Below are 114,344 nucleotides of genomic sequence, written 5' to 3'. Positions count from 1 at the left end.
GTCCTCGCCGGTCTGCTTCCAGGAACGGTACGTCGTGATGATCGGGGTCAGCTCGGAGTAGCGCTTGTTGAGCCGCATGGCCTCGCGCTGGTCGGCGTGGACCGCGGGGTCGGCCAGCCGCTGCTCAAGACCGGCGTGCTCGCCGATCAGTTCCTCGACCGCCTCGAACATCGTGGGGTTCCTTCTGACTGGTGGTTCCGGGGGCCGGTCACCTGGTGCGGCGGTGCCGCGGCGTTCGCGGACCCCCGGCCGGGTCCGTGGCCTGGACGACAAAGCGCCGGTCCGGTCACCCCTGCGAGGGGGCGACCGGAAACCGGCGCCTTGCGGGTCGCTACTTCTTGGCCGAACCGGCGGCCTTGCCGAAGCGGGCCTCGAAGCGGGCCACACGGCCACCGGTGTCCATGATCTTCTGCTTGCCCGTGTAGAACGGGTGGCACTCGGAGCAGACGTCGGCGCGGATGGCGCCGCCGTCGACGGTGCTACGGGTGGTGAACGACGCGCCACAGGTGCAGCTGACCTGGGTCTCGACGTATTCCGGGTGGATGTCGCGCTTCAAGGGGTTCTCCTAGGTTCGGGAGTGCTCCGGGTCGTGGTGCGGGTTGCGTCACGTGAACCGGGGCCGACGGTCCAGTCTGCCAGGACTTGCCGTATCTCCCAAAACCGGGGTAGGGCGTCCGGTATTCCCCCGATGCCGGTCCTGCGGCACAGGGTGGGCGGCCCGCTACAGCCGGTAGGCGCCCGCTATTTCACGTACGAGCTGGTGCCGCCCTTGTCCCCGGCCGAGTCCTTGATCGCGGACTTCGGGATGGGCCGGTCCCGGTGCAGCGCGTCCCAGACCTGCTGGGTCTGCCGGGGCAGCGGGAGCACCCGCGCGGGGTCGAGCTTGTCGTACGTCACGGGCAGCGTCACCATGTCGATGTGCTCCGAGCCGATGCCGCCCAAGCTCTTGGCCAGGCCGGTGAGTTCGCCGACCGAGTTGAGGTCGGTGTCGGTGGTGACGGCCTTGGTCGCGGTGTCCGCGATGTCGTAGAGCTTGCTCGGGTTGGTGAGCACACCGACGTGCTCGACCTGCTCCATCAGGGCCTTGATGAAGGTCTGCTGGAGCTGGATGCGGCCCAGGTCGCTGCCGTCGCCGCCGGGCACGCCGTGCCGGGTGCGGACGAGGCCGAGCGACTGCTCGCCGCTGAGGGTGTGCTTGCCGGCCGGCAGATGCAGGTGGCTGCTGTCGTCGTCGATCGGCTTGCTGGTGGTGATGTCCACCCCGCCGAGCGCGTCGATGAGCTTCTTGAAGCCGGTGAAGTCCACCTCGACGAAGTGGTCCATCCGGATGCCGCTGAGCGATTCGACGGTCTTGACGGCGCAGGCGGGGCCGCCGACCTCGTACGCGGTATTGAACATCACCCGCTGCGCGCCGGGGACGTCCTTGCCGTCCTTGGTGCAGTCGGGGCGCTTGATGAGGGTGTCGCGCGGGATGCTGACGACGCTGGCCTTCTTGTGGCCCTTGTAGACGTGCAGGACCATCGCGGTGTCGGAGCGGGCGCCGCCCTCGTCGGTGCCGTATTCGCTGTTCTTCCCGGCCCGCGAGTCCGAGCCCAGGACCAGGATGTCCATCGAGCCGTTGTCGACGTTCTGCGGCCGGTCCTTGCCGAGGGCGGCGTTGATGTCGACGCCCTTCAGGTTGCCGTTGAGCTTGAAGTAGACGAAGCCGAGGCCGGCGCCGCCGAGCAGGGCGCAGCTGACCAGGGCGGACAGGGTGAAGGTCAGCGCGCGGCGGCGCCGGGTCGGGGCCTTGCGCCGGCGGCCCGTGGCGCGTATCCGGCGGGCGCGGCTTTCGGCCGTCTTCACGGTCCCCTTGCTGTCCGCCATCTGCTCCTCAGTCCTCGTTCGCTCGGCAAACCCCTCGTCATCACCGCGCAGGCACGCTGCGTTGCGCCCTGTGAGACGGGGGGACGACCGGAAGGGTTGCACAGCAATGTATGAGCCCTTTCTTAGAAAACGCTGCGCGGATGTCCCGGGTGTGCCTGCGAGCCGACGTCTCTCACCTGGGGTTTCGGGCCGCTGTCGCGCCACGCGGCCCGCGGCGCGGACGGCCGGTTCCTGTGCGGAAGGTCTCAGCCCCGCGCCCGCCGGGACAGCACGAAGCCCTCCTCACCCGGAGGGGTGAGAAGGGCTTCGGTGCCGGCGCTGCGGCCAGGGGCGTCAGTCGTTGCCGTTGCCGCCCATGCCCGGCGTCGTCTTCTGGATCTGGAGCAGGAACTCCGCGTTGGACTTCGTCTGCTTCATCTTGTCCAGCAGCAGCTCGATGGCCTGCTGCTGGTCCAGCGCGTGCAGCACCCGACGCAGCTTCCAGACGACGGACAGCTCCTCGCTGCCCATCAGGATCTCTTCCTTACGGGTGCTGGACGCGTCGACGTCCACCGCCGGGAAGATGCGCTTGTCGGAGAGCTTGCGGTCGAGCTTCAGCTCAAGGTTGCCGGTGCCCTTGAACTCCTCGAAGATCACCTCGTCCATCCGCGAGCCGGTCTCGACCAGCGCGGTGGCCAGGATGGTCAGCGAACCGCCGTCCTCGATGTTGCGCGCGGCACCGAAGAAGCGCTTCGGCGGGTACAGCGCGGTCGAGTCGACACCACCGGACAGGATGCGTCCGGAGGCGGGCGCCGCGAGGTTGTACGCACGGCCCAGGCGGGTGATGGAGTCCAGCAGGACGACCACGTCGTGACCCAGCTCGACGAGACGCTTGGCGCGCTCGATGGCCAGCTCGGCGACGGTGGTGTGGTCCTCGGCCGGGCGGTCGAAGGTCGAGGAGATGACCTCGCCCTTGACCGACCGCTGCATGTCGGTGACCTCTTCGGGCCGCTCGTCGACGAGGACGACCATCAGGTGGCACTCGGGGTTGTTGCGGGTGATCGAGTTGGCGATCGCCTGCATGATCATGGTCTTGCCGGTCTTCGGCGGGGCCACGATCAGACCACGCTGGCCCTTGCCGATCGGCGTCACCAGGTCGATGATCCGGGTCGTCAGGCCGCCCGACTCACCTTCCAGGCGCAGCCGCTCCTGCGGGTAAAGGGGCGTCAGCTTCCCGAACTCGGCGCGCTGGCGGCCCTGTTCGGGCGCCACGCTGTTGACGGTGTCGAGGCGGACCAGCGCGTTGAACTTCTCGCGCCGCTCGCCGTCGCGCGGCTGGCGGACCGCGCCGGTGACGTGGTCACCCTTGCGCAGACCGTTCTTGCGGACCTGGGCCAGCGAGACGTACACGTCGTTCGGGCCCGGCAGGTAGCCGGAGGTCCGGATGAACGCGTAGTTGTCGAGGATGTCGAGGATGCCCGCGACGGGGATCAGGACGTCGTCGTCGGAGACCTGCGGCTCGTTGCCGAAGTCCTCGCGGCCACCGCGGCGGCCCCGGCGGTCGCGGTAGCGGCCCCGGCGACCGCGACGGCCGCCCTCGAAGTCGTCACCGTCGTCGTCGGGCCTGCGGTTGTCGCGCTGCTGGCGGCGCTCGCCCTGCTGGCCGCCGCCGTCGCCGCCGCCGTCGTTCTTGTTGCGGCGGTCGCGCTGGCCGCGCTCGCGGCGGTCGCCGCCCTTCTGGCCGCGGTCCTGACGGTCCCCGCGGTCCTGGCGGTCGCCGCCCTTGTTCGTCCGGCCCTCGCCGTCCTGCTGGGTGGCCGTCGACTCGCCCTTGGCGGGCTGCGTCTCGGTCTTCGCCTCGGCCTTGACCTTGGTCTCGGTCTTGACGTCGCCGGAGGCCGCGTCGGGGCTGCCCGCAGCGGCGGTGGCGCGGCGCCGACGGCGCTCGCCGGCCGGCTGCTCGTCGCTGACCGGCTGGCCGGGGATGTCGATCTGCTGCTGGGCAGCCTTGCTGTCGGCGGCCTTCTCGGCCTTGCCCGCCTTGTCGGCGGCCTTCTCGGCGCCGTCCTCACCGGTACGGGCCTTGGAGGTCGTACGGCGCTTGGGCTTGGTCTCGGTCTCGGCGGGCGCGTCGGCCTTGGCCGCGGAGCCGCCGGCCTGCTTCTCCTTGATGACCTCGATCAGCTGGCTCTTGCGCATCCGCGCGGTGCCCTTGATGCCGAGGCCGGAGGCGACCTGCTGCAGCTCTGCCAGGACCATGCCGTCGAGGCCGGTACCGGAACGGCGACGCCGCGAGGTACCGGCAGCACCGGTGGCAGGCGCGGCGGGAGCGTCCGTGGCGGGCGCGGTGGCACTGCCATCGGTGCGCACGCCCATCAGATCGGTGGTGTCGCTCACGAAGGGTCCTTCCCTGGAGCGGGCGTCGGCCTGTCTGGCTCGGCGACCGGTTGTGCTGTCCGGCTGTGGTCCTGTGCTGCGTGGACCGGGCCGGGGCGGTGGTCCCGCCGGATACGGCGGAAAGATCAGTTCATTGGTTCCGGCGCGAAGGATGCTGTGTGACGCAATTCCGCCACGCCGATTCCGGAGCGTGCTCACTTCTGCTCAGGCCATTGCTCCAAGCAGTTTGGGAGGCTCCCGGAAGAAAGTGGTCCCGATGGGGGACACGAAGCACCGCGCCACTCAGGCGTCGAGTACTGACTTGAGGTTAACACTACCGGATCCAACAAACATTCCCCCTTCCCAAGACCGGTAATCGTCGATCACCCGCGTCGATCACCCGGCGAGCGGCAGGACACTCGCGCCCGCCGCATCGAGGGCCAGCCGGTTGGCCGCCCACCCCTCACCCGCCAGCGCCGCGACCTTGTCGGCCGCCGCGTCCTCGACCAGCGCGAGCACCGTCGGGCCCGCGCCGGAGATGACTGCGGGGACGCCGTCCGCACGCAGTCGGTTCACCAGTGCCACGCTCTCCGGCATCGCGGGGGCGCGGTATTCCTGGTGAAGTCGGTCCTCGGTCGCCGCGAGCAGCAGCTCCGGGCGCCTGGTCAGCGCCTCGACGAGCAGTGCGGCGCGACCGGCGTTGGCCGCGGCGTCCACGTGCGGGACGGTGCGCGGCAGCAGTCCGCGTGCGGTTTCGGTGAGCACCGGTTTCCCGGGCACGAAGACCACCGGAACGATGGACGCGGCGGGATCCATCCGGATCGCCCGTGCGGCACCGGTGTCCGTCCAGGCGAGGGTGAACCCGCCGAGCAGGCAGGCGGCGACGTTGTCGGGGTGGCCCTCGATCTCGGTGGCCAGCTCCAGCAGCGCGTCGTCGTCGAGCTTCTGCTCGCCGCCTATGGTCACGGCGCGGGCGGCGACGATGCCTGCGCAGATGGCGGCGGACGATGAGCCCAGGCCACGGCCGTGCGGAATGCGGTTGGCGCAGACGATTTCGAGACCGCGCGGCTGTCCGCCGAGCAGGTCGAAGGCGGTGCGCAGGGAGCGCACAAGCAGATGACTCTCGTCGCGCGGGAGGGTGTCGGCGCCCTCACCTGCGATGTCGACGTGCAGACCGGAATCGGCCACCCGCACCACGACATCGTCGTAGAGCCCCAGGGACAGACCTAGTGCGTCGAAGCCAGGACCGAGATTGGCGCTGGTAGCGGGGGTGCGCACCCGGACGGCGGCGGCACGGAACGCGGGACCGGCCATCGCTCGATGACTCTCCTTGATTGATGCTGCGGTACTGCCCCACGGCACCGCGGCACCGGAGTGCCCGGTCGGCTCGTGGGGTCTGTTCTGACCTGCCCTGAACACCACTGCGTTATGCCGTGGGGAGGGGAGTTGGCTGCCAGCCTATCGAAGGAAGGTTCTGTGGCGACATAGGGCGCACAGGAGGCGCACGATGCGTGTCGCACGCCTTTCTGTGCCCCGAGGCGTCTTTGCAGCCTTTGCGCAATTTGCTGTACGGCGGGTTCTCCGGCACGGACGGCCGGATGCCCCGCCGCACAGCGGGACGTACGGGGCCTGAGCCCCGGAACTACGCGAGACCGAGGCGCTCGGCCGCGGCGTCCGCGTCGATCGGGATCGTGACCGGCTGCGGCGCTCCGGCCACCGCCCAGTCCGGGTCCTTGAGGCCGTTGCCGGTCACCGTGCAGACGATGCGCTGGCCCGGGTCGACCTTGCCCTCCTCGGCCGCCTTGAGCAGCCCGGCGACCGAAGCGGCCGACGCGGGCTCCACGAAGACGCCCTCCTGGGAGGCCAACAGGCGGTAGGCCGCCAGGATTTGACGGTCGGTCACCTCGTCGATGAAGCCGCCGGACTCGTCCCGCGCCTGCTCGGCGAAGGCCCACGAAGCGGGGTTGCCGATGCGGATCGCGGTGGCGATGGTGTGCGGGTCCTTGACGACCTCGCCGCGCACGATCGGTGCGCTGCCGGACGCCTGGAAGCCCCACATCCGCGGCCTGCGCGAGGAGATGCCGTCCGCCGCGTACTCCTGGTAGCCCTTCCAGTACGCGGTGATGTTGCCGGCGTTGCCGACGGGCAGCACGTGGATGTCGGGCGCGTCGTCGAGCATGTCGACGATTTCGAAGGCCGCGGTCTTCTGGCCCTCGATGCGCACCGGGTTGACGGAGTTCACAAGTGCGACCGGGTAGTTGTCCGAAAGTCGCCGTGCGAGAGTCAGGCAGTCGTCGAAATTTCCGTCGATCTGGAGGATCTTGGCGCCGTGGACCAGCGCCTGCCCCATCTTGCCGAGGGCGATCTTGCCCTGCGGGACGAGCACGGCGCAGACCATGCCGGCCCGCACCGCGTACGCGGCGGCCGACGCGGAGGTGTTGCCAGTGGACGCGCAGATGACGGCCTTGGCGCCCTCCTCCTTCGCCCGGGTGATCGCCATCGTCATGCCGCGGTCCTTGAAGGACCCGGTGGGGTTGGCACCCTCGACCTTGAGGTGCACCTCGCAGCCGGTGCGCTCGGACAGCACCTGGGCCGGTACGAGGGGTGTGCCGCCCTCCCGGAGGGTGACCACCTCGGTCGTGTCGCTGACCGGCAGCCGGTCACGGTATTCCTCGATGATTCCGCGCCACTGGCGGCTGGCCGTGGACACAGTGGAATTGGCAGACATGGGTTCCTTTACTCCCCTTCGACCCGCATGATGCTGGCGACACCGCGGACGGTGTCCAGCTCGCGCAGTGCCCCGACGGTCGACGACAGGGCAGCGTCGGCCGCTCGGTGGGTGACGACGACGAGGGATGCCTCGCCGTCCTTGCCCTGCTGACGGACCGTATCGATCGATACGCCGTGCTCGGCGAAGACCGTGGCGACCTGCGCGAGGACGCCGGACTTGTCGGCAACGTCGAGACTGATGTGGTACCGCGTGACGACGTCGCCCATGGGGCTGACCGGCAGCCGCGTGTACGCCGACTCCCCGGGCCCGGTGGCGCCGGCGAGCTTGTTGCGGCAGACCGCGACGAGGTCGCCGAGCACCGCGGACGCGGTCGGCGAGCCGCCGGCACCAGGACCGTAGAACATCAGCTGGCCGGCCGCTTCGGACTCCACGAACACCGCGTTGTACGCCTCGCGGACGGAGGCCAGCGGGTGGCTGAGCGGGATCATCGCGGGGTGCACGCGCGCGGTGACGGACGCGCCGTCCGCGGCCCGCTCGCAGATCGCGAGCAGCTTGACCGTGCAGCCCATCCGCTTCGCGGAGGCGATGTCGGCTGCGGTGACCTCGGTGAGGCCCTCGCGGTGCACATCGTCGATGGTCACGCGGGTGTGGAAGGCGATGCCCGCCAGGATCGCGGCCTTGGCCGCGGCGTCGAAGCCCTCGACGTCGGCGGTCGGGTCGGCCTCCGCGTAGCCGAGCGCGGTGGCCTCGTCCAGCGCCTCGCTGTACCCGGCGCCGCTGGAGTCCATCTTGTCGAGGATGAAGTTCGTGGTGCCGTTGACGATGCCGAGGACGCGGTTGACCTTGTCACCGGCCAGCGACTCGCGCAGCGGACGCACCAGCGGGATCGCGCCGGCCACCGCGGCTTCGTAGTACAGGTCGGCGCCGTGCCGCTGCGCTGCGGCGTGCAGCGCGGCGCCGTCCGCGGCGACCAGCGCCTTGTTCGCGGAGACGACGCTCGCGCCGTGCTCGAACGCGGTGGTGATGAGCGTGCGGGCCGGCTCGATGCCGCCGATCACCTCGATCACCACGTCGATGTCGCCGCGTTTGACCAGCGCCGTCGCGTCGGTGGTGACCAGCTCGGCCGGGATGCCGTCGCGCACCCTGTCGGGGCGGCGGACGGCGATCCCGGCGAGCTCCACGGGTGCACCGATGCGGGCCGTGAGGTCGTCGGCGTGCGTCGTCATGATGCGCGCCACCTCTGAGCCGACAACACCACAGCCCAGGAGCGCCACCTTCAGCGGACGCGTACGCATCATTCGACCTCTGCTTTTCATCGATTCAGCCGTTTTCCTGCTTGTTGATCCACCAGTCTCACGCACCGGACGGCACTTTCCGTGCCTCGTCCGGATGCCGAGACATTTACGTCATCCGCGCCGGACGCGCGAACGAGCTTCCCTATCCGACATCCAACCGCAGGAGATCCTCTTCCGTCTCCCGGCGGACGATGACCCGCCCCTCACCATTCTTGACGGCCACCACCGGTGGGCGCAGCGCATGGTTGTAATTGCTGGCCATCGAGCGGCAGTACGCACCGGTCGCCGGCACCGCGAGCAGGTCACCGGGCGCCACGTCGGCCGGCAGAAACGCGTCCCGCACCACGATGTCCCCGCTCTCGCAGTGCTTGCCGACCACCCGCGACAGCATCGGCGCGGCATCCGACGTCCGCGACACCAGCGCCACGGTGTACTCCGCGTCGTAGAGGGCGGTGCGGATGTTGTCCGACATCCCGCCGTCCACGGACACGTACGTCCGCAGCCCTTCCAGCTCCTTGACCGTGCCCACCTCGTACAGCGTGAAGGCAGTGGGCCCGACGATCGCGCGCCCCGGTTCCACCGAGAGCCGCGGCACGCTCAGCCCGGCCGCCGCGCACTCCTTGGTGACGATCTCGCCCAGCGCCTTGGCGATCTCGTGCGGCTCGCGCGGGTCGTCGTCCGAGGTGTACGCGATGCCGAGGCCGCCGCCGAGGTCGATCTCCGGCAGCTCCACGCCGTGCTCGTCGCGCACCTGGGTCAGCAGCTGCACGACCCGGCGGGCCGACACCTCGAAGCCCGCCATGTCGAAGATCTGCGACCCGATGTGGCTGTGGATCCCGATGAGTTCGAGACCGTCCAGCTTCAGCGCCCGCCGCACGGCCTCCGCGGCCTGCCCGTCGGCGAGCGCGATGCCGAACTTCTGGTCCTCGTGCGCGGTGGCGATGAACTCGTGCGTGTGCGCCTCGACACCGACGGTGACCCGGATCTGCACCCGCTGCCGCTTGCCCAGCCGCTCGGCGATGTGCGCGACCCGCACGATCTCCTGGAACGAGTCGAGCACGATCCGTCCCACACCGGCTTCGACGGCGCGAGTGATCTCCCGCGTGCTCTTGTTGTTGCCGTGCAGCGCGATCCGCTCGGCGGGCATCCCGGCGGCCAGCGCGGTCGCCAGCTCACCCTCCGAACACACGTCGAGGTGCAGCCCCTCTTCGTTCAGCCACCGCACCACGGCGCGCGACAGGAACGCCTTGCCCGCGTAGAACACGTCGGCGCCCGCCCCGAACGCGTCCTTCCAGGCCCGGCAGCGCGCCCGGAAGTCGTCCTCGTCCAGGAAGAAGGCGGGCGTCCCGAACTCCTCGGCGAGCGCGTTGACGTCGATCCCGCCGACGGTCAGCACGCCGTCGGCGTTGCGCCGGACGGTACGGGACCAGACGCGCGGGTCAAGGGTGTTGAGGTCGGCGGGCGGCCCTGCGTAGTGGCCCTCGGGCAGCACATCGGCATGGCGGGGCCCGGCGGGGTGGGCGGAACGGCTCATAACGGTGAAGATCCCCTCAAGTTCGTTCAGAGGTGTTCGGGCGCGGAGATGCCGAGCAGGCGCAGGCCGTTGGCGAGCACCGTTCCCGTGGCTTCGGCGACGGCCACCCGGGCGCGGTGAACGGCCGAGGGTTTCTCCTCGCCGACCGGCAACGGCTGACACCCGTCGTGCCACCGGAAGAACGCGTCGGCCACCGCCTCCAGATGCCGTACCAGCCGGTCCGGCGCCCGGTGCCGCGCGGCGGCTTCCACCACGTCGGGAAAACCGGCGAGCAACACGCTCAGCGCGGGGCGCGCGGGCCGGGGACCGTGGGCGGGCGGCGCGCTCGCGACGGCGGCATCGCCCTCCGCCCCTTCCCGCGCACCCGGCTCGTCCCCGGGCTCGCCCGCGAATCCCAGCTCCCGTGCGTTGCGCACCACCGCGAGGGCCCTCGCGTGCGCGTACTGCACACGGAACCGGGGATTGCTCTCCCGCTGCTCGGGCCGCGCGGGCAACCGCACCGGATCGTGCGCCGCGGGACGCAGCAGCGCCCACCGCGCCTCGTCGGCACCGAGCCGCGCCACCAGCCGTACGAGTGCGGCCCGCGCGGGACCGGAGGCCGGTGCGCCGCCCCCGGGAGACGGGACGCGGAGCCCACCGGCCGCCGCGTCGATCCGCTCCAGTGCCTCGCCCACGACCACGCCCCGGGCGCCGTCCGGCAGCCGCACCGGGCCGCCGGCGGTCCGCACCGGGCCGTCGGAGCCCGTGCCGTACCGTGCGCCCTGCGCCAGAATGCCGCGCACCAGCGCCGTCTGCGCGCCCTCACCCAACGTGAAATTCAAGAACCCGGGCCCGGCGATCTCCACCCGGGCGATCCCGTCACACCCGGCCAGCCGCTTCCGCAGCACCTCGGCCACCTCACGGGCGGGCCGCCCCGCGGCCTGGGCGAGCTGGAGCGCCACATTGGACGCGTAGTCCCCACAGCCGGGCCGCGGCGGTCGCCGCACCACGACCCGCGCCGGCACCGGCACGGAAAGCTCCTGCTCATCCACGGCACCACGCACGGAGCGCAGGACGGTACGGGAGAGCTCAGCAGGGGTCACAGGACAAGCGTATGGGAGGAGTGGGGCAGTCACGCGACCAGGTTTCGCCCACTGGACACTTCAGCCCCGCAGCTCACCCCGGGCCAACAGCCGCACACCGGCCCCTGGACCTTCCGCTACGCCCCCGAGCCGCCGCCGTCCGGCCCGATCAGGTCATTCCGCGTGATCGTGACAACCGGCCTGACCGTGCTGCCCCCGACGACCGTGCCGATCCTGGCGATCACGATGTTCCTGCTGGTCACGGGGGTCACCACGGTCCGCATGACCGTCGCGCTCGGCCATCCCCTGCTGCCGCCGCACCAGCTCGGCCCGCTCTGCCGCGACCCGCCCCTGGACACCGCCGCCGGGCTCCGCCCGCCGCCCCTCCTGGACCAGCCGGCCCACCGTCCGCACCAGCTCCGTCGGCTCGAACGGCTTCGTCAGGAAGGCGTCCACCCCCATCGACTCACCGCTGTCCACCTCGCCCTGGGTGCAGGCACTGACTATCGCGATGGGAATGTCCCACGTCCGCGGATCGGACCGGAGCCGGGCCGCGGTGTGCAGACCGTTGAGCCGCGGCATCACGACGTCAAGGGTCACGACATCAGGTCTCACGTGGTGCACGACATCCAAACACTCGGCACCATCAGCCGCGGTCACGACCTCGAAGCCCTCCAGCTCGAGATTGACCCTGATCAACTGCCGGATCACCTTGCTGTCGTCCACAACAAGGATCCGACCGGACAAGCCAGGCACACCATGAGACTAGGTGCCCACCTGCGACTGCGTCCCGGTTTTCCCCACTTCCGCCCCCGTGCGGGGGACCTTTCCCCGACCACCGCCGCCACTTCCCCGACATGCGCTAAGGACCGCCGCCCCGCCTCCCCCGCCCCCGCGAAACCCCGTTCATGAACACCCCATCAGAGCTGGTAGTGTTCTACCCGTCGCCGAGAAACACGGCGAAACGCCCCCGTAGCTCAGGGGATAGAGCAACGGCCTCCGGAGCCGTGTGCGCAGGTTCGAATCCTGCCGGGGGCACCTTGTATGAGGTGCCAAAGGACCCCGCCATCAGCCTGGTTGCTGAGTGCGGGGTCTTTGCGTTGGACGGCGAGGATGCGTCTCCCTCGGGGCTGCCCGGTCCGGACGCGTCCGGTCGCCGCTGCTTCTGGATGGCGCCTTGGAGGCCCTCGCTCAGCGTCTACGCAGCGGTGGAGCTGCCTGCGGGTCGGCCGGTCGCCCAGAAATGGGCAATGGGAATTGATGCCGCTTTCGAATGCCGTGCCTTCTGTGCACCTTTTCTGTATACATTTTCCGTATGCCTTTTCCGTAGCGGTGTCGCTCGACCTGGCTTTTTGTGCGTGCCGCAGTGAATGGTTCCCCTGCCGGAAAGGGCCGCTTCGGATGCGTCGTCGACGCATCCGCTCGGAGGGACGAGGTTTCCGTGTGTCCGTCGTGCTGCGTAGGGTGCGTCTACGTCGGTGGGTGGATCAAGGGGACGGCATGGGGTGCGGAATGGCGCGAAGGTGTGCATGCGGCGTCCGGCAGGTACGCGGGTCCGTGGCCTGGCCTCGACCTGTGGGGCGCGCGTGATACCCGGCCGCATTCACCCTGCCGCCCCTCGGATGCCGGACCGGTGGCGGACCGTTGCGCCTCGCCGTACCGTGCTGGGCGTCATCCACAATGCCACTTCGGCGACCCGGCTTCTGGATCTTCTGAGTGTTTTCGAAGGTGATTCGCGGATACAGGTGCTGTTCACCTGCACCGGGTCTTCCGCGTTCGAGCCTGGAATACAGGAATTCATCTCCACTCATGAATTGCCGTACATTCCGTGGAGTGAGGTCGAAGAAAGCGAGTTCAGCCTTGCGGTGACCACAAGCCGGGGTGGCGATCTCCAGAATATCGCCGCTCCGATCATTGGTTCTCCCCACGGTGCGGGATACAATAAAACGCTCAGCCGGGAGCCGGGAGCCGGGAGCCGGGAGCCGGGAGCCGGGAGCCGGGAGCCGGGAGCCGGGAGCCTTCGGCCTGACGGCTGAATGGCTGGCGCACAGAGGGGAGTTGATCCCCTCGGCCATCGTGTTGTCCCACCGGGAGCAGCGGGAGCGTTTGCGGCGCGGGTTTCCTGAGGCGGTTCCCTTCGCGCATGTCGTGGGCGATCCGTGCATGGATCAGATCCGGTCGTCCTTGCCGTTCCGGGAGGCGTATCGGGAAGCTTTCGGCGTGCGTCCGGGGCAGAAAATGCTGCTGCTGACGTCGACGTGGGGGCAGGGTTCCCTTCTCGGGCGTGGGACCGATGCCATCCGCCGCGCGCTGGCGGAGCTGCCGCGCGACGCGTACCGGGTGGTGGCCGCCATCCACCCCAACGCCTGGCACGGGCACGGTGGTTGGCAGATCCGCTCGTGGCTGGAACCGTTCCGGCGGTCGGGTCTGGTGCTGCCCGTTCCGACGACCGACACCTGGAAGGCCGCGGTGTGCGCGGCCGACGCGTTCATCGGCGACCACGGCTCGCTGACCCTGTACGCGGCCGGACGTGGCCTGCCCGGGTTGCTCGCCTCCTTCGACGACAGCAGCGTCGCCCCCGGTTCGCCGATGGCACGGCTCGGCGAGCTGCTGCCGCGCATCGCGCCCGCCGAGCCGCTGACCGCTCAGCTCGACCGCGCCCGACGCGCGCAGCAGGGAGATCTGCGTCTCGCCGAGGTCGGGCAGCTGATCACCTCGTGCCCCGGGGAGGCCCTGCCGCGCTTCCGCAGGCTCTGCTACCGGATGCTCGCCCTGGACGAGCCGGCAGGCACCATTGCCGCGCGGCCCGTCGACATTCCGCTGGATCTTCCGGTGTCCCGCCGGGCGCCGCTGGAGCAGCCGCTGTTCGTCGATGCGCGGGTGGTGGAGCGGGGGCCGGGGCCGGTGGACGCGCAGGATGCGGCGGACGGGGCTGGCGGGCCGGGCGCGCAGGAGGTGCCGGCTCCCGGCCGGGCGGCCGGCGTCGTGCTCCGCCGCTACCCCGCCGGGCCTCAGCACGGCAGCGTCAGGGGGCACCTCCAGGACCCGCATGTCGTCGCCGAGGAAGGCGAACCGGACCCGCGCTGGGCGAATGTGGCGGACGTCGTCGTGTCCCACGGGTCGGGGCCCGACGCACTGTTCGCCCGTCACCCGGGCTGCTGGCTGATCGTCACGGCGGCGTCATCGGCGGGTGAGAGCTGCCGGCTGCGGCTGCGGGGCGGCGGTGGGTACGCGGCTTGCTGGAAGGTCCAGCCGTGGTGGGCCTCGCCGTCCCTCGCCGCGTCGGCGCTGCACGCCTGCTTGGCGCGGTACGGCGACGGGTGGGAGGGAGTGGTCGAGGTCCGTGCGGGAGAGGGGCTACCGCCCGCGCTACTCTCCCTGCGCAAGCTCGCCGAGCCGGCTGCGGGCGACGCCGGACCAGAGGCTGCCGAGCGCGTCGTAGGCGTCGAGCGCTGACTGCCAGTCGGCGCGCGCCCGTTCACTCTCGCCCTTGGCCCGGTATGCGTCTCCGCGCACGAGGCGGGCATCGGCTTCTTCCTTCGGGGCGGTGCGTCCCGCGAAGAGTGGCAGGGCCTCGTCCAGCCGTCGCACCGCTTCGTCGGGGTCACCGGCCGCCAGGCGTGCCTGTGCGTACCTGGTCAGGGCGCGGGCTTCGTTGTAGCGGTCGGGCAGGGCGGCGAACCGGCGGCGGGCGTCCAGCAGTTGCTCGGCCGCCTCGTCGTGGCGGTGGGCGGCGGATGCCGCGCGTCCCAGGTGGTAGTGCAGCAGCGCCCGGCCCCTGGGGTGGTCGATGTCGCCCAGGGCTTGGAGCGCCTGGAGGAACAACTCGCGGGCTTCCAGGGGGCGTTCGTGCTGCAGGGCGACCATTCCCAGCCCTTCCAGGGCGGAGGACTGCGTCCGCGCGTGGCCCGCTTGCTTCGCGGCGTCCAGCGCGTCCGTGTAGTGACGGTGCGCCGCCGCCAGGCCGGATTCCCCGCCACGGTCGTAGTGGGCGAAGGCCAGCTCGAAGCGCATACGGGCCAGCAGCAGCCAGGCGCTCTGCCGGGCGGCCCGGTCCGTGGCCTCGTCCAGCAGCCGCTCGGCCGCCTCGGCACCCAGCCGCGCCGACTCGATCCACCGGGTGGGGTGCTTGCGACGGAAGAAGGTGTCCCGCAGGGCTTCGGTCAGTTCGCAGACCTCGCCGTAGCGCTGTGCCTCGTGCAGGATCCGGGCCACGGCGACGGCGTTCTCCAGATCCGCCTCCATCGCGTCGAGCGCCTGCTCTTCGGAGGTGAAGACCCCGTTCAAGAGGGCGGGATGCGCGAAGAGGCTCCCGATGCGCCAGCGCTTCGACACCAGATGGGCGGCGGCTGCGGCGCGGTGGAGGTACCAGCTCGCCTGCGTGGCAAGCAGTTCGGATTCCTCGGCGGGGTTCTCCGGTGCCAGGGTGCCGGCCCAGTCGTGGACGGCGCCGCCCATGCGGACCCGGCCGGGCGCCGGGCGCTCCAGGAGCTGGGCGGCCAGCAGTGCGCTTCTGACGGACGCGCCGGGCGCCGCTCCGCCGGCCAGGGCGTCGATCAGCTCGTCGGCGCATTCCCGTGCGGGGTGCCTGCCGAGGGCGCGTACGACGCGTTGTGCGGGAGCGTCCAGCGCCGCGTACGACGCCGCGAAGTGCGGGTTCATGGCGGGTTCCTCCGGTGCGGAGTACGGCTGCGGGCCGGGCGGCGGCTCGGTGGGGGCGGGGAACAGTGTGCCGAGGTGGCCGCCTGCTGACAGGTCGGCCGCCCGTGCTCCGGCGACGCGTGCCGCGGCCGGCCGGCCGCGGAAGGTGGCGACCACCTCGCTCAGCCGGTCCGCGTCCTGGGGTGACAGGGCGCCGCTGTCCGACTCGGCGTAGTACAGGAAGACCTGTGTGCACGAGGCGTCGTCCAGTGCCCCGACCCGCATGGACACGGGCCTTTCGACGGTGTGGCGCAGCCCGCCGAGTTCGCTGCGGCTGGTGATCAGGACCAGGCTCGCCGGATGTCCCGGCAGCAGTTCCTTGACGGGGCCCGGGGTGACCAGGCCGTCGAGAAACACCAGGCAGGGCTCGGCGGAGGTGCGTGCGCGGTAGTACGCGCTCAGGGCTGAGACGTCGCTCGGCAGCTCGTCCGGCCGGGTGTCGAGCTGTTGGTGGAGGGTTTCCAGTGCCCCGGCCGTGTCGCGCGGCTCGAACGCACCGGACGGGCTCATGTCGACGTAGAGCACCCCGCCGGGGAATCCCTGGAGATGTCCCTTGGCCCAATGGAGGGCCAGGTCGGTCTTGCCGATTCCCGGCGGGCCGGTGAGGGCCACGACGAGCGGGGATGAACGGCTGCCGAGGCCGGCGACTGCTTCGTCCAGACGGGCGCGGATGAGGTCTCGGTCGGCGAGGAAGCCCGGCGGCGCGGGGGCCGCGTTCGGTGTGTGGCGCGGCCGTGTGTCCACCTGTTGGTACTGGTTGATGCTCACGTACTGGGCCTGGATGGTGTCCCCGATGAACTTCCCGCCCGTGATCAAGTTGCTGACCGGCGCCCCGCCGTCGGCCGAATCCATGCGACCGCCCCCGTCCGCTTCCGTTCCTCATGTCCGCGCGTCCGCCCGCAGTCTTGCAGGTCCGCACGGGGACGCAGGTACGGATTCGGCCATCGGGCAAGGGAAGGCCGTGCTGCACCGGGTGGGTCAGGGCCTGGCCCACCCGGTGCGGCCACGTGCGGTCGGGTTACCCCCTCCCCACCCGCTCCAGCTCGATGTCATGCCGCATCTCTCCCGGTCCCGGTCGTACCGAGAGGAATTCGGCGCGGGGTGGGTGGGTCGAGCCGGAGGCGATGAGGGTGTAGCTGCCGGGGGGCAGGGCGGTGAGGCGGTAGCGGCCGTTGGTGGCGCGGCTGGCGGCGCGGCGCTTGCCGCGGGCGTTGACGAGGGTGATCCAGGCGTCGCAGCCGCCGGGGTGGTCGGGGCAGCGGAGGGAGCCGGTGACGGTGACCGTGCCGGGGGTGGTGGGCTCGGCAGGAGTGGCCGCCTCGGCCGCCTTGGTGGGGGGCGTGGCCTCGGTGGGGGCGGCGACTGCCTCGGTGCGGGCCGGGGTGGGTGTGGGGGACGCCTGGTGCTGGGTGGGAGTGGGGGTGGTTCGGGGGTGTTGGTTGCGGGCTGCCCAGGCGGCGAGGGCGGCCTGGGTGCGGCGGTCGGCCGGGGTGGTGGGAGTGGTGGGGAGTGTGGGGGCAGTGGGGTGGTGGGGGGTGTTCGGGGTGGGGGTGGCGGTGGTGAGGGTGAGGCCGCGTTGTTCGGCGTAGCCGGCCAACGCCTCGTCCAGGGCGGCCAGTTCGCGCAGTGCGGTGTGCAGGCGGTGGGCGCGGGGGCCCGGCGGGGGCTGGAGGACGGTTTCGAGTTCGCGGATGAGGGGGCTGACGCGGGTCCAAGTGCCGGCCTGGTCGCCGCCCGCGGCGTGCCGGTCGAGGGCGTGCAGGGACTCCACGAAGGTGGTGGTGATGCGGCCGACGCGTTCGCCGAGGTGCGGGGCGAGGTCGATGTCGATGTCGGCCGCGGCGGCGAGGGCGCGGGCGTGGCCGGTGGCGTTGGCGAGCAGCGCGAGGCGGTTCTCGGCGCCTCGGCCGCGGATGCCCAGCGGCATCCGGACCAGCGGGCGGAGCACGCCGCGTACCTGGAAGAGGGCCGCATCGACACCGCGGGCCGCGCCGCGCAGCCGTACCGGCGCCTCCGGGTTCTCCCAGCGCAGCACGATCTGGGAGACCAGGTGTTCCAGGGCCGAGACGTAGCCGCGTTCCGCCTCCTGGGCGATCTTCCGGCTGGAGACGGGGAAGATCAGCGCGGCGCAGGCGGTGGCGATGAGGATGCCGAGTGCGTTGTCCAGCAGGCGTTCGGCGAGCAGGTGGTCCATGCCGCTGTACGGGGTGGTCATGCCGTAGAGCTGGGTGAGGGCGGTGACCAGGCCGACGACCCAGTAGGCGTACTGGCGTTGCATGCCCCAGGCGCCGATGGCCAGTCCGGCGACGATGACCGCCAGTGTCCAGTAGATGTGGCCGTGGCCGATGACGTGCAGCAGGACGATGCCGATCACGGCGCCTGCGATGGTGCCTGCCATGCGGTGGGCGAGTTTGCGCAGCCGTTCGTGGGTGGTGTTGGTGCCGAACAGGGTGATCATGACGCCGACCAGGCCCCAGTAGAAGCGCTGCGGGTCGATGGCGTCGGAGATCGGGCAGACGAGGGCGGCGGCGACCCCGGCGTGCAGCGGGACGCGCAGGTAGGGGATGGCGCGTCGCCAGCCCTGGACGCTCTGGGCGGCGGCGACGCGCCGGGCGACGGCTCCGGTGCCGGCCGGGCGGTTCTGTTCCAGGGCGACGGTGGGCTGGAACGGCACCTTGGCGCGTGCGGTGGGCGCGTTCCAGCCGAGGTCGAGCCAGTGGGCGAGGGAGTCGGCGAGGGAGTCCAGGAGGTGGCCGACGCGGCGGGCGAGGGCGGCGGCCTCCGCTTCGGCCGGTCCCGCGTGCGTGTCCTGGAGGACGAATCCGGCCTGCTGCTGGATGAGTTGGGCGGCGGGGCGCAGCGCGTCGGCCCGGCCGAGCGGGGTGTCGCGGGCGATGACGAGGCCGACGACCATGGCCTCCCGCAGGTGTGCGGGCACCTGGAGGCGGGTGAGTTGCTGGACGGCCTGGCCGATGCCGCGGAGGGCGAGTTCGGCGTCGAAGAGGTGCTGGTGGAGCAGTTCGGCGGTGTCGGGGTCGGCGGCGACCTCGGGCTGGGCGAGCCGGCCGTCGATGGTGACGGTGGTGACGTTGAGCCGTCGCAGGCTGCGGCGCATGCGGGAGATGGCGATCTGGTGGTCGGCGTCCGGGTCCAGGGCCGCGGTGGCGGCGTCGGCGACCCGGCGTGCCTCGACGACGAAGGCCCGCTGGGTGCGCAGCAGGTCCTCGCGGGGCATCGGGTAGCAGAAGACCAGGCGGGCGGCGAGGACCGCGGCTGCGGACACCAGGGCGACGACGAAGAGTTCGCCGCAGAGGTTCAGCGGGATGTTCGCCATCATGCCGACCATGAAGGCGTTGAAGATCATCATGCCGGTCAGCAGGGCGAGGGCCCCGAAGCGCGCGAGGAAGAACGCGACCGCCAACGCGACCACCATGAGGCCGAGTTCGAGTACCCGGTCGTGGTGCAGCCAGGCGGAGAGCGGCAGTACGGCGGAGTACGGGACCGGCATCCACAGGAGGGCGCGGGCCAGCCGGAACGGGGTGTTCTCGGCGACCATGAAGGCGCTCATCATGCCCATCATGCCGCCGACCATCATGCCGAGCATGGCGGGCAGGCCGAGCGCGACGGACATCCCGTAGCCGACCGCGAGCGCGGTGATCATCGAGACCAACGAGCGCCATCCGGCCTGGAGTTGGCCGAGTCCGGGGTCGGCGGCGAGTACCCAGTCCCACCAGCGTCTCGGCCCGCCGACGCGGTGCGGGGCGACGGCGCCCGTGCGGGTCCGCTCGCCCGGTGCGGCGTGGGCGGTGGTGTCCTGGGCCTCGGTACTGGCTGGGGTGGTCAACTGACCTCCGGTTCGATGGCGTGCAGCAGGAGCGATACGGCGTCGCGGGCCTCGCCCGCGGCGCGTCGGGGATCGTCGACGTTCGCGCGGAGCCCTTCGAGGAGGGCCGCGGCCATCCGCTGCCTGGCCTGCTCCAGCAGGTCACGGCCGTCGGGGGTGAGCGAGGTTTCGATGGCGCGCCGGTCGTGGGAGCAGCGGGTCCGCTCGACGAGGCCGCGCTCCTGGAGTTCCTGGAGCACGACGGTGACCCGGGGCTGGGTGAGGCCGGTGTACGCGGCGAGTTCGGTGACCCGGTGCGGGCCGGTGCCCAGTGCGTCCAGTACGGAGACGTGTCCGCGGGGCAGTCCGAACTCACCGGTCCGGAAGAGCACTTGGGAGAGCCTGCCGATGCCCCGGAGGAGTCCCCGGGCGACGTGTTCGATGCGCTGCTCGTCGGACGTCGACGATAGATGCATATCGCAATTATATATGAGGCGGGGCCGGCGACGGGGGCCGGGGCACCGGGCGGGCGCGGGACGGGCGGGCGCCTGGTGCGGGCGCCCGCCCGGTGGTCCGTGGGGTGCGGCCGTCTCAGCCGGTGAGGTGCCAGGTCAACGAGGTGGACAGCCGCTTCCGCAGCGAGGGGTCGCGGACCGCGGCCGTCGGGTCGGTGGCCCTGGCCGTGACGGTGTGGGTGCGGCCGTCGGCGGGGACGCCGAGCGTGTGCGGGCCGACGGTCGTCCTGCCGCGGGCGAGTGCCGCCTCGTGGCCGTCGACGTACCAGGTCAGCTTCGTGTGCGCGGCGGGTGTGACGTGCAGGGCCGTCCCGCGGGCCAGGGTGCGGCCGGTGGGGTCCTGGCTGGTCAGGGCGCTCGCGTGACGGTAGAAGCCGGCGATCATGGCCTCCCGTCCGGGGAGGTTGAACTCGCGGCCGAGCGTGCGCATGATCGAGTTCTCGGTGGGGCGGTTCAGGCCGAACTGGTAGTAGCCGCCGCCCTCGTACGCGCCGACCGTGCCGCCGTCGGGCGACTCCTGGCCGATCCAGCGGTACCACTTCTGCTGCCGGGCGGTCATGTCGTCGGCGGTCAGGGTGGTGAGGTTGGCGTCGGCCGGCTCGGGCCCGGTGTACGTCCCCGGCTGTCCGTAGTCGTACTCGTCGGCGAGCTTGCCGAGCGAGTGGCCGGTCTCGTGGACCGCGATCTGGTCGGACTGGTCGTTGTCGGCGGACGCGGTGGCGATGCCGTCGTAACCGACCTGCGAGGAGACGTTGTTGTAGCCGGCGCCGCCGTATTTGGCGGAGTGGGACAGCACGACGACGAGGTCGGCGGCCGGGGCCTTGGCGGCGTACGACTCGACCGTGTTGGTGTCGACGCAGAGCAGCCGCTCGGTGCCGTCGCAGAAGAAGGCGGAGCCCAGGGCGGTGTCGCGGACCACGTCCTGGGTCGGGTCGCCGGAGACGCCGGAGTCGCGGGAGACGGCGTCGACGGCCCAGACGTTGAACAGGCCGGTGTACGAGGCGTACGGCTCGACCGCGGTCATTTTGGCCCACTTGGCGCGGACGGCGGCGTGGAAGTCCTCCTGCTGCGCCGCGGTGTAGCCGTCGCCGACGAAGACCACGTCGAGCTTGGTGCCGACGTCGCCGTTCTGCACGATCGGCGTGACGTCGCCGTCGGCGGCGATGGCGGCCCGGTCGGCTCCGGACAGCGGCGGCGGGGCGGGGACGGTGGTGTGCCGGGGGTGGCCGTCAGGTCCCGTGAAGTACTCGACGGGCTGCACGGACGGGCCGGACGGGGCGGGGGCGCCCTGTGCGGTGCCCGCGGCCGTCATGGCCAGGGCGGCGGCGAGTGCCGCGGCGGCGGTCGCGGCCCGCAGGGGTATGGAGGTACGGACGGGGTTGCGTCTGCGCATGTGGGGGTCCTCCCGAGGCCCGCCGCGACGGCGGCGGGTTGAGCGGTGCTCAGGGCCTGTGTCTCAGCCGGGATCGGCGCGGCTCAATGTAAGGGCTCGGGGGGCGCCGGGCAACGGTGTCGCCGCCCAAGTGGCGGGCGGTAAAGGCGACTTCGCGGCAGATGCGCGGCGCGTCCGGCATGCGAAGACCGGGCACGCGGCGGTCGGCCGGGTGCCCGGTCAGGGGTGCGGCGGGGGCGGAGCGGCGCGGCGGGAGGCGCTGCCGCCGGTCTCCGTCAGCCGTCGAGGTGGACCGGCAGGGAGTCGATGCCGTAAACGATGGACAGCTTGCGGAATGTCAGCTCCTCGGGTCCGGCGGCGAGCCGCATGGTGGGGAACCTGCGGACGAGCGCGGGGTAGGCCGCGCGCAACTCCATGCGGGCCAGCTCCGCGCCGACGCAGCGGTGGATTCCGTAGCCGAAGGCGAGGTGGGAGGGGACGTTGCGGGTGGGGTCGAACCGCTCCATCTCCGGGCCGAGCCCGCCGTCCCGGTCCGCGCCGCTCAGCGAGCACAGCACCACGTCGCCGGAGGCGATCTGCACGCCGCCGATCTCCAGGTCCTCGCGGGCGAAGCGGGGGAAGGCGACCTGCACCACGGTGAGGTAGCGCAGCAGTTCCTCCACATAGCGGTCGACGGATTCGTCGCCGTCCTTGAGAGCCGCGAAATGCTCCGGGTCCTGGAGAAGGACCAGCGCGCCGAGCGCGAGCATGCTCGCGGTGGTTTCGAAGCCGCCGGTCAGCACGCCGTCGGCGAGCCCCGCCAGTTCTTCGTCGCTGACCGAGTCGCCGTGTTCCTTGACGATCATGCCGAGCAGTCCGTCACCGGGATCCTGACGCTGCTTCTTGACGACCTCCCGGAAATAGGAAAGCGATTCCGATATGGCGCCGAAGGAGGCATTCGCCCCGCTGAAAAGATCGAACCGGGCAGCACTGAGCCGCTCGAAATCCGCGCGGTCCTCATAAGGCACGCCGAGCAGTTCACAAATAACCAGGGACGGAATGGGCAGCGCGAAGTGGTGAACGATATCCACCGGTTCGCCGTTCTTGCCCGCCCGCTCCATGGCGTCCAGCCGCTCCTCCACGATCTCGTGGATACGCGGGGTCAGCCGGCCGAGGCGGCGCATGGTGAATTCCGGGGTGAGCAGCCGCCGGAGACGGGTGTGCACGGGCGGATCGGCGAATCCGAGACCGCCGGGATTCTGCTCGGCGCCCGCGCCGGCCTTGCCGACGAGGTTGGTGAAGTCCGAGCTGAAGGCGTTGGCCTTGCCGAGCACCGCCTTGACCTCGTCATAGCCGGTGACCAGCCAGACGTTCGCGGCTATCGGCACCGGGAGCTTCGTGACGGGCTCCTTCTCCCTGACGGCGGCCAGATCGTCCACGGGATCGAGCCCCTCACGCCGCAAGGGCATCAGGACAGACTCGGGCAAGAAAGACATTCGAGACAGGTCGAAGCCCTTCTTTCGCGTTCTCGCCAGATACAGGCGGCCGGCCCAGGCGATGATCCGGGAACGGAGAGTCGTCATGGCGCTAATACTGCCTTTCGTCGAGGGGGACGGTCATCCGCACTCGGCGGCCCGAAGGGGCCGAGGAAGCACGGGGCGTCCGCTCGGCGTGCACGGATGTGTTGTACGCCATAGCCCCTCGCTTGCGGTGGTCACGGGCCGGTCCGCGACCTCAACCGGTGTGCCCGGTCGCCCGCATCCAGCGTGACGAGCTCGGCCCCTGTCCTTTCCGACGAGTTTACAAACTGCCCTTGCCGACGCCGAGTGAACAACCCCGGAGAACGTCAGGGAAGTCCCTGGGATTTCCCTTACACGCCACGGCACACACCCGAACTCCGGCCCCACCGGCGGTAATCGCCCACCGCGCCGCCCACGCGCACACTTCCGTCACCACGGCATTTCCGTCCGGCGCCACGGACACCACAGAGCCAGCGCTTCCGACATAACACGCATAAGCCTCGACGCTTGCTACGTTGCGGAGCATGACGGCTACGGCACCGACTCCGGCCTCGGCACCCGCCGCCGGCACCCCGGCGGCTCCGGACACGCCCCCGCCCCTCCCGCTGCTCCCCCGCCGCCGCGGAACCGAACTGGTCCTCCTGCTGGCCGCCGTCGGCATCAGCGTCTGCGGCTACGCCGTCGTCGGACTCGCCACCCGGCACGCCGTCCCCGCGGGCGCCGCACGCTACGGCGCCGGGCTCGGCGGCCTCGCCCTCCTGGCCCACCTGGCCGTCCGCCGCCGCGCCCCGCACGCCGACCCGCTGCTGCTGCCCATCGCCGTCCTGCTCAACGGGCTCGGCCTGGTCCTCATCTTCCGGCTCGACCTGGACACCCCGCACGACCGGGCGGCGCCCGCCCAACTGGTCTGGTCGACCGTCGGCGTCGCCCTCTTCACCCTCACCGTCCTGCTGCTGCCCGACCACCGCGCGCTCCGGCGCCACGCCCGCGCGTGCGCGGCGCTCGCCCTGCTGCTGATGATCGCGCCGATCCTGTTCCCCGCCGTCAACGGCGCCAGGATCTGGATCAGGGCCGCCGGGCTCTCGATCCAGCCGGGCGAGTTCGCCAAGGTGCTGATCACCGTGTTCTTCGCCGCCTATCTGGCCGCCAACCGCGGCGCGCTGGCCCGCGCCGCCCGCCCGGCGGGCACCCTGCGCCTCCCCGCGGGCCGGGCGCTCGGGCCGATCGCGGCGATCTGGCTGGTCAGCGTCCTGGTGCTGATCCTGGAACGCGACCTGGGCACCTCGCTGCTCTTCTTCGGCGTCTTCATCGTGCTGCTGTACGTGGCCACCGGGCGGACCGGCTGGATCGCGATCGGCCTGCTGCTGGCCGGTGCCGGGGCCGCCGCGGTGGGCGCCCTGGAACCGCATGTGCACGGCCGGGTCGAGGACTGGCTGCACCCGTTCGCCGGCATCGCCGCGGGCGAGGGCCCCGGGCAGCTCGCGCAGTCGCTCTTCGCATTCGGCAACGGCGGTCTGCTCGGCACCGGCCTGGGCCGCGGCCACTCGTCCCTGATCGGCTTCGCCATGAAGTCCGACTTCATCCTGGCCACGTTCGGGGAGGAGTTGGGTCTCGCCGGACTGACCGCCCTGTTCCTGCTCTACGCGCTGTTCATCGCCCGCGGCTTCCGCGCCGGGATCGGCCTGCGCGACCCCTTCGGCGGGCTGCTGGCCGTCGGGCTCGCCGCGCTGCCCGCCCTCCAGGTCTTCATCATCACCGGCGGCGTGATGGGCCTGATCCCGCTCACCGGGATGGCCATGCCTTTCCTCGCGCAGGGCGGCTCGTCGGTCGTCACCAACTGGCTGATCGTCGCACTGTTGATCCGGCTCAGCGACCGCGCCCGCACCCCGCGGCCCGACCCGGCCGGCCCCGCCGACGCAGCCGACCCGGCCGGCGCGGCAGCGGAGGCCCGCCGGTGATCCGCTGCACCCGGCACGCCGCCGCGTTCTGCCTCCTGCTGCTCGTCGCCCTGCTGGCCAACGCCACCCGGGTGCAGGTCTTCACGGCCGGCCACTACGCCGCGAATCCGGCCAACCGCCGCGCGGAGATCGACCGTTACGAGAAGCCGCGGGGCGCCGTCCTGGTCGCCGGCCGGCCCGTCACCGGCTCCCGGGACAGCGGCGGCCGGCTGCGCTACGAGCGCACCTACACCGAAGGCCCGCTGTACGCGCCGGTCACCGGCTACTCCTCGCAGACCTACGGCACCTCGCTCATCGAGCGCGCCGCGGACGGCGTCCTGTCCGGGGCCGACGAGCGGCTCGCCGCGTTCCCCTGGTGGGACGGCCTCAACCGCACCCGCAGGCGGGGCGGCGACGTCGTGACCACCATCGAACCCGCCATGCAGCGCGCCGCGTTCAGGGGGCTCGGCCGCAAGAAGGGCGCGGTGGCCGCCGTCGAACCGCGCACCGGACGGATCCTCGCGCTGGCCAGCTCCCCCTCGTACGACCCGGCCCTGCTGTCGGGCAACGGCCGTGCCGTGGAGGCGGCGTGGCGGCGGCTGAACCGGGCACCGGACCGGCCGATGCTCAACCGCGCGATCCGCGAGACCTACCCGCCCGGCTCGGTCTTCAAGGTCGTCACCGCGGCGGCGGCGCTGGACAGCGGTCTCGTCACCGACATCGAGGCGCCCACGGACTCCCCCGACCCCTACCCGCTGCCCGGTACGGCCACGCTGCTCGGCAACGAGTCCGACGACTGCGAGGACGCCACCCTCACGGACGCCTTCCGGGTCTCCTGCAACACGGTCTTCGCGCGGCTCGGCGTCACCGTCGGGCAGCGCACGATGGCCGCCACGGCACGCGGGTTCGGCTTCAACGAGCGGGGGCTGCACATCCCTTCGTCCGTGGCCGTGAGCACCTTCGACACCCGGATGGACACCGCGCAGCTCGCGCTCTCCGCCATCGGCCAGTACGACACCACGGCCACCCCGCTCCAGATGGCGACGGTCGCCGCGGCCGTCGCCAACGACGGCGAGCGGATGCCGCCGCACCTCGTCGACAAGGTGACCGACGCGGCGGGTCACACCCTCGCCACCCGGCTGCGCGCCGCCCCGCGCCGCGCGATGAGCCCGGCCGCCGCGCAGCAGGTGCAGCAGATGATGGTGGACGTGGTCGAGCACGGCAGCGGCCGGAACGCCGCCATCGAGGGCGCCACGGTCGGCGGGAAGACCGGCACCGCGCAGCACGGAAGGCACAACGAAGGCGTCCCGTACGCCTGGTTCATCTCCTGGGCGAAGACCGACGAGACCGGCGAGCCCGAGGTGGCGGTCGCCGTGGTCGTCGAGGACGCGGCTGCCGACCGTACGGAGATCAGCGGCGGCGGCAGCGCGGCGCCCATCGCCCGCGCGGTGATGCGCGCCGCGCTGCGCTGAGGGCCCGTCCCGTCCGCGACAATGGCCGCATGGTCGACTCCCGTACGGCACCAGGTACCGCGCCCCTGCTCTCCGTCGCCGAGGTCGAGGCGCTGGCCAGGCGCGCGCACGCCGGGCAGCAGGACAAGGCAGGCGCGCCGTACGCCGGGCATCTGGCCGCGGTGGCGGATGGCGTGCGGCGGCGCGGCGGCAGCCCGGAGCAGATCGCCGCGGCCTGGCTGCACGACGCCGTCGAGGACGGGGCGCTGTCCCGCTCGTGGCTGGCCGGTGCGGCGCTGTCCCCGGCGACCAAGGACATGATCCTCGCCGTCACCAAGCGCCCCGGCGAGCCGGTGGAGGCGTACACCGCGCGGATCCTGGCGACACCGGGCGCGCTGCTGGTCAAGGAGTCCGACCTCGCGCACAACGCCGACCCGGCGCGGCTCGCGGTACTCGACGCGGCGACCCGTGAGCGGCTGACCGCCAAGTACGCGCGGGTGCGGGAGCTGTTGGGCCTGGCCTGAGCCGTCGTCCGGGGTCCACACCCCGGACACCCGCACCGAAACGTGCGGTCTACAGCTAGCCTGCGCCGCATGACCCTTTCGCAGCCTTCGGATCCGGGAGAAGCCCGCGTCATCGCCGCACTGGACGGCGTCGGCGTCCGCCGCTACACCACCGGACAGGTCATCCTCGACGCCATCGACTGGACCGTACGCGCCGGGGAGCACTGGGCCCTGCTCGGGGCGAACGGCGCGGGCAAGACCACCATCCTGCGTCTGGTCGGCGCGCTGATGTTCCCCACCGTCGGCACGGTCGACGTGCTCGGCCACCGGCTCGGCGCGGTGGACGTCCGCGAGCTGCGCGCCGTGATCGGCCTGGTCTCCAGCGCCCAGAAGGTCCCGCAGGACGCCACCGGGCACACGGTGGTGCTGACCGGCGCGACCGGCACCGTGCAGCCGCTGTGGCGCCAGTACGACGACGCCACCCGCGAGCGGGCCCACGAACTGCTCGCCGAGCTGGACTGCAAGGAGCTGGCGGACCGGCCGTACGGGGTGTGCTCGGGCGGGCAGCGGGCCCGGATCCTGATCGCCCGCGCGCTGATGGCCGATCCGTCGCTGCTGCTGCTCGACGAGCCGTTCAACGCGCTCGACCTGCCGTCCCGCGAGGACCTGATCGACGCCGTGCACCGACTCGCCCTGGGGCGGCCGGAGTTGGCGACCGTCACCGTCACCCACCACCTGGAGGAGCTGTCCCCCGCGATCGGGCACGCGCTGCTGCTGCGCGACGGCCGGGTGCAGGCGCGCGGGCCGGTCGACGAGGTGCTGACCGACGACCGGATGACGGCCTGCTTCGGCCGCCCGATCGAGGTGTCACGGCACGCGGGGCGCTGGATGGCGCGGTCGGGCCGCCGCTGACCCCCGGCGGCACGGTGGCGGGCCGCCACCGTGCCACGGTCGCCGGGATGGCGCACACCCACGACCGGCGCACCGTCGTTACCAGGGGGAGGTGCCGCCGCCCGTTGCCCCAGGAGAGCGCCATGCCGAAGATCGTCCCGAATCTCTGGTTCGACACCCGGGCCGAAGAGGCCGCCGAGTTCTACACCTCGGTCTTCCCGAACTCCTCGATCACCCATGTCTCCCACTTCGGCGAGGCGGGCCCGCGCCCGGCCGGCATGGTGCTGACCGTCGACTTCCTCCTCGACGGCCAGGCGTTCACCGCGATCAACGGCGGCCCCGAATTCACTTTCAGCGAGGCGGTCTCGCTGCTGATCAGCTGTGCCGACCAGGACGAGGTCGACCACTACTGGACCCGGCTGACGGACGGCGGCGAAGAGGTGCAGTGCGGCTGGCTGCGGGACCGCTACGGGCTGAGCTGGCAGGTCGTCCCCCAGGAGCTGTACACACTCCTTGACGACCCGGACCCGCAGCGCGCCGACCGCGCCATGCGGGCGATGCTCGGCATGAAGAAGCTGGACGTCGCCGCGCTGCGCGCCGCCGCCGACGGGGCCTGACCCGACCCGAACGACAGGCGCTACTCCCCGTCCCGCTCGCCCTCGGCGATGGCGTCGGCGACCTCGGCGGTGCGGGCCGCTTCCTCGGCGGCGAAACGCTCCGCGTCCAACTGCTCGGCCAGCTCCTCGTCCTGGGCCATCAGGAGGTCCAGGTTGGAGTCGCCCATCTCGAAGACCCCCATGTCGACGTAGGCGCGCTGCAACCGTTCTCCCCACAGGCCGATGTCCTTGACGCACGGCACGATGCGGCTGAAGAGCAACTTCCGGAACAGGTGCAGGAATTCGGAGTTCTCGGTGATCTCGGCCGCCTCGTCGTGCGGGATGCCGAAGTTCTCCAGCACCTCCAGACCGCGCAGCCGGTCGCGCATCAGGTAGCAGCCCTCGATGACGAAGTCCTCGCGCTCGCGCCGTTCGGCGTCGGTGAGCTGCCGGTAGTAGTCGCGCAGCGCCATCCGTCCGAAGGCGACGTGGCGGGCCTCGTCCTGCATGACGTAGGTGAGGATCTGCTTCGGCAGGGGCTTGGTGGTGGTGTCGCGGATCAGGCCGAAGGCGGCCAGCGCCAGGCCCTCGATGAGCACCTGCATGCCCAGGTAGGGCATGTCCCAGCGGGGGTCCTTGAGGGTGTCGCCGAGCAGCGCCTGGAGGTTGTCGTTGACCGGGTAGAGCATCCCGATCTTGTCCTGGAGGAAGCGGCTGTAGATCTCGGCGTGCCGGGCCTCGTCCATGGTCTGGGTGGCGGAGTAGAACTTCGCGTCGAGGTCGGGGACGGACTCGACGATCCGGGCGGCGCACACCATCGCGCCCTGCTCACCGTGCAGGAACTGGCTGAACTGCCAGGAGGTGTAGTGCTGTCGCAGCTCGCCGCGGTCCCTCTCGGTCATCTTGTCCCAGTACTTCGTGCCGTACAGGGCCATCGACTCGTCAGGGGTGCCGAGCGGGTTCTTCGGGTCCACCTCCAGGTCCCAGTCGATGCGCGAGGCGGCGTCCCACTGCTTGTCCTTGCCCTTCTGGTAGAGGGCGAGCAGCCGCTCGCGCCCGTCGCCGTACTCCCAGCTGAAGCGGGCCGCACCGGTGGCCGGCACCTTCCAGAGAGGGTCACCGGGGTCCTGTACGTACAGCTCTCGGGTCGACACGGGCGCCTCCTCGGATGACCGAACCCCCCGACGTACGGGGATCGTTGGCAGGCTCACACGCTCCTTACCGACGGGTCAATAACCCACGCGCAAGGGATTGACGAGCTTGCTGACAGGCAGTCTCATAAGACGTGACCGCTGGTAACCCATGAGCGAGGACGCCACAGCCATGACGAGCGCGACGACCCCAATGACCATGCCGGACACCGAAGTCCTGCGGGACGCCCTCGGGCTGCTCAAGGACCGTGAACAGGTGGCCGAGCGCCTGCTCGACTCCTCCGCCAAGCACTCCTTCGACCCCGACACCGAACTCGACTGGGACGCACCGCTCGAAGACGGCAAGTGGTACTGGCCGCCGGAGCTGGTCTCGCTCTACGACACCCCGCTGTGGCACAAGATGTCGGTCGAGCAGCAGCAGGACCTCTCCCGGCACGAAGCCGCCTCGCTCGCCTCCCTGGGCATCTGGTTCGAGATCATCCTGATGCAGCTGCTGGTGCGGCACATCTACGACAAGTCGGTGACCAGCGCACACGTCCGCTACGCGCTCACCGAGATCGCGGACGAGTGCCGGCACTCCAAGATGTTCGCCCGCCTGATCCAGAAGTCCGACGCTCCCGCGTACCCGGTCTCCCGGCTCAACCACAACCTCGCCCGCATCCTCAAGACGGTCTCCACCACGCCGGGTTCGTTCGCCTGCACCCTGCTCGGCGAGGAGATCCTGGACTGGATGCAGCGGCTGACCTTCCCCGACGAGCGGGTGCAGACCCTCGTGCGCGGCGTGACCCGCATCCACGTCGTCGAGGAGGCGCGCCATGTCCGGTACGCACGCGAGGAGTTGCGCCGCCAGATGGTGACGGCACCGCGCTGGGAACAGGAGTTGACCCGGATCAGCTCGGGCGAGGCGGCGCGGGTCTTCTCCATCGCGTTCGTCAATCCGGAGGTTTACACCCGCGTCGGCCTGAACAGGCGTGAGGCGCTCGCCCAGGTGAAGGCGAGCGGCCACCGCCGCGAGGTGATGCAGTCCGGTGCCCAGCGGCTGACGGACTTCCTCGACGAAATCGGCGTACTCCGGGGCGCGGGACGGAAGTTGTGGAAGAGCTCCGGGCTGCTGGCCTGACCGCCGGGGCGCGACGGCCGGTTCAGGACACCGTCGGCCGAGCGCCTGTACGACCGCAAAGGCGGGGCGGTTACGCTGCTCTCCATGAACGGCAGCGGCACCGCCCCAGCAGTACCCCGGCCCGCCTACCGCAGGCTGAGCGTCGAGCAACGCCGCAGCCAGCTGCTCGCCGCCGCGCTCGGCCTCTTCGCCCAACGCGCCCCCGAGGACGTCTCGCTGGACGATGTGGCGAACGCGGCCCAGGTCTCCAGGCCGCTGGTCTACCGCTACTTCCCGGGCGGCAAACAGCAGTTGTACGAGTCCGCGCTGCGCAGCGCGGCCGACGTGCTCGAAGGGTGCTTCGACGAACCGCCCACCGGCCCCCTCACCCGGCGCCTGGCCCGCGCCCTCGACCGCTACCTGGCGTTCGTCGACGAGCACGACGCGGGTTTCAGCGCCCTGCTCCAGGGCGGCAGCGTGGTGGAGACGACCCGCACCACCGCGATAGTCGACGAGGTGCGGCGCACCGCGGCGGAGCAGATTCTGCGCCATCTCGGCGAGCCGGAGCCCGGCCTGCGGCTGCGGATGACCGTCCGGATCTGGATCACCGCGGTCGAGGCCGCCTCGCTGATCTGGCTGGACGAGGACAAACAGCCCGCCCTTGACGAGCTGCGCGACTGGCTGGTCGACCACTTCATCGCCCTGCTGACCTCGACCGCGGCACGCGACCCGCAGTCCGCACGGGTGATCAGGACGGCCCTGGCCCTGGAGACGCCGGACGGGCAGGTCGGCGACCTGGCCCGGCGGATCCTGCCGGTGACCGCCGACGCCGGCCATCTGCTCTGAGCCCGCCCGCCGCGACGCCACGGAGGTCCGTCAGGAGCGCCCTGGGGCCGCTCCCCCGCCCGGTGTGACACTGGGGGCGTGAGAAGCGAGAACACCCCCTTCACCGGCGGCCCTCTGGACGGCCGGGTGCTGCCGGTGCTCGTCGGCGCCACCGGCCGGCCGCCGAAGGTCTACCCGGTGCCGGTGCCAGGGCACGACGGCATCCCGCCGACGGTGCACGTCTACCGGCGCGAGCCGGGCCCGGCGGGCCGCCTGGGCCTGCCGCGCGGCTGGCGGTACACGTACGACCCGGAGGGCGGGGCGGGACGTTCCCTCAAGTGGCCGTGGTCGAAGGGGCGTTGACCCGCGCCACGGTCCCGCATCCGGTGACCTGCTGAGCTGCCCGCCGCCTGCCGTCACCGCCACCCGCCCCGGCCCGCGCACGCCTACCGGGCGTCAACTCCCAGTCTGGTCCGGACCATTGACAGCAGTGGTCTAGTCCTGTTTGCTGCCTGCGCAGGGGAGCCGTCCCGCCTCCCTGGCCGGCCCCACCGCCACAGGGGCGGCTCCCCCGCCACCCTCGACCCGCGCCGCCCACCCGCAAGCCCGCAGTGCCTTGCCGGACCCCCTCAGCGCCGCCGACCGAAGGAGCAGCCCCCATGCGTCTCCGTTCACCCCGCCCCGACCGTCCCGGCCGCGCCCGCCGCGGAACGGACCGGCGTCCCCGCGCCGTACCCGCCTCGCTCGCCGCCCTGGCCGCCACCGCGGTACTCGCGGCCCTCGCCCAGGCGAGCCCCGCACACGCCACCGCGGCGGCGGACGGCGGGCAGCGGACCGCCGCACTCCCCTCGCACGCCCTCGTCGGCTACCTCCACACCAGCTTCGCCAACGGCTCCGGCTACACCAAGCTCGCCGACGTGCCCGACAGTTGGGACATCATCGACCTGGCCTTCGGCGAACCCACCTCGTCCACGTCGGGCGACATCCGCTTCTCGCTCTGCCCGCAGACCGAGTGTCCCGGTGTGGAGAGCGAGGACGAGTTCAAGGCCGCGGTCAAGGCGAAGCAGGCGGCCGGCAAGAAGGTGCTGATCTCCATCGGCGGGCAGAACGGCCAGGTCCAGCTGACGACGACCGGCGCCCGCGACGCGTTCGTGAAGTCGGTCGGCGAGATCATCGACCGCTACGGCCTCGACGGCCTGGACATCGACTTCGAGGGCCACTCCCTCTCCCTGGACGACGGCGACACCGACTTCGCCAAGCCCACCACCCCCGCGATCGTGAACCTCATCTCGGCGGTGAAGAGCCTCAAGGCGAAGTACGGCGAGAAGTTCACGCTGACCATGGCGCCGGAGACCTTCTTCGTCCAGTTGGGCCACCAGTTCTACGGCTCGGGCCCGTACGGCGGCCAGGACCCGCGGGCCGGCGCCTACCTTCCGGTGATCCACGCGCTGCGCGACGACCTGACCCTGCTGCACGTCCAGGACTACAACTCGGGGCCGATCATGGGCCTCGACGAGCAGTACCACACCATGGGCAGCGCGGATTTCCACATCGCGATGACGGACATGCTGCTGGCCGGCTTCCCGGTGGCGGGCGACAAGGACCACGTCTTCCCCCCGCTCAAGCCCTCCCAGGTCGCCATCGGGCTGCCCGCCTCACCGAACGCGGGCAACGGCCACACCTCACCCGCCGACGTGACCAAGGCACTCAACTGCCTCACCAAGAACACCGACTGCGGCGGCTACACGCCGCACGGCGCCTGGCCCGACCTGCGCGGCCTGATGACCTGGTCCGTCAACTGGGACCGCTACAACAAGTGGGAGTTCCAGAAGAACTTCGACGCCTACTTCGGCGGCTGATCGAGTGGCCTGACTGTCCGTTACCTCCCCCTTCGCTCCGAAGATACGACCGGCGTGGCACCATCCGAACGGTTCGTACCCCGGTGGATGGGCCGCACGGGCGGCGGAGGAGGAGACGTGTCCGGACGGATTCTGCGGACGGCCTGCGCCGCGGCACTCATCGGCGCCGCGGCGCTGGCCCTGCCCAACCCACCGGTCCTGGCCGACCCGGGAGCGGCGGGCACGGCACGCCCCAACTCGCATGATCACGGCCCGGGTTCGGGCTCCGTATCCGGTTCCCCCGATGGCGGTCCTGACGTCCACTCGTCCGATACCGGCGAGGGCGGCCTCGGCACCGTCACCGAAGGCGCCACCGGATCGGACGACGGCGCGGGGGGAGCCGGGACGGAGGCGGCCGGGACGGACGGCGGTGACGGCGCGGGCGGCGACAGCGGCGCGGACGCCGGGGCCGGGGCGGACGCCGAGCCCGCGGCTCCTGCCCTCCCCGCCGCCCCCACGGTCCCCGCCACCCCCGGCACCCCCGCCGCACTCCTCCGTCAGCTCCAGACGCTCTACCGCACCACCGAGGCGTCCACCGAGGCGTTCAACGCGACGCAGGAGGGGCTTGCCACGGCGCAGCGGCGGGCCGCGCTGCTCAACTCCCGTCTGCGGCAGGCCCGTTCGGAGCTGGCCGAGGGGCGTGCCGACGCCGGGCGGCTGGCGCGGATGCAGTACCAGGGGTCGGGTCCTGCCGCGGTCTCGTCGTATCTGCGGGTGCTGCTGTCGAAGGATCCGGAGCGGGCGATGGACGAGGGGCATCTGCTCAGGGAGGCGGCCGGTGGCCAGGCCGCGGTCGTCGCCCGGCTGGCCGCGAGCGAGAAGCGGGCCGCGACGCTGGCCCGGCAGGCGGGTGCCGCGCTCGGCCGGCAGCGTGCCCTGGCCGAGCGGCGCAAGGTGCAGCGGGACACGGTGCGGCGGCAGCTCCAGGGCGTGGAGCGGATGCTCGCCTCGCTCTCCGGTGACCAGCTCGCCGAGGTGGGGCGGCTGGAGAACCGCAAGGTCGACACCGCACAGCGCGCGCTGCTCGCCGACGGCACGGTCGGCCGGGGCGGCGCGCCCTCGCAGGTCGGTGAACGGGCGCTCGCGTACAGCCTCGGCCAGGTCGGCAAGCCGTACGTCTGGGGCGCGGCGGGTCCTGACGCCTTCGACTGCTCGGGGCTGACGTCCAGGGCCTGGTCGCAGGCGGGCCGGGCGATCCCGCGCACCAGCCAGGAGCAGTGGAAGCGGCTGCCGCACGTACCGCTGCGGCAGCTGCGCCCGGGTGACCTGGTGCTCTACTTCCCCGGGGCCACGCACGTGGCGCTGTACGCAGGTGACGGCAAGGTGGTCCAGGCGCCGCGGCCCGGCGCGGCCGTGAAGATCTCGCCGCTGGCGTCCAACCCGCTGCTGGGCGCGGTACGGCCGGACGCGAGCAGCGCGCCGTTGACGGCGTACGCGCCGCCCCGGCAGGTCACCGCCGCCGCGTCGGACGCGGGCTCGTCGGACGCGGGATACCGCGCGGCCTCGGCTCCCGGCGCCTGACCCCCCGGCCGGTGCACCGCGTCCGCGGGCGCCCGGCCGGGGATCGCGCGGGTGTCAGGCGGCCGGGCCGCCGGTCAGCGACGCGAGGTAGGCGTTGGCCTTGTCCGGCTCGAAGAAGAAGTTCTCGAAGTCGGACGGGTCGTTGAAGCCGTTGGCGAAGCGGTCGGCGACCGGCTGGAGCTGGCCCGCCGCGCCGATGACGTTCAGCACGTGCTCGGGCGGCGGCGCCAGCATCGCGTTGGTCCACTTCGTGACGTGCTGGGCGGTCTGCCAGTAGCGGTCGAAGGTGGCCTGCATCCACGCGGCGTCGAACGGTGCGTCCCCGTGCTCGACGATGGAGGCGAGGTAGGCGGCGGCGCACTTGGACGCGGAGTTGGAGCCCTGGCCCGTGATCGGGTCGTTGGCGACGACGACGTCGGCGACGCCGAGCACCAGGCCGCCGGACGGCAGCCGGCCGATCGGGTTGCGGACGGTCGGGGCGTAGCGCCCGGCCAGCGTGCCCTGGGCGTCGGTCAGTTCGACCTTGGTGGAGCGCGCGTACTCCCAGGGGAGGAACTTCTCCAGCAGCTCAAGGGTGAGCGTGAGGTGCTCGTTGGGGTCCTTGACGCCCTGGAAGGCGTCCAGCGGGCCGCCGGGTATGCCCTCCCAGAAGAGGATGTCGGCGCGGCCCGAGTTGGTGAACGTCGGCATGACGAAGAGTTCGCCGACGCCGGGGACGAGGTTGCAGCGGACCGCGTCGAACTCGGGGTGCTCGGGGCGCGGGCCCATGCCGTGGACGTACGCGACGGCGAGCGCGCGCTGCGGGGCGTCGTACGGGGAGCGGGTGGCGTCCCTGCCGAACATGGAGACCAGCTCGCCCTTGCCTGCCGAGACCAGCGTCAGGTCATAGCGGCTGGCGAAGAAGTCCAGGTCGGAGACTGCCGCGCCGTGGATGACGAGCTGGCCGCCGCGCTGCGCGAAGGTCTCCATCCAGCCGGCCATCTTGACCCGCTGGTCGACGGACTGGGCGTAGCCGTCCAGCTTGCCGACCCAGTCGATGGCGCGCTGCGAGCCGCCCGGCTCGGCGTGGCTGCCGGGGGCGGCGACCGAGACGCCCAAGCCCTCGATGCGCGGGGCCTGGCTCTCCCAGAAGTTGATCTGGAGGTCGCGCTCGTGCTGGAGGGCGGTGTGGAACATGCACTGCGTCGACATGACCCGGCCGGAGCGGATCTCGTCGGCGGTGCGGTTGGACATCAGGGTGACCTCGTACCCCTGGGACTGGAGCCCGAGGGCGAGTTGGAGACCGGACTGGCCGGCTCCCACGATGAGTATCTTCCGCATGGCGGCGCTCTTCTCTGCTTACTGCTGCTGCTTGGGGAGGAGGTGGTTCGGGGCGGCAGACAGCCTGATCGGACGTCCTGTGGGGACGTGCTATTCGGGGGTGGTCTCCAGCGCGTGGGCGACGAGCGCCAGCAGCGACTCGATCACCGTGAACCGCTTGCGCGCGTCCATGATCACGATGGGGACGTGCGGCGGTACGGTCAGCGCCTCGCGCACGTCCTCCACGGCGTAGCTGGCGGTCCCCTCGAAGTGGTTGACCGCGACGACGTACGGCAGCGCGCAGCTCTCGAAGTAGTCGAGCGCGGGGAAGCAGTCCTCCAGGCGCCGGGTGTCGGCCATCACGATCGCGCCGATCGCGCCGCGCACCAGGTCGTCCCACATGAACCAGAAGCGCTGCTGTCCTGGTGTGCCAAACAGGTAGAGCACCAGGTCCTGGTCGAGGGTGATCCGCCCGAAGTCCATCGCGACCGTGGTCGTGGTCTTCTCGGGGGTGGCGCTCAGGTCGTCCGTCTCGGCGCTGGCCTGCGTCATCACCGCTTCCGTCTGGAGCGGGGTGATCTCCGAGACCGAGCCGACGAACGTCGTCTTGCCGACGCCGAAGCCGCCGGCCACCACGATCTTGGTGGCGATCGGAGCCCGCGACCTGTCCGTCTGCCAGCTCTGCAGCCCCGCGTCGGCGGGGGTGGCCGCGCTGCCGGACGCGGCCACGGAGCCGGCGGTGGCCGTCGGCGCGGCCGGTATCGTGTCAGAGCCTGTGAAGTCCACTCAGCACCCTTTCGAGCAGCGCGCGGTCGGGCCTGCCGGTGCCGTGCCCGGTGCCGTAGACGCGAATCTTTCCCTGGTCGGCGAGGTCGCTCAGCAGCACGCGCACCACGCCGAGCGGCATCTTGAGCAGCGCCGAGATCTCCGCGACGGAGCGCATCCGGCGGCAGAGTTCGACGATGGCGCGCATCTCCGGCATGACCCGGTCGCCCCAGCCGCCCGACGTCAGCTCGCGCCGCTCGTCGGGTGCGTCGAGCGCGGCCACGAACGTCTCGACGAGCAGGACGTGGCCGAACCTGGTGCGTCCGCCGGTCAGCGAATAGGGCCTGACCCGCGCGGGTTTGCGTTCCCCGCCGCGCACGGGGAGTTGAGGGGCACTGCTCACTGGCTCTCCATCGACTTGCGCAGCTCGCTGCGGAGTTCGGGGGTGAGGACGTGTCCGGCCCGGCCGACGAAGAGCGCCATGTGGTAGGCGATGACGCTCATGTCGCAGTCCGGGGTGGCGTGGACGCCGAGCAGCGAACCGTCGCTGATCGACATGACAAAGAGGCTGCCCTCGTCCATCGTGACCATGGTCTGCTTGACGAGCCCGCCCGCCATCAGCTTGGCGGCACCTGACGTGAGGCTGCCGAGGCCGGAGACGATGGTGGCCAGGTCCGCGCTGGAGCCACGGGGCCCGCCGCCCGCTCCGGTCTGTGCCGCCTCGTCCGCCCGTGCCGGGTCGGAGGAGAGCAGCAGCAGTCCGTCGGATGACACGACGGCCACCGAGCGGATGCCCGGGACCTCATCGACCAGGTTGGTCAACAGCCAGTGCAGGTTCCGGGCCTGGCTACTGGGGCCCTGCCCGTAAGCAGTGGGCGCTTGCGCCTTCAATCGCGTGCCTCCTCGACAACGTGGCTCTCTCCCGGGGCCCCCGCTCCGTCGGTGTCCTTCTGTGGGATGGTCTGCTCCGCTGTACGCTCCGCGATTTCGGCCTCGACGTCGCGTCGGCCGCTTCGCGCCCCCTGCTGGAAGCCGCCGAGCCTGCGCCGCAGCGCCTCGGCGTTGGCCGCCCCGCTCTTGCGCGGGGCGGCGGGCGCCTGCTGCTGCGCCACGATCTTGGGCGTGCGCTTGGGCAGGCCCATGTCGGTCCGCCGTACCTCGCCCGCCGGTGCCGGGCCCGGGTCGGGCGCCGTGGTCTGCGCCGGGGCCGGGTCGGGCGCCGTGGTCTGCGGGACGCTCGGCGCCTCGTCGGCTGCCGGGGTGGCGGGCGCGGTCCTGTGGTCCTGGCCGGGCGCGGCGGCCGGCGGGACGTCGTCGGGCCTGCTGTGTTCGGTCGTGCCGGTCGCGTAGGGGCCGCTGGACAGCGGTCCGTACGCGCTGGGTTCGGGCGCGGACGAGGCGGCGGGCGCGGGCGGTGTGGCCGTGCCCTGGGCCCCGGCGGGCGCCGCGTCCGCGTACGGCGCGGCGGTGCCCGCGCTCTCGGGTGTGCCGTGCTGCGGGTGCGGGCGCGGCTGGATGCCGGCCGCGTCGATCGCCCGCTCCGCAGCGGCGACCAGCGGGTCGGCCTGCTGGGCCGGGATCTGCTGGGCCGGGACAGGCGCCGGTGCGGCGGGCGTCTGCGGGGCGGGTGCCGGGGCCGGGGCCGCGGGTGCGGCGGGCGCCGCCGGGGTGCCGGTCGCCGGGTCGAGCCGGGGCAGCCGCGTCTGGAGGGTGTTGGAGTTCGCCTCGGCGACCGAGCCGGGCAGGGTCGGGCCCGCCAGGTGCGCGTCGGCGCCCGGGGGCCGCGTGCCCGCGGGTCCTGGCCGGGTCGGCAGGATCGATCCGGGCAGCACCACGACCGCGGTCACGCCGCCCTGGTTCTGGGCGCGCAGCTGGACCCGGACGCCGTGCCGGGCGGCCAGCCGCACCACGACGTACAGGCCGAGGCCCAGCGCCTCGTCGACGGTCTCGGACGTCGATGCCGCCTCCGCGTCCGCCAGCCGGTCGTTCAGCTCGGCCAGCCGGTCGGCGGTCATGCCGATGCCCTCGTCCTGGACGGAGAGCATCACCTCGCCGCTCTCCAGCAGCCAGCCGGACAGCTCGACGTGCGCGTCAGGCGGCGAGAACGCGGTGGCGTTCTCCAGGAGTTCGGCGACGAGGTGGCTGATGTCGTCGGCGGCGAACCCGGCGACCTGGGAGTGCGGCGGCAGGGACTGGATGCGGACCCGGTCGTAGCGCTCGATCTCGCTGACCGAGGCCCGCAGCACGTCCAGCAGCGGCACCGGCCCCGGGTGTCCGGTGCCGTGCTGCTCGGCACCCGCCAGGACCAGCAGGTTCTCGCTGTTGCGGCGCATCCGTGCGGCGAAGTGGTCGAGCTTGAAGAGGGTTTCCAGGCGCTCGGGGTCCTGCTCGCTCTCCTCCAGCGATTCGATGACGCCGAGCTGGCGCTCGACCAGGCCGACGGTGCGCAGCGAGAGGTTGACGAACCGGCCGTGCACGCCGGTGCGGAGCGCGGCGAGCCGCTCGGTGAGGGCCGCCACCTCCTGCTTCAGCGCCGCCCGCTCGTCGTTGAGCACCTCGCGCTCGTCGGCGAGACGCTGCCGCCCGGTGATCAGCCGGCCGCGCTCGCCCTCCAGTTCCGCGGTCCGCCTGGCCACCTCGCCGACCTGCGCGTGCAGCGCGTTGACGGCGCGCACGGTGTCGGCGAACTCGTCGTTCTTGCCCTTGAAGGCGACCGGGTCCTCGTGCGCGGGGTCGGCGGCGACCCGCTTGGCGCCGAGCCGCAGCGCGGCCAGCGGGCGCGTCATGGAGCGCGCGGCGGAGATGCTCATGCCGACGGCGAGCAGCAGGCAGAGCCCGACGAGGCCGATCCGGATCTCCAGCGCGGTCACGTCGTCGTCGCGCAGCGCGGCGAGCCGCTGGATGTCCTGGGTGGCCATGGCGGACTCGACGCCGCGCATCAGGCCGATGCGGGCGGTGAGGGTGGACTGCACCCGCTCGCGGCTCAGGGCCAGGTCGGCCGCGTCCAGGTGCGGCTGGTCGGTGAGCCGGGTGAGGTAGCGCTCGGCGGTGGTGACGTCCGCGCCGTTGACGGTGCTGTCGTAGCTGTCCTGGGACTTCTCGCCTGCCAGTTGGGCGAAGTCGGCGAGCGCGCCCTGTTCGCGCAGGTGCGTCAGCTGGGCGGCGCCGGTCAGCTTGGCCTGCGGTCCGCCGGCGTGCAGCGCGGCGATCAGCAGGGCGCGGGTGGCGGCTGCCTGGTCGACGGCGCGGCCGAGCGAGGGCAGTGCGCGGGTGTCGGCGTCGGCCCCGTCGTCGCGGGCGGGCAGCGCACGGGCGATGTCCTCGGAGATGGCGCCGAGCGCCTGGACGACCCTGGTGTACGCGGCGAAGGTGTCTTCGGCGGGCCCGGAGCCGGACAGTGCGTCCTGGCGGGTCTGCGGCAGCGCGGCGAGCAGCTTCTCGGCGGCGACGTAGCCGGGGGTGTCACCGGACGCGTCCTGGGCCTCGGCGCGCAGGTCGCGGAGTTGCCGGTCCACGCGGGAGCGCTGTGCCTCGGACGCGCCGGCGCCGGACTGTGCGCTGCGGCCGGTGGCGACGTACTCGGTCATGCTGTCGCGTTCGTCGGCCAGGGAGTGCGCGAGCGCGATGGCGCGGGAGTCCAGCTCGGCGAGGTCCACCAGGCGCTGCCCGGCCTGTGCCTGATCGGCCGCGGCGACCAGGGCGGGGGCGCCGGCGCCCAGGACGGCGGCGGCCACCACGGCCACCGCGCCCACGAGACGGTTACGCACCCGCGCGGGGCGTCTGCGCGCGGGGTCGCCACCGGACGTCGTGTCCGAACCGGGGTCCGCTCCCGTACCCGGTCCTGAGACCGAACGGGCCGGTGTTCCCGGCTTCCCTGCGCTGCCCCGAAGCCGCTTCTTCCGCACCGCTGCTCGCATTCCTGTCTCGCCTGCCCACGCCGTGTGGCGCGCGGGTCCGGCTCGGTTTCCGCTCGCGGGGCGGACCTGCGCGAAAACCGCAGCAGTGCACACTTCCGCGAAGGGAAACAGCCCGGCTTTGCGCGACGCTACGAATGTCCTGGCCCGCCCCCATGATCCGGGAATTGACCCTTCCACCGGCTCCGCGCAGTGGCTCGGCAACGCTTGCCCGGCCACGCGAATGAGTGAACATCAATCAGAAGTTGACCATCAACTTCCGCGCACGGGCAATGCCCGTTGCAACCCCTCGCAACCCTGGTACAGGTTTGGAGAACCGGTCGGCTCCTGCAAAGATGCGCGCCCGCACCGCGCCGCCCCGCACCCCGGCCCGTCCCGGTCCGCGCACTCCCCCGCCCCGCCCGCCGGGCGACCCGCACACGTCCGGCCACCGGCGGGCCCGCCGCGCTCCGGCAGACTTGCGGCCATGCGCATCGAACTCGCCACCGAGCCCGGCGATCCCCAACTCCCGAACGAGGACTACGCGTCCGTCGCCCTTCCCGCCTCCGGCCAGGGCGGAGTCCTGGTGCTCCTGGACGGCGTGACGCCGCCCGCTGACGACTACGGCTGCGTGCACGAGGTGTCCTGGTTCACCGCCCGGCTCGGCGGCGCGCTGCTCGAACTGTCGGTTTCACGCCGGGATATGACGCTCCCTGAGGTACTGGCCGCGGCCATCTCCCGTACGGCCGACATTCACCGGTCGACCTGTGACCTTTCTCACGTACGCACGCCGCAGGCAACCGTGGTGCTGGCGCGCTGGTCGGGGGAGGACGTCGAGCACCTCGTGCTGTCCGATTCGGTGCTCCTCCTGGAGGGCGCGGACGGCCGTGTGCACCCGGTGCTCGACCCCCGCCTCGACGAACTGCCGCCCGCCGTCCGCGCGCAGCGCGACGCCGTGCGGGCCCTGCCGCGCGGCTCGGCCGAACGCGCCGCGGCGGGCCGGGAGTACGGCCGCGCCGTCGAGGCGCTGCGCAACGCCGACGGCGGGTTCTTCACCGCGGCGGCCGATCCTTCGGTGGCGGCCCGCGCGGTCACCGGCCGCACGCCGCGCGCCGACGTCCGTTCGCTGACCGCGCTGAGCGACGGCGCCGGCCGCTGGGTCGAGGTCTTCCGTAAGGGCTCCTGGGCGCACTGCGCGGCGCTGGTGGCGGAGCGGGGGCCGCAGGCCCTGATCGACGAGGTGCGGGCGGCGGAGGCGGCGGACCCGGAGGGCGCCACCCACCCGCGCGGCAAGCCACGGGACGACGCGGCGGTGGTCTTCGTACAGCCGTGACGCGCCGGGCCGTAGACGGTGCGGGCGCCCCGGGCAAGGGCGAGTTCCGGACGGGCTCGGGGATACGGGTTTAGCGAACCGTCGGACGCCCTACGAGGCGTCGTCGCCGTCCTGTTCGGCGTTGAGGCGGTGCAGCAGGCGGCCGAGTTCGGCGACTTCCTGGCGGTCCCAGGCGGCCAGGCTGCGGGCGTAGCGGGCCCGGCGGGCGTTGCGCACCCGGTTGAAGCGGTCGCGGCCCTCGTCGGTGATGCGCACCAGGACCGCCCGCCCGTCGGCCGGATCGGGCTCCCTGGCGACGAGACCGAGCTGCTCCAGGGCGTGCAGCTGGCGGCTCATCGTCGCCTTGCCGACGCCGAAGTACCCGGCCAGTTCGGTGGCCCGCTGGGCGCCGGCGTCCGCGAGGCGGACGAGCAGGCCGTAGGCGGCCGATTCCAGGTCGGGGTGGACTTCCCTGGCCAATTCGCCGGACGAGGCGCGGGCCCGGCGGAGGAATACCGCCAACTCGCGTTCCAGTGACAGGAATACGTGGTCCACACCACTCGGTTCGCCGTCCGCCGTCGTTCCGTCGGCTCCGGTGTTGTGCACGTCAGCGCCCTTTCCGGCTTTCCCCGTCGTGAAAGTTTCCTCCGGCTGCCGCCGAAGCCGCAGCTTGGCCAGTATTTCGCAGGATTAGACCAACGGCAGCCCCGCGCCCCCCTTTTATCGCCACGGTCTACGCGCGTATCGTCTTTCTGGCATGGCCACACCAATAGTCGTGCTGCCCGCGGCTGCCGGTCACCGCTCTTCACGTCCGCGTCCCACGTCCCGCGTCCCCGTACGTCGTCGCCACGCTCCACGCGCTCGTATCCCCCGCAGGTCACGCTCGTTCCCGTACTGCGCACCCGCGTCACCGCACCCCGGTGGCGGTGCCGCCGGACCGCGGCCCGCCGCGGGTCCTTACCCCCCTCAGGTCACCCACCACCGCTTCGGAGGCACGCATGACCGTGCACAGGTCCGGCTCCCCCCACCGCTCGCGCACGCTGGCGAGCGCGGCCGGGATCCTCTTCACCGCCCTCTCCCTGCTCGTCGGGGTGTCCGCCACCGCGTCCGCGCAGGCAGCCGCGGGCAAGGACGCACCGGAACCCACCCACCCCGGGCAGGACTGGGCCGGCTCCCAGATCGCCGCCCACGAAGGCACCGCGACCGACGGCGCACCGGCCCGCGGCCTGCTCGCCGGCGTCGAGGGCGTGGACGTCAGCGGCCACCAGGGCAACGTCGCCTGGGCGACGCTGTGGAGCAGCGGCGTGAAGTTCGCCTACGTCAAGGCGACCGAGTCCACCAGCTACGTCAATCCGTACTTCGCGCAGCAGTACAACGGCTCCTACAACGCCGGGATGATCCGCGGCGCGTACCACTTCGCCACACCCGACACCTCCAGCGGCGCCGCCCAGGCCAACTACTTCGTCGACCACGGCGGCGGCTGGTCCAAGGACGGCAAGACCCTGCCGGGCGCGCTGGACATGGAGTACAACCCCTACGGGTCGACCTGTTACGGGCTCAGCGCGAGCGGGCTCGTCAACTGGATGAAGGACTGGTTTTCGACCTACAAGGCGCGCACCGGGCGGGACGCCGTCATCTACACCTCCACCAGCTGGTGGAAGCAGTGCACGGGCAACTACGCCGGATTCGGCAGCGTCAACCCGCTGTGGGTGCCGCGCTACGGCTCCTCGGTCGGTGAACTCCCGGCCGGCTGGGGCTTCCACACCATCTGGCAGTACACCTCGACCGGACCGACCGTCGGCGACCACAACAAGTTCAACGGCGCCTACGACCGGCTCCAGGCGCTCGCCAACGGCTGACGGCGACGGCTGACGGCGACGGCTGACGGCGACCGGGCCCGCCGGACCTGATCCGGCCGGGGCGCCGGGCAGCACCGCGGCCCCTCCCGCGTGTTCGTGCGGGAGGGGCCTGCTCCTGCCGCGTCCGTCACGCCGCGGCAGGGATCTCCCTGGCCGGCGCCCCGGGTGCGCGCACCGGGGCCGCCGCGTCGGTCAGCGCCAGCTCCAGCACCCGGCGGACGTCCGAGACCGGGTGGACGTCGAGCGCGTCCAGGATCTCGGCCGGCACCTCGTCCAGGTCCGGTTCGTTGCGCTGCGGGATGATCACCGTCGTGATCCCCGCACGGTGCGCGGCGAGCAGCTTCTGCTTGACGCCGCCGACCGGCAGCACCCGCCCGGTCAGCGAGACCTCACCGGTCATCGCCACATCGGGCCGCACCTGCCGCCCCGACAGCAGCGAGGCCAGTGCGGTGGTCATCGTCACGCCGGCGCTCGGCCCGTCCTTGGGGACGGCGCCCGCCGGGACGTGCAGATGCACGCCGCGCTCCTTGAGATCGCCCACCGGAAGCTCCAGTTCCGCGCCGTGCGAGCGCAGGAACGACAGCGCGATGTGAGCCGACTCCTTCATCACGTCGCCGAGCTGCCCGGTCAACTGGAGCCCCGATGCGCCGGTTTCCGGATCGGCGAGCGACGCCTCGACGTACAGCACGTCGCCGCCCGCTCCGGTGACGGCCAGGCCGGTGACCACGCCGGGCACCGCGGTCCGCCGCTCGGCCGGGTCCTGCGCCGACTCGGGCGTGTGGTGCGGTCGCCCGATCAGCGGGCGCAGCTGCCCGGCGCCGACCGCGAACGGCAGCTCCCGCTCGCCCAGTTCGTGCTGGGCCGCCACCTTGCGCAGCAGCCTGGACACCGCGCGCTCCAGATTCCGCACACCGGCCTCGCGGGTGTACTCGCCCGCCAGCTTGCGCAGCGCGTCGTCCCCGACGGTCACCTCGCCCGGTTCGAGACCGGCCCGCTCCAGCTGGCGCGGCAGGAGGTGGTCCCGGGCGATGACGACCTTCTCGTCCTCGGTGTAGCCGTCGAGGCGCACCAGCTCCATCCGGTCGAGCAACGGCTCGGGGATGGCCTCCAGGACGTTGGCGGTGGCCAGGAACACCACGTCGCTGAGGTCGAGTTCGACCTCCAGGTAGTGGTCGCGGAAGGTGTGGTTCTGCGCCGGGTCCAGGACCTCCAGGAGGGCGGCTGCCGGGTCGCCGCGGTAGTCGGAGCCCACCTTGTCGATCTCGTCGAGCAGCACCACCGGGTTCATCGAACCGGCTTCCTTGACCGCCCGCACGATCCGTCCGGGCAGCGCGCCGACGTACGTGCGCCGGTGCCCGCGGATCTCCGCCTCGTCCCGCACCCCGCCGAGCGCGACCCGGACGAACCTGCGGCCCATGGCCCGCGCGACGGACTCACCCAGCGAGGTCTTGCCGACCCCGGGCGGTCCGACCAGCGCGAGCACCGCGCCACCCGACCGGCGCCCGCCGCCCTGACCTGCGCTTCCGCCATCCGCCGCGGCGCCGTCACCGGCCCGGCCCACCAGACCCATGCCGCGCTCGGCCCGCCGCTTGCGGACGGCCAGGTACTCGGTGATGCGCTCCTTGACGTCCTCCAGGCCCGCGTGGTCGGCGTCCAGCACCTCCCGGGCGCCCGGGATGTCGTACGCGTCCTCGGTCCGCTCGTTCCACGGCAGTTCCAGGACGGTGTCCAGCCAGTTGCGGATCCAGGAACCCTCCGGGCTCTGGTCGCTGGACCGCTCCAGCTTGTCGACCTCCTTGAGGGCGGCCTTGCGGACGTCCGCGGGCAGGCCGGCCGCCTCCACCCGGGCGCGGTAGTCCCCGCCCTCGTCCTCCGCGTCGCCGTTGATCTCCGCCAGTTCCTTGCGGACCGCCTCCATCTGCCGCCGCAGCAGGAATTCCCGCTGCTGCTTGTCGACACCCTCCTGGACGTCCTTGGCGATGGACTCGGCGACGTCCTGCTCGGCGAGGTGCTCGCGCAGCACTTCGGTGGCGTACTTCAGCCGGGCGACCGGGTCGACGGTCTCCAGCAGGCGCACCTTCTGTTCGATGGTCAGGAACGGCGAGTAGCCCGAGTTGTCGGCGAGCGCCGCCACGTCCTCGATCTGCTGCACCCGGTCCACGACCTGCCAGGCGCCGCGCTTGCGCAGCCAGCTGGTGGCCAGCGCCTTGTACTCGGTGACCAGTTCGGTGACGGCGCCGGGCAGCGCGCCCTCCCGGCCGGACTCGTCCGGTCCCGAACCCGGCACCGTCTCCTCGATGGCGCTGCCCTCCACCCACAGTGCGGCGCCGGGACCGGTCGTGCCGACCCCGATACGGACCCGGTGAAGGCCGCGGATCAGCGCACCGGGATCGCCGTCGGACAGCCGTCCGACCTGCTCGATCCGTCCGAGCGTGCCGATCGCCGTGTAGGTGCCGGTCCCGGACGCCGCGCGGGACGCGCCCCCGATCCGGGGCACAAGCAGCACCTCCGGCTTGTTACCCGGTGCGGCGGCTGCCTGCGCGGCCTCCACCGCGGCCCGGACGTCGATGTCGGACAGATCCAGCGGCACCACCATGCCGGGCAGCACCACCTCGTCATCGAGGGGCAGCACGGGCAGAGTGAGTGAGGCGGACGACGAAGCCATGATCTCCCCTTCGGCAGGCAAGTTGAGCTGTACCCACTCAATGCAGAGCGCCCGGCAGATGTTCCCCGGCCCGTGTTCGCCGTGAGCGATCAGAGCCCGGACACCCCGGTCACCCCGACCGGCCGGGCGCATCCGTGCCCCTCCCCCTCCCCCAACTCCCCGGTACAGTGCGCCCCATGGGCGTCTTTTCCTGAGTACGCGCGCACGGTCCGCGACCCCGAGATCCACCACCCGGCAGCCACCGGGACCGTCCGCATGCCATGCCGCACGGGCACCACCCGGCGCATGCCGCCCGCACCGCTCAGGAGACCCATGCCCCACCACACCCCCACCCCCGCGCTCGACCGCCGCATCGAGCGGCTGCGCGAGGCCGCCCGCGCCGAACCCCGGCTGGACGGCGTCCTGCTGTACGGCTCCTGGACGCTCGGCGAGGCCGACGCGTACTCGGACATCGAGGCGTACCTCTACGTGCGCGACCAGGACGCCGACGCCTTCGACGGACGGGAGTTCATCGAGCGGCTGGCCCCGCTGAAGCTGGCCTACACCAACATGTACGGGATCCTCGCCGTCGTCTTCGACGATCTGATGCGCGGGGAGTTCCACGTCGAGGCGGCAGGCCCCGGCATCAATGAAGTCCCCTCCTGGCGCGGCATGGTGCAGCTGCCCGACCCGGACGCCGCGATCCTGCTCGACCGCAGCGGGCGGCTGACCGAAGCGGCCCGCGGGCTCGCCGCCTTCGTCCCGCCCGAGCCGGTCGGCACGGCCCGGCAGCTCACCGCCGAGCTGGCCAACTGGACCCTGATGCTCGCCCAGGTGCTGGCCCGCGGCGAGACCGCACGCGCCCACGCCCTGCTGCACACCGTCGTCGCCCCGTCGCAGCTCCAGCTGTGCCGCCTGCTGCGCGAATCCACCGCGCACTGGCTCACCCCGAGCCGCAACCTGGAGCACGACCTGCCGGCCGACGACCGCGCCCGCTACGCCACGACCACGGCCGCCGCGGAGCCGGCTGCGGTCCGCGCCGCGGCCCGGCACAGCTGGCGGTGGAGCCGCGATCTCGCCACGGAGGCCGCCGCCCGGTGGGACCTCACTCTCCCCGTCTCCCTCCACCAGGAGATCGCGGACCTCCTGGCCGCCTGAACTCCGTTACCAGGACGCCCCGTCGGCGCCTCGTTCAGGACCTCGGCGGCGGCGTCGCCAGGGCCGGGTGGCCGAGGTCGCCGCGCAGCGGTTCCGGGCGGGCCCGCCGGGCGCGACGGCGGCGGAGCAGCGGCCAGCTCGCCACCCCGAGGGCGAGCGCGAGGAGGTGGCCCCAGGCCGCCATCGGGTCGACGAAGGCCACCACGTCGCCGACGGCCAGGTAGCCGACGCCGGCCAGCAGCGGCCACCTCAGCCGTCCCGGCAGCAGTCCCGCGAGCGCGCCGGTGCAGGTCATCACGCCGAAGCTGATCCCGTAGTCGAGGCGGTGCAGCGAGCTGACCGGCAGCTGGCCTGCGGCGACGGCGAAGCCGACCGGCAGTTCCGTGGCGAGGGTGGCCAGTACGTGGCCGCCGGTGAACACCGCGGCGGCGCCCAGGCCCCCGATGCGGCGCTCCAGGGCCGTCAGCACGAACAGGAAGGCGACGGCGAACCCCGAGGTCACCCCGCCGGCTATCCACAGGGCGCTGGCGACGAGTACCAGCAGCGGGGTGTGGGTGAGGTGCGCGACGTCGGTGCTGGAGCCGCGCAGCAGCTCGCCGACGAACGCGGGGGCGGCGTGGGCGGCGATGAAGGAGGTCACCAGGAGGACGAGCGTGTAACCGAAGGTGAAGGGGGTGCCGGTGGGGCTGGGCAGCAGCAGCCGGAGCCGGCTCAGCGCGGCCACCACGCGCGCCCGCCCCGCCGCGGGGACGGTGTCCGCGACGGCGGTGTCAGACGCGGGCCCGGCCTGCGGCGCGGCCTCGTCGGCGCGTACGGACGGCGGTCCGGCGGGCTGCCGGGGCAGCCTCCCGAGCCCGGCCGGTCCGGTGCCCGCCCGCGCGGTGTCCGCGGCGTCCGCGGTGTCCACCAAGCTCACCGTTCCGGGCTCCTTCCGTTCAGGCGCTCGCGTCGGCCGTCTCCCCAGCCGCGCTCCGCTGTGCACAACGTGCGGGACAGCGTGCCTGTTCAACCCATGAGCGAGCTGTGTAAGTGAAGTGCGTCACAAGTGCGTCACCGCGGGCAACCCGAACGGGGTGCACCACGTCCGCTCCGGCGCCGCGCCCCCGGAAGGTGGACCACCGCGGACCGGGCCCGCCAGGATGGCCGCATGGCTCCCGTTCCCCCTTTTCCCTCGACGGCCGGCCTCCCCGAAGGCCCGCGCACCCTCGACCGCCGCGAGGGCCCGTACGGCGAAGTGGTCCTGCGGCGGCGCCGCGCAGGTGACGCGGCGGTCTACGAGATCATTGCCAACGGCTGCTTCCTGATGGACACGTCCGACGGCAGGTCCGAGCGGCTGCTGATCGACGCCGCACTGGCCGGGCTGCCGCAGGACCGGCTGCGCCCCACCGTGCTGATCGGCGGCCTGGGCGTCGGGATTTCCCTGGTCAGGGCGGTGCAGGAGGAGCGCTGGGGCAGGATCACGGTCGTCGAGCGGGAGGCCGCGGTGATCGACTGGCACCGCCGTGGGCCGCTGGCGGAACTCTCCGGCGACGCCCTGGCGGACCCGCGGACGCGGATCGTGCACGCGGATCTGGTCGCCCACCTGCGCGACGGCGCGGGCCGGGAGACCTTCGACGCGCTGTGCCTGGACATCGACAACGGACCCGACTGGACGGTCACCGAGGACAACGACGGCCTCTACACACCGGCCGGTCTCGCGGTCTGCCGGGACCGGCTCGCACCGGGCGGTGTGCTCGCCGTCTGGTCGGCCCAGCCGTCGCCCGCCTTCGACCTCGCCCTCCGGAATGCCGGATTCCAGGGGGTACGTACGGAAGAGATCCCTGTTGCCCGAGGCGTCCCCGACGTGGTGCATCTCGCGCGCAAGGGCGCGTAGCCGACAGTCACACCGTGCCCTTACGCTGCTCCCCTGGACAGGAGTCCGGCGCGACACCGCCCGCCCCCACCGGCGGGCTGCGCGCTGCCGGGCCGCCTCGTCCAGCACTACGCGACCACGCACACGGGGACATGCAGGGGCGGGCGATGGACCAGACTCAGACCAGCCAGGGCGGTACCGCCGCGGCCACGCCGGGCGCCCAGCGCCGGGTGCTGGTCGTCGAGGACGACCCGACGATCGTGGACGCCATCGCGGCCCGGCTGCGCGCCGAGGGCTTCCAGGTGCAGACCGCCACCGACGGCCCGGCCGCGGTGGACACCGCCGAGGCGTGGCAGCCCGACCTGCTGGTCCTGGACGTGATGCTGCCGGGCTTCGACGGCCTGGAGGTGTGCCGCCGGGTCCAGGCCCAGCGCCCGGTGCCGGTGATGATGCTGACCGCGCGGGACGACGAGACCGACATGCTGGTCGGGCTCGGGGTCGGCGCCGACGACTACATGACCAAGCCGTTCTCGATGCGGGAGCTGGCCGCGCGGGTGCACGTCCTGCTGCGCCGCGTCGAGCGCGCCGCGCTGGCCGCGCACACTCCGCGCAGCGGCATCCTGCGCCTGGGCGAGCTGGAGATCGACCACGCGCAGCGCCGGGTGCGGGTGCGCGGCGCCGATGTCCACCTGACACCCACCGAGTTCGACCTGCTGGTCTGCCTGGCGAACACCCCGCGCGCGGTGCTCTCCCGCGAACAGCTGCTGGCCGAGGTGTGGGACTGGGCGGACGCCTCCGGGACGCGCACGGTCGACAGCCACATCAAGGCACTGCGCCGCAAGATCGGCGCCGAGCGCATCCGCACGGTCCACGGCGTCGGCTACGCCCTGGAGACCCCGCCCGCATGACGCGGTGGTGGCAGGCCCGCGCCCGCGGGCTGGGCGAGCGGCTCTGGGACGGGCTGCGACCGCTGGACCCCTACCGTTCGGTGAAGGCCGCGCTGGGTGCGCTGGTCATCGTCTCGGTGATCATCACGACGCTGCTGGTGTTCGTGGCGATGCACTCGGCGACCGAGCTACGGGTGATCACCGTCTTCTCGATCATCGCCTCGCTGCTGATCACCCAGTTCGTGGCGAACAGCCTGACCGCGCCGCTCGGCGAGATGACCGACGTGACGCGGTCGATGGCGCAGGGCGACTACACGCGCCGGGTCCGCTCGGAGCGCCGGGACGAGTTCGGCGACCTGGCGGACGCGTTCAACCGCATGGCCGCCGACCTGGAGGCGGTGGACACCCACCGCAAGGAACTGGTCGCGAACGTCTCGCACGAACTGCGGACGCCGATCGCCGCGCTGCGTGCGGTGCTGGAGAACGTCGTGGACGGGGTCTCCGAGCCCGATCCGGAGACGATGCGGACGGCGCTGAAGCAGACCGAGCGGCTCGGCAGGCTGGTCGAGCACCTGCTGGACCTCTCCCGCCTGGACAACGGCGTGGTGCCGCTGCACAGCCGCCGCTTCGAGGTGTGGCCCTACCTGTCGGGCGTGCTCAAGGAAGCCAACATGAGCCGCGGCGCCTCGACCCTGGCCGGGCTCGCCGGATCCGGCACCCACACCCGGACGGACGTCCATCTGCACCTCGACGTCTCGCCCCCGGAGCTGACCGCGTACGCGGACGCCGAGCGGCTGCACCAGGTCGTGGCCAATCTGATCGACAACGCGATCAAGCACAGCCCGCGGCACGGGCGGGTCACCGTGCACGCCCGGCGGGGCGAGGGGCCCGAGAGCCTGGAGCTGGACGTGCAGGACGAGGGGCCCGGCATTCCCGAGTCGGAGCGCTACCGCGTCTTCGAGCGTTTCAACCGCGGCGGTCCCGCGGCGTCGGGGCCGGGGGCCGACGGGGGCACCGGACTCGGCCTGGCGATCGCGCGCTGGGCGGTGGATCTGCACGGCGGCCGGATCGGGGTGGCCGAATCCACCCGTGGGTGCCGCATCCGGGTCGCCCTTCCGGGAACGGAGTCACATCGAGGTTGACGGCCCGTGGCGTAGGGTCGGTGGCGGAAGCACGCATCAGATGGCGCCTCGCGCCCGTCTGACGGGGTGCCGCGGCGCTGAGTCCTACCCTCACGCAGGCAAACCCCGTGTGTTTCCCGCCAAGTCATGCCTTGAAACCCATCGGTGAATGTGACGTGCGCGACGAGTGGCCCTCCCGGACTGCACCAATGGTCACAAGAGGCGTAGCCTTTATTCCCGCTGTCCACCACCTTAGGAAGCGGAAGAGGGCGGTTGCCGCCGTGTCGCCACAGTCCCCCAACAGCTCGAGCATCTCGACCGACCAAGACGGGCAGGGAAAGTCCCCTGCCGCTGCGTTCGGTGCAAATGAGTGGCTCGTCGACGAGATCTACCAGCAGTACCTCCAGGACCCGAACTCGGTAGACCGAGCCTGGTGGGACTTCTTCGCCGACTACAAGCCGGGCGGCGCCACCGCGCCCAGCCAGCCGGCGGAGGGCTCTGCCCCCGCTCCGGCCGCACCGGCGCAGTCCCCGACCCCGCCGGCCCAGCCGAAGCCCGCCGCCCAGGCCGCTCCGGCCGCACCGGCGAAGCCCGCGGCGAGCGCTCCGGCGCCCGCCCAGGCGGCTCCGGCCAAGGCCGCTCCGGCGAAGGCTCCGGCCGCGAAGCCCGCGGCCAAGCCCGCCGCGGCCGACGCCAAGGAGGCTCCGGCAGGTCCGGAGCTGGTCACCCTGCGCGGCCCGTCCGCCGCGGTCGCGAAGAACATGAACGCCTCGCTGGAGCTGCCGACGGCCACGTCCGTGCGCGCGGTGCCGGTGAAGCTGCTCTTCGACAACCGCATCGTCATCAACAACCACCTCAAGCGCGCCCGCGGTGGGAAGGTCTCCTTCACCCACCTCATCGGGTACGCGATGGTGCAGGCCCTCAAGGCCATGCCGTCGATGAACCACTCCTTCGCGGAGAAGGACGGCAAGCCGACGCTGGTCAAGCCCGAGCACGTCAACCTCGGTCTGGCCATCGACCTGGTGAAGCCGAACGGCGACCGCCAGCTCGTCGTCGCCGCCATCAAGAAGGCCGAGACGCTGACCTTCTTCGAGTTCTGGCAGGCCTACGAGGACATCGTCCGCCGGGCCCGCACCAACAAGCTGACGATGGAGGACTTCACCGGAGTCACCGCGTCGCTGACGAACCCGGGCGGCATCGGCACCGTCCACTCCGTGCCCCGCCTGATGCCCGGACAGGGCCTCATCATCGGCGTCGGCGCGATGGACTACCCCGCGGAGTTCCAGGGCACGTCGCAGGACGCCCTGAACAAGCTCGGTGTCTCCAAGGTCATGACGCTGACCAGCACGTACGACCACCGCGTGATCCAGGGCGCCGCCTCCGGCGAGTTCCTGCGCATCATGAGCCAGCTGCTGCTCGGCGAGAACGACTTCTTCGACGACATCTTCAAGTCGCTGCGGATCCCGTACGAGCCGGTCCGCTGGCTGCGCGACATCGACGTCTCCCACGACGACGACGTCACCAAGGCCGCGCGGGTCTTCGACCTGATCCACTCCTACCGGGTCCGCGGCCACGTCATGGCCGACACCGACCCGCTGGAGTACCACCAGCGCAAGCACCCCGACCTCGACATCATCGAGCACGGCCTCACTCTGTGGGACCTGGAGCGCGAGTTCGCGGTCGGCGGCTTCTCCGGCAAGACCATGATGAAGCTGCGCGACATCCTGGGCGTGCTGCGTGACTCGTACTGCCGCACCACCGGCATCGAGTTCATGCACATCCAGGACCCCAAGCAGCGCAAGTGGATCCAGGACCGGGTCGAGCGGACGCACAACTCCCCCGAGCGCGAGGAGCAGTTGCGCATCCTGCGCCGGCTGAACTCCGCCGAGGCGTTCGAGACCTTCCTGCAGACGAAGTACGTCGGCCAGAAGCGCTTCTCGCTGGAGGGCGGCGAGTCCGTCATCCCGCTGCTGGACGCGGTCATCGACTCCGCGGCCGAGTCGCGCCTCGACGAGGTCGTCATCGGCATGGCCCACCGCGGTCGGCTGAACGTCCTGGCGAACATCGTCGGCAAGTCGTACGCGCAGATCTTCCGGGAGTTCGAGGGCAACCTCGACCCGAAGTCGATGCACGGCTCCGGCGACGTGAAGTACCACCTGGGCCAGGAGGGCGTCTTCACCGGCCTGGACGGCGAGCAGATCAAGGTCTCGCTGGCCGCCAACCCCTCCCACCTGGAGGCCGTCGACCCGATCGTCGAGGGCATCGCGCGCGCCAAGCAGGACATCATCAACAAGGGCGGCACGGACTTCACGGTCCTGCCGGTCCAGCTGCACGGCGACGCGGCCTTCGCGGGCCAGGGCGTGGTCGCGGAGACGCTGAACATGTCGCAGCTGCGCGGCTACCGCTGCGGCGGCACCGTGCACATCGTCATCAACAACCAGGTCGGCTTCACCGCCGCACCGGAGTCGGCCCGCTCCTCCATGTACGCCACCGACGTGGCCCGCATGATCGAGGCGCCGATCTTCCACGTGAACGGTGACGACCCGGAGGCCGTGGTGCGCGTCGCGCGTCTCGCCTTCGAGTTCCGCCAGGCGTTCAACAAGGACGTCGTCATCGACCTGATCTGCTACCGCCGTCGCGGCCACAACGAGTCGGACAACCCGGCGTTCACGCAGCCGCTGATGTACGACCTGATCGACAAGAAGCGTTCGGTGCGCAAGCTCTACACCGAGTCGCTCATCGGCCGTGGCGACATCACGCTGGAAGAGGCCGAGCAGGCGCTGCAGGACTTCCAGGGCCAGCTGGAGAAGGTCTTCACGGAGGTCCGCGAGGCCACCACGGCTCCGGCCACCCCCGAGGTGCCGCAGCCGCAGGCCGAGTTCCCGGTGTTCGTGGACACCGCGATCTCCCAGGAGGTCGTCAAGCGGATCGCCGAGTCGCAGGTCAACATCCCCGAGCGGGTCACCGTCCACCCGCGCCTGCTGCCCCAGCTGCAGCGCCGCGCGGCCCAGGTGGAGGACGGCACGATCGACTGGGGCATGGGCGAGACCCTGGCCATCGGTTCGCTGCTGATGGAGGGCACCCCGGTCCGGCTCGCCGGACAGGACTCCCGCCGCGGCACCTTCGGCCAGCGTCACGCGGTCCTCATCGACCGGGAGACCGGCGACGACTACACCCCGCTGCTCTACCTCTCCGATGACCAGGCACGCTTCAACGTCTACGACTCGCTGCTCAGCGAGTACGCGGCGATGGGCTTCGAGTACGGCTACTCGCTGGCGCGCCCGGAGTCGCTGGTCATGTGGGAGGCGCAGTTCGGTGACTTCGCCAACGGCGCGCAGACCGTCATCGACGAGTTCATCTCGTCCGCCGAGCAGAAGTGGGGCCAGACCTCAGGCGTCACCCTGCTGCTGCCGCACGGCTACGAGGGCCAGGGCCCGGACCACTCGTCGGCCCGGATCGAGCGCTTCCTCCAGCTGTGCGCGCAGAACAACATGACGGTCGCCATGCCCACGCTGCCGTCGAACTACTTCCACCTGCTGCGCTGGCAGGTCCACAACCCGCACCACAAGCCGCTGGTCGTCTTCACCCCGAAGTCGATGCTGCGTCTGAAGGCCGCGGCGTCGAAGGCGGAAGAGTTCACCACCGGCGGCTTCCGCCCGGTGATCGGCGACAGCACGGTCGACGCGAGCGCCGTCCGCAAGGTGATCTTCTGCTCCGGCAAGGTCTACTACGACCTGGAGGCGGAGCGGGAGAAGCGCGGCGCGAACGACGTCGCCATCGTCCGCATCGAGCGGCTGTACCCGCTGCCCGGCAAGGAACTCCAGGCGGAGATCGCCAAGTTCCCGAACGCCGGTAAGTACCTGTGGGTCCAGGAGGAGCCGGCCAACCAGGGCGCCTGGCCGTTCCTCGGTCTGAACCTCATCGACCACCTCGACCTGGCCGTCGGTGCCGACGTCCCGCACAACGAGCGTCTGCGCCGCATCTCGCGTCCGCACGGCTCGTCCCCGGCCGTCGGTTCCGCCAAGCGTCACCAGGCGGAGCAGGCCCAGCTCATCGCCGAGGCGTTCGACGCGTAGCCGAGCGCTCCGGTAGTTCCGGGCACCCGGCAAGGGCCCGCCCCCGCGGTTGCGGGGGCGGGCCCTTCGCCGTGCCCCCGCAGCCCTGCCTATCCTGGCCGGGAACGTCCCATGACCCCTGGTGGAGAGCACGTGTATTTCACTGACCGCGGCATCGAAGAGCTGGAGAGCCGGCGTGGCGAGGAGGAGGTCACCCTCGGGTGGCTGTCCGAGCAGCTGCGCACCTTCGTGGACCTGAACCCGGACTTCGAGGTGCCGGTGGAGCGGCTGGCCACCTGGCTGGCACGGCTCGACGACGAGGACGACGAGTAGGAGGACGCACGGTACCGCCGTCCGCCTCCTGGCCGGCCGGGACGGAGCGGGCGGCTGCCGTCAGCCGCTTGACTTCCCCGATCCGCGATATATCGTGTCTAGCGAGACGCGATATGTTGCGTTGCCATGTCCAGCCAGGGGAGGCCCGGAATGTCCAGGAACGAGCGGTCGCGATATCCGATCCAGGTGGACGGGCCACGCACCCTGGAGATCGAGGAACCCGTCGGCGCGCTGAACGTCCGGGTGTACGGCGGCACGGTCAACGTCGTCGGCACCTCCGACGGCAGCCCGGCCCGCCTGGAGGTCGGCGAACTGCACGGCACGCCCCTGACGGTCTCGTACGAGGACGGCGCCCTCACCGTCGCCTACGAAGACCTGCCGTGGAAGGGCTTCCTGAAGCTCTTCGACCGCAAGGCGTGGAACCGTAGCGCGGTGATCTCGGTGACGGTGCCCGCGGCCACCCGCGTCGAGGTGGGTGTCGTCGGCGCGAGCGCGGTGGTCTCCGGCATCGCGGGACGCACCGACGTCCGCGGGGTGACGGGCGACAGCACCCTGGTCGGGCTGACCGGCGAGGTGCGCGCGGAGACCGTGTCGGGCAACGTCGAGGCCCAGGCGGTCACCGGTGACCTGCGGTTCCACTCCGTCTCGGGGGATCTGACCGTCATCGACGGCGCCGGCGGTGCGGTGCACGCCGGCTCCGTCAGCGGCGACATGGTGCTCGACCTCGACCCGTCGGCCAAGGGCACCGACATCCAACTGACCAGCGTCTCCGGCGAGGTGGCCATCCGGCTGCCGGACCCGGCCGACGCGACGGTGGAGGCCAACACCACCAGCGGCACGGTCTCCAACGCCTTCGACAGCCTGCGGGTCGGCAGCCAGTGGGGCGCGAAGAGCATCACCGGAGCGCTCGGCGCCGGCACCGGCACGCTGAAGGTCACCACCGTCTCCGGCGGCCTCGCGCTGCTGCGCCGCCCGTCGTTCGACGGCCCGCGTCCCGGCGCCACCGAGGCCCCTGGACCGTACGCCGCCCCCGGTCCGCGCGGCGCCGCCCCCGCGGACCGGCCTGAAGAGAAGAAGGTGCTCTGAGCATGCCCCCCGTCTTCGCCCATGGCCGCCTCCGCCTCTACCTCCTCAAGCTGCTCGACGAGGCCCCCCGGCACGGCTACGAAATCATCCGCCTCCTGGAGGAACGCTTCCAGGGCCTCTACGCCCCCTCGGCCGGCACCGTCTACCCGCGGCTGGCCAAGCTGGAGACCGAGGGCCTAGTCACCCATGCGACCGAAGGCGGACGCAAGGTCTACTCGATCACCGAGGCGGGCCGGGCCGAACTCGCCGACCGCAGCGGCGAACTGACCGAACTCGAACGGGAGATAGGCGAGTCGGTGGCCGCGCTGGCCTCCGACATCCGCGAGGACGTCAGCGGCTCGGCCCGCGATCTGCGCCGCGAGATCCGGGAGGCGGCACAACAGGCCAGAGCCGCATCGGGCCGCAGCCGCCGGGCGTCGGAAGGCGCGGCGGGGGACGGCCCGCGGGCGGACGCCGGTACCGGTGAGGGCGAGGGTGTACCGCCGTACCCCGACCTTTCCTCCTTCTTCGACGGCACATACGGCGACAAGGAAGCCTGGCGGCAGGCGAAGGAGGAGTTCCGGCGCGCCAAGGAGGAGTGGAAGGAACAGGCGCGGCGGGCGAAGGACGAGAGCCGACGGGCCAAGCAGGACGCCCAGCGGGCCCGTAAGCAGGCCAAGGACGCGCAGGCATACGCCCGCGATGAGGTGCAGCGGGTCATCAAGCGGGTCCAGGAGCAGACGCAGGACCATGTCCGCTCAGGCGACTGGTCCGGCGCGGTCCGCGAGGCGCTGTCCGAGGTCTCCCGCGAGGTCGGCCGCTTCACGAACGGCACGGCGGGCGACCGTGAGGAGGGTGCGTCCGGGGCGGCGAACGGCGACACCCGGGTGACGGTCGAGCGCATCGATCTGGCCAAGGAGACGCAGGATCAGGAGGCCGGGTCACCGGCCGCCCCGCCGGCGCCGGAGTGGGCCGATGAACCCCTCGGCACCGATCCGGCCCGCGACTTCGACCGGCTGCTCGACCGCTTCCGCGACGACCTGCGGGACGCCGCGCGCGATCACGGCGTCACCGGCGAGCAGCTGCGGGACGCCCGCCGCCGCCTGTCGACGGCCGCCGCCCACATCGGCGCCCTGCTGCGGGATCCGGAACGGTACGCCTCGGCGGCGGAGCCGGACCAGGAGACGGGGGCGGGCTCGGGCTCGAAGGAGTAGCGGGGGCGCGGATGCGGCGGGCTCCGGGGGCAGGTGGCGGCAACGGCGGGGCGGCTCCCGGGGGCCGCCCCGAGCCTCCGGTGCCCGCCCGCCGGGGCCAACCACTCGCCGATTACGGAGAGTTGCTTACGGCAGGCAGGATTCACGGCGCGTAATCGGGGAACGTCATCAATCGCACGGCTTTTCGTCCGGCACCGGTCCCGAGGGCATCCCCCGGCCACCCGGCATCCGGGTCGGCGGCCGTGTGCCGGGCCCGGACGAGCCGCGAGGCTCGCCCCCGCCCGGACCCGTACGGCACGTCCCGGCACAGGGGACCGGCCCAGGCCCCTCGGGCGCGCCTCACCGCCAACTGCCCCTGTCTGCACGCACCGTGAAGGCCATGAGGTACAGCGATGTCGGATTACCTTTCGGTCGCCCGCCGGATGTGGCATCAGCTCGAACCGCTGCACGCCACCCTCTACTCCGCCCCCGAGGCCCTCCGGGTCGCGGCGGGCCTCGGCTTCGACACCACGTCACGCTGGCCCCGCTATTTCGCCTGGCGCACGGCCCCCTTGGGCGCCGCGGGCCCCGAGTTGGTGGCCGCGACGTACTACACGTTCAGCCCGCGTCTGATCGCCCAGCACATTCCGCGGATCTGGTCGACGGCCGGTCCCGCCGAGGTGCTGGACGCGCGGCTGCGGGCGGTCGACCAGGTGCTGTCCCGGCTGCTCGGCGACCGGCTGAGCTGCGGCCAGCTCGCCGAGGCCGCAGGTCTCGCCCGCCGGGCCGCCGAGAACGCCGGCACGACGGCCCGCCCGCTTGCCGCCGCCAACCTCGATCTGCCCTGGCCCGAGGCTCCGCACCTGATGCTGTGGCAGTCCGCCACGGTCTTGCGCGAGCACCGCGGCGACGGCCATCTGGCGGCGCTGCTGACCTGCGGCCTCGACCCGTGCGAAGCGCTGGTCTCACACGCCGCGACGGGCGCCGGGGCCGACCGCGGCTGGGCCGCCCCGGAGTCCGCCGCCGCCCGCGGCTGGAGCGCCCAGGAGTGGAGCGACGCCCATGACCGGCTCGCCGCCCGCGGCTGGATCGCCCCGGACGGCAGCGCGACCCTCCGTGGCCGCAGGGAACGCGCGGCCCTGGAGCAGCTGACGGACCAACTGGCGGCGGGCCCTTGGCGGGCCCTGGGCCGCGCCCGCGCCGAACGGCTGGCGCACCTGCTCCGCCCACTGGCCGACGCGGTCTTCGCCGCGGGCATCCTGACGCCGGACAGCGCCCCACCGAAAGGCACGGCACCGGGACGTACGACACCGGAGGGCCCACCGCCGGGAGGCGCGCTACCAGGAGACACACCGCAGCAGGGAGGCACACCGCAAGGAGGCATCCCCGCGGGCTTGCTGCCCGGCGAGGTCCCCGGCGCCAGGGCCTCCCATGACACGCTCACCCGCGCGACGACCCCCGGCAGAGCGACGGCGGACGGCCCGGTTCCGGGCTGCTTCCTCCCGAACGTACCGACACCGAACACGCCGATGCCGAACACGCCGATGCCGAGCGAGCCGATGCCGAACATGCCGACACCGAACGCGTCGGCACCGGACAGGCCGACACCCCACGATCCGGCACCCGACGAGCCGATACCGGCCGGGGCGGCCCCGGCCGGAACGGCACCCGCGTGCCCCGCCTGGGCGTCGAGCCCCTAGGTCCTGTCGTCGAACTCCCGTCTGCCCCGCGACGCCTGGCACGCACGCTCGCCGCGTTGTCGGGATCTCCCCGGTACACCCAGTACCGGGAAGACCCTCCGCCTTGCGAGCGCACGCACCAGACGCCGCGGGGCCTGCCCTCCGGGCAGACGACGCGAGTTCGACGACAGGACCTAGGCACCACACCCGCCCGGCCCTCCGCGAAGGGCGCCCGTCACCGCCCGGCCCGCACGCCGCCGGCCGGGCAGTCACAGCCGCGACCACACGGGACGTGACGCCCCGCCCCCATCCCCCTTGACCTCAAGCGCACTTCAGGGACGAAGCTCCGAAGCACCACGCACCGCAGAACGGAGCACCCCATGACCCGCACCACCGCCTTCCCCGACGTACGGCGCGCCGACGCAGGCACCGCCCTGATCAGCTCCTGGATCGTTCCCGACCCGGCCGTGCAGACCGCCGCGGCCGACGCGGTCATCGCCGCCTGGGACGGCCAGGAGCGGCCCGACGCGATGCTCTCGCTGACCGCGTTCCTGAGCGCGGACGGCAGCCACGTACTCCATTACGCGCAGTGGACCGACGACGAGGCACACCTGGCCTGGGCGCGTGCCCGGCGGGCGGCGGCCATCAGCCCGATCGACGAGGCGATCCCCGGCATCCGGCGCCCCGGCCTGGTGCGCTACCGGCGCCACCGCAGCCACCTGCCCGCGGTGGCGTCGGGCGGGGCGCCGGCCCTGCTGGTCACCCCCACGTTCGGCACGTCGGGGCCCGACACCCAGCGGGTCCTGGCCGACACCGTGCTGGACGTGCTGGCCGACGCGCAGGTGCCGGGCCTGCTGGGCGCGCACTTCCATCTGAGCCAGGACGGCAGCCGCGTCCTCAACTACGCGGAGTGGGAGAGCAGTTCGGCGTGGCGCGCATTCGCCGACGGCAGCGTGTCGGCGCGGCTCGCCGGGATCATCGCGGGGCTGCCGGGCGTGACCATCACGAACGCGTCATCGGGCCCGCCGCACTACCGCCTGCACCACAGCCTGGTGAATGTGGCCCCGCCCACGCGCGCCACGGCCTGACGGGGCACACCCCAACGGTCAGCAGTCCGTCCTGGCCGTCCTGCCCGCCCCGTCCGCCTCATCCATCCCATCCGCCCCGTCCACCGCGAGCGTGATCACCGCGGCGACGCCCTCCGTCCGCAGCTCCGCCGACCAGTCGCCGGGGAGCAACGCGGCGTCGAAGCGGCCGAGTTGCGCCAGGGACTCGCCGCCCGCCGCGGGGGCCGCGGGCCCGGCCGTCACCGCGGTGCCGCCCGCCAGGGCCACCACCAGCACCTCCCGCCCCTCCCCCGGCGGCACCTCCCCCGCACCCCGTACGATCTCGACGCTCGCCCGCGCGCGTCCCTCCCGCAGCATCACGTTGAGGTTCACGATCGGTCCTTCCAGAAGGCGGCAGCCGGTGGGTGCGGCCCCGGGGAAGGCGAACGGGCGGAAGCGTCCCGGCAGTTGGTGCGGGCTGCCGTCGACCGTCAGCTCCGCGCCCGCGCCCTCGACGACGGTCAGGATCCGGCGGACGCCGGGCAGCGGCGAGTACGGGCCGTCCCGGGTGACGTCGGCCAGGCTCACCCGCCAGTCGAAGGCGTCCCAGCCCGCGCCCTGCGGGCGGACGGCGACCTCGCGGGTCACCCCGCCGCCGTTGCTCCAGGGCGCGGCGGCCCGCCCGTCGGCCCGCAACACCCGCATCCCGCCGTGCACTTCGTCCTCGTCCGTCCGCCGCATCAGACCGTCAGCACGACCTTGCCGAACAGCTCGCCGTCGGCCATCTTGGCGAAGCCCTCGCGCGCCCGGTCCAGCGGCAGCGTCGAGTCGATCACCGGGCGGACGCCCTTGGCGGCGCAGAAGCTGAGCAGCGAGGCCAGTTCGTCCTTGCTGCCCATGGTGGAGCCGACGACCTTCAGCTCCAGGAAGAAGATCCGGTTGAGTTCGGTGCGGTCGGGATGGAATCCGCTGGTGGCGCCGGAGATGACCAGGGTGCCGCCGGGGCGCAGCGACCGGATCGAGTGCGACCAGGTGGCGGCGCCGACCGTCTCGATCACCGCGTCCATCTTCTGCGGCAGCCGCTCACCGCTGCCGAACGCCGCCTCGGCGCCCAGCTGTTCGGCCCGCTTCCGCTTGCCCTCGTCGCGGCTGGTGGCGAACACCCGGAGCCCGGCCGCGGCGCCCAGCGCGATGGCCGCGGTGGCCACGCCGCCGCCCGCGCCCTGGACGAGGACGCTGTCGCCCGGCCGCACCCCGGCGTTGGTGAAGAGCATGCGGTACGCGGTGAGCCAGGCCGTGGGCAGGCAGGCGGCCTCTTCGAAGGTCAGCTCCGGCGGCTTGGGCAGCACGTTCCAGGTGGGCACGGCGACCTGTTCGGCGAAGGTGCCCTGGTAGCGCTCGGTGAGGATGGAGCGCGGCTCTCCGGGGCCGACGCCGTGGCCGGTCTGCCCGATGACGGAGTGCAGAACGACGTCGTTGCCGTCCGCGTCGGTGCCGGCGGCGTCGCAGCCGAGGATCATCGGCAGCGCTTCCTCGCCGAGCCCCACGCCGCGCAGCGACCAGAGGTCGTGGTGGTTGAGGGAGGCGGCCTTGACGTTGACGGTGGTCCAGCCGGGGCGTGCCTCGGGGGCCGGGCGCTCGCCCAGTTCGAGGCCGTTCAGGGGCTGGTCGCGGTCGATGCGGGCGGCGTAGGCAGCAAACATGATCCCAAAGTAGGCCGCCGGTGCGCACCGCGGTACCGGGCGCGGGTGTGACGCGCGCCGCGCCCTCGCCGCCCCGGGACGCGTACGGCAGCGGGCCGGGCCCGCACCCGTCACAGGTGCGGACCCGGCCCGTCGTGTCACGGCGGTTGGTCCGCCGGGCGCTGCGGTCAGCGCCGGGCGACGCCTTCGGCGCGGGCGGCTGCCGCGACGGCCGCGGTCACGGCCGGGGCGACCCGCTCGTCGAACGGCGAGGGGATGACGCAGTCGGCGCTCAGCTCGTCGGCGACGACGGCGGCCAGCGCCTCGGCGGCGGCGAGCTTCATGCCTTCGGTGATCCGCGAGGCCCGCACCTGGAGGGCGCCGGCGAAGATGCCGGGGAAGGCCAGCACGTTGTTGATCTGGTTGGGGTAGTCGCTGCGGCCGGTGGCGACGACGGCCGCGTACTTCTGGGCGACGTCCGGGTGGATCTCCGGGTTGGGGTTGGCCATCGCGAAGATCAGCGAGTTCTCCGCCATCTTCGCCACCGCCGCCTCGGGGACCGTGCCACCGGAGACGCCGATGAAGACGTCGGCGCCGTCCAGGGCGTCCTCCAGGGAGCCGGTGAGCTTGCCCTTGTTCGTGAAGCCGGCCACCTCGCGCTTGACGACGGTGAGGTCGGTCCGGTCAGCCGAGACCACGCCCTTGCGGTCGCAGACCGCGACGTCGCCGATGCCCGCCTCGATGAGGATCTTGGCGATGGCGACACCGGCCGCGCCGGCGCCCGAGATGACGGCACGCAGCTGGCCGAGCGAACGGCCGGTGAGCGTGGCGGAGTTGCGCAGGGCGGCCAGCGTGACGACGGCGGTGCCGTGCTGGTCGTCGTGGAAGACCGGGATGTCCAGCCGTTCCTGGAGCTTGCGCTCGATCTCGAAGCACCGGGGAGCGGAGATGTCCTCCAGGTTGACGCCGCCGAAGGAGGGCGCCAGCCGGACGACGGTCTCGACGATCTCGTCGGCGTCGGTGGTGGCGAGCGCGATCGGCACCGCGTCCACACCGCCGAACTGCTTGAAGAGGATGGCCTTGCCCTCCATCACGGGGAGGGATGCCTCCGGGCCGATGTCGCCCAGGCCCAGCACCGCGGTGCCGTCCGTGACGACCGCGACGACCTGGGACTTCCACGTGTAGTCGTGGACCAGCTCGGGCTGCTCGGCGATGGCGCTGCACACCTTGGCGACGCCCGGTGTGTAGGCGAGGGACAGGTCGTCCCTGTCGCGGACCGGGACGGTGGCCTGAATAGCCATCTTGCCGCCGCGATGCAGCGCGAAAGCCGGGTCGAAGAAGGTGTCGGAAGCACTGTCCGCACTCTCGTCCGCGCCGGTATTGCTGTCGCTGCGAGGATTGACGATCTCCGCTGCCACTTGGTGAACCCCTTTATTCGTAAATCAATTGAGGGTGACCACTCCCTGGTTAAGGGGTGGGCGGGCACCGCGCCCGTGCCCTGCGTGACGGATGGCCGCCGCGCGGGGGGAGGTACGGACGCCGGGCGCGCCGCACACGCGCCCTGAGCCCCGGATGAGGGGTGTAGCGCACCTTTCTACCGGACGGGCGCGGGCCCCGACGAGTCGGATTCGTTACCTCGCCCCCGGACGCTCCGACAATAGGGCTGAAAGGGATGAAAAGGCGGAAGGTTGTCGCATGGTGTCCACATCCCGAGACGTCGCGCGGCGGTCCCCCGGCGCCCCTCCGTGCCCGCATCCGGGCAGCGTCACGGGAGTTCGACGGCGCGGCCCACGGCACCCTCGTCCGTTATCCGATTTTGACCTGAACGGCAGTCCGAATACCGGATCCCTGATGGCAGGATTCCGTCATCAACCGAGGTCGTGGCGCCCCCAACGCCTCCCCCGGACGCTGCCCATCGGTTTTCTCCCATTCGCAGGAGGATCAGCATGACCGCACGCACCACCCGTCGCACGGCCTCCGGCAGGTCTCGTTCAGCCGTGGCCGGCGCGACCGCGGTCGCGGCCTCGCTGCTGCTGCTCACGGGCTGCGGCGACCAGACCGACGCGGCCATCGCCAAGCGCGACGCGCAGAAGAACCGCGACACCAGCGCCCCTCTCTACAAGCTGCTCCCCAAGGACATCCAGGAGAAGGGCCTGATACAGGTCGGCTCGGACATCACCTACAAGCCGGTGGAGTTCCGCAGCAACGGCGCGATCGAGGGCATCGACCCCGATCTGGGCGCGGCGCTCGGCAAGGAGCTGGGGGTCAAGCTCAACTTCAACAACGCCACCTTCGACACCCTCATGGGCGGCATGAAGTCCCGCCGCTACGACATCGCGATGTCGGCGATGACCGACACCCGCGAGCGCCAGCAGGGCATCGACAGCACCACGGGCAAGAAGATCGGTGAGGGTGTCGACTTCATCGACTACCTCGACGTCGGCGTCTCGATCTACACCCGCAAGGGCAAGTCCCAGGGCATCGACGGCTGGGACGCGCTGTGCGGCAAGAAGATCGCGGTGCAGCGCGGCACCGTCTCGCACGACCTGGCCAAGGACCAGTCGAAGAAGTGCGAGAAGAACGGCGAATCGCCCATCGCGATGGAGGCGTTCGACAACGACTCCGAGGCCCAGACCCGGCTGCGTACCGGCGGCGTGGACGCCGTGTCCAGCGACTATCCGGTCGCCGCGTACGCGGTGAAGGTCTCCGGCCACGGCAACGACTTCCAGATGGTCGGCGGCGCGCCGGTCAAGGCCGCGCCGTACGGCATCGCCGTGCCCAAGGGCCACGAGACGCTGCGCGACGCCCTCAAGGCGGCGCTGGAGAAGGCTCTCCAGGACGGCACGTACGCCAAGGTCCTCCACAAGTGGGACGTCAAGGACGCGGCGGTCAAGGACGTGAAGCTCAACGGCGGCTCCTGAGCCGCCGCCGCACTCCCCCGCGCCACTCCCGCCGAACGCTGAAAGGCAGCACCCGTGTCAGTTGACGTCGACAAGTCGGACCGGTCACCGGCCGGCGCACCGCCCCCACCCCCGTCCATCAAAGCGATACCCGTGCGCCATTACGGGCGCTGGGTGGCCGCGGTCCTCGTCATCGCCGTGCTCGCGCTGCTCGGCCGGGCCTTCGCCACCGGGAACGTCAACTGGGACGCCATCCCGGAGTACCTCTTCAACGCGGACATCCTCAAGGGCCTGCGCAACACCCTGCTGATCACCGTGCTCTCGATGATCATCGGCATCGTGCTCGGCGTGATCCTCGCGGTGATGCGCCAGTCCAAGAACCCGGTGACCTCGACCGTCGCGTGGTTCTACGTCTGGTTCTTCCGCGGGACGCCGGTCTACGTCCAGCTGTTCCTGTGGTTCAACCTCGGCCTGGTCTTCCAGTACATCGACATCATGCCGATCTACAAGGACGAGTGGTCGGACTTCATGACGCCGTTCCTGTGCGCGCTGCTGGGCCTCGGGCTCAACGAGGCCGCGTACATGGCGGAGATCTGCCGAGCCGGCCTGAACGCGGTCGACGAGGGCCAGACCGAGGCGGCACACGCGCTGGGCATGAGCCACGGCAAGACGCTGCGCCGGATCATCGTGCCGCAGGCCATGCGGGTGATCGTGCCGCCGACCGGCAACGAGGTCATCAACATGCTCAAGACCTCGTCGCTGGTCATCGCCGTCCAGTACTACGACCTGTTGCAGGCCGCGCAGAACGTCGGCCGTGACTCCGGCGTCGTCGTCGAGATGCTGATCCTGGCCGCCGCCTGGTACCTCATCGCGACGACCGTCCTGAGCATCGGCCAGTACTACCTGGAGCGCTACTACGCCCGCGGCTCCAGCCGCCAGCTGCCGCCCACTCCGCTCCAGCGCGCCAAGGCGAAGCTGTCCGGCGGCTTCCACCGCGCCGGAGGTGCCGCATGACCACCACGAAGTCCACCAGCAAGACGGCCGGGGCGTCCGGCGCCCCGATGGTCAAGGCCGAGAACGTCCACAAGTCCTTCGGCGCGGCCCACATCCTCAAGGGCATCGACCTCGAAGTGGCGCCCAAGGAGGTCTTCTGCCTGATCGGCCCGTCAGGATCCGGCAAGTCGACGTTCCTGCGCTGCATCAACCACCTGGAGAAGGTCAACGCGGGCCGCCTGTCGGTCGACGGCGAGCTGGTCGGCTACCGCGAGCACAACGGCAAGCTCTACGAGCTGCGCGACCGCGAAGTGGCCGCCCGCAGGCGGGACATCGGCATGGTCTTCCAGCGCTTCAACCTCTTCCCGCACATGACCGCGGTGGAGAACATCATGGAGGCGCCGATCCAGGTCAAGGGCGAGTCCAAGGCCACGGCCCGGGAGCGCGCGACCAAGCTGCTGGACCGCGTCGGCCTGTCCGACAAGGCGGCCAACTACCCCTCGCAGCTCTCCGGCGGCCAGCAGCAGCGGGTCGCCATCGCCCGCGCGCTGGCGATGGAGCCGAAGCTGATGCTCTTCGACGAGCCGACGTCGGCGCTCGACCCCGAGCTGGTCGGCGACGTCCTGGACGTCATGAAGGACCTGGCGGCCGACGGCATGACGATGGTCGTCGTCACGCACGAGATGGGCTTCGCCCGCGAGGTCGGCGATTCGCTGGTCTTCATGGACGACGGCGTGGTCGTCGAGTCGGGCCACCCGCGCGACGTCCTGGGCGACCCGCAGCACGAGCGCACCAAGTCGTTCCTGTCCAAGGTGCTCTGAGCCCGGCGCGGCCGGCACACGACAAAGGCGGTACGGCCCGTGCGGGCGCGTACCGCCTTCGTCGTTCAGGGTCGGCCGGGCGCTACTTCAGGCCCAGCACCAGCGCGTCCGACGGGGAGCGCCACACGGTCCGCGCCTCGCCGAACCCGGAGTCGCGCAGCACCTGGGCGTGCCACTGCGCGGAGGGGGTGTCACCGTCCGCGTGCTCGCCGTAGATCTCGAACCGCTCGGCGGTCGGCGCGGCCAGCTGCGGGTCGGCAGCCGCCAGTTGCCACCAGTCCGCCCAGTCGACCGCGCCGGCTTCCCTGGCCCGGTCCATCCGCGCGTGGCGCTGCGCCCGGTCCGCGGCGTTGATCCGCGGCGTGCTCTCCTCCGGCATGTGGTCGGCGTTCATGAACACGCCGCCGTCCCGCACCAGGCGGCCCACCTGCCCGTAGAGGCCGCGCAGGTCCTCGGTGTGCAGCCAGTGCAGCGCGGTGGCGGTGAGCACCGCGTCGTAGGAGTCGTGCGGCAACGCATCCGTCCAGGCCGGGTCCTTGAGATCGGCTCGTACGAAGCGGACCCGGGACTCGCCGGCGAAGTACCCTTCCGCGATGGCCAGCAGCGCGGGATCCAGATCGACACCCACGCTCTCGGCGTCCGGGAACCGCTTGAGCAGCCGGTCGGAGATACTGCCCGTGCCGCAGGCGAGGTCGAGGACGCGGGGCGCGGTGCCCACCAGGGCTTCGACCATGTCGAGCATGACCCGGAACCGCTCCTCGCGGTCGGGCATGTACCACTCCTGCTGGCGGTCCCAGCTGTCCTGCCATCCCTGCCAGTCGGCGCCCGCGATGGTCTCGGTCATCACAACCCCTTTAGCTTGTAATACCCTCGTAGCCATAACGCCTATTACGGCTCCCTGCTCACCCTAGACCGCGCACGGTAAGGACTACAAGTGGAACTGGCCTATTACTCGGATTATGCCGTGCGGCTCGTCAACACCGAGGAGCCCGAGCGCGGCGGCGACTCCCTCACCTCCGTCGACGCCGTACGGGACCTCTTCGGCGCGGCCCAGGGCGCCGCCCGCCGCGCCACCGACAGCGACGTCACCCGGCTGCGGGCGGTCCGCGCCCGGCTGCGCGCCGTCTTCGAGGCGGCCGACTCCGGGGACGAAGTGCTGGCCGTGGACCTGCTCAACGCCCTGATGATGGAGTTCCCGGTCAGCCCGCAGATCTCAGGACACGAGTACCGGGACGAGGACGGCCGCCCCGACTGGCACATGCACATCGCCGACCAGGCCGCCAACGCCACCGCCGGCTTCACCGCGACCGCCTGCATGGGCCTGGCCTTCCACCTCACCGAACTCGGCGTCGACCGCCTCGGCATCTGCGAGGCGCGGCCCTGCCGCAACGTCTACCTCGACACCTCGACCAACCGCTCCCGGCGCTACTGCTCCGACCGCTGCGCGACCCGCGCCAACGTCGCCGCCTACCGCGCCCGCAAGCGCCTGGAGACCGAACGGTCCGCCCGCAGCGGTCGCACCGCCGACAGCGCCCAGGCGACCACGGCGAGCGGCGAGCGCTGAATCCCGCGCGGCGACCGCACCCGCACCCGGGCGCGCGCGATGACCAGCTCGTCGGGCACCGTGCCGAACTCCCGGCTGTCGTTGACGACATAGGGGTTGTCGCCCCGCACCCACCAGCCGCCGTCGCGGCGCTCCACGGCCCGCTTCACGATCAGCAGGTCCTGCCGGAACGGGTGCCGCACCACCACCACGTCACCCGGCCGCACCGCGGCGCCGTACTGCACCACCAGGTGGTCACCCGGCCGGAGGGTCGGCACCATCGACGGGTTGTAGACCTCGGCGAGCCCGAACTTCCCCGCAGGCCCGCGGCGCCCGCGCCCCGCCCCGCGCTCCCGCACCGCTTCCGGCACCCGTGCCTCCCGCCCCGGCCCGTTCACGGGTCCGTCGTTCCGCCAGCTCACCGTTCCATCCTCCATCAGTCCCGGCCGCGTACCGGACTTTCGCCCTAAGCCCCCCGGGCCGCCCGAGAAAACCCTTCCCGCACCGAGTAATCTCGCACCTGAGAAGACGATCACGAGGAAGGACTGAACATGCTTTCCCGCCTGTTCGCCCCCAAGGTGAAGGTCAGCGCCCACTGCGACCTGCCCTGTGGCGTGTACGACCCCGCCCAGGCCCGCATCGAGGCCGAGTCCGTCAAGGCTGTCCAGGAGAAGTACCAGGGCAACGAGGACGCGGACTTCCGCACCCGCGCCGTCCTGATCAAGGAGCAGCGCGCCGAGCTGGCCAAGCACCACGTTTCGGTGCTGTGGAGCGACTACTTCAAGCCGCCGCACTTCGAGAAGTACCCGGAGCTGCACCAGCTGGTCAACGACACCCTCAAGGCCCTCAGCGCCGCCAAGGGTTCGAACGACCCGGCCACCGGCCAGAAGGCCCTGGACTACATCGCCCAGATCGACAAGATCTTCTGGGAGACCAAGAAGGCCTGATCTCCGGCCAGGCCGTCCGCCTGCGGTTTCGCGGGCCGGATCGCCTCCCTGTCCGCACCCGGTCCACCGGTCGCCGAGCACGGCGTCCGTCGTGGACCGGGTGCGGTCTTCTTTGCGCCCGGGGACGGGCCGACGAGGACAGGCCGACGGGGACGGCCGCCCTCCCGTGAGCGCCCGGGGCGGAGCGAAATGTTTCGGTCAAGTGCCGTTCCCGCAGCGGCCGTTCGCGCGCGGCCCCCTTAAAGTCACGTCATGGAAACACGTGGTGACGCGCCTTCTCGTCCAGGGGCGGACGCGGAGCCGGTCCACCGGCGGCAGGACGCGGGCCACGGCGCGCCGCGGGCCGACGGGCGGCACACCACGTGGGCCGCGCCGGCTGACGGTGAGAGCCGAGTGCTGGTGACCGACCTGGACGGCACGCTGCTGGGCGGCACCGCGGCGGACCGGCGCCGGCTGCGTGAGGCGCTGGAGCGGCATCCCGAGATCACCCTCGTCTTCGCGACCGGCCGCGGCCTGCCGTCCGTCCAGCAGCTCCTGGCCGACGACCCGTTGGTCCCCGCGCCGCGGTGGATCATCTCCGACGTCGGGGCGAGCGTGGTGGACGCCACCGACCTGGCCCACGTCGACGCGCTGGAGAGCCGGCTGCGCACCGGCTGGCCGGGGGCGGCGCGCGTCCGGGCGGCCCTGGCCCGCTTTCCCGGCCTCGTCCACCAGAGCGAGGTGGTCCAGAGCGGTCGCTGTTCGTTCTACCTCCGGCCCCAGGACCTCACGCGGGACCTCACCGACGCGGTGACGGAACTCGGCTGCGCCTGGGGGTACTCGGCCGACCGCTACTTCGATGTGCTGCCGCCCGCCGCGGACAAGGGCAACGCCGTGCGGCTGCTGGCCGGCGCACTCCGGTGGCCGATGACGTCGGTCCTGGTGGCGGGCGACTCGCTGAACGACCTCTCGCTCTTCGGGATCGGCGCCCACGGCGTGCTGATGGGCAGCGCAGAACCGGCGCTGGAGGCGCAGGTCGCGCACCGTCCCGGCGTCCACGCGCCCCGCCTGGAGGGGGCGGCGGCGATCCTGGACGCGCTGCACCGCCTGGGCTGGGTGGCGCGCCGCTCCCCGGTCGTGATCGGCTACCACCGCCCGCCCGTGCGCTGGGCCGACGGGCGGTGGCAGCAGCCGCTGAGCCCCAACGGGATACTGCCCACCCTGTGCGGCCTGTTCACCGCTGACACCGATCCGCTGGATGCCGTCTGGGCCACCGCGCTCGTCGACGACGAGGGCCGCGAGCCCCGTCCCACGACACAGCCGTCCGCGGTCCCGCTGGCGTTCCTGCCCGTCCCGCCCGACCGGTGGGCCCGCTATTTCCACTCCGCGTGCAAGGAAACCCTGTGGCCCGTGCTGATGTCCCAGCCAGGACGGATGCGCGACGATCCGGGGGCCTGGGCCGACTACGAGGCGGTCAACGCGGCGTTCGCGCAGCACATCGGCGTCCACGCGGAGCAGGGAGCGACGGTCTGGCTGCACGACTACAACCTGTGGCTCGTCCCCGGCATCCTGCGCGCCGCGCGGCCCGACCTGCGCGTGGGCCTCTTCCACCACACGCCCTTCCCGCCGCCCGCCACGTTCGCCCTCCTCCCCCACGCCGCACAGCTGCGCGCCTCGCTCGCCTGCCTGGACTGGGCCGGCTTCCACACCGCCGACTTCGCCCGGCACTTCGCGCAGACCCTCGCCCCCGGCGGACGCGTCCCCCGCACCGGCGTCCACCCGCTGGGCGTCGACCGCCGCGCCATCGCGGACCTCGCCCGCTCCCGCCCCCGGCCTGCCTCGCGCGACGACGGATCGCTGCTGGTGCTGTCCGTGGAACGGCTCGACTACGCCAAGGCGCCGCTCCAGAAGATCCACGCCCTGAACGCCCTGTTCGCCGGCCACCCCGGCATGCGGGGGCGGGTGCGCTTCCGTCTGGTGTGCCCGGCGCCCGAACCGGGTCTCCGCGCCCACGACGACACCCGCGCCCGGCTCGAAGACGCCGTCGCCGAGCTGAACCGCGCCTGGCGCACTCCCGGTTGGGAGCCCGTCGAATTCCTTCCCCGGTGCCTCCCGTTCCCCGACGTCGTCGACCACTACCTGGCGGCCGACGTGTTCTGGGTGACCTCTCTGGCCGACGGCATGAACCTCACCGCCAAGGAGTTCATCGCCGCCCAGGACGCCACCGGGCGGCACGGCGTCCTGGTCCTGTCCCGGCACGCCGGGGCCGCCCGCCAACTCGCCCCCGCCGCCCTGCTCACCGACCCCAGCTCCCCCCAGGACCTCACCCGCACGCTCCACCGCGCGCTCACCATGACGGCGGAGCAGCGCGCGTCCCACATGGCGCGGCTCGCCGGTCTCCTCGACCCGGAGGAGCCCGACCGGTGGGCGCGGCGGATCATCACCGCCATCCATGCCGCCGCCGTCCGGGAGCCGTCGCCGGGTGACGCCCGCTGAGCCGACGTGGCTCGCCAGGCGCGGCGGGACGGCTCCGACGAGGGTGATCCGGCGGGGAGTTGACGCCCCGCGTCAGGTGGCGACCGGCAGCGGCCCGTCGTGCCGGCCGAGCCAGGCGCGGTAGGCCGCGCTCGCCCAGGCGATCTCCATGTACGAGGCGGTGAGGTCGGCGAAGAGGGCTTCGGCGGGGGCGGCGAGCACGGCGTCCCGGCGGCAGGCCATGAACAGCCGGACGGCCAGCGGGTCGCCGCGCAGCGGGCGGATGTCCATGCCGTGCCGGGGGCGGGAGGTGGGCTGGCAGGGGGTGACCACCTCGCCGGCGGCGACCAGGTCGGCCGCGGTGAGGTAATCGCCGTGCACCACCCGGGGGTTGACGCCGGCCGCCGCCCAGATGCGGCGCAGTCCGGCCCATTCGCCGTCCACGGTCGGGTCGACCATCCACGGGTCGCCGGCCAGGTCGGTCAGCTCGACGATCTGCTTCGCGGTGGCCGGATGGGTCTCCGGCAGGGCGATGAACTGCGGTTCCCTGGCGATCAGTTCGTGTTCGACCAGGTTCGGCGGGACGCGCAGCGGGGCGCCCTCGACCTCGTGGACGAAGGCCACGTCGAGCTGTCCCGCCGCGACCATCTGCAGCAGCGCGTTGGCCGAGACGTCGGTCCGTATGGTGGGTTCGGTGCCGGGCAGCCGCAGCCGCAGGCGGCGCAGCCAGCCGGCCACCGCGCGGCTGCTGGTGCTGCCGATGTGCAGCCGGGCGCCGCGGTCGCTGACGGATGCCGAGGCGATCTCGTCGACCAGGGCCCGCATGTCGGCCACTATCGGGCGCGCCCTGGAGAGCACCACGTGCCCCAGCGGCGTCGGCCTGCTGCCCGTCGACTCGCGGAAGAACAGCTGGCCGCCCAGGGCCTTTTCGATCCGGTGGAGCTGGGTGGTCAGGGAAGGCTGGGTCATGCCCAGCTGCCGGGCGGCTTTCCGCACGCTGCCGTGGTCGGCGACGGCGCACACTGCGCGAAGGTGCCTCACCTCAAGCTCCACGCCGGGAGCATAACGAGGCATGGACGCGTCACACCAGCCTTCCAAAACGGCAGGAACTCCCCTATTTCCCAGGGGTATTGACCGGCGCTATCGCCACCTGGCATCTCCGCCCCGTGGGTGAACTGCCCCCAGACTCAGCGGCACCAAGAAATCCGGGGCCCCGGCCGCCGCCCCACACGGCGGCCGTAGCCCTCGGAAATTAAGGAGCCCCCACATGAGATCTCCCAAGACGGCGCTGTCGGCAGCGCTCGGTCTGGGCCTCGCCGCCGCACTCACCGCCGCGGTGCCGGCAGCGGCGACCACCGCCTCCCCCTCCTCCCACAGCACCCGCGCCTCGATCGCGGCCTACACCGGCTCGGCCGCGGAGAAGGCCGACACCAAGGCGTTCTTCGAGGCCGTCATGAAGTCGGCCAAGGCCAAGATGAAGGCGCACCCGAACGCGGCGTCGGTGACCGTCACTTATGACGCGAGCGCCGCCCCGACGTTCAAGGGCCAGATAGGCGAGGCCGCGCAGATCTGGAACAGCGCGGTGAGCAACGTGAAGCTCCAGGAAGGCAGCGGCGGCGACTTCCAGTACAAGGAGGGCAACGACCCGCGCGGCTCGTACGCCAGCACCGACGGCCACGGCAGTGGCTTCGTCTTCCTGGACTACCAGCAGAACCAGGAGTACAACTCCACCCGCGTCGTGGCGCACGAGACCGGCCACGTGCTGGGCCTGCCCGACCACTACGAGGGTCCGTGCAGCGAGCTGATGTCCGGCGGCGGCCCCGGCCCGTCCTGCACGAACACCCAGCCGGACGAGAACGAGCGCGCCCAGGTGGACCAGCTCTGGGCGAACGGCCTGGCCGGCCTGCACTTCGGCAAGGCCGCCTGACCTACCGCGCAGAAGCACGCGGCGGGGCTCTTCCCGGGCCCCGCCGCGTACGCGTGCGCGGAGTTCCGGGGCAGGTCACGGGAGCCCCGGTCGTTTGACAGCCGCAAACATGGGATGTTCCCATCTCCGGGAGAATTCGGTGAGCGTCCGCTGATCCATGGGGCGCCGTGACACGGAGGACGGCGTTCCATGCCCCTGCGCAGCACCGCCAGGACCAACCTGGTCGATCTCGTCATCGAGCAGATGGAGACGCTGATCGCCGACGGCGAATGGCAGGTCGGGACGAAGATCCCGCCGGAACCCGCCCTGGTCGAGCAGCTCGACGTGGGCCGCAACACCGTCCGCGAGGCGGTCCGCGCGCTGGTCCACACCGGGATGCTGGAGCCGCGCCAGGGCGACGGGACCTACGTCCGCGCCAGCAGCGACTTCGGCGCCGCCGTCCAGCGCAGGCTGCGCAGGGCGGAGAGCCTGGAGGCGTACGAGGTGCGCGCCAGCCTGGAGCGGGACGCGGCGCGGCATGCCGCACGGCGCCGCACGGACGAGGACCTCGCCGCGCTGCGCACCGTGCTGGACGAGCGCCTCGTGGCCTGGCGCGCCGGCGACACCGCCGCCTTCATCGACGCCGATGTCCGCTTCCACCAGACGATCGCGCAGGCCGCGCACAACACCGTGCTGGCCGAGCTGTACGCCCATCTCACCGATGCGCTGCGCGGCACGCTGGAGGCGGTGCTCGGCGCGCATCTGCCCGACGCGGTGCACTACCAACTCGACGCGCACACCGCCCTCGTCGACGCGATCGAGGCGGGCGACGCCGAGGCCGCCGAGCGGGTGGCGCTGGCGCATCTCACCGAAGCGATGGACGCGCTGCGGGGCGCGGCGGGCGGCACCGATGCCGCGCCCGGCGCCCCGCGGACACCGCACGACACAGGAGACGACGACCATGCCTGATCCGGGCCCGACGGCCACCGAAGGACCGATAGCCACCGTCGCGGAAGCACCCGCGGCGCCTGCCACGCCCGCACCCGGCGTCACCGGCAGGCGCGCCCTGTACGTCGCCGTCGGCGTCGTGCTGCTGGCGCTCAACCTCCGCCCTGCGCTGGTCGCGGTCTCCCCGCTGGCCGGGACGATCCGCGAGGACAGCGGGATGTCGGCGGCGGCCACCAGCCTGCTCACCGCGCTCCCGCTGCTGTGCTTCGGCCTGCTGGCGCCCGTCGCGCCGCGGCTCGGCCGCAGGTTCGGCATGGAGCGTTCGCTGCTCGGCACGATGGTGCTGATCTGCGCCGGTACCGCGCTGCGGCTGGTGGACTCGGTCGTGGCGCTGTTCGCGGGGACGGTGGTGATCGGCGCCGGTATCGCGGTCGCCAACGTGCTGCTGCCCGGCCTGATCAAGCGGGACTTCCCCACCCGTTCCGGGCTGATGACCGGCCTCTACTCGATGTCGCTGTTCGGCGGCGCCGCGCTCGCCGCGGGGGTCACGGTCCCGGTCCAGCAGGCCGCCGGGCTCAGCTGGCAGGCCACGCTGGCCTGCTGGGGCTCGCTCGCGGTCCTGGCGATCGTCTTCTGGCTGCCGCAGCTGCGTGCGCGTACCCGCGTTTCCGCCGCGTCGGCCCGGCAGGCGGCGCATCCGGTGCGCGGTCTGTGGCGCGACCCGCTGGCCTGGCAGGTCACCGGCTACATGGGCCTGCAGTCGCTGAGCTACTACGCGGCGGCTGCCTGGCTGCCGACCGTGCTGGAGGACGCGGGCATGTCGGCGGGCGACGCCGGCTGGATGCTGTCCTTCTCGTCCCTGCTGGGCATCGCGGGCTCGTTCCTCGGTCCCGTCATCGTCGGGCGGCGGCTGCGCGCCGGCGTGCTGGCGGGCATCGGCGCGCTGCTGTGCGCGGCCGGTTTCACGGGGCTCCTGGCCGCGCCGGTCGGCGGGGCGTACGTCTGGATGACGCTGCTGGGGCTCGGCCAGGGTGCCGCGATCAGCCTGGCGCTGCTGTTCATCGTCCAGCGCGCGCCGGATGCCCGGCACACCGCGCAGCTGTCGAGCATGGCGCAGTGCTTCGGCTATGTCCTCGCGGCCACCGGGCCCGCCGTCCTGGGCGCCGTGCACGACGCGTCGGGGAGCTGGACGGTGCCGATCGTGGTGCTGCTGGTGCTGCTGGTGCCGCAGATCGTGGTCGGCTGGGGCGCGGCACGGCCGCGGCACGTCGCGGGGCGGTAGCACCCGGGGGCGGCGGCTGCGGCCGTCGCCCCTACAGCCAGCCGTTGCGCTTGAAGCCGCGGTGGATGGCCCAGCAGAGCAGCAGGGTCACACACACGACCAGCGGGTATCCGAAGGTCCAGTTCTTTTCCGGCATGTACGTGAAGTTCATGCCGTAGATGCCGCAGACCATGGTCGGCACCGCGAGGATCGCGACCCAGGCGCTGATCCGGCGCATGTCCTCGTTCTGCGCCACGGTGACCTGCGCGAGGTGCGCCTGGAGTATGGAGTTGAGCAGTTCGTCGAAGGACGTGATCTGCTCGATGACCCGGTCGAGGTGGTCGGCGACGTCCCGGAAGTACGTGGTGATCCGCAGGTCGACGAAGGGTGTCGACCGGGCGGCCAGCGCCTGGAGCGGCCGGTCCAACGGGGCGACCGCGTGCTTGAGTTCGAGCAGCTCGCGCTTGAGCTGGTAGATCCGCCCGGCACCGCGACCGCCCCGCACGGCGGCGAAGACCTCGCTCTCGACGTCGTCGATGTCGTCCTGGACCGCGGCGACGGCGTCGAGGTAGTCGTCCACCACGAGGTCGGCGATGGCGTGCAGCACGGCCGACGGGCCGATCGCCAACTGCTCGGGCTCGCTCTCCAGTTGCTCGCGCAGCGGCCCGAGCGAACCGTGCCCGCCGTGCCGGACGGTGATCACGAAGTCGGCGCCGGTGAAGACCATGATCTCGCCGGTGTCCACCACCTCGCTGGTGTCGGTGAGCTGGTCGTGCTCGACGTAGCGGACGGTCTTGAAGACGGTGAACAGCGAGCCGTCGTACTGCTCCAGCTTGGGCCGCTGGCGGGCGTACACCGCGTCCTCGACGGCCAGCGGGTGCAGCCCGAACAGCTCGACGATCCCGGCGAACTCGGTCTCCGATGGCTCGTGCAGGCCGATCCACACGAAGCCGGAGCCGGATTCCCGCACCCGGCGGATCGCCTCGTCGGCCGGGTGGTCGCCGCGCTGGCGCACGCCGTCCTCGTACACCACGCAGTTGACGACGGCGGAGCCGAGCGGCGAGCGGGCGGGGTGGCTGAGGTCGACTCCGCGGGTGCGCGGCTGCGGCAGCCGGACGGCCCGGCGGAGGTTGCTGATCATCGACACCGGGACAGTATGGCGCGCGGCGCCCGGCGTGGGTACGGCGCAGCCCGGGATTTCCCGGCCCGCGCGGGGCGCCCGCGGCGGCGTGGGACGCCCGGTCCCGACCCTCGCGCCCCACACGCATCATGGACGCCATGAGTGAGACTTCGGCACGGCTGCTGCGGCTGCTGTCCCTGCTCCAGACCCCCCGCGAATGGCCGGGCAGCGAGCTGGCCGCCCGGCTCGGCGTGACCGCGCGGACCATCCGCCGCGACGTCGAGCGGCTGCGCGATCTCGGCTATCCCGTGCACGCGACGCGGGGCGCGGTGGGCGGCTACCGGCTGGCGGCCGGCCGCGCCATGCCGCCGCTCCTGCTGGACGACGAGGAAGCGGTGGCCATCGCCGTCGGGCTGCGCTCGGCGGCCACCCACACCGTGACGGGGATGGCGGAGGCGTCGGTACGGGCGCTGGCCAAGCTCGAACAGGTGCTGCCCGCCCGGCTGCGGCGGCGGGTGGGCACGCTCGGCACCGCGACCGTCCCGATGCCGGCGGACGGCGCCCCGACCGTCGACCCCGGCCACCTGACCGCTCTGGCCGCCGCCATCACCAACCGGGAGCGGCTGCGCTTCCGCTACCGGACCGGCACCGGCGAGGCCACCGCCCGCCTCGTCGAACCGCACCGGCTGGTCGCCGCCGGCCGGCGCTGGTACCTCGTGGCGTACGACAACGACCGCGAGGACTGGCGGATCTTCCGGGTGGACCGGCTGGCCGAGCCCTTCCCCACCGGGGCGCGCGTCCCGCCGCGCGAGCTGCCGGCCGCCGACGCGGTCGCCTACGTCCAGGAGCGGATGCGGGGGATGGCGTCGGGCCACCGGGCGGTGGCGACGGTCTGCGCACCGGCCGACGAGGTCACCGCGCGCCTCGGCGGCCCGGCGGCGGGCGACGTCGAGCCGCTCGGCCCCGGGTCCTGCCGGGTGCGTCTGACACCCGACACGCTGGAGTGGCTGGCGCTCCGGCTGGCCCTGCTGGGCTGCGAGTTCACCGTGCACGAGCCGCCGGAGCTGGCGGCGTACCTGCGCGAGATGGGCGGCCGGGTGACCCGGGCCGCGGGGGCGGGAGGGGCGGACGGGGCCGCGGGGACGAAGCCGGACGGGCCCGGTGAGGTGACGCGGGGCGACGGATGAAGGCCGTGCGGGAATACCCCTAGGGGGTATAAGGTTGTTCCTGATGGACGCCGGACACCGCCGCCGTCCCCGCCTTCCGGGAACTCCCGATGAGGAGAACGCCATGACGCCCCCGACCACACAGGTCACGCTCGGCGGCTACGCGCTGGTCCTGCTCGTCGTCCTCGCCGCCGGCTTCGGCATCGGCCGCGCGGCCGGCACCGACCCCGCCCCGCAGCGGGCACCCGCGCCGCACTCGCAGACATCCCCGCAGCACGCCCCGCACGCGCACCCCGAGGAGCAGTCATGACCACCGCGGTCGGAGAGCAGCACATCGAGCTGGAGATCGGCGGCATGACCTGCGCCTCGTGCGCGGCCCGCGTCGAGAAGAAGCTCAACCGCATGGAAGGCGTCACCGCCACCGTCAACTACGCCACCGAGAAGGCGAAGGTGGAGATCGCCGACGGCAGCGGACTCGACACCGCCGACCTGATCGCCACCGTCGAGAAGACCGGCTACAGCGCCGCCCTGCCCGAACCCCCGGCCCCCGCGCCGTCCACCCCCGACGACGACACCCACACGCCGGGCCAGGCGGCCGACGCGCTCGCCCCGCTGCGGCAGCGGCTGCTCACCTCGCTGGTGCTGTCCGTCCCCGTGGTGCTGATGGCGATGGTTCCGGCCCTCCAGTTCACCAACTGGCAGTGGCTGTCCCTGACCCTGGCCGCCCCCGTGGTGGCGTACGGGGCCTGGCCGTTCCACCGCGCCGCGTGGACCAACCTCCGCCACGGCGCGGCCACCATGGACACCCTCATCTCGATGGGCACCCTCGCCGCGCTCGGCTGGTCGCTGTGGGCCCTGTTCTTCGGCACCGCGGGCATGCCCGGCATGACGCACCCCTTCGAGCTGACCATCGCCCGCACCGACGGCAGCGGCAGCATCTACCTGGAGGCCGCGGCCGGCGTCACCACCTTCATCCTGGCCGGACGCTACTTCGAGGCCCGCTCGAAGCGGAAGGCGGGCGCCGCGCTGCGCAGCCTGCTGGAACTGGGCGCCCGGGACGTCGCGGTGCTGCGCGAAGGACGGGAAGTCCGCATCCCCACCGCGCAGTTGGCCGTGGGCGACCACTTCGTCGTACGCCCCGGGGAGAAGATCGCCACCGACGGCCGGGTACTGGAGGGCTCGTCCGCCGTGGACGCGTCCATGCTCACCGGCGAGTCCGTCCCCGTGGAGGTCTCCCCCGGCGACACCGTCACCGGCGCCACCGTCAACGCGGGCGGCCGGCTGGTCGTCGAGGCCACCCGGGTCGGCGCCGACACCCAACTCGCCCGGATGGCGCGGCTCGTGGAGGACGCGCAGAACGGCAAGGCCGCGGCCCAGCGGCTCGCCGACAAGATCTCCGCGGTCTTCGTGCCGGTGGTCATCGCCCTGGCCGTCGGCACCCTCGGCTACTGGCTCGGCAGCGGCGCCGGCGCGTCGGCGGCCTTCACCGCGGCGGTCGCGGTGCTGATCATCGCCTGCCCGTGCGCCCTGGGCCTGGCCACCCCGACCGCCCTGATGGTCGGCACCGGACGCGGCGCCCAGCTCGGCATCCTGCTCAAGGGCCCCGAGGTCCTGGAGAGCACCCGCGCCGTCGACACCATCGTCCTGGACAAGACCGGTACGGTCACCACCGGCGTGATGACGCTGACCGGCGTCCACCTCGCCGACGGCACCGCGCGCGACGAGGCGCTGCGGCTGGCCGGCGCGCTGGAGCACGCGTCGGAGCACCCGATCGCCCGTGCCATCGCCACCGCCGCCGAAGAGGCAGGTCAGGGCCGCCCGCTGCCGGTCCCCGAGAACTTCGCGAACGTACCGGGCCTCGGTGTCCAGGGCGTCGTCGAAGGCCGGGCCGTCCTGGTGGGCCGCGAGCGCCTCCTCGACGACTGGAGCCTGCCGCTGCCGCCGGAGCTGGCCGCGGCCAAGGCGGAAGCCGAGGCGGCGGGGTCCACCGCGGTCGCCGTGGCCTGGGACGGCGCGGCGCGTGCCGTGCTCGTCGTCGCCGACGCGGTCAAGCCCACCAGCGCCGAAGCGGTCCGCAGGCTGCGCGCGCTGGGCCTGACCCCGGTGCTGCTGACCGGCGACAACCGGGCCGTCGCCGAAGCGGTCGCCGCCGAGGTCGGCATCGACGAGGTCATCGCCGAGGTGCTGCCGCAGGACAAGGTCGCCGTCGTCGAGAAGCTGCGCGCCGATGGCCGCTCGGTCGCCATGGTCGGCGACGGCGTCAACGACGCCGCGGCCCTCGCCACCGCCGACCTGGGCCTGGCCATGGGCACCGGCACGGACGCCGCCATCGAGGCGGGCGACCTGACCCTGGTCCGCGGCGACCTGCGCACCGCCGCGGACGCCATCCGGCTCGCCCGCGCCACCCTCGGCACCATCCGCACCAACCTCTTCTGGGCCTTCGGCTACAACGTCGCCGCCCTGCCGCTGGCCGCCGCCGGTCTGCTCAACCCGATGATCGCGGGCGCCGCGATGGCCTTCTCCTCGGTCTTCGTCGTCGGCAACAGCCTGCGCCTGCGCCGCTTCCGGCCGCTGGCGGACGACCACGGCGTACCCGCGGAGCCCGTCCGCCGGACGGGACGGACCGACCGGGAGGCCGCCGAGACCCCCCGGTAGGGTGTGGCGCCCCTCCGGCCGGGGAGTTAAGGGAGCACGGTGCGGCGGTCGGATGTCTCCAGTAATGCGGCCAGAAGATTGGCAGATCACGCAACCACCGGCCGCCCGCCAGGGGTGAGACTTGTCGGATACCCATCGACCACGTACAGATCGGGAACTCATGACCGGGTCACGTGTCCTGGCTCTCGGCCATTACCAGCCATCGGGCGTGCTCACCAACGAGGATCTCGCCAAGATCGTCGACACCGACGACGCCTGGATCCGCAGCCGGGTCGGCATCCGCACCCGCCATGTGGCCGCACCCGACGAGAGCGTCGACGCGATGGCGAGCGAGGCCGCCGCCAAGGCGCTCGCCGCCAGCGGTCTGGCCGCGGAGGACATCGACCTGGTCCTGGTCGCCACCTGCACGGCCACCGACCGCAGCCCGAACACCGCGGCCCGGGTCGCCGCCAAGCTGGGCCTGCGGGCCCCCGCGGCGATGGACATCAACGTCGTCTGCTCCGGCTTCACCCACGCGCTGGCCACCGCCGACCACGCCATCCGCGCGGGGTCGGCGACCCACGCCCTGGTCATCGGGGCCGAGAAGTTCACCGACGTCGTCGACTGGACGGACCGTTCGACCTGCGTGCTGGTCGGCGACGGCGCGGGCGCGGCCGTCGTCTCCGCGTCCGACGAGCCGCTGATCGGCCCCGTCGTGTGGGGCTCGGTCCCGCAGATGGGCAACGCCATCCGCATCGAAGGGGAGCCCACCCGCTTCGCCCAGGAAGGCCAGACGGTCTACCGCTGGGCCACCACCCAGCTGCCCGCCATCGCCCGCACGGTGTGCGAACGCTCCGGCATCCTCCCCGCCGACCTGGGAGGGGTCGTCCTGCACCAGGCGAACCTGCGGATCATCGAGCCGGTCGCCGAACGCATCGGCGCGGTCAACGCGGTCGTCGCACGCGATGTCATCGACTCCGGCAACACCTCGGCAGCCTCGGTGCCGCTGGCCCTGTCGAAGCTGGTCGAACGGCGCGAGATCCCCTCCGGCGCCCCGGTCCTGCTCTTCGCCTTCGGCGGCAACCTCTCGTACGCGGGCCAGGTCATCCGCTGCCCGTGAGCCGCCCGGCCCTTCGGTGACACGGAGGGCCGGTCTTCGCGGCGTCCGAAACGTTCAATACCCCGGCGGGGCACCCTGCCTACGCTCCCCCCATGAGCACTTCGACACCGCACCTGGCAGCCATCGGCATGACCGTCGCCGACATGGCCGCATCCCTCGCCTTCTACCGCCGCCTCGGCCTGGATGTCCCCGCCGCCGCGGACACCGCCCCGCACGCCGAGGCCACGCTGCCCGGCGGGCTGCGGCTCATGTGGGACACCTACGAGACCGCGCGCGCCATCGACCCGGACTGGACGCCGCCGCAGGGCGGCACCCCGACCGGGCTCGCCTTCGCCTGCGAAGGACCGGCCGGCGTCGACCGCACCTACGCCGAACTGACCGCCGCAGGGCACACCGGCGAGAAGGCCCCCTGGAACGCCTTCTGGGGCCAGCGCTACGCCGTCGTCGCGGACCCGGACGGGCACGGCGTGGACCTGTTCGCGCCGCTCGACGACTGACCGGGCGCGGACGGGAGCCCGGCGACCTGACCTACGGCACCTCACGCAGGTAGACCGCGCCGCACAGGAAGCAGAACGGCTCCCCTTCCGGAGAGCCCCAGACGTCGGACGGCTGGGTGGCGGCGGACTGCTCCAGCATGCGCCCGCACATCGCCTTCACCCCGTCCCGCCTGACCATGTGCCAGACCTTGACCGGGGCGCCCGCCTCCGGCGTCACGCCTTCCTCGTACTCCGCGCGCATCTCGTGCTCCATGGCACTGCACCTCCCCTCCCACGATGCGCCCAGCGGATCGCCGCCACAACGTGGCAGGTCGGGGAGAGGTGGCCCGCGGCGCACCGTCTCAGAACACCGACCAGCCGGTCAGCGTCGTGAAGTGGTCGAGCGCGGCGGCACCCGCGACGGAGTTGCCCCGGCGGTCCAGGCCAGGACTCCACACGCACAGCGTGCAACGGCCCGGCACCACGGCGATGATCCCGCCGCCGACGCCGCTCTTGGCCGGCAGCCCGACACGGTAGGCGAACTCCCCCGCCGCGTCGTAGGTGCCGCAGGTCAGCATCACCGCGTTGATCCGTTTCGCCTCGCGCGCCTGGAGCAGCCTGGTGCCGTCGGCGCGCACGCCGTGCCGGGCGAGGAAGCCGCCTGCCGTCGCCAGATCCCGGCAGCTCATCTCGATCGAGCACTGCCAGAAGTAGTGCTCGATGACGCTGGGGACCGGGTTCTCCAGGTTCCCGAAGGACGCCATGAAGTGCGCGAGCGCCGCGTTCCGGTCGCCGTGATCGGCCTCGGAACCGGCCACGGCCTGGTCGAACGCGAGATCCGGGTTGCCGCTCTCCTCCCGCAGGAAGTGCAGCATCGTCGTGCTGGCGTCGCCGGTGAGGGACTGCAGCCGGTCGGTGACGACCAGCGCGCCCGCGTTGATGAACGGGTTGCGCGGGATCCCGTTCTCCCACTCCAGCTGGACCAGCGAGTTGAACGGCGTCCCGGAGGGCTCGCGGCCCACCCGCTTCCAGATGTCGTCGTCGCCGTGCGCGTGGGCCATCACCAGCGCCAGCGAGAAGGTCTTGGAGATCGACTGGACGGAGAACGGCACCTCCCAGTCGCCCACGCCGTACACCGCGCCGTTGATGTCCGCCACCGCGATCCCGAAACGGTCGGCGGAGACCCGTTCGAGCGCCGGAATGTAGTCGGCGACCTGTCCTCGTCCCGCGAACGGCCGCGCGAAGGCCGCTACCTCCTCGAGAACGGCCTGGTAGTCCATGGTCCACACGCTAACCCGGCACCAGCAGGCTCCCCAGGGGAACCCCCGCGAGCGACCGCACCTCGCGTGCCAGGTGCGCCTGATCCGCGTATCCGGCACGGGCCGCCACCTCGGCGTACGGGACGCCGGCCCGTGCCAGTTCGAGCGCCCGCACCAGCCTGAGCACCCGGGCCAGCGTCTTGGGTCCGTAGCCGAACGCGTCCAGGCAGTACCGGTGCAGCTGCCGGACACCGAGCTGCACACCGTCGGCGGTCTCGGCCACGGAGCGGCCCTGCGCCAGGGCGCGGGTGATGGCGGCGCTGCGGGCGGACCGTCCCGCCCGTCCCGGGGGCAGGCGGTCCGCCGCCTCCCGGACGCGGGCCGCCGCGATCTCCTCCAGGAGGCGGCCCGGCGCACCGGCAGCCGCCAGCCGCCCGGTCAGCTCCCGCACCCGCGCCCCGGGCCACAGGTCCGCCAGCGGGACGCGGCGGTCACGCAGGTCACGGGCGGGTACGCCGAAGACGGCCGGGCCCTGTCCCGGTGCGAAGCGCAGCCCGGTGAAGCAGGTACCCGGCCCGCCTTCCGCCATGTGCGGGCGGGTGTCGGGTCCGGCCACCAGCAGCCGCCCCGCGCCCCAGATCAGATCCGTGCAGCCGTCCGGCAGCACCGCGCCGCCGACCGGGCGCCGGCCGCTCGTCCACAGCACCGCGCCGTGCAGCCGGGACGCCCGCTCGCGGTACGCACCGGAAGGACCACCCGTCTCGCGCTCCGCGTCCACGTCCTCCAGCCTGGCACGGGAACCCGACGGCCGGGTGCGCCGTTGACCTTTATGACACCGATCTTCACGGAGGCAGCGATGGCAGGGTTTCTCGACCGCGCCAAGGAGCAGGCACAGAGTGCCTTCGACCAGGGCAAGCAGAAGGTCGACGAAGTACAGCAGCAGCGAGCGGGCAACGACCTGCTGAAGAAGCTGGGCGCGGCGTACTACGCCGAGCGCAGCGGCAGCGGTTCCCCGGAGGCGACGCGGAACGCACTCAGTGCTCTGGAGGCGCACATCAGCGCCCATGGAGACGGCTTCCTGCGGTCCTAGGTCCGACAGGGGCTGGGGCGGACCCGCCGGGTCGCGCGGCCCGACGGCCCGGCGGCCGGAAACGCTCGCACAGGAGACGAACGACCGGTCCGTTAAATACCGTTCCGGCCCGTCGGGTGCCGGTCATCCCGTAGAAGCGAGGGATGAGGCGGTGCGCGGTCGGCGACCGCCGCGCACCGATCGGAGTCGGCCATGTCCGCACCGCTGTCCGCATCCCGTCTCCTCGCCGCCCTCAAGGGCGAAGGGCTCGATGTCGTCGAGGTCGGCGACTGGCGGCACCACGACCGCAACGACAAGGGACCGTGGGGCCCGGTGCACGGCGTGGTCATCCACCACACCGCGACGTCCGGGGCGAAGACGACCGTCCGGACCTGCTACGACGGCCACCCTGACCTGCCGGGACCGCTGTGCCACGGTGTGATCACCAAGGACGGCAGGGTCCATCTGGTCGGCGCCGGGCGCGCCAACCACGCGGGTCTGGGCGACGCCGATGTGCTGCGCGCGGTCATCGCGGAGAAGCTGCTGCCGCACGACGACGCGTCCGACGCCGACGGCAACCGCGCCTTCTACGGCTTCGAGTGCGAGAACCGCGGCGACGGCCACGACCCGTGGCCCGCGGTGCAGCTGACGGCGATCGCGAAGGCCGCGGCGGCGGTGTGCCGGGCGCACGGCTGGAGCGAGCGCTCGGTGATCGGCCACCTGGAGTGGCAGCCGGGCAAGGTCGACCCGCGCGGCTTCCCCATGGACCGGCTCCGCGAGCTGGTCGCCGAACGCCTGAAGTGACCTCGGGCCGTCCGGGCCGGATGCGGCGCGCCCCGGCGGCGGTCGCGACAATGGACGGTGTGACCAGCCCCGTTTCCGGCCCCGCCGCCGGCCCCGACGCTCTGCGCCCGCTGCTGCCCTCACCGCTTCGTGAGGTCGAGGACCCGGCGTTCGCCCGGCACGGCATACGGCTGCTGCTCAAGCGGGACGATCTGATCCACACCGCGCTGCCCGGCAACAAATGGCGCAAGCTGGCGCCCAACCTGCGCGCCGCGGCGGACGCCGGCGAGCGGACCCTGCTCACGTTCGGCGGCGCGTACTCCAACCATCTGCGCGCCACCGCGGCGGCCGGCCGGCTCCTGGGCTTCGCCACCATCGGCGTCGTACGGGGCGAGGAGCTGGCCCACGCGCCGCTCAACCGGTCGCTGGCCCGCTGCGCGGCCGACGGTATGCGGCTGCACTTCATCGACCGTGCCACCTACCGCCGCTCCGGCGACCCGGAGGTGCTGGCCGCGCTGCACGACCGGTTCGGCGCGTTCCGCGTCATACCGGAGGGCGGCAGCAACGCGCTCGCCGCACAGGGCGCCGCGGAGCTGGGCCGGGAGCTGCGCGGGGCGGCCGGCACGGCGGCGGTGCCGTGCGGGACGGGCGGCACCCTGGCGGGCCTGGCCGCGGGGCTCGGGCCGGGTCAGCGGGCCATCGGCTTCGCCGTGCTCAAGGGCGGCAGCCCGCACTTCCTCCAGGGGACGGTCGAGGGGCTCCAGCGCGCGGCGTTCGGCGGGCCGCGCGGCGACTGGCGGCTGGAGGACCGGTTCTGCTGCGGCGGCTACGCCCGGCGCACCCCCGAGCTCGACGCCTTCGCCGACGCGTTCGAGGAGCGGCACGGGCTGCCGCTGGAGCGGATCTACGTCGCGAAGATGCTGCTGGGCCTGGCGGCCCTGGCCGGTGAGGGCGCCTTCGCCCCCGGCAGCGCGGTGGCCGCGGTGATCACCGGCACACCCTGAGCCGCCTGCCGGACCGCTTCCCCTGGTGGGCCCGCCCGGTCAGGCGCCCTCCCGATAGGCGGCGGCCTCCTCCAGGTCGAGCCGGCGCAGCAGCGTCCGCAGCATCTCGTCGTCGATCCGCCGGCTGTCGCGCAGCCGGACGAAGACCCGCCGCTCGGCGTCGATCATTTCCCTGGCCAGCCGCCGGTAGGTCTCGTCGGCCGATTCACCGGTCTCCTCGTTGACCGCGCCGAGCCGCTCCCAGACGGCGTTGCGGCGCCGCTCCATGACCGTGCGCAGCCGGTCGGAGAGGGGTCCTGGCAGGGTGTTGCGCCGGTCGGCCAGCAGCTCGTCCAGGCGCGCTTCGGCGGCCCGGGACGCCTCGTTCTGCGCCTGGGCCTCGGCGAGCGTCTCGGCCTGCACGTCCCTGGCGGGGAGTTTCAGGGCGCGGATCAGCGGCGGCAGCGTCAGACCCTGGACGACCAGCGTGGCGATGACGGTGGTGAAGGTCAGGAAGAGCACGAGGTTGCGGGCGGGAAACGGGCCGCCGTCGTGCACGGTGGCGGGGATGGAGAAGGCGATGGCGAGCGACACCACGCCGCGCATCCCGGCCCAGCCGACGATGAGGGGCGCAGCCCAGGTCGTGTCGGGCTCCCGGCCGCGGATGCGGGACGACAGGGCGCGCGGCAGGTACGTCGCGGGGTAGACCCAGACGAACCGCGCCAGCACCACCACGGCGAAGACGGCGAGCGCGTACCAGGTGGCCTCGACGCCGCCGAACTCGCCGAGTCCGCGCAGCACGACGGGCAGTTGGAGGCCGATCAGCGCGAAGACCGCGCACTCCAGGATGAAGGAGACGACGTTCCAGACGGCCGCCTCCTGGAGCCGGGTCTCGAAGTCGACCTGCCAGGAACGGTGCCCCAGGTAGAGGGCGACCACGACGACGGCGAGCACTCCGGAGGCGCCGACCTGCTCGGCGGCGGCGTACGCCACGAACGGGATGAGCAGCGAGAGGGTGTTCTCCAGGAGCGCCGACGCCCGTAGCCGGCGGCGCAGCCAGTGCAGCGGCACCATCAGGACGAGGCCGACCCCGATGCCTCCCAGGGCGGCGATCGCGAACTCCTCGATCCCGCGGCCCCAGGTGGTGCCCATGCCGACCGCAGCGCCCAGCGCCACCTTGTAGGCGGTGATGGCGGTGGCGTCGTTCACCAGGGATTCGCCCTGGAGGATGGTGGTGATCCGGTGCGGCAGGCCGAGTTTGCGGGCGATGGCGGTGGCCGCGACGGCGTCGGGCGGCGCGACGACGGCGCCCAGCACCAGGGCCGCGGCCAGTGGCAGGTCAGGGATGAGGAGGTAGGCGGCGGCGCCGACGGCGATGGTCGCGAAGAGGACGTAGCCGACCGACAGCAGCGCCACGGGGCGCCAGTTGGCGCGCAGGTCGAGGTAGGAGCTTTCGAGCGCGGCGGTGTGCAGCAGCGGGGGCAGCACCAGCGGCAGCACGATGTGCGGGTCGAGGGTGTAGTCGGGGACGCCGGGGATGAAGCCGGCGGCGAGCCCCGCCGCGACCAGCATCAGGGGCGCCGGTACGGGCGTACGCCGCGCGAGCGCCGCGACCGCCGCGCTCCCCGCGATCAGCAACAGCAGCGGCATCACATCCATCGGGCCGCACCCTCCGCACCTCGTCCGTCGACGCCGGCACACTCCGCCGCCCGTTCCGGCGATCTAACCTGGCCATCATGAGCGAGTGCACGCATGTCCTTGAGCTGCCGCGCGCCGAGCCCGCCCCGCGCAGCGCCACCTGCCTGGAGTGCCTGGCGGCCGGCAGCCACCCGGTACAGCTGCGGCTGTGCCTGGTGTGCGGGCACGTCGGCTGCTGCGACTCCTCGCCGTTCCGGCACGCCACGGAGCACTTCGAGGAAACCGGCCATCCCGTGATGCGTTCGTTCGAGCCGGGTGAGACCTGGCGGTGGTGTTTCACCGACCAGCTCCTGGTGTGAGGCTGCCGCACGGCTCCCGGCGGGCACCTCTTAGCCTGGCCGCATGATCCGCGATGCGACCCCCGCCGACGTCCCCGTCATCCTCACCATGATCCGCGAACTGGCCGCCTACGAAAGGGAACCCGAGGCCGCGCGGGCCACCGAGCCGCAGTTGGCCGAGGCCCTTTTCGGCGACCGGCCCGCGGCCTTCGCGCTGATCGCGGAGGCCGCCGAAGGCCCGGTCGGCTTTGCCCTGTGGTTCCAGAACTTCTCGACGTGGACGGGCACGCACGGTGTCTACCTGGAGGACCTGTACGTCCGCCCCGAGGCGCGCGGCGGCGGGCACGGCAAGGCGTTGCTGGCGGCGCTCGCCGAGCTGTGCGTGGATCGCGGGTACGCGCGTTTCGAGTGGTCAGTCCTGGATTGGAACGAACCGTCCATCGGCTTTTACCGGTCGATCGGTGCGCAGCCCATGGACGGATGGACGGTCTTCCGGCTCACTGGAGATGCGCTGCACAACCTCGCGAAGACCTCGTGAGTCAACGGAGCGTAATCGGGAATGATTTGACTGTGCAGACCCCTAGCCACTGTGCGTACCCGTAGCCTTACAATAAGTGACAACGTCGGCCATGGATGACCACGGGCCGGATCGTTGCCCGGACGGCAACCGTGCTCCCTCCGGGCGACACCGGCCCGGAGATCGCGATAGCGTCGCAGCCGAACCATGTGCTGCGCCGCGTCGTTCTCCTTTCACCTGACAGGAGAGACGTCCGGTACAGATGCGCCGAAACCGCACAAAAGTCACGCATACCAGCTCAACCATCTTGTGCCACCTTGGAGGTGAGGGTGTCCCAGATCGCAGGCGAGCCCGGGAATCAGGACTTCGTGGAAGTCCGTCTGCCCGCTGCGGGTGCCTACCTGTCTGTGCTGCGTACGGCCACGGCCGGACTCGCAGCCCGTTTGGACTTCACCCTCGACGAGATCGAGGATCTGCGCATCGCGGTCGACGAGGCGTGCGCCATCCTGCTCCAACAAGCCGTCCCCGGCTCCGTGCTGAGCTGCGTCTTCCGCCTCATCGACGACGCACTACAGGTGACCGTCTCGGCGCCCACCACCGACGGGCGCGCACCCGAGCGCGACACCTTCGCCTGGACGGTGCTCTCCGCACTGGCCGGCAAGGTCGACTCCACCGTCGCCGAGGACCGTACGGTCACCATCAGCCTGTACAAGGAGCGCGGCGCCGGTCCCGGACCGTCATGACCGAACAGGGGGCCCCGTGAAAGATCTCGAACGCGGTACGGGGATGGCGCCCGGTGCGACCATCCCCGACCAGCATTCCCGGCCGCGTCCGACGGGCGCAGACGACCACGGCGGCCGGTTGGACGCGGCGGAGCAGGCGGATCACATGGACCACAGCGAGCAGCAGGGGCAGCAGCACGACCCGCGCCCACCTCAGGCACAGGACCCCCAGGGGCCGCAGGACACCCAAGAGCCCCAGCACGCCGTCGAGCCCGCGCACACCCACGATCCGCACGACCGCAACGGCGCGCGGGCGCTCTTCCTCGAACTGCGCAAGCTCCCCGACGGCTCCGCCGAGCGCGCGGAACTCCGCAACACCCTGGTGCGGATGCATCTCCCGCTGGTCGAACACCTGGCCCGCAGGTTCCGCAACCGCGGTGAGCCCCTGGACGACCTCACCCAGGTCGCCACGATCGGTCTGATCAAGTCCGTCGACCGCTTCGACCCGGAGCGCGGCGTGGAGTTCTCCACCTACGCCACCCCGACCGTCGTCGGCGAGATCAAGCGGCACTTCCGCGACAAGGGCTGGGCGGTCCGCGTCCCGCGCCGCCTCCAGGAACTGCGCCTGTCCCTGACCACCGCGACCGCCGAGCTGTCCCAGCGCCACGGCCGTGCCCCCACGGTCCACGAACTGGCCGAGCACCTCGGGATCTCCGAGGAGGAGGTCCTGGAGGGCCTGGAGTCGGCGAACGCCTACAGCACCCTCTCCCTGGACGTCCCGGACACCGACGACGAGTCCCCCGCGGTCGCCGACACCCTCGGCGCCGAGGACGAGGCGCTGGAGGGTGTGGAGTACCGCGAATCCCTCAAGCCGCTGCTGGAGGACCTTCCGCCGCGCGAGAAGAAGATCCTGCTGCTGCGGTTCTTCGGCAACATGACCCAGTCCCAGATCGCCCAGGAGGTCGGCATCTCCCAGATGCACGTCTCGCGCCTCCTGGCCCGCACCCTGGCCCAGCTGCGCGAGAAGCTCCTCGTCGAGGAGTGAGCGCCGGCCAACGGCACAACAGGAGGGGCGGGGCCCGCACGGTCCCCGCCCCTCCTGCACGTCCGCTCTAGGAACGCTGTTCCCGGGGGCCGATGCCGAGCGCCTCGGTGGCCGTCGGGTTGACCAGCAGACCGAGGACCACCAGCGCCGCCACGGCGAGCACGACACCGGCCGCGATGAGGACGCCACCGCCGTTGACGAGCGTCCAGGCGACCGGCAGCGCGACGATCTGCGTGATCAGCGAAGGCCCCCGGCTCCAGCGGCGCAGCAGCCACAGGCCACGGGCGGCGAGCAGCGGCAGCACGGCGAGCACGATCACCGTCACCGCGCCCGTCACTGCCTGCTGCGGGCTGTCGGGCGAGCCGGCCAGACCCTCGACCAGCATGAAGATGCCGAGTGCGGCCAGGGCCACCCCTTCGACCGCGGTGAGCGCGGCGGCGGCGGTCAGCCGGGCCGGCCGCGGCCCGGTCGGCTCGGGCGCCGCGGCGGCGCCGGCGGCTCGGTTCGCGGACTGTTTCTGCTGACTGCTCACCCCAGCAGGGTAGCGCCGCCGCGTGGGCCGCCCCGCGCCCCGGCCCACGCCCCCGTCGGCGGCCCGTTGCGGAGGTGGGCGTGCGGGCGAGAACCCGCAGGTAGGTACGCTGGCGCACATGCGCGCACTTCTCGTGGTCAATCCCGCAGCTACCACCACCAGTGCCCGCACCCGTGACGTACTGACCCACGCGCTCGCCAGCGACCTCGATCTGGAGGTCGCCGAGACCCGTTACCGCGGCCACGCCCGCGACCTCGCCAGGCAGGCCGCCGAGGACGGCAGAACCGAGCTGGTGGTGGCGCTCGGCGGCGACGGCACGGTCAACGAAGTCGTCAACGGCCTGCTGACCCACGGCCCCGACCCGCAGTCCCACCCCCGCCTGGCCGTCGTGCCCGGCGGCTCCACCAACGTCTTCGCCCGCGCGCTCGGCCTGCCGAACGACGTCGTGGAGGCCACCGGCGCCCTGCTGGACGCCGTGCGGGACGGCAGCGAGCGCACGGTCAGCCTGGGGCTCGCCTCGGGGACACCCGGAAGTGAGGACGAGGGCGTCCCGGCCCGCTGGTTCACCTTCTGTGCCGGCTTCGGCTTCGACGCCGGCGTCGTCGGCCGGGTCGAGCAGCAGCGCGAACGCGGCAAGCGTTCGACCCACGCCCTGTACGTGCGGCAGGTCGTACGGCAGTTCCTGGGCGAGCCGAACCGCCGGCAGGGCACCATCACGCTCGAACGGCCGGGCGAGGAAGCGGGCTCGACCGAGATCGTCGAGCATCTGGCGATGTCGATAATCTGCAACACCTCTCCCTGGAGCTACCTGGGCAATCGCCCGCTGTACCCCTCCCCGGAAGCGTCGTTCGACACCGCCCTGGATCTGTTCGCACTGAGCAAGCTCTCGCCCCCCGCGGTGACCCGGTATGCCACTCAGCTGCTGACGTCAACACCGGAACGCGGCCCCCGCGGCAAGCACGCGGTGTCCCTGCACGATCTGACGGCCTTCACCTTGCATTCCCAGGTGCCTTTGCCCTTCCAGATGGACGGCGACCATCTGGGACTGCGCACGAGTGTGACGTTCACAGGCGTACGCCGTGCACTGCGTGTGATTGTGTGAGCAGTAGGGCCTAAAGTCCTTCCACTCGAACGTTTAGGCTGACTCCCACCCCCTAGAAGTACGGCTGTGACCTAGGCGACACCAAGGAATCAAAAAAAAGTTTCCAGTAGGGGTTGTATCCGTCGCCGAGGTTTGCGAGTCTCTTCATGGCGATCGGGACGGCCACTTCACCGGCCCCCTTGAGAGCCCGAATCCTTCTCCTCATCCCACAGGTCCGCACCAGTTTGCGAACTGGCACTCGGCCCTTCCCGTGCGGAGGGATTCGTGAAAGCGTTCACATTCACAAGCAACGTTCCCGTCATACGAGGAGATGGAGCAGCCATGGACTGGCGTCACCGCGCCGTTTGCCGCGAGGAAGACCCCGAGCTCTTCTTCCCCATCGGCAACACCGGTCCTGCGCTCCTGCAGATCGAGGAAGCCAAGGCCGTCTGCCGCCGCTGCCCCGTCATGGAGCAGTGCCTGCAGTGGGCGCTCGAGTCCGGTCAGGACTCCGGCGTCTGGGGTGGTCTGAGTGAGGACGAGCGCCGCGCAATGAAGCGCCGTGCAGCTCGCAACCGGGCGCGCAACGCCAGCGCCTGACACAGACTCCCCGTGGCCCCCGAGCCGCAGCGCGCAGTACCCCCGATGCGCAGAGCAACGTGAGCTTTGAGCCCCGGACCTGATGGGTCCGGGGCTTACTGCTGTCCAGGGGCCGTGCGCCGCCCGCCGGCGTTCTAGCTCTTCTCGGCGCGGACCGGCACGTCCAGGATCACCTGCGTGCCCCCTTCCGGCGCCGGCACCATGTCGAACGCGCCGCCCAACTCCCCCTCCACCAGGGTCCGTACGATCTGCAGCCCCAGGTTTCCGGCGCGCTGCGGATCGAATCCGTCGGGCAGCCCCCGGCCGTTGTCCTGGACGGTGACCAGCAGTCGCGGTTCCGTACGGCTGCCGCCGCGTACCGCGCCGACCTCGACCGTGCCGTGTTCACTCTGGTCGAAGGCGTGCTCCAGGGCGTTCTGCAGCACCTCGGTCAGCACCATCGACAACGGGGTGGCGACCTCGGCGTCCAGGATGCCGAAGCGTCCGGTGCGGCGGGCGGTCACCTTGCCGGGCGAAATCTCGGCGACCATGGCGAGGACCCGGTCGGCGATCTCGTCGAACTCGACCCGCTCGTCGAGCGTCTGGGACAGCGTCTCGTGCACGATCGCGATCGAACCGACCCTGCGTACCGCCTCGTTGAGCGCCTCGCGGCCCTGCTCGGAATCCATCCGGCGTGACTGGAGGCGCAACAGCGCGGCGACGGTCTGCAGATTGTTCTTCACCCGGTGGTGGATCTCCCGGATGGTGGCGTCCTTGGTGATCAATTCGCGCTCGCGGCGGCGGAGTTCGGTGACGTCCCGCAGCAGGACCAGCGAACCGATGTGCGTGCCCTTGGGCTTGAGCGGGATGGCGCGCAACTGGATCACGCCTTCCTCGCCCTCCACCTCGAACTCCCTGGGCGCCCAGCCGCTGGCGAGTTTGACCAGCGCCTCGTCCACCGGGCCCCGGGCGGGGGCGAGTTCGGCGGTCGCCTGGCCGAGGTGGTGTCCCACGAGGTCGGCGGCGAGGCCGAGCCGGTGGTAGGCGGAGAGCGCGTTGGGGCTGGCGTACTGGACGACGCCGTCCGCGTCGAGGCGGATCAGGCCGTCGCCCGCGCGCGGGGACGCGTCCATGTCGACCTGCTGCCCAGGGAAGGGAAACGTTCCGGCAGCGATCATCTGGGCCAGGTCGGACGCGCTCTGCAGGTAGGTGAGCTCCAGCCGGCTGGGGGTGCGCACCGTGAGCAGGTTGGTGTTGCGGGCGATCACTCCGAGTACCCGGCCCTCGCGGCGGACCGGGATGGACTCGACGCGGACCGGCACCTCCTCGCGCCATTCCGGGTCGCCCTCGCGCACGATCCGGCCCTCGTCCAGCGCGGAGTCCAGCATCGGACGGCGACCACGGGGTACCAGGTGACCCACCATGTCGTCCTGGTAGGAGGTGGGCCCGGTGTTCGGGCGCATCTGGGCCACCGACACGTACCGCGTGCCGTCGAGGGTGGGAACCCACAGCACGAGGTCGGCGAAGGACAGATCGGACAGCAGCTGCCATTCCGAGACCAGCAGGTGCAACCATTCAAGGTCGGAGTCGCTCAGAGCGGTGTGCTGGCGTACGAGATCGTTCATGGAGGGCACACACGGGAGCCTACCGGCGTACGGTGTATCTGTTCTCCTGCACGGGCATGGACAGATCAGAATGGTCTAGTCCACAATATCTCTGGTAAAGACCTCCGCTCTCCCCGCACAGGAGAGCGGATCGAGGCCGACGCGCTCTCTGCCCTGACTGCGCCGAGGTCTCCGATCGACCGGTTCCCGGACGGGCCGCTCCCCTACCGCACTTGGGGTGCACACCCCGCCCCACGGAACCGGCCGATGAAGCTCCGGGCTGCGGTGCCGGACAGGTTGAGGGTCCTGTCCCGGCGCCGCGGCCCGCGGGTGTATCGGGGCCCGGCCCGCCTTCCCGACCCGCGCCCGGTTCAAGGGCTGTCCGGCCAGACCTTCATCGCCAGCTCGGCGATCGCCTCCAGCGTCGTGCGGTCGGCGCCGTCCCGCGCCTGCTGCGACATCCCCTGGATCACCGCGCCCACGTAATGGGCCAGCGCGGGCGCGTCCGTGTCCACGGGGAGCGTGCCGGATGCCACGTCCGCGCGGATGCGGCTCTCGATCCCGTCGATGTTCGCCAGCCGCATCGCGCGCAGCTCGTCGGCCACATCGGCGGACGCCGGTGCGGTGTTCTGGGCGGCGCTGATCACCAGGCAGCCGCGCGGACGGCCGGGCAGGGTGTATTCGGCCGCCGCCTCGCGCAGCGCCCGCTCGACACCCTGGCGGGCGGTCGGCTCCTCGGTCATCGCGCGGTCCAGGAAGCCGCCGTGGAGCCGGCCGTACTCGGCCACCACCTCGCGGAAGAGCGCCTGCTTGTCGCCGAAGGCGGCGTACAGGCTGGGGGCACTGATGCCCATCGTGCGGGTCAGATCGGAGATCGAGGTCGCTTCGTAGCCCTGCTCCCAGAAGGACCGCACCGCTTTCTCCAGCGCCGTCTCCCGGTCGAAGGACCGGGGCCGGCCGCGCTGCTTCGTTTCCTTGGCTGCCATGCCTGGAATTCTATAGCGGTCGGTACGGAAGCGTGTTACGGTTTTTCTGTAGCGAGCGATACATAAAAGTATGGCACGGCGCTCGCTGCGGTGATGGACGCTGACCGAGGGGCCGGGCGCGCGAGCGAACGGTCGCGACGACGAGGGGGCAGGAGCGATGAGCGCACGGAACGGCGGGGCCGCATTGAGCGGCAGGACCGCGCTGGTGACGGGCGGCAGCAGGGGGATCGGCCGGGCCGTAGCGGAACGGCTGGCGCGGGACGGTGCGCGGGTCGCCGTGCACTACGGACACGACGCGACCGCGGCGAAGGAGACGGTGACGGCCATCGAGGCCGCGGGCGGCCAAGCCTTCGCCATACACGCCGAGTTGGGCGTACCGGGCGGCGTCGAGGCGCTGTGGGAAGCCTTTGACGCCCAGGCGGACGGCCTGGACATCCTGGTCAACAACGCCGGGGCCAACAGCAGGGCGGACGGCATCACGCAGGTCTCCGAAGCGGAATTCGACCGGCTCTTCGCGCTCAACACCAAGGCACCGTTCTTCCTCACCCGGCTCGGCCTGCCGCGACTGCGGGACGGCGGCCGGATCATCAACACCTCCACGGGCCTGACGCGCGGCACGGCCAAGCCCGAGCTGATCACGTACGCCATGAGCAAGGGCGCCCTCGATGTCTTCACCTCGACACTGGCCAAGGAGCTGGGCCCGCGCGGGATCACGGTCAACGCCGTGGCGCCGGGCGCCGTCGACACGGAGATGAATGCCCACTGGCTGCGCGGGGAGGCGAATTCCGGGGCGCGGACGGCGACGCGGGCGATATCCCCGCTCGGCCGGATCGCGGAGGCCGGCGACATCGCGGACATCGTGGCGTTCCTGGCCTCGGACGACAGCCGCTGGGTGACGGGCCAGTGGATCAACGCCACCGGTGGCGCCCAACTATAGGGGCGGGAAGCCGGATGGCGGCGGGCGGGAACAAGAGTCACCTCACGCCTCCGCAGGGACGGGACGACTTCCATCGGGCCGTCTCACCACCGGGCCCGGCGGGCCCCTCTCTGATAGATTGGTCTATACCACATGAGTCCATTCTCCAGAACGGCAGGCCAAGCGTGGAAGTTGTCATCGTCCCGGACGCCAAGGCAGGCGGCGAACTCATCGCGGAGGCCATCGCCACCCTGGTGCGCCGCAAGCCCGACGCTCTGCTCGGCGTGGCCACCGGCTCGACCCCGTTGCCCATCTACGAAGCGCTCGCGGCGAAGGTCAAGGCCGGTGCCGTGGACGCCTCGCGGACCCGTATCTGCCAGCTCGACGAGTACGTCGGCCTGCCCGCGGGGCACCCCGAGTCCTACCGTTCCGTGGTGCTGCGCGAGGTCGTCGAGCCGCTCGGCCTCGGCCAGGAGTCCTTCATGGGCCCCGACGGCTCGGCCGATGACGTCCAGGGCGCCTGCGAGGAGTACGACCGTGCGCTGCGGGAAGCCGGCGGAGTGGATCTTCAGCTCCTCGGCATCGGCACGGACGGCCACATCGGCTTCAACGAGCCGTGTTCCTCGCTCGCCTCGCGTACCCGCATCAAGACCCTGACCCAGCAGACCCGGGAGGACAACGCCCGGTTCTTCGACCACCTCGACGAGGTGCCGCACCACGTCATCACGCAGGGCATCGGCACCATTCTGGAGGCCCGTCACCTGGTGCTGCTGGCCACGGGCGAGGGCAAGGCGGACGCCGTGGCGCAGTCCGTCGAAGGTCCGGTCGCCGCGCTGGTGCCGGCCTCGGCGCTCCAGTTGCACCCGCACGCCACGGTCGTCGTCGACGAGGCCGCTGCGTCGAAGCTGAAGCTCGCCGGGTACTTCCGCGCCACCTACGCGGCCAAGCCGGACTGGCAGGGCATCTAGGCACATCGGCAGGAAAACGCCGAAGCGGCCGGGTGCTCCTGGGAGGGGCACCCGGCCGCTGTGTGTGCGGTGGCGGGGCGGGGCGGGGCGCCCCAGACCGGGGCGGGCGAACGGGGAAGCTCGGCCTGTTCGGCCGGGTCGGCGCGGGTGGCCCGCTCGGCGCGGGTCGACCGGCCCGGTCAGCCCGCCGGTGCGGTCGGGTGGGACGGGGCCGATCCCGTGAGGGCCTCGGCGGCGGCCTGGGCGCAGACGCGGGCGGCGCCGTGGGTGGCGAGGTGGAGCGCGCCGCAGGGGGGTGCCTGCGGGACGCCCATCTCGACGACGACGGTGTCGGGGCGGGCGGCGATGAGGGCGTCGAGGGCGTCGGCCATCCAGGGGTGGCGGTGCACGTCGCGGACGACGGCGACGATGCGGCGCCGGTCGGCGGCCGTGACCAGGCCGGCGACCAGGCTGCCGGTGCCGTCGGCGGCGGCCTCGGCGGTGTAGGAGGCGGTGTCGGTGCCGGGCAGGAGGCGTGCCAGTTCGGCGGCGACGCCCCAGGGGGTTTCGTGACCCACCGCGATGTTCGCGAGGGGGGTGAAGGCGGCGACGTAGGCGGGGGAGGTGAGCGGGGTGAAGGGTTCCCTGGCGGTGCGGCGCAGTGCGCGGCGCGCGGCGGTCAGCCCGACCTCGGGTGCGGGCGCGGCCCCCTCCCCCGCGCCCGCACGCCGGGTCCAGCGCGCCAGGGCGCGCACCCGTGCTGCGGCATCGGCGAGCCGCTTCTCCGACAGCTCGCCGTCACGCACCGCCCTCACCAACGCGTCGCGCAGCCGCAGCACGGTGTCTTCGTCGGCCAGGCCGCCGCCGACACAGATCGCGTCGGCGCCGGCCGCGATGGCCAGTACGCTGCCGCGTTCGATGCCGTAGGTGGCCGCGATGGCCCGCATCTCCATTCCGTCGGTGACGATCAGCCCGTCGAAGCCGAGTCCGCCATCCGCCGCCGGGGCGCGCAGCAGGCCGTGCAGGGCGGCGGCGCTGAGTGTGGCGGGGCGGGTGCCGTCCAGGGCGGGCAGCAGGATGTGCGCGCTCATGACGGCCTTGGTTCCGGCCGCGATGGCGGCGCGGAACGGCACCAGTTCGCGTTCCTGGAGGGTGGCGAGGTCGGCGGCGATCCGCGGCAGGTCGTGGTGCGAGTCGACGGAGGTGTCGCCGTGGCCGGGGAAGTGCTTGGTGCAGGCGGCGACCCCGGCGGACTGCATGCCGTCCACGTACGCGGCGGTGTGCCGGGCGACGAGTGCCGGGTCCGCGCCGAAGGAGCGGACGCCGATGACGGGATTGGAGGGGTTGGAGTTGACGTCGGCGGCCGGCGCCCAGTTGAGGTTGACGCCGCAGGCGGCCAGGCGGCGGCCGAGTTCGCGGGCGACCTGGCGGGTCAGCGTGGTGTCGTCGACGGCGCCGAGTGCGAGGTTGCCGGGGAAGGAGGAGCCGCCGCGGACCTCCAGGCGGGTGACGTCGCCGCCCTCTTCGTCGATGGCGACCAGGATGTCCTCGCGCTCCGCGCGCAACTGCGCCGTGAGCGCGGCGAGTTGCCCGGGATCCGCGACGTTGCGGCCGAAGACGCCGACGGACGCCAGCCCCTCGTCGAGTCGGCGGAGCAGCCAGTCGGGGGCGCTGGTGCCGGTGAAGCCGGGCTGGAGGACGGCGAGTGCGTCCCGGGTCAGGGTGTCAGCGGAGGATACGAGGGTGGTCATGGGGCTGCGTCATCCCTTCACTGCGCCGGAGGTGAGACCGCCGACCGCCTTGCGCTGGAGGAACAGGAAGAGAATCAGGATGGGGATGGCGAAGATGGACGCGGCGGCCATGGTGGCACCCCAGTCGTCACCGAACTGGCTCTGGAACTGTGAGAGCCACAGCGGCAGGGTGCCCTTGGCGGGTTCCTTGTTGAGGACGAGCACGAGCGGGAACTCGTTCCATGCCGTGATGAAGCCGAAGAGGGAGGTGGCCATCAGCCCGGGGGCGAGCAGCGGGAAGACGACCTTGACGAACGCCTGGCGTCGCGTGCAGCCGTCGACCATCGCCGATTCCTCCAGCTCCTTGGGGACGGCTGCGACGTAGCCGCGCAGGGTCAGGAGGGTGAAGGGAAGGACCATCAGCATGTAGAAGCAGGTGAGCGGTACGAGGCTGTTGAGCATGTCCGCGTCCCGGACGATCATGTAGATCGAGATGACCATGACCTCCCAGGGCGCCATCTGGGCGACCATGAAGGTCAGCAGGATGCCCTTGCGGCCCTTGAAGCGCATGCGGGTGATGGCGAAGGAGCCGCAGAGCGCGATCAGCAGGGAGAGGCCGACGGCGAGCACGGTCACCACGACGGAATTCCCGGCGAGGGTCCAGAAGTTGGGCGCGGAGACGGCCGTGACGAAGTGCTCGAAGGTGCCGTTGACGGGGAACCACACGGGTTCGTCGCTGATGATGTCGCCGGTCGGCTTGAACGCCGTGTTGAACATCCAGTAGACGGGGAAGACGAATCCGATGGCGAGCACGATCGCCGTCGCGTTGGGCCAGATACGGCCGGCGAGCGAGCGCTTCACAGCTCGTCCTCCTCTTGCTTGAGGGTCAGGCGCAGGTAGTAGGCGGTCATGCCGAGCAGCACGAGGATCGTCAGCAGCGAGATCGCGGCGCCCATGCCGAAGTGGAGGTTGCCGACGCCCTCGGTGAAGGCGTAGATCGGCAGCGTCTCGGTGAGGCGGTCGGGGCCGCCCTTGTTGATCGCGAAGATCTGCGGGAACGCCTTGAAGACCCAGATGATTTCGAGGAACGTCGTGGCGAGGAAGAAGGGCTTGAGGAAGGGGAAGGTCACCGAGGTGAAGACCTTCCAGGTGCCGGCGCCGTCCATGCGTGCGGCTTCGTACAGCTCCTTGGGGATCGTGGTGGTGGCGGCGTAGAGGTTCAGCGCCACGAAGGGCAGGGACATCCACACGATCAGGAGGGTGATGACGAAGAAGGTGGAGAACTGGGTGCCGACCCAGTCGTAGTGGGCCATGGAGTGCCAGCCGAGCTTGTCCAGCACCCAGTTGACGACGCCGTAGCGGGAGTCGAAGAGCCACTGGAAGACGGTGGTGGCGGCGATGACGGGCATCGCCCAGGCGAGCACCAGCGCGACGGACAGGGTCAGCCGCATCTTCTTGCCGAGGCGGGCGAGGAGCAGCCCGATCAGCACGCCGATGACCATGATCAGGACGACGTTGACGGCGGTGAAGACGATGGTCCGGACGGTGACCCGCCAGAACTCCTCGTTGCCCAGGACCTGCTGGAAGTTGTCGGTGCCGTTCCAGACCGTGAGGTGCTGGATCAGCTCCTTCATGTTGAGGGTCTGGAAGGAGAGCAGGATGTTGCGCACCATCGGCCAGCCCAGGAAGGCCGCGGTGGCGAGCAGGGCGGGGAGCAGCAGCAGGTAGGGCGTGCCGCGGGCGACCCGCGAACGTCGGCTGCCGGTACTGCGGCCGGCCGGCGGGGCGCCGCCCTTGCCGATCCGCGGCGCGGTCTTCTCCACCGCGTCGTCGAGCTGCACTGCCATGGCCCTCTGCTCCCCTTTTCCCCGTAGGTACCGGTGTCGCACACGCTGCGGTACGGGCCGGGGACGGCCGGCCCGTACCTGACAGGGTGGTTACTGCTGGGCCAGCCGCTTGTTGATCTCTCCGTCGACGGCCTTGGCCGCGTCGGCCGGTGTCTTACCGCTGAGGACCGCGGTCATGTAGTTCTTGATCGGGTTCGGCACGTTCTCCACGGCGGCCCACTGCGGGATCAGCGGCGTGGTGCCGCCGGCCTTCGCCGCCGCGGGGGCAGCCGCCTCGGCCGCCGGGTTGCCCTTGGCCGCGTCCTCCAGGTCGGGCGACTTGGGTGTCCAGCCGACCTCCTTGACCATCTGGGCGTCGGCCTTCTTCGAGAGGGCGACCTTGAGGAACGCCTTGGCGAGGTCCTGCTTCTGACTGCCGCCCGCGACCGCGAAGTTGGAGCCGCCGAGGAAGACACCCTCGGGCTTGGCCTCGGTCTCACCGGGGATGGTGAAGAAACCGATGTCGTCCTTGATCTTCGGGTCGGCCTTGACGGCGGTCGCAGCCTCGTAGCCCATGGCGATGACGGCGCCGGTCTTGCCCTTGGCGAAGACCTCGGCCTGCTGGGGCGTGGCCTCGTCCTTGTTCTTGGGGGCGGAGCTGAAGGACTGGTACGTCTTGTAGATGTCCATGGCCTTGGCGACCTTGGGGTCACCGAGGTTGGAGACCCACTTGCCGCCCTCCTTCTTCACCAGCTTCGCGCCGGTGCCGATGGTCAGGCCGTCGAAGAAGTACCAGTTCTGGCCGGGCAGATAGAGCGGCTCGGCCTGGGTCTTCTTCTTGATGGTGTCGAGGTCCTTGAAGAACGCGCTGCGGGTCTTGGGGGTTCCCTCGATGCCCGCGTCGGCCCAGATCTTCTTGTTGTACATGACGACGCGGTTGCCCGCGTACCACGGAAGGGCGTACTGCTTCCCGTCCGCCATCGCGGCCTTGTTGAAGGTGTCGCTCCAGTCGGAGCCGATCTCCTTCTTGAGGTCGCCGAGGTCGAGGAGGGCGCCGGCCTTGGCGTACGCGGCGGTCTGGGTGTTGCCGATTTCCACGACGTCCGGCGGGGTGTCCTCGGAGAGGGCGGTGGTCAGCTTCTGCTGGATTCCCTCCCACTGCTGGACCTTGAAGTCGACGGTGGCGCCGGTCTTCTTCTTGAATTCCTTGGAGACCTGCTCGGTCCACTGCGCCGGGTTGGATCCGTCCATCACCCAAACGGTGAGCTTCTGCCCCTTGAAGCCATCGGCTCCGTCCGTGCTGTTGCCGCTGGACCCACAGGCAGCGACACTCACCAGCATTCCCGCGACCGCCGTCGCTGCTATGAGCCCACGCTTCATTGCGCTCTCCCCTAAAGGCCGGGTGTGGTCTTTAATGGTTTAGACCAGTGCCCGCAGCTTGGCCTAGACCTTTTGGGGTGTCAAGGGTGTATAAGAGTCGCTGTCGGCTCCGTTACCGGACCGACATCTGCCGGGCGCGGACCTGCGAGAGAGCACGTGGATCCCACCCGTGCCACGATGTGAGCCGCTATGTACGGAGGAGCCGGTGACGGCAGCGCAACAGGGGTCGGAAGGGCGGGTCATGGAGACCGACGGGGGCAGCGCGGAGAGCAGTGGAAGCGCCACGCGCACCGCTCGTGTACCCAAGTACTACCGCCTCAAGCGGCACTTGCTGGAGATCACCGAGACCCTGCCGCCCGGCACCCCGGTCCCGCCCGAGCGCGCGCTCGCCGCGGAGTTCGACACCTCCCGCACGACCGTCCGCCAGGCACTCCAGGAACTGGTCGTCGAAGGCCGCCTGGAGCGTATCCAAGGCAAGGGCACCTTCGTCGCCAAACCGAAGGTTTCGCAGGCGCTGCAACTGACCTCCTACACCGAGGACATGCGCGCCCAGGGTCTCGAACCGGCCTCGCAGCTCCTCGACATCGGCTATGTCACCGCCGACGACCGGCTGGCCGGGCTGCTGGACATCGCCGCGGGCGGCCGGGTGCTGCGCATCGAACGGCTGCGGCTGGCCAGCGGCGAACCGATGGCCATCGAGATCACCCACCTGTCGGCCAAGCGGTTCCCCGCGCTGCGCCGCAACCTCGTCAAGTACACGTCCCTCTACACCGCGCTGGCCGAGGTCTACGACGTGCGCCTCGCGGAGGCGGAGGAGACCATCGAGACCTCGCTGGCCACGCCCCGCGAGGCGGGTCTGCTGGGCACCGACGTCGGCCTGCCGATGCTGATGCTGTCCCGGCACTCCCGTGACGCCCAGGGGCAGCCGGTGGAGTGGGTGCGCTCGGTCTACCGCGGCGACCGCTACAAGTTCGTCGCCAGGCTGCGCCGCCCGGCCGACTGAAACCCCGCGGTACGGCGGGGTTTCGGCCACCGCCGTACCGCCAGGACCGCACGGAATCCGGACGGGCCGCCTCGCGGGTCCATGACCTCCGGCTTCCCGTACGCGTGGACCAGCGGGCCGGCCGCGAGCGCACCCGTCGCCCAAGTCCCGTTCCCCTGGCGGAAGATGTCGTTGCCGTACCGATATGCGGACAGCTAGTGACGTCTGCCACGGCGCTGCCATAGATTTCCAGCCTCGTACAGGAGATCGCCAGGGACGGAGCCACGGTCATGACAGAGCAAGCCGAAACGCCGGATTCCAGACAGGTCGTCACACCGACGCGTGTGGTGGCCGGGCTCTGCCTGATCGCTCCGTTCGTGGCGATGCTGTGGGTGAGTTCGTACGCCAAGGTCGAGCCGAGGCTCATCGGGATCCCGTTCTTCTACTGGTACCAGATGCTGTGGGTGCTGATCTCGACCGTGCTCACGATGACCGCGTACAAGCTGGTCCAGCGTGAGCAGCGGATCCGCAAGGGCGGTGCGGCGACATGACCACCACCCCATCCGCCGCCCTGGCCGCGGCCGGCACGGACGGCGTCAACGGCGTCGCGCTGGCCGTCTTCATCTTCTTCTTCGTGGCCGTCACGGTCATGGGCTTCCTCGCCGCCCGCTGGCGCAAGGCCGAGCAGTCCGCCAACCTCGACGAATGGGGCCTGGGCGGCCGGAGTTTCGGCACCTGGGTGACGTGGTTCCTGCTCGGCGGCGACCTCTACACCGCTTACACCTTCGTGGCCGTCCCGGCGGCCATCTACGCCGCGGGCGCGGCCGGCTTCTTCGCCGTCCCCTACACGATCCTCGTGTACCCGTTGATCTTCACCTTCCTGCCCCGCCTCTGGTCGGTCTCGCACAAGCACGGCTACGTCACCACCTCCGACTTCGTGCGCGGCCGGTTCGGCTCGAAGGGCCTGTCGCTGGCCATCGCGCTCACCGGCATCCTGGCGACGATGCCGTACATCGCCCTCCAACTGGTCGGCATCCAGGCCGTCCTGGATGTGATGGGTGTCGGCGGCGGCGAGAACACCAACTGGTTCGTCAAGGACCTCCCGCTGCTGATCGCGTTCGCGGTGCTGGCCGCGTACACCTACTCATCGGGCCTGCGCGCGCCGGCGCTGATCGCATTCGTCAAGGACGGGCTGATCTACCTGGTCATCGCCGTCGCCATCATCTACATCCCGATCAAACTCGGCGGTTTCGACGCCATCTTCGACGCGGCGGGCAAGGCGTTCGCCGAGCCGGGGCCGACCGGCAAGCCGCGCGGTGAGCTGGCCAGCGGCCCCAACAACCAGTGGGCGTACGCCACTTTGGCGCTCGGCTCGGCGCTCGCGCTGTTCATGTATCCGCACTCGATCACCGCGACGCTGTCGTCCCGCAGTCGCAACGTGATCCGCCGCAACACCACCATCCTGCCGCTGTACTCGCTCATGCTGGGCTTCCTCGCGCTGCTCGGCTTCATGGCGATCAAGGCGGGCACGGACACCCACGGCAACGCGCAGCTGGCGATCCCGCAGCTGTTCGAGGACATGTTCCCGAGCTGGTTCTCCGGCGTGGCGTTCGCCGCGATCGGGATCGGCGCGCTGGTGCCCGCCGCCATCATGTCCATCGCGGCGGCCAACCTCTTCACCCGCAACGTCTACAAGGACTTCATCAAGCCGCACGCCACCCCGGCGCAGGAGCACAAGGTCGCCAAGCTCGTCTCACTGCTCGTGAAGGTCGGCGCGCTGATCTTCGTCCTGGGCATGGACAAGACCGTGGCGATCAACTTCCAGCTGCTGGGCGGCATCTGGATCCTGCAGACCATGCCGTCGCTGGTCGGCGGCCTGTTCACCCGCTGGTTCCACCGCTGGGCGCTGCTGGCCGGCTGGGCGGTCGGCATGGTCTACGGCACGCTCGCGGCGTACGGCGTGGCAAGCCCGACGCAAGCGCACTTCGGCGGCTCCAACGCCGAGATCCCCGGCATCGGCCAGATCGGCTACATCGGCCTGACCGCGATCGTGCTCAACGTCCTGGTGACGGTCGTGCTGACCTTCGTCCTGCGGGCCCTGAAGGCGCCTGACGGCGTCGACGAGACCAGCCCCGGGGACTACACCGCGGACGTCGGCGACAAGGCCGCCGACTCCGAACTGCCGCCCACAGCAGTGGGTTCGGCGACCGGCCACTGACCCCGGCTCTCTCCGGCACCCGCACGGGCCGTCACGTCCCTCCGGACGCGGCGGCCCGTCGCCGTATGGGGGCGGGCACGGCGGGCCGTCGCCGTATTGGGACGGACGCGGCGGGCCGTCCGCCCGGGGTCAGCTCTACCCCGCCGATGAATTCCAGCCGCACGCCTTCCTCCGCCCGCTCGACTATCCGGGCGGCCTCTTCGAAGTAGTCGGTGAGCGTGCTGTGCGGCCGGTCGGCGAGCGCGGTCATGGGGCCTCCTCCTGCTGTCGTCGCAGTGCGGGGAACGTGGGAACGACGATAGCGGGGACCACTGACAGACACCGCGCGATCACACACGACTCACTAGATGTGGGGGTGCGCACGAGGTGGCACCCCCACATGTATGCTCGTGCTCGCTGTCGCCGCAGGGGAATCCGGTGTGAGTCCGGAACTGTCCCGCAACGGTGTACGTATGCGCAGACATCGCTTCACCGCCTGTCGTGCGCACCTGTGAGTCCGAAGACCTGCCGACAGTACGCCCGCGCCGCCATCGGCGTGGACGTCGATACGTCCGGGCCCCGAGGGATGGGCCGGTGGACGCCGCGCGGTGTGCCCGCGCCCCGTGTGTCCGGGGTGCCGTATGCCCGCGTGCGGCCGTCGCGCACCGCCCCTCCCGGCCCCCGCCGAGTGAGGGAGAGCACCACGTGACCATCGCGCCAACGGAGTCCGCGACAGCCGCCGAGGCCGGATCGCCCGATGCGGCCACGCTCCCCACCGCGGACGGCCGCCCCCAGCACGCCGACGACGCCCCTGGCACCGCCCTGCTGCGCACCCTGACCGAGCTGACCGCCGACCTCACCGCGACCGACCCCGGCAAGGTGGCCGCCGCCGCGCTCCGCGGCCGGCACCCCGGCTCCGACGAGGCCGAGCTGCGCACCCTGGCCATCGACGCGGCGGCCGGCCTGATCGGCGACGAGCCGCAGTACTCCAAGCTCGCCGCGCGGCTGCTCACCCTCGCCATCGCCGAAGAGGCCGCCGGCCAGGGCTCCGTGGCGTTCTCCGCCTCCGTCGAGGTCGGCCACCGCGAAGGTTTGATCGCCGACCGGACCGCCGCGTTCGTCCGCAGCCACGCGGCCCGCCTGGACGCGCTGGTCGAGAAGGCACTCGCGGACGGTGCCGACGACCGCTTCGGCTACTTCGGTCTGCGCACCCTGCACTCGCGCTATCTGCTGCGGCACCCCACCACCCGCCAGGTCATCGAGACCCCGCAGCACTTCCTGCTGCGGGTGGCCTGCGGCCTCGCCGAGAACGACTCCGCGGCGGCGCTCGACGACGTCGCCGAGCTGTACCGGCTGACCAGCTCGCTGTCCTACCTCCCCTCCTCCCCCACCCTCTTCAACTCCGGCACCCGCCACCCGCAGATGTCCTCCTGCTACCTGCTGGACTCGCCGCTGGACGAGCTGGACTCGATCTACGACCGCTACCACCAGGTCGCCAGGCTCTCCAAGCACGCCGGCGGCATCGGCCTCTCCTACTCCCGTATCCGGGCGCGCGGTTCGCTGATCCGCGGCACCAACGGCCACTCCAACGGCATCGTGCCGTTCCTGCGGACCCTGGACGCCTCGGTGGCCGCGGTGAACCAGGGCGGCCGGCGCAAGGGCGCGGCCTGCGTCTACCTGGAGACGTGGCACGCGGACATCGAGGAATTCCTGGAGCTGCGCGACAACACCGGCGAGGAGGCCAGGCGCACCCACAACCTGAACATCGCGCACTGGATCCCGGACGAGTTCATGCGCCGGGTGGAGGCGGACGCCGACTGGTCGCTGTTCTCGCCGTCCGACGTGCCGGAACTGGTCGACCTGTGGGGCGACGCGTTCGACGCCGCGTACCGCAAGGCGGAGGCCGAAGGCCGCGCCCTGAAGCAGATCCCGGCGCGAGTGCTCTACGCCCGGATGATGCGGACCCTCGCACAGACCGGCAACGGCTGGATGACGTTCAAGGACGCCGCCAACCGCACCGCCAACCAGACCGCCGAGCCCGGCAAGGTCGTGCACTCGTCCAACCTGTGCACCGAGATCCTGGAGGTGACGGACGACGGGGAGACCGCGGTCTGCAACCTCGGGTCGGTCAACCTCGCGGCTCACCTGGGTGAGAACGGCGAGATGGACTGGGAGCGGCTGGACGCCACCGTCCGCACCGCCGTCGCCTTCCTCGACCGGGTCGTGGACATCAACTTCTACCCGACCGAGCAGGCCGGCGCCTCCAACTCCCGCTGGCGGCCGGTCGGTCTGGGCCTGATGGGCCTCCAGGACGTCTTCTTCCGGCTGCGGCTGCCGTTCGACTCCCCCGAGGCGACGGAGCTGTCCACCCGGATCTCCGAGCGCATCATGCTCGCCGCCTACGAGTCGTCCGCCGACCTCGCCGAGCGGCACGGCCCGCACCCGGCGTGGTCCGCGACGCGTACCGCCCGCGGCGTGCTGCACCCCGACCACTACCCGAACGCCGAGCCCCGCTGGGCGGACCGCTGGGAGGCGCTGCGCGCCCGGATCGCCACGACCGGTATGCGCAACTCGCTGCTCCTGGCCATCGCGCCGACCGCGACCATCGCCTCCATCGCCGGTGTCTACGAGTGCATCGAGCCGCAGGTCTCCAACCTCTTCAAGCGCGAGACCCTGTCGGGCGAGTTCCTCCAGGTGAACGCCTACCTGATCGAGGAGTTGAAGGCGCTGGGCCTGTGGGACGCGCGGACCCGTGACGCGCTGCGCGAGGCCAACGGCTCGGTGCAGGACGTCGCGTGGATCCCCGAGGAGATCCGCGCGCTGTACCGCACCGCCTGGGAGGTCCCGCAGCGCGCGCTGATCGACATGGCCGCGGCCCGTACGCCCTACCTCGACCAGAGCCAGTCGCTGAACCTCTTCATGGCGTCGCCGACCATCGGCAAGCTCAGCTCGATGTACGCCTACGCCTGGAAGCGCGGCATCAAGACCACGTACTACCTGCGCTCCCGTCCGGCGACCCGGATCGCGCAGTCGGCCCGCGGCACCGCCGCCGCCACCCCCGCCCCCGTACCGCAGCAGGCCACCGACCCCGACGCGGTCGCCTGCTCCCTGGAAAACCCCGAGTCCTGCGAGGCCTGCCAGTAATGCCCAACCCGTCGCCCGACCACCGCCCCTCAACGACGGCGCTGCGCGCCGAAAGCCCCATCGCCCCCGAAACCGCCGTTCCGGAAACCACGGCTCCGGAAACCACCGCCACCGGCAACGGCCCCGCCACCGGCACCAAGAACCTCCTCGACCCGGGCTTCGAGCTGACGCTGCGGCCCATGCGGTACCCGGACTTCTACGACCGCTACCGCGACGCGATCAAGAACACCTGGACCGTGGAGGAGGTCGACCTCCATTCCGACGTCGCCGACCTGGCGAAGCTCTCGCCGGGCGAGCAGCACATGATCGGCCGGCTGGTGGCGTTCTTCGCGACCGGTGACTCGATCGTCGCCAACAACCTCGTGCTGACGCTCTACAAGCACATCAACTCCCCCGAGGCGCGGCTGTACTTGTCGCGGCAGCTCTTCGAGGAGGCCGTGCACGTCCAGTTCTATCTGACGCTGCTGGACACCTACCTCCCCGACCCGGAGGACCGCGCCGCCGCCTTCGCGGCCGTGGAGAACATCCCGTCCATCCGGGAGAAGGCGCAGTTCTGCTTCAAGTGGATGGACTCGGTCGAGAAGATCGACCAGTTGGAGAGCAAGGCCGACCGCCGCCGCTTCCTGCTGAACCTCATCTGCTTCGCCGCCTGCATCGAGGGGCTGTTCTTCTACGGGGCGTTCGCCTACGTCTACTGGTTCCGCTCGCGCGGCCTGCTGCACGGCCTGGCGACCGGCACCAACTGGGTGTTCCGTGACGAGACCATGCACATGAACTTCGCGTTCGAGGTCGTCGACACGGTCCGCGCCGAGGAGCCCGACCTCTTCGACGACGCGCTGGAGCAGCAGGTCACCGACATGCTCAAGGAAGCCGTCGAGGCGGAGCTCCAGTTCGGCCGCGACCTGTGCGGCGACGGCCTGCCCGGCATGAACACCGAGTCGATGCGCGAGTACCTCCAGTGCGTCGCCGACCAGCGCCTCCAGCGGCTCGGCTTCCCGCCCGTCTACGGCTCGGAGAACCCGTTCTCCTTCATGGAGCTCCAGAACGTCCAGGAGCTGACGAACTTCTTCGAGCGCCGGGCGTCGGCCTACCAGGTCGCCGTCGAGGGCTCGGTCTCCTTCGACGACGAGTTCTAGGAGTCCGCAGACACCGATGCCCTCCTGCCGCGGCCGTGCGGCAGGAGGGCATCGCGCTGCTGCGCGCGGGGCTCAGTCGTTGGCGACGACGGGGTAGCGCGGCTCCTGCTCGGCCATCTGCTTGAGCGCGTCCTTGCGGTCCCGCTTGGAGAGCCGGTCGATGTAGAGGTAGCCGTAGAGGTGGTCGGTCTCGTGCTGGAGGCAGCGCGCGAAGTAGCCGGTGCCCTGGACCGCGATCGGGTTGCCCTGGGCGTCCTGGCCGCGCACCACGGCGTAGTCGGGGCGGGCCAGCTCGGCGTAGGCGCCGGGCACGGACAGGCAGCCCTCGTTGGAGTCGTCCAGCACCCGGCGCGGGGCCGGCAGCTCGTCCAGGACGGGGTTGCAGACCGCGCCGACGTGCCGGACACCGCTGTCGTCGAGGCAGTCGTAGACGAAGACCTTCAGGTCCACGCCGATCTGGTTGGCGGCCAGGCCGACACCCTCGGCGGTGCGCTGGCTGGCGAACATGTCGTCGATCAGCTGAGCCAGCTCGTCACCGAACTCCGTGACGTCCTTGCACTCCTTGTGGAGCACCGGATTGCCGACGACCGTGATCGGCCGCGAGGTGCCGCGCTCGCGGTGGGCGCTCTCCCGCTGCTCCGCATCCGTCGTGTCGTCGATGAACTCGTCGTCCACGCGCTGCTCACCGTCTTGATCAAACACAGGCTGCTGGGCCATCTCCGCCGTACGCCTTCCCTAAAACCTTGACTGGTCGCCCTGAGGCAGGGCCGCGAGCCCGGCAGGACGTCGCGACACGCCCTACAGCCTACGGGGAGGCGCCCTGCCCCCTCAGCAGACCTCTTCGAGATCCCGCCACTCCCGGCTGTCCGGGCTGTCCGCGACCCAGCCGTCCAGCAGCCCGCGCACCAGCGCGGCGGGCGCCGCTATGCCGCATTCACGCTCCGGCACCCACAGCGAACCCGAGCCCGCGGTCCGGTGCCCCAGCGGCCCGGGATGCCCCGGTTCGCTGTGGTCGTGCGGATCGAGGTGCTCGCCGTCGCCCTCGTCGCTCGGCATCCGGCTCTCCGAGCAGGTACGGCACAGCAGCCGCACCGACGACGACCAGTCCTCGGCGGCGAAGCCCGCATCGGCGGCAAGCCGCTCCAGGGCGTCCCGGTCCGCCTCGGTGGCCGCCTCCAGGAGGACGACCCAGGTGGGCACCGGCGACGGCGCCCACAGCTCGATCTCGTCGAACACCGGGTAGGAAGGCCCGGCCGCGGTCGTCCGCTCGCCGTGCGGGACGCCGTCGTGCAGCACGACCTCGCCCCAGCGCCGCCCGGAGGACGGCAGCGGGATCGACAGCACCTCTATGCGCGCCGGATCCAGCCGGCGGCCCCAGACCACCTCGGCCTCGCCCTCGGGCGAGAGGCGGACGGCGGCGCTGCCCAGGGCCATACCGACCGGTTCGCCGGACGGTGAGCCGTCGGCGGGCACCCGCAGGCCGTACGCCTGCCAGGCGCGGCGGGCCAGCGGCCAGTCCTGGAGTGCGGTGGCGGCGATGCCGACGTTCCACCAGTCGGGCGCTCCGGTGCCGCGGTCGAGCAGCGCGACGGCGCGCAGCCCGGCGGCCCTGGCGCCTTCCCAGTCGTGCCGGAACTTGTGCAGCAGGGCGAGGTTGAACCAGGACTCCGACAGCCAGGGCTCCATGTCGGCGGCGCGGGTCAGCAGAGCGCCCGCGTCCTCGTAACGGCCGTCACCGATCAGCGTGAAAGCGCGGTCGGTCGCCTGCCGCCACGAGGCGGATGGGCGGTGCCGTACCTTGCCGAAGATCCTCACGATTCCCGCCTGCTGGTTGCTCTTGATGCCGCTTTCGGATGTGTCCCGAGCGGCGCCCGGGGCCGTCTGGGGGCCCACTCGACAACCTGCCACAGTTTGCCGTCGGGCTCAGCCTGATCTGCTGTGCCCCCTGCGGCTCCTTGCCCTGCACGTTCCCCCTGAACCCCTTTCGGGGTTCCCTTCGCATCCAACCATGCCCATCTCGGCGGGCGCTCATTACCCATGGGTTCCACGGACTGCCCGACGGGCCGGGGCCGCCCGGCGCGTTCCGCGTCCGGCGAACAGCCACCCGCGCGCGCCCTGCCTCCTGAAGGGCGCGCCCTCACGCCGTCCTGCCGCCCCTCGCCAGGACCCGGGCGAGTGCCTCCACCACCCGCGGTTCGTGGTCCTGCGCTCCGGACAGCCGCAGCCGCTCCAGGGCGCGCAGCGGCCCTCCGGGGTCCGCGGCGCCGCCCGACCAGTCGTCGTAGGCGTTGACGGTGCGCACGATGCGTGCGGTGAGCGGCTGGTCGCGGTACGGATCCGCCTGCCGTTCGACGATCACGGCGACCTCGGCGGGCACCCCGGTACTGCGCACCACGGCGCCGCCCAGCAGGGCGATCCGGCGCTGTTCGCCGGACGGCAGCAGGGCGGTGGCACCGGCGGGCACCGGGTCGAGCAGCGAGAGCTGGCCGATGTCGTGCATCAGCGCGGCGTACTCCAGGACGTCCAAGTCCGGTGCGGTGAGCCCGAGTTCCCGGCCGACCGCCCGGCTGAGCGCGGCGACCCGGCGGGCGTGGCCGTGCGGGGTGTAGCCGGCGATCTCGGTGGACCGGGCCAGCGAGGCGATGGTCTGCCGGTAGGTGGCCCGTACGGCGGCGAACCTGCGGAACGCGTACTGGGTCAGCAGCAGCGGCAGGCAGAACACCGGCAGCGCCCAGAGCCCGGCGACCGCGGTGGCCAGCGACATCACCACGCCGGTCGCGCAGATCGCCGAGCCGATGCCGGGCAGCGCCCGCAACTCGTCGCGCAGCAGCGGCCCGTACGGCCAGCCGGTGCGGCCCCGGGCGAGCGCGGCGGCCAGGACGGCGTCGCACAGCGCGGTGAGCGCCAGGACCGCGAGCATGACCAGCGGATGGCCGGGACCGTCGCCCGTCCACGCGCGCAGTGTGCCTGTCGTGTAGAGGGGCTGGAAGCAGGTGGCGGCGAAGCCGGTGGTCAGCAGGCGGCGCGCCAGGTGGTCGAGCGCGGGCCCGCGGCCACGCGCGAGGTGCGGGACGAGCCCCACCAGACCGGCCGCGGCGACGACCGCCAGGGTCTGCGCCACTCCGTGCGTGGTCGGCCGCCCGCCGACGTCGCCGAGCAGCGCGTACGCCAGCGCGCCCGCGGCGCCGAGCGGCGCGCACTCCCGCTCGCCCGGCGCCCGGCCCGCCACGCAGGTCCTGGTGGGGCCGAGCCGCACCAGTTCGCCCACGACGATCAGCAGCCCGAAGGCCAGCGCGACGCGGGGCTCGGCCACGCCGTTCCGCAGGGTGTTCCCGAGCGCCCAGACCGCCGATGCCGCGGCGGCCACGCAGACCGCCACGACGAGCGCTCCGGACCGCCGGGCGGGCTGCGGGCCGGCCCCCGGCGCCCGGCGGCCCTCGCCGTTCACCGCTCGCCCGGCCTTCGCGCGGGACCTGCCGGGCCGCACCACCGCTTCGCCACGGCCTGCACACGTCCGATCCCGGGCGCCGCGCGGTGGCCGCCTGAGCCGCGCCCGGCCCGGGACGCGGCGGCCCCGGCACCGGCCGCCGCCCCGGCATCTGCCGCCTGCTCCGGCCCGTCCGCGTCGGCAGCAGGGACGTTTCCGCTACCCGGAGCCACCGCCGCGGAGACGGCCGGCGCCAGGGCCTGCGTGCGCCCCTGCGCAGGCCCGCCGGGGCCGTCGCCCGCCTGCGCCCGGCACCGCGCGGCGGCCGGATCCGCCCCGTCCGCCCCGTCATCGTCCGTCCTGTCATCGACCGCCACCGCCGCCACCGGATCCGCGTCGGCCGCCATGACGAGTCCGGGATGCCAGCCGTGCCGATCGAGCGAGGCCGCCAGGGCCCGCACCATCCGGGGGTCGAACTGCGCCCCGGCGCAGTTGCGCAGCTCCGCCACGGCGGCGGCCACCGGCCGGGCCCGGCGGTAGGAACGGGTGGAGGTCATCGCGTCGAAGGCGTCGGCCACCGCCACCACCCGGGCGAACTCCGGGATTTGACGCCCCGTCAGCCCGTACGGGTAGCCGCGGCCGTCCAGCCGCTCGTGGTGGTGCAGGATCGCCGCCCGCGCCTCGCCCAGGAAGCCGATGCCCCGCACGATCTCGTGGCCGTACTCGGGATGCAGTTCGATGACGCG

At 71.8% G+C, this 114,344-nt stretch carries 97 protein-coding genes, 1 tRNA gene, 3 pseudogenes and 1 riboswitch (2 of these 102 only partly in view); of the genes and pseudogenes, 54 read left to right on the top strand and 47 right to left on the bottom strand.

What is annotated here, in order from left to right; translation table 11 throughout:
- The 10 genes from prfA to ACIBK8_RS01715 form a co-directional block, all read right to left on the bottom strand.
- Positions 1-171, bottom strand: the start of a protein-coding gene (gene prfA, locus ACIBK8_RS01760) for a peptide chain release factor 1 (RefSeq protein WP_399039508.1). 909 nt of this gene lie to the left of the window's left edge; 171 of the gene's 1,080 nt are visible here — the first part of the coding sequence; its start codon is at positions 169-171; its stop codon lies beyond the left edge, outside the window.
- Between the two features lie 160 nt (positions 172-331).
- Positions 332-556 (bottom strand): 50S ribosomal protein L31, encoded by a 225-nt coding sequence (gene rpmE / locus ACIBK8_RS01755; RefSeq protein ID WP_227049443.1) that lies wholly within the window; start codon positions 554-556, stop codon positions 332-334.
- A 185-nt stretch (positions 557-741) separates the two neighbouring features.
- A complete protein-coding gene (locus tag ACIBK8_RS01750; protein ID WP_399039507.1) occupies positions 742-1,866 on the bottom strand; it encodes an LCP family protein in 1,125 nt (374 codons plus the stop codon).
- Positions 1,867-2,199: 333 nt separating this feature from the next.
- A complete protein-coding gene (gene rho / locus ACIBK8_RS01745; RefSeq protein WP_399039506.1) occupies positions 2,200-4,242 on the bottom strand; it encodes a transcription termination factor Rho in 2,043 nt (680 codons plus the stop codon).
- A gap of 375 nt (positions 4,243-4,617) precedes the next feature.
- Positions 4,618-5,535 carry a homoserine kinase gene (gene thrB, locus ACIBK8_RS01740; RefSeq protein ID WP_393682476.1) on the bottom strand — a complete coding sequence of 306 codons (918 nt, stop codon included), beginning with the start codon at positions 5,533-5,535 and terminating at the stop codon, positions 4,618-4,620.
- Between the two features lie 328 nt (positions 5,536-5,863).
- Complete coding sequence (thrC, locus tag ACIBK8_RS01735; protein WP_399039504.1) at positions 5,864-6,949, bottom strand: threonine synthase; 1,086 nt, start codon at positions 6,947-6,949, stop codon at positions 5,864-5,866.
- A gap of 8 nt (positions 6,950-6,957) precedes the next feature.
- Positions 6,958-8,250, bottom strand: a complete 1,293-nt coding sequence (locus ACIBK8_RS01730; protein ID WP_399039503.1) for a homoserine dehydrogenase — start codon at positions 8,248-8,250, stop codon at positions 6,958-6,960.
- Positions 8,251-8,389: 139 nt separating this feature from the next.
- Complete coding sequence (gene lysA, locus ACIBK8_RS01725; RefSeq protein WP_399039502.1) at positions 8,390-9,781, bottom strand: diaminopimelate decarboxylase; 1,392 nt, start codon at positions 9,779-9,781, stop codon at positions 8,390-8,392.
- Between the two features lie 26 nt (positions 9,782-9,807).
- Positions 9,808-10,863 (bottom strand): ArgS-related anticodon-binding protein NrtL, encoded by a 1,056-nt coding sequence (gene nrtL / locus ACIBK8_RS01720; protein ID WP_399039501.1) that lies wholly within the window; start codon positions 10,861-10,863, stop codon positions 9,808-9,810.
- 153 nt (positions 10,864-11,016) lie between these two features.
- Positions 11,017-11,568, bottom strand: a complete 552-nt coding sequence (locus ACIBK8_RS01715; protein ID WP_399039500.1) for a response regulator — start codon at positions 11,566-11,568, stop codon at positions 11,017-11,019.
- 240 nt (positions 11,569-11,808) lie between these two features.
- On the opposite strand from ACIBK8_RS01715, the gene ACIBK8_RS01710 reads away from it, so the two are divergent.
- Both ACIBK8_RS01710 and ACIBK8_RS01705 read left to right on the top strand, forming a co-directional pair.
- Positions 11,809-11,880 (top strand) — tRNA-Arg (locus ACIBK8_RS01710).
- A gap of 1,182 nt (positions 11,881-13,062) precedes the next feature.
- Positions 13,063-14,298, top strand: coding sequence for a hypothetical protein (locus tag ACIBK8_RS01705; RefSeq protein WP_399039499.1), 1,236 nt, complete (start codon positions 13,063-13,065; stop codon positions 14,296-14,298).
- Here the strand turns inward: ACIBK8_RS01705 and ACIBK8_RS01700 are convergent.
- The 5 genes from ACIBK8_RS01700 to ACIBK8_RS01680 all read right to left on the bottom strand — a co-directional run bounded on the left by ACIBK8_RS01700 (position 14,212) and on the right by ACIBK8_RS01680 (position 22,836).
- The gene (locus tag ACIBK8_RS01700) at positions 14,212-16,395 is read right to left on the bottom strand and encodes a tetratricopeptide repeat protein (protein WP_399039498.1); all 2,184 of its coding nucleotides are present in this window, start codon (positions 16,393-16,395) and stop codon (positions 14,212-14,214) included. The two genes, ACIBK8_RS01705 and ACIBK8_RS01700, sit on opposite strands and share 87 nt — an antisense overlap.
- A gap of 166 nt (positions 16,396-16,561) precedes the next feature.
- Positions 16,562-19,387: an FUSC family protein gene (locus ACIBK8_RS01695; RefSeq protein ID WP_399039497.1), complete on the bottom strand. Its 2,826-nt coding sequence runs from the start codon at positions 19,385-19,387 to the stop codon at positions 16,562-16,564.
- Entirely contained in the window at positions 19,384-19,842 is a 459-nt protein-coding gene (locus tag ACIBK8_RS01690; RefSeq protein ID WP_399039496.1) for a MarR family winged helix-turn-helix transcriptional regulator, read from the bottom strand. The genes ACIBK8_RS01695 and ACIBK8_RS01690 overlap by 4 nt, the downstream gene beginning before the upstream one ends.
- A gap of 115 nt (positions 19,843-19,957) precedes the next feature.
- Entirely contained in the window at positions 19,958-21,274 is a 1,317-nt protein-coding gene (locus ACIBK8_RS01685; RefSeq protein WP_399039495.1) for a M64 family metallopeptidase, read from the bottom strand.
- Positions 21,275-21,549: 275 nt separating this feature from the next.
- The gene (locus ACIBK8_RS01680) at positions 21,550-22,836 is read right to left on the bottom strand and encodes a cytochrome P450 (protein WP_399039494.1); all 1,287 of its coding nucleotides are present in this window, start codon (positions 22,834-22,836) and stop codon (positions 21,550-21,552) included.
- A 461-nt stretch (positions 22,837-23,297) separates the two neighbouring features.
- Between ACIBK8_RS01680 and ACIBK8_RS01675 the strand changes: the two genes are divergently transcribed.
- The 5 genes from ACIBK8_RS01675 (at position 23,298) to ACIBK8_RS01655 (ending at position 28,172) form a co-directional block, all read left to right on the top strand.
- Complete coding sequence (locus tag ACIBK8_RS01675) at positions 23,298-24,731, top strand: FtsW/RodA/SpoVE family cell cycle protein (protein WP_399039493.1); 1,434 nt, start codon at positions 23,298-23,300, stop codon at positions 24,729-24,731.
- Positions 24,728-26,182, top strand: a complete 1,455-nt coding sequence (locus tag ACIBK8_RS01670) for a peptidoglycan D,D-transpeptidase FtsI family protein (RefSeq protein WP_399039491.1) — start codon at positions 24,728-24,730, stop codon at positions 26,180-26,182. The genes ACIBK8_RS01675 and ACIBK8_RS01670 overlap by 4 nt, the downstream gene beginning before the upstream one ends.
- Before the next feature lie 29 nt (positions 26,183-26,211).
- Positions 26,212-26,685 (top strand): HD domain-containing protein, encoded by a 474-nt coding sequence (locus ACIBK8_RS01665; protein ID WP_399039490.1) that lies wholly within the window; start codon positions 26,212-26,214, stop codon positions 26,683-26,685.
- Positions 26,686-26,754: 69 nt separating this feature from the next.
- Positions 26,755-27,576 carry an ABC transporter ATP-binding protein gene (locus tag ACIBK8_RS01660; protein WP_399039489.1) on the top strand — a complete coding sequence of 274 codons (822 nt, stop codon included), beginning with the start codon at positions 26,755-26,757 and terminating at the stop codon, positions 27,574-27,576.
- 122 nt (positions 27,577-27,698) lie between these two features.
- Positions 27,699-28,172, top strand: coding sequence for a VOC family protein (locus tag ACIBK8_RS01655; RefSeq protein ID WP_399039488.1), 474 nt, complete (start codon positions 27,699-27,701; stop codon positions 28,170-28,172).
- A 20-nt stretch (positions 28,173-28,192) separates the two neighbouring features.
- On the opposite strand, the gene ACIBK8_RS01650 is transcribed toward ACIBK8_RS01655, so the two are convergent.
- Entirely contained in the window at positions 28,193-29,305 is a 1,113-nt protein-coding gene (locus ACIBK8_RS01650) for a ferritin-like domain-containing protein (RefSeq protein WP_399039486.1), read from the bottom strand.
- A 169-nt stretch (positions 29,306-29,474) separates the two neighbouring features.
- Between ACIBK8_RS01650 and ACIBK8_RS01645 the strand changes: the two genes are divergently transcribed.
- The 5 genes and pseudogenes from ACIBK8_RS01645 (at position 29,475) to ACIBK8_RS01625 (ending at position 34,645) form a co-directional block, all read left to right on the top strand.
- Entirely contained in the window at positions 29,475-30,422 is a 948-nt protein-coding gene (locus ACIBK8_RS01645) for a diiron oxygenase (RefSeq protein WP_399039485.1), read from the top strand.
- Between the two features lie 84 nt (positions 30,423-30,506).
- Positions 30,507-31,247 (top strand): TetR/AcrR family transcriptional regulator, encoded by a 741-nt coding sequence (locus ACIBK8_RS01640; protein ID WP_399039484.1) that lies wholly within the window; start codon positions 30,507-30,509, stop codon positions 31,245-31,247.
- Positions 31,248-31,325: 78 nt separating this feature from the next.
- A complete protein-coding gene (locus ACIBK8_RS01635) occupies positions 31,326-31,589 on the top strand; it encodes a hypothetical protein (RefSeq protein WP_399039483.1) in 264 nt (87 codons plus the stop codon).
- A 479-nt stretch (positions 31,590-32,068) separates the two neighbouring features.
- Positions 32,069-33,085, top strand: a pseudogene (locus tag ACIBK8_RS01630) (chitinase); the annotation flags it as partial.
- 117 nt (positions 33,086-33,202) lie between these two features.
- A complete protein-coding gene (locus tag ACIBK8_RS01625) occupies positions 33,203-34,645 on the top strand; it encodes an NlpC/P60 family protein (RefSeq protein WP_399039482.1) in 1,443 nt (480 codons plus the stop codon).
- Positions 34,646-34,699: 54 nt separating this feature from the next.
- On the opposite strand, the gene ACIBK8_RS01620 is transcribed toward ACIBK8_RS01625, so the two are convergent.
- The 5 genes from ACIBK8_RS01620 to ACIBK8_RS01600 form a co-directional block, all read right to left on the bottom strand.
- Complete coding sequence (locus tag ACIBK8_RS01620) at positions 34,700-35,965, bottom strand: styrene monooxygenase/indole monooxygenase family protein (RefSeq protein WP_399039481.1); 1,266 nt, start codon at positions 35,963-35,965, stop codon at positions 34,700-34,702.
- 90 nt (positions 35,966-36,055) lie between these two features.
- Positions 36,056-36,673, bottom strand: coding sequence for a GTP-binding protein (locus ACIBK8_RS01615; protein ID WP_399039786.1), 618 nt, complete (start codon positions 36,671-36,673; stop codon positions 36,056-36,058).
- A 37-nt stretch (positions 36,674-36,710) separates the two neighbouring features.
- Positions 36,711-37,112, bottom strand: coding sequence for a DUF742 domain-containing protein (locus tag ACIBK8_RS01610; RefSeq protein WP_227047216.1), 402 nt, complete (start codon positions 37,110-37,112; stop codon positions 36,711-36,713).
- Positions 37,109-37,600, bottom strand: coding sequence for a roadblock/LC7 domain-containing protein (locus ACIBK8_RS01605; RefSeq protein ID WP_393682520.1), 492 nt, complete (start codon positions 37,598-37,600; stop codon positions 37,109-37,111). The genes ACIBK8_RS01610 and ACIBK8_RS01605 overlap by 4 nt, the downstream gene beginning before the upstream one ends.
- The gene (locus tag ACIBK8_RS01600; RefSeq protein WP_399039480.1) at positions 37,597-40,476 is read right to left on the bottom strand and encodes a nitrate- and nitrite sensing domain-containing protein; all 2,880 of its coding nucleotides are present in this window, start codon (positions 40,474-40,476) and stop codon (positions 37,597-37,599) included. The genes ACIBK8_RS01605 and ACIBK8_RS01600 overlap by 4 nt, the downstream gene beginning before the upstream one ends.
- Before the next feature lie 613 nt (positions 40,477-41,089).
- Here ACIBK8_RS01600 and ACIBK8_RS01595 point away from each other — a divergent pair.
- On the top strand, positions 41,090-41,935 hold the full coding sequence (locus ACIBK8_RS01595) for a hypothetical protein (protein WP_399039479.1): 846 nt from the start codon (positions 41,090-41,092) through the stop codon (positions 41,933-41,935).
- Positions 41,936-42,025: 90 nt separating this feature from the next.
- On the opposite strand, the gene ACIBK8_RS01590 is transcribed toward ACIBK8_RS01595, so the two are convergent.
- Positions 42,026-42,520: a MarR family winged helix-turn-helix transcriptional regulator gene (locus tag ACIBK8_RS01590; RefSeq protein WP_399039478.1), complete on the bottom strand. Its 495-nt coding sequence runs from the start codon at positions 42,518-42,520 to the stop codon at positions 42,026-42,028.
- 392 nt (positions 42,521-42,912) lie between these two features.
- Here ACIBK8_RS01590 and ACIBK8_RS01585 point away from each other — a divergent pair, with 392 nt between their 5' ends.
- Entirely contained in the window at positions 42,913-43,773 is an 861-nt protein-coding gene (locus ACIBK8_RS01585) for a lysozyme (RefSeq protein ID WP_399039477.1), read from the top strand.
- Between the two features lie 127 nt (positions 43,774-43,900).
- Here ACIBK8_RS01585 and lon read toward each other — a convergent pair whose 3' ends face one another.
- Positions 43,901-46,438 (bottom strand): endopeptidase La, encoded by a 2,538-nt coding sequence (gene lon, locus ACIBK8_RS01580; RefSeq protein ID WP_399039476.1) that lies wholly within the window; start codon positions 46,436-46,438, stop codon positions 43,901-43,903.
- A 312-nt stretch (positions 46,439-46,750) separates the two neighbouring features.
- Between lon and ACIBK8_RS01575 the strand changes: the two genes are divergently transcribed.
- On the top strand, positions 46,751-47,575 hold the full coding sequence (locus tag ACIBK8_RS01575) for a nucleotidyltransferase domain-containing protein (RefSeq protein WP_399039475.1): 825 nt from the start codon (positions 46,751-46,753) through the stop codon (positions 47,573-47,575).
- A gap of 34 nt (positions 47,576-47,609) precedes the next feature.
- On the opposite strand, the gene ACIBK8_RS01570 is transcribed toward ACIBK8_RS01575, so the two are convergent.
- Positions 47,610-48,491, bottom strand: coding sequence for a rhomboid-like protein (locus ACIBK8_RS01570; RefSeq protein WP_399039474.1), 882 nt, complete (start codon positions 48,489-48,491; stop codon positions 47,610-47,612).
- A 231-nt stretch (positions 48,492-48,722) separates the two neighbouring features.
- On the opposite strand from ACIBK8_RS01570, the gene ACIBK8_RS01565 reads away from it, so the two are divergent.
- The 9 genes and pseudogenes from ACIBK8_RS01565 to ACIBK8_RS01525 all read left to right on the top strand — a co-directional run bounded on the left by ACIBK8_RS01565 (position 48,723) and on the right by ACIBK8_RS01525 (position 60,848).
- Complete coding sequence (locus tag ACIBK8_RS01565; RefSeq protein ID WP_399039473.1) at positions 48,723-49,448, top strand: spermidine synthase; 726 nt, start codon at positions 48,723-48,725, stop codon at positions 49,446-49,448.
- A 146-nt stretch (positions 49,449-49,594) separates the two neighbouring features.
- Positions 49,595-50,335 carry a response regulator transcription factor gene (locus ACIBK8_RS01560; RefSeq protein WP_227047226.1) on the top strand — a complete coding sequence of 247 codons (741 nt, stop codon included), beginning with the start codon at positions 49,595-49,597 and terminating at the stop codon, positions 50,333-50,335.
- On the top strand, positions 50,332-51,456 hold the full coding sequence (locus tag ACIBK8_RS01555) for an ATP-binding protein (RefSeq protein WP_399039472.1): 1,125 nt from the start codon (positions 50,332-50,334) through the stop codon (positions 51,454-51,456). The genes ACIBK8_RS01560 and ACIBK8_RS01555 overlap by 4 nt, the downstream gene beginning before the upstream one ends.
- A 260-nt stretch (positions 51,457-51,716) precedes the next feature.
- Positions 51,717-55,511 (top strand): multifunctional oxoglutarate decarboxylase/oxoglutarate dehydrogenase thiamine pyrophosphate-binding subunit/dihydrolipoyllysine-residue succinyltransferase subunit, encoded by a 3,795-nt coding sequence (locus tag ACIBK8_RS01550; protein ID WP_399039471.1) that lies wholly within the window; start codon positions 51,717-51,719, stop codon positions 55,509-55,511.
- Positions 55,512-55,643: 132 nt separating this feature from the next.
- Positions 55,644-55,823 carry a DUF6104 family protein gene (locus tag ACIBK8_RS01545; RefSeq protein ID WP_227047229.1) on the top strand — a complete coding sequence of 60 codons (180 nt, stop codon included), beginning with the start codon at positions 55,644-55,646 and terminating at the stop codon, positions 55,821-55,823.
- A gap of 150 nt (positions 55,824-55,973) precedes the next feature.
- Complete coding sequence (locus tag ACIBK8_RS01540) at positions 55,974-56,909, top strand: DUF4097 domain-containing protein (protein WP_393682543.1); 936 nt, start codon at positions 55,974-55,976, stop codon at positions 56,907-56,909.
- A gap of 2 nt (positions 56,910-56,911) precedes the next feature.
- Positions 56,912-58,102, top strand: coding sequence for a helix-turn-helix transcriptional regulator (locus ACIBK8_RS01535; protein ID WP_399039470.1), 1,191 nt, complete (start codon positions 56,912-56,914; stop codon positions 58,100-58,102).
- Positions 58,103-58,494: 392 nt separating this feature from the next.
- Positions 58,495-59,355: pseudogene (locus tag ACIBK8_RS01530) on the top strand (hypothetical protein); the annotation flags it as partial.
- Positions 59,356-60,140: 785 nt separating this feature from the next.
- A complete protein-coding gene (locus tag ACIBK8_RS01525) occupies positions 60,141-60,848 on the top strand; it encodes an antibiotic biosynthesis monooxygenase (RefSeq protein ID WP_399039468.1) in 708 nt (235 codons plus the stop codon).
- 18 nt (positions 60,849-60,866) lie between these two features.
- On the opposite strand, the gene ACIBK8_RS01520 is transcribed toward ACIBK8_RS01525, so the two are convergent.
- From ACIBK8_RS01520 to ACIBK8_RS01510, 3 genes are all read right to left on the bottom strand, one after another.
- On the bottom strand, positions 60,867-61,547 hold the full coding sequence (locus ACIBK8_RS01520) for a HutD family protein (protein ID WP_399039467.1): 681 nt from the start codon (positions 61,545-61,547) through the stop codon (positions 60,867-60,869).
- On the bottom strand, positions 61,547-62,509 hold the full coding sequence (locus ACIBK8_RS01515) for a zinc-binding dehydrogenase (RefSeq protein WP_399039466.1): 963 nt from the start codon (positions 62,507-62,509) through the stop codon (positions 61,547-61,549). Before ACIBK8_RS01515 ends, ACIBK8_RS01520 begins: the two co-directional genes overlap by 1 nt.
- 167 nt (positions 62,510-62,676) lie before the next feature.
- Positions 62,677-63,906 (bottom strand): NADP-dependent malic enzyme, encoded by a 1,230-nt coding sequence (locus tag ACIBK8_RS01510; protein ID WP_399039465.1) that lies wholly within the window; start codon positions 63,904-63,906, stop codon positions 62,677-62,679.
- A gap of 528 nt (positions 63,907-64,434) precedes the next feature.
- Here ACIBK8_RS01510 and ACIBK8_RS01505 point away from each other — a divergent pair.
- The 3 genes from ACIBK8_RS01505 to ACIBK8_RS01495 are packed head-to-tail and all read left to right on the top strand — an operon-like array spanning position 64,435 to position 67,202.
- Positions 64,435-65,409, top strand: a complete 975-nt coding sequence (locus ACIBK8_RS01505) for an ABC transporter substrate-binding protein (RefSeq protein ID WP_399039464.1) — start codon at positions 64,435-64,437, stop codon at positions 65,407-65,409.
- A gap of 54 nt (positions 65,410-65,463) precedes the next feature.
- Positions 65,464-66,402, top strand: coding sequence for an amino acid ABC transporter permease (locus ACIBK8_RS01500; protein WP_393682553.1), 939 nt, complete (start codon positions 65,464-65,466; stop codon positions 66,400-66,402).
- A gap of 47 nt (positions 66,403-66,449) precedes the next feature.
- The gene (locus tag ACIBK8_RS01495; protein ID WP_399039785.1) at positions 66,450-67,202 is read left to right on the top strand and encodes an amino acid ABC transporter ATP-binding protein; all 753 of its coding nucleotides are present in this window, start codon (positions 66,450-66,452) and stop codon (positions 67,200-67,202) included.
- Between the two features lie 82 nt (positions 67,203-67,284).
- Here ACIBK8_RS01495 and ACIBK8_RS01490 read toward each other — a convergent pair whose 3' ends face one another.
- Positions 67,285-68,046 (bottom strand): class I SAM-dependent methyltransferase, encoded by a 762-nt coding sequence (locus tag ACIBK8_RS01490; RefSeq protein ID WP_399039463.1) that lies wholly within the window; start codon positions 68,044-68,046, stop codon positions 67,285-67,287.
- Positions 68,047-68,136: 90 nt separating this feature from the next.
- Between ACIBK8_RS01490 and ACIBK8_RS01485 the strand changes: the two genes are divergently transcribed.
- Positions 68,137-68,766 carry a CGNR zinc finger domain-containing protein gene (locus ACIBK8_RS01485; protein ID WP_399039462.1) on the top strand — a complete coding sequence of 210 codons (630 nt, stop codon included), beginning with the start codon at positions 68,137-68,139 and terminating at the stop codon, positions 68,764-68,766.
- Here the strand turns inward: ACIBK8_RS01485 and sodX are convergent.
- The gene (gene sodX, locus ACIBK8_RS01480) at positions 68,670-69,116 is read right to left on the bottom strand and encodes a nickel-type superoxide dismutase maturation protease (RefSeq protein ID WP_399039783.1); all 447 of its coding nucleotides are present in this window, start codon (positions 69,114-69,116) and stop codon (positions 68,670-68,672) included. The genes ACIBK8_RS01485 and sodX overlap by 97 nt on opposite strands.
- A 180-nt stretch (positions 69,117-69,296) precedes the next feature.
- Between sodX and sodN the strand changes: the two genes are divergently transcribed.
- Entirely contained in the window at positions 69,297-69,692 is a 396-nt protein-coding gene (gene sodN / locus ACIBK8_RS01475; protein WP_393682557.1) for a superoxide dismutase, Ni, read from the top strand.
- Positions 69,693-69,944: 252 nt separating this feature from the next.
- Positions 69,945-72,167, top strand: coding sequence for an HAD-IIB family hydrolase (locus tag ACIBK8_RS01470; RefSeq protein WP_399039461.1), 2,223 nt, complete (start codon positions 69,945-69,947; stop codon positions 72,165-72,167).
- Positions 72,168-72,239: 72 nt separating this feature from the next.
- On the opposite strand, the gene ACIBK8_RS01465 is transcribed toward ACIBK8_RS01470, so the two are convergent.
- On the bottom strand, positions 72,240-73,220 hold the full coding sequence (locus tag ACIBK8_RS01465; protein ID WP_399039460.1) for a LysR family transcriptional regulator: 981 nt from the start codon (positions 73,218-73,220) through the stop codon (positions 72,240-72,242).
- A gap of 193 nt (positions 73,221-73,413) precedes the next feature.
- Here ACIBK8_RS01465 and snpA point away from each other — a divergent pair, with 193 nt between their 5' ends.
- The 3 genes from snpA (at position 73,414) to ACIBK8_RS01450 (ending at position 76,282) form a co-directional block, all read left to right on the top strand.
- On the top strand, positions 73,414-74,073 hold the full coding sequence (gene snpA, locus ACIBK8_RS01460; protein ID WP_399039459.1) for a snapalysin: 660 nt from the start codon (positions 73,414-73,416) through the stop codon (positions 74,071-74,073).
- 189 nt (positions 74,074-74,262) lie between these two features.
- Positions 74,263-75,021 carry a FadR/GntR family transcriptional regulator gene (locus ACIBK8_RS01455; RefSeq protein ID WP_399039457.1) on the top strand — a complete coding sequence of 253 codons (759 nt, stop codon included), beginning with the start codon at positions 74,263-74,265 and terminating at the stop codon, positions 75,019-75,021.
- Positions 75,014-76,282 carry a CynX/NimT family MFS transporter gene (locus ACIBK8_RS01450; RefSeq protein ID WP_399039456.1) on the top strand — a complete coding sequence of 423 codons (1,269 nt, stop codon included), beginning with the start codon at positions 75,014-75,016 and terminating at the stop codon, positions 76,280-76,282. The genes ACIBK8_RS01455 and ACIBK8_RS01450 overlap by 8 nt, the downstream gene beginning before the upstream one ends.
- A gap of 31 nt (positions 76,283-76,313) precedes the next feature.
- On the opposite strand, the gene ACIBK8_RS01445 is transcribed toward ACIBK8_RS01450, so the two are convergent.
- Positions 76,314-77,402, bottom strand: coding sequence for a magnesium and cobalt transport protein CorA (locus ACIBK8_RS01445; RefSeq protein WP_399039781.1), 1,089 nt, complete (start codon positions 77,400-77,402; stop codon positions 76,314-76,316).
- 137 nt (positions 77,403-77,539) lie between these two features.
- Between ACIBK8_RS01445 and ACIBK8_RS01440 the strand changes: the two genes are divergently transcribed.
- From ACIBK8_RS01440 to ACIBK8_RS01420, 5 genes are all read left to right on the top strand, one after another.
- The gene (locus tag ACIBK8_RS01440; RefSeq protein WP_399039455.1) at positions 77,540-78,568 is read left to right on the top strand and encodes a helix-turn-helix transcriptional regulator; all 1,029 of its coding nucleotides are present in this window, start codon (positions 77,540-77,542) and stop codon (positions 78,566-78,568) included.
- A gap of 103 nt (positions 78,569-78,671) precedes the next feature.
- Entirely contained in the window at positions 78,672-78,857 is a 186-nt protein-coding gene (locus tag ACIBK8_RS01435) for a hypothetical protein (protein WP_399039454.1), read from the top strand.
- Positions 78,854-81,202, top strand: coding sequence for a heavy metal translocating P-type ATPase (locus ACIBK8_RS01430; RefSeq protein WP_399039453.1), 2,349 nt, complete (start codon positions 78,854-78,856; stop codon positions 81,200-81,202). The genes ACIBK8_RS01435 and ACIBK8_RS01430 overlap by 4 nt, the downstream gene beginning before the upstream one ends.
- 160 nt (positions 81,203-81,362) lie before the next feature.
- Positions 81,363-82,301 (top strand): beta-ketoacyl-ACP synthase III, encoded by a 939-nt coding sequence (locus tag ACIBK8_RS01425; RefSeq protein WP_399039452.1) that lies wholly within the window; start codon positions 81,363-81,365, stop codon positions 82,299-82,301.
- 92 nt (positions 82,302-82,393) lie between these two features.
- Positions 82,394-82,798, top strand: a complete 405-nt coding sequence (locus ACIBK8_RS01420; protein WP_399039451.1) for a VOC family protein — start codon at positions 82,394-82,396, stop codon at positions 82,796-82,798.
- Between the two features lie 31 nt (positions 82,799-82,829).
- Here ACIBK8_RS01420 and ACIBK8_RS01415 read toward each other — a convergent pair whose 3' ends face one another.
- The 3 genes from ACIBK8_RS01415 to ACIBK8_RS01405 form a co-directional block, all read right to left on the bottom strand.
- Entirely contained in the window at positions 82,830-83,051 is a 222-nt protein-coding gene (locus tag ACIBK8_RS01415; protein WP_393682575.1) for a hypothetical protein, read from the bottom strand.
- 88 nt (positions 83,052-83,139) lie between these two features.
- Positions 83,140-84,057: a glutaminase gene (locus ACIBK8_RS01410; protein ID WP_399039450.1), complete on the bottom strand. Its 918-nt coding sequence runs from the start codon at positions 84,055-84,057 to the stop codon at positions 83,140-83,142.
- 10 nt (positions 84,058-84,067) lie between these two features.
- Positions 84,068-84,814 (bottom strand): helix-turn-helix domain-containing protein, encoded by a 747-nt coding sequence (locus tag ACIBK8_RS01405; protein WP_399039449.1) that lies wholly within the window; start codon positions 84,812-84,814, stop codon positions 84,068-84,070.
- A 78-nt stretch (positions 84,815-84,892) separates the two neighbouring features.
- Between ACIBK8_RS01405 and ACIBK8_RS01400 the strand changes: the two genes are divergently transcribed.
- The 3 genes from ACIBK8_RS01400 (at position 84,893) to ACIBK8_RS01390 (ending at position 86,892) form a co-directional block, all read left to right on the top strand.
- Entirely contained in the window at positions 84,893-85,126 is a 234-nt protein-coding gene (locus tag ACIBK8_RS01400; RefSeq protein ID WP_393682580.1) for a hypothetical protein, read from the top strand.
- Between the two features lie 192 nt (positions 85,127-85,318).
- A complete protein-coding gene (locus tag ACIBK8_RS01395; protein WP_399039448.1) occupies positions 85,319-85,909 on the top strand; it encodes an N-acetylmuramoyl-L-alanine amidase in 591 nt (196 codons plus the stop codon).
- 50 nt (positions 85,910-85,959) lie between these two features.
- A complete protein-coding gene (locus ACIBK8_RS01390) occupies positions 85,960-86,892 on the top strand; it encodes a 1-aminocyclopropane-1-carboxylate deaminase/D-cysteine desulfhydrase (RefSeq protein WP_399039447.1) in 933 nt (310 codons plus the stop codon).
- Between the two features lie 39 nt (positions 86,893-86,931).
- Here the strand turns inward: ACIBK8_RS01390 and ACIBK8_RS01385 are convergent, their stop codons facing one another.
- Positions 86,932-88,530 carry a Na+/H+ antiporter gene (locus ACIBK8_RS01385; RefSeq protein ID WP_399039446.1) on the bottom strand — a complete coding sequence of 533 codons (1,599 nt, stop codon included), beginning with the start codon at positions 88,528-88,530 and terminating at the stop codon, positions 86,932-86,934.
- 77 nt (positions 88,531-88,607) lie between these two features.
- Here ACIBK8_RS01385 and ACIBK8_RS01380 point away from each other — a divergent pair, with 77 nt between their 5' ends.
- The 4 genes from ACIBK8_RS01380 (at position 88,608) to ACIBK8_RS01365 (ending at position 91,131) form a co-directional block, all read left to right on the top strand.
- Entirely contained in the window at positions 88,608-88,868 is a 261-nt protein-coding gene (locus ACIBK8_RS01380) for a UBP-type zinc finger domain-containing protein (RefSeq protein ID WP_393682583.1), read from the top strand.
- 43 nt (positions 88,869-88,911) lie between these two features.
- Entirely contained in the window at positions 88,912-89,385 is a 474-nt protein-coding gene (locus tag ACIBK8_RS01375) for a GNAT family N-acetyltransferase (protein ID WP_399039445.1), read from the top strand.
- A 308-nt stretch (positions 89,386-89,693) separates the two neighbouring features.
- Positions 89,694-90,107, top strand: a complete 414-nt coding sequence (locus ACIBK8_RS01370) for an anti-sigma regulatory factor (protein WP_052860744.1) — start codon at positions 89,694-89,696, stop codon at positions 90,105-90,107.
- 43 nt (positions 90,108-90,150) lie between these two features.
- On the top strand, positions 90,151-91,131 hold the full coding sequence (locus ACIBK8_RS01365; RefSeq protein WP_399039780.1) for an RNA polymerase sigma factor SigF: 981 nt from the start codon (positions 90,151-90,153) through the stop codon (positions 91,129-91,131).
- Positions 91,132-91,198: 67 nt separating this feature from the next.
- Here the strand turns inward: ACIBK8_RS01365 and ACIBK8_RS01360 are convergent, their stop codons facing one another.
- Positions 91,199-91,663 (bottom strand): hypothetical protein, encoded by a 465-nt coding sequence (locus tag ACIBK8_RS01360; protein WP_399039444.1) that lies wholly within the window; start codon positions 91,661-91,663, stop codon positions 91,199-91,201.
- A 118-nt stretch (positions 91,664-91,781) separates the two neighbouring features.
- Between ACIBK8_RS01360 and ACIBK8_RS01355 the strand changes: the two genes are divergently transcribed.
- Together ACIBK8_RS01355 and ACIBK8_RS01350 are read left to right on the top strand one after the other, a co-directional pair.
- Positions 91,782-92,765, top strand: coding sequence for a diacylglycerol/lipid kinase family protein (locus tag ACIBK8_RS01355; protein ID WP_393682589.1), 984 nt, complete (start codon positions 91,782-91,784; stop codon positions 92,763-92,765).
- A gap of 321 nt (positions 92,766-93,086) precedes the next feature.
- Positions 93,087-93,344, top strand: coding sequence for a WhiB family transcriptional regulator (locus tag ACIBK8_RS01350; RefSeq protein WP_003983230.1), 258 nt, complete (start codon positions 93,087-93,089; stop codon positions 93,342-93,344).
- A gap of 134 nt (positions 93,345-93,478) precedes the next feature.
- Here the strand turns inward: ACIBK8_RS01350 and ACIBK8_RS01345 are convergent, their stop codons facing one another.
- A complete protein-coding gene (locus tag ACIBK8_RS01345; RefSeq protein WP_399039779.1) occupies positions 93,479-94,948 on the bottom strand; it encodes a sensor histidine kinase in 1,470 nt (489 codons plus the stop codon).
- A 350-nt stretch (positions 94,949-95,298) separates the two neighbouring features.
- Positions 95,299-95,913: a TetR/AcrR family transcriptional regulator gene (locus ACIBK8_RS01340; RefSeq protein WP_399039443.1), complete on the bottom strand. Its 615-nt coding sequence runs from the start codon at positions 95,911-95,913 to the stop codon at positions 95,299-95,301.
- Positions 95,914-96,070: 157 nt separating this feature from the next.
- On the opposite strand from ACIBK8_RS01340, the gene ACIBK8_RS01335 reads away from it, so the two are divergent.
- Positions 96,071-96,850: an SDR family oxidoreductase gene (locus ACIBK8_RS01335; RefSeq protein ID WP_399039442.1), complete on the top strand. Its 780-nt coding sequence runs from the start codon at positions 96,071-96,073 to the stop codon at positions 96,848-96,850.
- Positions 96,851-97,014: 164 nt separating this feature from the next.
- Positions 97,015-97,797, top strand: a complete 783-nt coding sequence (nagB, locus tag ACIBK8_RS01330; RefSeq protein ID WP_399039441.1) for a glucosamine-6-phosphate deaminase — start codon at positions 97,015-97,017, stop codon at positions 97,795-97,797.
- Positions 97,798-97,976: 179 nt separating this feature from the next.
- Here the strand turns inward: nagB and ACIBK8_RS01325 are convergent, their stop codons facing one another.
- The 4 genes from ACIBK8_RS01325 to ACIBK8_RS01310 form a co-directional block, all read right to left on the bottom strand.
- Positions 97,977-99,527, bottom strand: coding sequence for a glycoside hydrolase family 3 protein (locus ACIBK8_RS01325; protein ID WP_399039439.1), 1,551 nt, complete (start codon positions 99,525-99,527; stop codon positions 97,977-97,979).
- Between the two features lie 9 nt (positions 99,528-99,536).
- On the bottom strand, positions 99,537-100,367 hold the full coding sequence (locus ACIBK8_RS01320; RefSeq protein ID WP_393682599.1) for a carbohydrate ABC transporter permease: 831 nt from the start codon (positions 100,365-100,367) through the stop codon (positions 99,537-99,539).
- Positions 100,364-101,353 (bottom strand): carbohydrate ABC transporter permease, encoded by a 990-nt coding sequence (locus ACIBK8_RS01315; RefSeq protein WP_399039438.1) that lies wholly within the window; start codon positions 101,351-101,353, stop codon positions 100,364-100,366. Before ACIBK8_RS01315 ends, ACIBK8_RS01320 begins: the two co-directional genes overlap by 4 nt.
- 90 nt (positions 101,354-101,443) lie before the next feature.
- Positions 101,444-102,712 carry an extracellular solute-binding protein gene (locus ACIBK8_RS01310; protein ID WP_399039437.1) on the bottom strand — a complete coding sequence of 423 codons (1,269 nt, stop codon included), beginning with the start codon at positions 102,710-102,712 and terminating at the stop codon, positions 101,444-101,446.
- Between the two features lie 241 nt (positions 102,713-102,953).
- Between ACIBK8_RS01310 and ACIBK8_RS01305 the strand changes: the two genes are divergently transcribed.
- From ACIBK8_RS01305 to mctP, 3 genes are all read left to right on the top strand, one after another.
- Positions 102,954-103,715 carry a GntR family transcriptional regulator gene (locus tag ACIBK8_RS01305; RefSeq protein WP_393682605.1) on the top strand — a complete coding sequence of 254 codons (762 nt, stop codon included), beginning with the start codon at positions 102,954-102,956 and terminating at the stop codon, positions 103,713-103,715.
- Positions 103,716-103,984: 269 nt separating this feature from the next.
- Positions 103,985-104,245 carry a DUF3311 domain-containing protein gene (locus ACIBK8_RS01300; protein ID WP_393682607.1) on the top strand — a complete coding sequence of 87 codons (261 nt, stop codon included), beginning with the start codon at positions 103,985-103,987 and terminating at the stop codon, positions 104,243-104,245.
- Positions 104,242-105,912 (top strand): monocarboxylate uptake permease MctP, encoded by a 1,671-nt coding sequence (gene mctP, locus ACIBK8_RS01295; RefSeq protein WP_399039436.1) that lies wholly within the window; start codon positions 104,242-104,244, stop codon positions 105,910-105,912. The genes ACIBK8_RS01300 and mctP overlap by 4 nt, the downstream gene beginning before the upstream one ends.
- 31 nt (positions 105,913-105,943) lie before the next feature.
- Here the strand turns inward: mctP and ACIBK8_RS01290 are convergent, their stop codons facing one another.
- Complete coding sequence (locus ACIBK8_RS01290) at positions 105,944-106,162, bottom strand: hypothetical protein (protein WP_399039435.1); 219 nt, start codon at positions 106,160-106,162, stop codon at positions 105,944-105,946.
- Between the two features lie 116 nt (positions 106,163-106,278).
- A riboswitch (cobalamin riboswitch) is annotated at positions 106,279-106,439 on the top strand.
- Positions 106,440-106,596: 157 nt separating this feature from the next.
- On the opposite strand from ACIBK8_RS01290, the gene ACIBK8_RS01285 reads away from it, so the two are divergent.
- Both ACIBK8_RS01285 and ACIBK8_RS01280 read left to right on the top strand, forming a co-directional pair.
- Positions 106,597-109,035, top strand: a complete 2,439-nt coding sequence (locus ACIBK8_RS01285; protein WP_399039434.1) for a ribonucleoside-diphosphate reductase subunit alpha — start codon at positions 106,597-106,599, stop codon at positions 109,033-109,035.
- Entirely contained in the window at positions 109,035-110,171 is a 1,137-nt protein-coding gene (locus ACIBK8_RS01280) for a ribonucleotide-diphosphate reductase subunit beta (protein ID WP_399039433.1), read from the top strand. The genes ACIBK8_RS01285 and ACIBK8_RS01280 overlap by 1 nt, the downstream gene beginning before the upstream one ends.
- A 72-nt stretch (positions 110,172-110,243) precedes the next feature.
- Here the strand turns inward: ACIBK8_RS01280 and def are convergent, their stop codons facing one another.
- The 4 genes and pseudogenes from def to ACIBK8_RS01260 form a co-directional block, all read right to left on the bottom strand.
- Positions 110,244-110,888: a peptide deformylase gene (gene def, locus ACIBK8_RS01275; protein ID WP_393682616.1), complete on the bottom strand. Its 645-nt coding sequence runs from the start codon at positions 110,886-110,888 to the stop codon at positions 110,244-110,246.
- A 111-nt stretch (positions 110,889-110,999) separates the two neighbouring features.
- Positions 111,000-111,986 (bottom strand): tetratricopeptide repeat protein, encoded by a 987-nt coding sequence (locus ACIBK8_RS01270; protein WP_393683038.1) that lies wholly within the window; start codon positions 111,984-111,986, stop codon positions 111,000-111,002.
- A gap of 322 nt (positions 111,987-112,308) precedes the next feature.
- The gene (locus ACIBK8_RS01265; protein ID WP_399039432.1) at positions 112,309-113,550 is read right to left on the bottom strand and encodes an HD-GYP domain-containing protein; all 1,242 of its coding nucleotides are present in this window, start codon (positions 113,548-113,550) and stop codon (positions 112,309-112,311) included.
- 356 nt (positions 113,551-113,906) lie between these two features.
- Positions 113,907-114,344, bottom strand: a pseudogene (locus ACIBK8_RS01260) (HD-GYP domain-containing protein); its annotated part runs 927 nt beyond the window's last position; the annotation flags it as partial.

Origin of the sequence: Streptomyces sp. NPDC050161 (assembly GCF_044460025.1) — a bacterium.
In the GTDB taxonomy this organism is placed as follows: domain Bacteria; phylum Actinomycetota; class Actinomycetes; order Streptomycetales; family Streptomycetaceae; genus Streptomyces.
The sequence above is the reverse complement of the archived record's forward strand: the minus strand, read 5'-3'. Positions and strand labels throughout refer to the sequence as shown.

Excerpts from the sequence above, each read along its gene's own strand:
- ACIBK8_RS01750 (WP_399039507.1), bottom strand. The coding sequence starts at position 1,866 with ATGGCGGACAGCAAGGGGACCGTGAAGACGGCCGAAAGCCGCGCCCGC.
- thrB (WP_393682476.1), bottom strand. The coding sequence starts at position 5,535 with ATGGCCGGTCCCGCGTTCCGTGCCGCCGCCGTCCGGGTGCGCACCCCC.
- thrC (WP_399039504.1), bottom strand. The coding sequence starts at position 6,949 with ATGTCTGCCAATTCCACTGTGTCCACGGCCAGCCGCCAGTGGCGCGGA.
- ACIBK8_RS01730 (WP_399039503.1), bottom strand. The coding sequence starts at position 8,250 with ATGATGCGTACGCGTCCGCTGAAGGTGGCGCTCCTGGGCTGTGGTGTT.
- lysA (WP_399039502.1), bottom strand. The coding sequence starts at position 9,781 with ATGAGCCGTTCCGCCCACCCCGCCGGGCCCCGCCATGCCGATGTGCTG.
- ACIBK8_RS01700 (WP_399039498.1), bottom strand. The coding sequence starts at position 16,395 with ATGGATTCGGCCGACGGCGGGGCGCCGGTCAGCAACTTGATCACGGGC.
- ACIBK8_RS01690 (WP_399039496.1), bottom strand. The coding sequence starts at position 19,842 with ATGCATCTATCGTCGACGTCCGACGAGCAGCGCATCGAACACGTCGCC.
- ACIBK8_RS01685 (WP_399039495.1), bottom strand. The coding sequence starts at position 21,274 with ATGCGCAGACGCAACCCCGTCCGTACCTCCATACCCCTGCGGGCCGCG.
- ACIBK8_RS01680 (WP_399039494.1), bottom strand. The coding sequence starts at position 22,836 with ATGACGACTCTCCGTTCCCGGATCATCGCCTGGGCCGGCCGCCTGTAT.
- ACIBK8_RS01675 (WP_399039493.1), top strand. The coding sequence starts at position 23,298 with ATGACGGCTACGGCACCGACTCCGGCCTCGGCACCCGCCGCCGGCACC.
- ACIBK8_RS01665 (WP_399039490.1), top strand. The coding sequence starts at position 26,212 with ATGGTCGACTCCCGTACGGCACCAGGTACCGCGCCCCTGCTCTCCGTC.
- ACIBK8_RS01660 (WP_399039489.1), top strand. The coding sequence starts at position 26,755 with ATGACCCTTTCGCAGCCTTCGGATCCGGGAGAAGCCCGCGTCATCGCC.
- ACIBK8_RS01655 (WP_399039488.1), top strand. The coding sequence starts at position 27,699 with ATGCCGAAGATCGTCCCGAATCTCTGGTTCGACACCCGGGCCGAAGAG.
- ACIBK8_RS01645 (WP_399039485.1), top strand. The coding sequence starts at position 29,475 with ATGACGAGCGCGACGACCCCAATGACCATGCCGGACACCGAAGTCCTG.
- ACIBK8_RS01640 (WP_399039484.1), top strand. The coding sequence starts at position 30,507 with ATGAACGGCAGCGGCACCGCCCCAGCAGTACCCCGGCCCGCCTACCGC.
- ACIBK8_RS01620 (WP_399039481.1), bottom strand. The coding sequence starts at position 35,965 with ATGCGGAAGATACTCATCGTGGGAGCCGGCCAGTCCGGTCTCCAACTC.
- ACIBK8_RS01595 (WP_399039479.1), top strand. The coding sequence starts at position 41,090 with ATGCGCATCGAACTCGCCACCGAGCCCGGCGATCCCCAACTCCCGAAC.
- ACIBK8_RS01585 (WP_399039477.1), top strand. The coding sequence starts at position 42,913 with ATGACCGTGCACAGGTCCGGCTCCCCCCACCGCTCGCGCACGCTGGCG.
- lon (WP_399039476.1), bottom strand. The coding sequence starts at position 46,438 with ATGGCTTCGTCGTCCGCCTCACTCACTCTGCCCGTGCTGCCCCTCGAT.
- ACIBK8_RS01575 (WP_399039475.1), top strand. The coding sequence starts at position 46,751 with ATGCCCCACCACACCCCCACCCCCGCGCTCGACCGCCGCATCGAGCGG.
- ACIBK8_RS01565 (WP_399039473.1), top strand. The coding sequence starts at position 48,723 with ATGGCTCCCGTTCCCCCTTTTCCCTCGACGGCCGGCCTCCCCGAAGGC.
- ACIBK8_RS01560 (WP_227047226.1), top strand. The coding sequence starts at position 49,595 with ATGGACCAGACTCAGACCAGCCAGGGCGGTACCGCCGCGGCCACGCCG.
- ACIBK8_RS01555 (WP_399039472.1), top strand. The coding sequence starts at position 50,332 with ATGACGCGGTGGTGGCAGGCCCGCGCCCGCGGGCTGGGCGAGCGGCTC.
- ACIBK8_RS01540 (WP_393682543.1), top strand. The coding sequence starts at position 55,974 with ATGTCCAGGAACGAGCGGTCGCGATATCCGATCCAGGTGGACGGGCCA.
- ACIBK8_RS01535 (WP_399039470.1), top strand. The coding sequence starts at position 56,912 with ATGCCCCCCGTCTTCGCCCATGGCCGCCTCCGCCTCTACCTCCTCAAG.
- ACIBK8_RS01525 (WP_399039468.1), top strand. The coding sequence starts at position 60,141 with ATGACCCGCACCACCGCCTTCCCCGACGTACGGCGCGCCGACGCAGGC.
- ACIBK8_RS01520 (WP_399039467.1), bottom strand. The coding sequence starts at position 61,547 with ATGCGGCGGACGGACGAGGACGAAGTGCACGGCGGGATGCGGGTGTTG.
- ACIBK8_RS01515 (WP_399039466.1), bottom strand. The coding sequence starts at position 62,509 with ATGTTTGCTGCCTACGCCGCCCGCATCGACCGCGACCAGCCCCTGAAC.
- ACIBK8_RS01505 (WP_399039464.1), top strand. The coding sequence starts at position 64,435 with ATGACCGCACGCACCACCCGTCGCACGGCCTCCGGCAGGTCTCGTTCA.
- ACIBK8_RS01495 (WP_399039785.1), top strand. The coding sequence starts at position 66,450 with ATGGTCAAGGCCGAGAACGTCCACAAGTCCTTCGGCGCGGCCCACATC.
- ACIBK8_RS01490 (WP_399039463.1), bottom strand. The coding sequence starts at position 68,046 with ATGACCGAGACCATCGCGGGCGCCGACTGGCAGGGATGGCAGGACAGC.
- sodN (WP_393682557.1), top strand. The coding sequence starts at position 69,297 with ATGCTTTCCCGCCTGTTCGCCCCCAAGGTGAAGGTCAGCGCCCACTGC.
- ACIBK8_RS01470 (WP_399039461.1), top strand. The coding sequence starts at position 69,945 with ATGGAAACACGTGGTGACGCGCCTTCTCGTCCAGGGGCGGACGCGGAG.
- ACIBK8_RS01465 (WP_399039460.1), bottom strand. The coding sequence starts at position 73,220 with ATGCCTCGTTATGCTCCCGGCGTGGAGCTTGAGGTGAGGCACCTTCGC.
- snpA (WP_399039459.1), top strand. The coding sequence starts at position 73,414 with ATGAGATCTCCCAAGACGGCGCTGTCGGCAGCGCTCGGTCTGGGCCTC.
- ACIBK8_RS01455 (WP_399039457.1), top strand. The coding sequence starts at position 74,263 with ATGCCCCTGCGCAGCACCGCCAGGACCAACCTGGTCGATCTCGTCATC.
- ACIBK8_RS01450 (WP_399039456.1), top strand. The coding sequence starts at position 75,014 with ATGCCTGATCCGGGCCCGACGGCCACCGAAGGACCGATAGCCACCGTC.
- ACIBK8_RS01445 (WP_399039781.1), bottom strand. The coding sequence starts at position 77,402 with ATGATCAGCAACCTCCGCCGGGCCGTCCGGCTGCCGCAGCCGCGCACC.
- ACIBK8_RS01440 (WP_399039455.1), top strand. The coding sequence starts at position 77,540 with ATGAGTGAGACTTCGGCACGGCTGCTGCGGCTGCTGTCCCTGCTCCAG.
- ACIBK8_RS01435 (WP_399039454.1), top strand. The coding sequence starts at position 78,672 with ATGACGCCCCCGACCACACAGGTCACGCTCGGCGGCTACGCGCTGGTC.
- ACIBK8_RS01430 (WP_399039453.1), top strand. The coding sequence starts at position 78,854 with ATGACCACCGCGGTCGGAGAGCAGCACATCGAGCTGGAGATCGGCGGC.
- ACIBK8_RS01425 (WP_399039452.1), top strand. The coding sequence starts at position 81,363 with ATGACCGGGTCACGTGTCCTGGCTCTCGGCCATTACCAGCCATCGGGC.
- ACIBK8_RS01420 (WP_399039451.1), top strand. The coding sequence starts at position 82,394 with ATGAGCACTTCGACACCGCACCTGGCAGCCATCGGCATGACCGTCGCC.
- ACIBK8_RS01415 (WP_393682575.1), bottom strand. The coding sequence starts at position 83,051 with ATGGAGCACGAGATGCGCGCGGAGTACGAGGAAGGCGTGACGCCGGAG.
- ACIBK8_RS01410 (WP_399039450.1), bottom strand. The coding sequence starts at position 84,057 with ATGGACTACCAGGCCGTTCTCGAGGAGGTAGCGGCCTTCGCGCGGCCG.
- ACIBK8_RS01400 (WP_393682580.1), top strand. The coding sequence starts at position 84,893 with ATGGCAGGGTTTCTCGACCGCGCCAAGGAGCAGGCACAGAGTGCCTTC.
- ACIBK8_RS01395 (WP_399039448.1), top strand. The coding sequence starts at position 85,319 with ATGTCCGCACCGCTGTCCGCATCCCGTCTCCTCGCCGCCCTCAAGGGC.
- ACIBK8_RS01390 (WP_399039447.1), top strand. The coding sequence starts at position 85,960 with ATGGACGGTGTGACCAGCCCCGTTTCCGGCCCCGCCGCCGGCCCCGAC.
- ACIBK8_RS01385 (WP_399039446.1), bottom strand. The coding sequence starts at position 88,530 with ATGGATGTGATGCCGCTGCTGTTGCTGATCGCGGGGAGCGCGGCGGTC.
- ACIBK8_RS01380 (WP_393682583.1), top strand. The coding sequence starts at position 88,608 with ATGAGCGAGTGCACGCATGTCCTTGAGCTGCCGCGCGCCGAGCCCGCC.
- ACIBK8_RS01375 (WP_399039445.1), top strand. The coding sequence starts at position 88,912 with ATGATCCGCGATGCGACCCCCGCCGACGTCCCCGTCATCCTCACCATG.
- ACIBK8_RS01365 (WP_399039780.1), top strand. The coding sequence starts at position 90,151 with ATGGCGCCCGGTGCGACCATCCCCGACCAGCATTCCCGGCCGCGTCCG.
- ACIBK8_RS01355 (WP_393682589.1), top strand. The coding sequence starts at position 91,782 with ATGCGCGCACTTCTCGTGGTCAATCCCGCAGCTACCACCACCAGTGCC.
- ACIBK8_RS01350 (WP_003983230.1), top strand. The coding sequence starts at position 93,087 with ATGGACTGGCGTCACCGCGCCGTTTGCCGCGAGGAAGACCCCGAGCTC.
- ACIBK8_RS01345 (WP_399039779.1), bottom strand. The coding sequence starts at position 94,948 with ATGAACGATCTCGTACGCCAGCACACCGCTCTGAGCGACTCCGACCTT.
- ACIBK8_RS01340 (WP_399039443.1), bottom strand. The coding sequence starts at position 95,913 with ATGGCAGCCAAGGAAACGAAGCAGCGCGGCCGGCCCCGGTCCTTCGAC.
- ACIBK8_RS01335 (WP_399039442.1), top strand. The coding sequence starts at position 96,071 with ATGAGCGCACGGAACGGCGGGGCCGCATTGAGCGGCAGGACCGCGCTG.
- ACIBK8_RS01325 (WP_399039439.1), bottom strand. The coding sequence starts at position 99,527 with ATGACCACCCTCGTATCCTCCGCTGACACCCTGACCCGGGACGCACTC.
- ACIBK8_RS01315 (WP_399039438.1), bottom strand. The coding sequence starts at position 101,353 with ATGGCAGTGCAGCTCGACGACGCGGTGGAGAAGACCGCGCCGCGGATC.
- ACIBK8_RS01310 (WP_399039437.1), bottom strand. The coding sequence starts at position 102,712 with ATGAAGCGTGGGCTCATAGCAGCGACGGCGGTCGCGGGAATGCTGGTG.
- ACIBK8_RS01305 (WP_393682605.1), top strand. The coding sequence starts at position 102,954 with ATGGAGACCGACGGGGGCAGCGCGGAGAGCAGTGGAAGCGCCACGCGC.
- ACIBK8_RS01300 (WP_393682607.1), top strand. The coding sequence starts at position 103,985 with ATGACAGAGCAAGCCGAAACGCCGGATTCCAGACAGGTCGTCACACCG.
- mctP (WP_399039436.1), top strand. The coding sequence starts at position 104,242 with ATGACCACCACCCCATCCGCCGCCCTGGCCGCGGCCGGCACGGACGGC.
- ACIBK8_RS01290 (WP_399039435.1), bottom strand. The coding sequence starts at position 106,162 with ATGACCGCGCTCGCCGACCGGCCGCACAGCACGCTCACCGACTACTTC.
- ACIBK8_RS01280 (WP_399039433.1), top strand. The coding sequence starts at position 109,035 with ATGCCCAACCCGTCGCCCGACCACCGCCCCTCAACGACGGCGCTGCGC.
- def (WP_393682616.1), bottom strand. The coding sequence starts at position 110,888 with ATGGCCCAGCAGCCTGTGTTTGATCAAGACGGTGAGCAGCGCGTGGAC.